We start from the raw sequence: 115343 nt of genomic DNA, 5'->3' as shown, positions 1-115343 counted from the left end.
GGGATGAAGAGGGTGGCCCTCAGCGGCGGCGTTGCCTATAACCATGCAATCCGCACGACAATCGAAAAGGAGATTGCAGCCGCAAACCTCGCCTGCATAATCAACCGGGATTACCCGCTTGGGGACGGCTGTGTCTCGTACGGGCAGGTCGTGTATGCCGGGTGCCGGATCTCCGGCCGTTGACCACAAAGTCCATAAATGAGTCCTTTTCCTGCAATCGGAGGCATTATAATGCCTCAAAAGAAAGATTCCCCCACGAGCAATGGATCCATCTGATAAGATAACTGGTACCGAACAGAAGATCAAGGGCCTGGAGCAGGACTTGAACGACCTCCGCCAGGGGCTCACGCTCGTTGCCGATTATTACCGTGACCTCCAGAAGATGTCAAAGCAGCAGGAGGCCGTGGAGGCGGTAGACGAGATCCTTGCACGGCCACTTGTGGACGAGGACATCGAGTTCGAGGGGATCTGGAAGTTCCACGAAGATGCCCTCATCGCGGACCCCGAGGCACGCGTCCCGTTCGATATCATGTACAAGGCCTTCGTGCACTACTGTGAGAAGAGCGGGAGGAGTGTCGTAGACAACGACGCCTTCGAATTTGTCTTTGCACATATCGAGAATCCCGCGCCGGTCCCGGACAAGGGAGACTGGGTCGGGTACCGGCTCCGGGATGGTACTTCCTGAGCAATCCCTGAACTGTTCCACGCCACACATATCAGGTGTACTGAACCGGATCTCGGCGGCCGGGAATGCTGGAACCATGCAGCGCTCCCGGGCACCATCCATCAGACGCCGCACGCGAGCTTTCCTGTCCCACTCATGTGTCCCGGATACGTTTCCGGTTCCCTGATGGACAGGCTTAACATCCACGGGGGTGCACCTTGATCCATGAAAGCCGGCTGGGGGTTTATCATATCCGGAGTTATCATTATCGCCATCGGCATTGTCTGGCTTTTTTTTGGCATGTCGGCAACGGACATCGGGCAGGGCATCACTACAACGGTCTCCCTGCCCCGGGTTATTCCCACGTCAGCCCCCCCGACAACCGTGCCGGTCACCGTGGTACCTACGGGAACTGCCGTTGTGGCAGAAACGATCACTCCTTCTGCCGATGCAGCGAAACTGCACTTCCTTGACCTTGCATTCGATGCCAGGAATCCCTACCTTGAACGGTGGAGCGAGACGCAGAACAACGGCCGGATCGTGATCTCGATGGTAGGGAACCGTGATGCCGATGCCATGGCTGTCCAGACCGCTCTTTTGGAGTTCAACAGTCTCTCCCGCACCAACCAGATCTCCACGCAGGTCAAGCAGGGGAGCGCAACAGGAGATATCGTCATCAAGTTCGTTACCGAGGATGGCATGAGCGCAATCCCCCTGAACTCATCGGAGAGCCTGACCAACAAGGAGTTCGTGCAGGACGGCAGGCCCGTTGCCAAGGTCACCCTCGGCACCATCTACATCAACAATGATCTCAAGGGAGACGAACGCAGCCATGTCATCCTCCGGAGCCTCTTCTACGAACTGGGCCTTGTTGGCACTACCGACCTGTACCCGGACAGTCTCTTCTACAGTGGCAGCAATACCAACACAGCGCTTTCCCTTATCGATAAAGAAGCAATCAGGCTCCTCTATGGCACCAGCCTGAAGCCGGGCATGACTGCAAACGAGGTGCGGAGCCTGCTGTTTGTGCGGTGACCCGGGCGGTTCGCTGGAGCCGGGGACATCCGATTTTTTCTTTCCGGAATGAGTTCTCAGATCGCAATTACGGTCTCTGCGGTATACGAAGGCGCCCCTCTGTGAGAGCGGACACTGATGTAATAATTGGAAAATGGTAGTGGCGGGCCGGTAGTTCTCCAAAGCCCTTGTTGTCCGTTCCGGATTTCGGAATATTCATCTATCATCACCGGGATATTTCTGAATAACGGGAGAATTCAGGAGTTATGACTTTTTTTTCCAGCGAGACAAACCGGCGATACCTAATTGGAGGGTGTCTTGTCCTCTTCATGGGAGTGGCATTCGTTCTCAGGATGATCCCTGCAGTATTCATCCCCCCTGATGGATTCCTGCTGAACAGCGGTGCCGATGTGTGGTATACCATGCGACAGATCGACGTTATGGTAGCACATTTCCTCCAGTACAACTGGTTCGATCCAATGACCGCTTTTCCAACAGGAAAAACCATTGACTGGGGGCCACTCTACCCGTTCCTTGGGGCTGCACTCTCAATCCTTTTCGGTGCATCTTCCCGCACGGATATTGTGAACATTGTCGGATGGATTTCACCGATCCTGGCTGCACTTCTTGTTCCCGTAACCTACCTGCTGGGAAAAATGATATGGAACCGCATGGCCGGTATCGTTGCTGCGGGACTGGTCTCGGTCATCTGTTATGCGTATTTTGTCCAGTCGTCGTATGGATGGGCAGACCACAACAGTGCTGAAGTGTTCTTTGTTGCGCTCTTTTTTCTTGCATATCTCTCTGCTCTCTCATCCGCCAGAAAGACAGCTGTTGACCTGAAGCCCTCAAGAACTCTTTTTGTGCCTGCATCTCTATCCTGCCTGGCCGGAATTCTTTATTTCCTGGGTTACCTTACCTCCCCAACAGTCATCCTCTGCCTGATTATTGTCGCAATTACCACCTTCACTCAGGGCATTCTTGATTTTTCAGGACACGTGCACGCGGATTACCTTCTCCTTGTTAACGGCATCGTGTTCTGTACTGGTGCAATTCTTGAAACGCTCTTTGGATTTCTGCCCTGGAGTGGCCTCTCCCTGACCACGTATTCCATCACCCACGTATACGTGATGGTCGGGCTTATCGCGGAGACACTTCTGCTCTTTGGGCTGGCGAAAATCTTCCAAAAGAACTCCCGTTACTATTACCTTTCTCTTGCCGGGATTATCATGGGGGGGCTTGCTGTCGTCGGTTTCATTCCGATGTTCCAGTCAATCAGAGACCAGGCATTCACCCTCCTTTTCGGCTCCCCGGCATACACCCTCGCGGTACGGGAAACACAGGCATGGTCGCTTGCCGCTGCTTATGATTCATTCGGCCTCTCGCTCATTCTCGTGGCAGGGGGACTTGGTATCCTTGCATTCTCCGTTCTGAAGAAGCAGAAATCCGAACAGGTCTTCCTTCTGGCATGGCTTGTCGTCATGCTTCTTCTGACCATCCCCCACCAGCGGTTCCAGTTGTACCTGACGGTTCCCGCTGCCCTCACGGCGGCAGTCTGTTCTTCAGCACTGGTTCAAATATCGTGGGATGGCGCGGGCACATGGATCATCACCCGTCTCTTCAAAAACGGGGAAACGACCGGGGTTGCCCGGCAAGTGAGCGCCAGGAAAGAGCGAAAGGTGCGGGAAGGCCCGCGCGAATCCGCCACCGCCGATAGGACCGTCATGATCAAGGGCTTGGTTCTTGTCATGATCGCGATTATTACTGCAACGGCTTGTGTTCAGTCAGCGGTACAGGATTACGCATATGGCGCGCGGACTCACGCAAACGGGATCCCCAAAGACTGGGCAGAGACCTTTGTCTGGCTGGGTTCCTCAACTCCCCCGACCGGTGTCGATTATTTTGAAGCCTATGATCAACAGACCTTCACGTATCCTGAAAGCACGTATGGTATTCTTGCACCGTGGGAGCAGGGACACCGGATAACGTACTTTTCCCAGCGCCTTCCTATAACAAATCCATTCCAGGACAACCTTGCCGGGAAACATGGCGTTGCTGCATTCTACCTGTCCGGAAGTGAGGAACAGGCAAATGCTATCCTCACGGATTTCAAGGGCCGCTATGTAATAACGGATCTCGGCACAGCTACCGACACATTCCCCTCTCTCATCCCCTGGATCACGGGTTCCGACACAGTTACTCCCTATATCTACTGGGCATTTGTTCCCGATTCATCCGGTGTCCTGACCAAGACTCACCTTCTGGGTGACGCATATTTCCAGACCATGATCGTCAGGCTCCAGGTATTCGATGGGTCTCTTGTCATTCCTGAAAGTGCCCAATACACAACGTATACGATACGGACGGTTCCGGACTCAGGAAGTACTGCCGGAGCCGGGGGGATCGCACGGGTGATCAGCGGTATGCAGAAGATGAGCGTTTCGGACAGCAGTTTGAAGATCTCTTCGGAAGGATCTGTCCTGAAAGTGGGAGATTCCTATGCGAATTTCTATTCCTCTGCACCGTACGAGCCGGTGAAACCGGTTCCGGCACTGACACACTACCGGCTGGTGCATGAATCCCCCACGAATATTTCTGTCCAGCTCGGAAGCAGACAAGGTAGTACTCTTCCCGATATCCGGCTGGTGAAAGTCTTCGAGTATGTGAAGGGGGCCCATATCTCCGGCGAGGGCGTGATCGAACTTAACCTCGTAACCAATACCGGGCGGGCGTTCGTGTACCGCCAGGAGAGTTCCAACGGGGAGTTCGTTGTCCCGTATGCAACCGAGGGGAGCACAACCGGGGTGAAAGCAACAGGGCCGTATCACATTGTTGGTACTTCCCGTCAGGTTTCCGTGACAGAGGCTGATGTGCAGAATGGCAGTGCTGTCTCATGATACCTGGAAAACGGTCATGCTGCCCGTTTTTTTGCGATTGACTGGTAATACCGTTCAGCCTTAGCGACGATATGGTCCCAATCGTAGGCCTCGGCTGAGGCCTTACAGGCGTCTTGCATCAGTTCATGGTTGCAGAGCGCGTTGCGGATACCCTGCGCAAGATCTTCCGGAGAAGGAGAACAGACAAATCCATTTTCTTCAGAGATCAGATCGCAGACTGCATTTGCCGGGTGCCTGATTGTTACAACAGGGAGACCGCAGCCAAGTGCCTCCAGGGCGGCAATCCCGAATCCTTCCCGCGATGAGGGGAGGACGAACACTTTGGCTGCTTTCATCTTTGCGATGACCTCGTCATGGTCCTGGATAAAGCCGTACATCCTCACGTGCTTCTCCAGGGATAAGTTCGTCACCTGTGTTGCAATCGCATTCCGTTCCGGGCCATCACCGATGATTGTTAACCTGATACCCGGGAACTCTTTGACAAGGAGATGAATCGCCTGTACAAGGAGATCTGCATTCTTCTCCCGGATAAGCCGCCCAACAAAGATAATGTCTGTTGACTCTTGTGCCGGAGTAATGGCGTTCAGGTGCCGGATATCGATCCCGTTGGGCAAGAGGGCGTCCGACTGCCGGCCGAATTCTTTCCTGAACCGGGATGAAGTTGTCGGAGAGACCGAGATAACCGGAGATTTGAGCGAGGCGACAAACCGTTCGACTGCCTTTCCCAGAACCCCTATAGATCCGAGGTATTCCCTCCAGTAATCCCCCCAGACTTCATGCCAGGTGATCACTGACGGTATCTTTCTTATAGTTGATACAAGCCTGACCGTGATCGCAGGAAAGAATGGGAATTGCTGGCAGTCGATGATATCCACTCTCGCGCTGGAAAGGGAAAGTGCGAGATGCACGGTGACGTCCAGTGCCTCCCGCTTTGTCCGTCTCCCATGAGAATAGAGTGGTTGTGCCGCGCAGATGCCATGGATAATGACCCCCTCTTTTTTCAGGATGTCGTCCCCATCCCAGTACTTCATCCCAAAGATGTGGACTTCGTGGCCACGGGCTGCAAGTCTTCGCGAAAGTTCCCACACTCGTTTCTCCACGCCACCTTTCACGTACGGGTAGATGACATCGTAGACGAAGGCGATCTTCATCCGGTCCGGTTCAGGCATGGCCGTTGTTCTCGTTTAAGAGCATCATACTCTGAAATACCGCGAAGAGGAAGACCTGGATGCCGGTGGTAATCAGGACAAGCGAGATAATTGCCGTTGAGATCTGGGAAAGAACACCGAAGTTGATGGTTATCCAGTGGATAAAAATATTAATTCCGAAAATGATACCCGCGAGCGAAAGAAGAATCCCGGCAAGGATGAACTTTTCCAGGTTATGGTAATTCATGATGACTTCGATGATACCGGCTTTCTTCTCATAACCATGGATGATTGAGTAAGTCTTCATGAGAAAGCCGGTCAGGATAACCTGAAGACCACCCATGAAGAAGATTGCCCCAAGGATAAAGGTATGGAGGTGGGATGATTCGACTTCCCCTTGAGAATAAAAGAATCCCATCAACAGGATCCCCATCAGGGAAAAAAGAAGTCCGGGTATTGCTACGAAAGGAAGGGGCTTCATGAGCAGCACGAACCGGATATGCCGCCACCCGTCTGCGAAACTATGGAGTTTCGACGGGGTACGCCGGGGATAGTAATCGATGGGCACTTCCACGATCGTTAGCTGCTCCTTTGCGGCCATCACGAGCATCTCAGAAGCAAATTCCATTCCGCCGGTCCGGAGGTTGAGCTGGTCCAGGGCATTACGTGTTATCGCTCGGAATCCGCTGTGTGTGTCGGAGAATCGGGTGCCGAAGATGACATTTACCATCCACGTCAAAACCGGGTTTCCGATGTAGCGGTGGAGCGGGGCCATGGCTCCCTTATGGATAACACCCTTGAACCGCGAGCCGATGACAAAATCCGCACCTGCCTCAAGCGGAGCGATAAGTTTGGAGATGTCGGAGAAATCATAGGTATTATCGGCATCACCGATGACAATGTAGCGGCCTTTCGCGTGGGCGAATCCGGCAAGGTATGCATTGCCATAACCGGGTTTTTCCGGGCGAATGACAATTGCACCGAGCGATTGTGCGATCTCTGCGGTGCGGTCAGTTGAGGAATCGGCGACGATGATCTCGCCATCGATAGTATTGTCATGGAATACGGTCTGGATCTTGCGGATACACTCGCCGATGGTGAGCTCTTCGTTGAGGGCGGGGAGGATGACGGATACTGCATACCGGTATCTTATTTCAGACCGTGAATCCATGTTTGTCCTAATGGGGTCTTTTTCCGGGAATATTAAAGGTAAGGGATGGTTTCTGACTAACTGTTGTTCCGGCTCTGGTATTCTTAAATGACGCCAGTATCATTCAGATGCGTCAATCCAAGCTGCCCTGATTCTAGCCACACCGAACACAATGTTAATCCCCCGATCAACAGAAATATTACGGAAACATGCCTGCAAATGCCCCTTACCTGAGTATCGTGGCAGTATCTCGCAATGATGACCATGGCGGGAAACTATTGCAGCGTATGCAGATATTCATCGATTGCATCAGCGAGCAGGTAAGCAGATACCAATTCCCGGTGGAACTCATCATCGTTGAATGGAATCCACCTGTAGATCGTCTGCCGCTCGAACAAGCATTATCATGGCCAAAACCATCGGATTATCTTTCGATTCGGATTATTACGGTCCCACCAGAAGTCCATAAAAAATTCCAGCATGCGGATGTTCTCCCCCTTTTCCAGATGATCGGGAAAAATGTGGGTATCCGCAGGGCAAAAGGCAGGTTCGTCCTTGCCACTAACATCGATATAATATTCTCTGATGAACTGATCCGGTTTCTCTCACAAAAAAAGCTGGAGCCGGGAATTTTTTACCGTGTTGACAGAATTGATGTTGACTCAGCAATTCCTCCCGGTGCAATGATCGAGGAAAAACTCACCTACTGCCGGACTCACGTAATCCGGATCAATTCAAGGTATTATTTGACCAGCATGGTCAACATCCGCGGCGTTATTTCCGATGTGATAAAAAATCCTGCCCTGTTGAGATATTACTGCCGGAATTTCCTATATAAACTGAAGACCCCCTGCCTGCACTATAATGCCTGCGGGGATTTCACCCTTATGGCAAAGGAGGACTGGGTGGCATTGCGGGGATACCCGGAACTGGAAATGTATTCCCTGCATATCGACAGTCTGTTCCTCATGGTAGCATATTTTTCAGGATTTCGAGAGACTGCCCTTATTCCGCCTTTGGTGGCGTATCACATTGAACACAGTATCGGCTCCGGAATCACACCAGGTGCCGGCCAAAGGGCTCTTTTCCAGCGATTGGATCAGGTGCATATTCCATTCCTTACATGGAGGGAGTGTGTTGAGATCGCATTGCAATACCGGGATCAAATTCGTAAAAACAAAGGGAAAAATGGATATAACCTAGAGAATTGGGGTATTTTTGATCAGGCACTCTTGGAATCAAAAATATAGGGTAATATTTTTGGTTTTTGTGTAATTCATTTCTAGGAATATTATCAGTGTTTTTAAATCTAAATCAAAACGTTGAGTAAGATATAAGACAATAACTGTATATTGGTGAAAAATGGATATTGACCATTTTAAAGATCTCTATTATCATCGCAATCTTATCTGGATGATTGCATGGGGAGATTTCAAGTGGAGGTACAAGAATTCCATTCTCGGTTACTTCTGGTCTCTGTTGGAACCACTCGTAATGTTTGTTATCCTGTATATCGTTTTCAGCAACCTGATGAAAGTTCAGGTAGAATATTACCAGCTCTTTCTCCTGTTGGGGATCATCATGTGGAATTTCTTTGTTAAGGCAACCAATCTGGGTCTCACGGCAATTGTGGGGAAACCAAGCCTTGTCCAGAAAGTCTATTTTCCCCGGGAGATCCTTGTTATTTCCGCGTGTATTACGGCGATGCTCCAGAGTCTCTTCGAATCGTTGATTTTTATTATTTTCATGATTGCCCTCCATATCCCGTTATCGTGGAACATTCTTTACCTGCCACCGATTCTTGCGATATTCTTCATTCTCACGCTTGGAACCGCACTTGCTATTTCTGCATTGAACGTTTTTTACAGAGACATCCAGTTCATCTGGGCTGTTGTCCTCCAGGCAGGTTTTTTTATTACACCCATCCTTTATCCGCTCAGTATTTTTCCCCAGTCAATACAGTATATCTTCCGGTTAAATCCCATTGGCCAGATCATTATTACCTCTCGTGACTGTATTCTCTATTCCTATGCCCCGTTCCCGTTATCGCTTGCCTATGCCGGTGTTGCTTCCGGTCTCATCCTTGTTATCGGCTATATAATATTCCTTAGACTTGAACCACGGTTCGCGGAGGAGATGTGATGGACGTTATTAAAGTCGAACGGCTCTCCAAAGAATTCCGTATCCCCCATGAGAAACGGGATACGCTGTTTGCTGCATTGACCGGTCTTATGCGTCCAACCAGCTACGAGACCTTCGCAGCCCTCAAAGAGGTCAGTTTTTCTGTCGAAGAAGGAGAGATGTTCGGAGTTATCGGCCAGAACGGGAGTGGAAAGAGCACACTCCTGAAGATCCTTTCTCGCATTATTCGTCCTTCATCAGGAAAGGTTGAGGTCCGGAAGACGATTACTCCATTCCTCGAACTCGGGGTCGGGTTCCAGTATGACTTCTCCGCAGTAGAGAACATCGAAATGTATGGTACAATTATGGGGCTTTCACGGAGAGAGATTGAGAACCGGATCGAGGACATCTTAGTTTTTGCCGGCCTTGAACGATTCAGGGATGCGAAACTGAAAAGATTTTCATCGGGCATGCAGGTCAGGCTGGCATTTGCAACAGCGGTGCAAACCCACCCCGAAATTCTGCTGCTTGATGAAGTACTTGCTGTCGGAGACTTGGAGTTCCAGAAAAAATGCTTGGATATTCTTGATACTTTCAAGAATGAAGGGGTGACTATCGTCTTTGTATCCCATGACCTTGAGGCTGTAAAGAAGCACTGCAGTAGAGCGCTCCTGCTGGACTATGGGGTGCCGGTAGTGACGGGGGAGACAAGAGAAGTAATCGACTATTATCGTGGTTCATTACAAAAACGGTAATATGATGAAACTCCAAGCTATTGAGGGAACATTAATGCACTTCTCAAACGACATCTGCATCATAGGTGGAGCGGGGCATGTCGGCTTACCCCTCGGGATCACGTTTGCCAATATCGGTAAACGGGTTGTCCTGTATGACGTAAATTCGAAAGTTATTGAGAGTATCCGTCAGGGAAACATGCCGTTCATTGAATATGATGCAGAACCTATATTAAAAAAGGTAATTAATAAAACTCTTTTCTTGACGTCCGATATCAATCAGATAAAAACCGCTCAATATATCATCGTTGCAATTGGCACTCCGGTCGATGAATACCTGAATCCAAAACTGAAAGCACTTATCGATCTGTTTATCCAGATGCGCCCATACATTTCCCCGGAACAGACCATTATCATCCGAAGTACTGTTTACCCAAGGACCTGCGGTCAGATACTCAATACATTATCAAAAGATGCGAGCGGGCCTTGGCATATCGCATATTGTCCGGAACGTATCATCCAAGGATATGCTATCCGTGAACTACGGGAGCTGCCTCAGCTCGTTGCCGGGCTTAGTGATAAAGCACTGAACGATGCAAGCCAGTTATTTGGACAAATCTCTCCAAAAATCATTCAGGTCTCAATAGAAGAGGCTGAATTGGCAAAATTGTTCACAAATGCCTGGAGATATATTCAGTTTGCCATGGCAAATCAATTCTATATGATCTCAGCAGGATTTGATGTTGATTTTAACAAAGTCCGCCGGGCAATCGTTGACGGATACGGCAGGGCATATGGCCTGCCATCTGCGGGATTTGCTGCAGGGCCTTGTCTTCTGAAGGATACCCTGCAGCTTGCTGCTTTTAATAATAATAATTTTCTCCTCGGCCATGCAGCTATGACCGTAAATGAAGGTCTGCCGGGATTCATTGTTGAGCAATTACGCGCAAAATACGATTTGAGCAAGAAGAAAGTAGGCATTCTTGGTATGACTTTCAAAGCGGATATAGACGATACACGAGATTCGCTTTCTTACAAGCTCGGGAAAATCTTGCGGTTTTATGGGGCGGAAGTGCTGTATTCCGACGAATTCGCAAAAGATCCCACATTCATAAACAAGGAAGAGTTAGTACGTTCTTCCGATATCATTATTGTCGGGGTACCTCATACTGCGTATAAAACTTTGAAAGTTCCAAAATCTGCTGAAGTCGTGGATTTATGGAGGATCCTTCCGGAGGGACACTGATATGACCGATCGCGCGAAAATTGATGAATATTGGGAGATGCCAAACACGGTCTCACTATTGGATAAAAATCTAAGAAAACTTGAGACAGATTTTGTTTTATCGCATCTGAGTTCTAACGACGAATTGGCAGATCTTGGTTGTGGGGGCGGTGAATCCACAATTCATTATGCAAAAAAAGTCAAATCGTGTTTGGCATTAGAGCATTCAAACCAATTGAGATCAATAGCAAAAAAGCGATTCAAATCAGAAAAACTTAAAAATATCTCACTTGTTGATGGAGATATTCTTGATTTATCTGCCTATTCAGGGAAATTTAATGTTGTCGTTACTCAGCGCGTTTTAATAAATTTTTTGTCGTGGGATGAGCAAAAACAAATAATAGATAATATCTGGAGTACTCTTCGTCCGGGTGGACGATATATTATGGTTGAAAATACATTTGAGGGATTTGAGGAATTAAATGCCGTAAGGCGTGGTGTTAATTTGCCAAACATCCCTCTGCATGACTGGCACAATTACTTTTTACATTATGACAAATTCATAGATTATATCGAAGATAAATTTGTGATAGAGACAACACACACATTCAATTTATATTATTTATTGACTAGAGTTTTTTTGAATATGTTCGCGAATTTTGAGGGTTATGGATCTCTCGCGAAAAAAGATAGGATATTTGATATCGCAGATGTTGCAGCTCGTGAGTTGCACGAAAAATATGGTAATAAAATTACAATACAAGTGAATAAGGGTGACTCCTTCGGTCCTATTCAAGGTTTTGTACTACGGCGAATGGGGTGATAATATGAAAAACGGGCGAGGGAAGGATCGAGATTATCCATGGTGGTCACCCCAAGTTACCCCGAAAGAGTACGAATTAGTGAGAGAAGTACTTGACAGTAATTATCTGAATGAGGGGGATTATACAACCCGTTTTGAAAATGAAATTGCGCAATTACTTGGAGTTAAACATGCAATTGCTGTTACAAGTGGTACATCAGCATTATTTCTTGCACTTGCAGCATTGGGAATTGGACCTTCCGATGAAGTCATAGTGCCAGATGTAACATTTATTGCAACTGCCAATGCAGTAAAATTGACCGGAGCCATACCAGTTCTCGTTGACATTGATCCGGATACACTTACCATATCACCTGGGGCTGTTGAATCTGCCATAACCCAAAGAACACGCGCAATTATTCCAGTTCATGTGAGCGGGAGGGCTGCAGATCTCAACGCAATTATGTCAATTGCGAAAAAATATGACCTTTTTATCGTTGAAGATGCCGCCGAAGCTTTCATGTCTTCAATTGACGGGAAGTATCTGGGAACTTTTGGAAACGCCGGATGTTTTTCATTTTCTCCCAATAAAACGATCTCAACAGGGCAGGGTGGGATGATCGTTACTAATGATGATGATCTCCACATTATCCTTCGTCAACTAAAAGACCAAGGTCGTCCGAAAAGGGGGACGGGCGGAGATGACATTCATTATTCCGTTGGTTATAATTTCAAGTTGACAAACCTGCAGGCTGCAATCGGGTTGGGACAACTGTCTGTTTTACATAATCGACTACAACGACAAAAAGAGATTTATACAATTTATTCAGATCATTTTGAAAATTCATCTAATGTATCAATTATCGGATTTAAGATAAATCGGGGAGAAATTCCCTTATGGACAGATGCAATCATAGAAAGACGTGACGTGGTGGAATCGTATCTCCAGAAAATGGGAATTCACTGCAGAAAATTCTGGTACCCGATTCACACACAAAAGCCGTATTTTCAGAATGATGCACTGTTTTCTCAAAGCACTCAGTTAATGTCCAAAGCTATGTGGCTTCCATCTGCATTTATCTTGGAAGACACTGATGTCGAATATGTATGTAACCAGATAAAGCGTTTTTTTGGATAACCATATGACTGTCTCACAAACCACTTCCCTTAATAGCCAGGATATTCATTATTTGGCCAGTGAGAATTCGGTGAAATTATCGATTTTATTACCGGTAAGAAATGAGGGGGCAAATATTCCGGTTACAGTAAAAATGCTGAATTTATTTGTGTCCTGTTCTCAGGAGATCATTATCATATATGATTTTCCCGAGGATAACAGTGTCCCCGTTGTTAATAACTTAATAAAGCAGTATCCCAATATCACATTGCTTCAAAATACCCAAGGAGCTGGAGTATTGAATGCCGTCAGGACGGGTATCCGTGAATCTCATGGAAAGTACATTCTGATATATCCAGCAGATGAAATATTACCAATATTTGCGATAAATGACATGATACTTCTGCTTGACGAAGGATGTGATTTTATCAATTGTACCCGGTATTCTTATGGCGGGAAACGATTAGGAGGAAATCTGATCAGTGGGATTATATCAAGGTTAGGAAATAAAACATTTACATTTCTTGCAGGATCTGACCTTTCAGATGCCACAACCGGAATTAAAATGTTCAGAAAATCAGTTTTTCCGCTTTTTTCATTTGAATTCGCGCCAATTGGATGGGCATTTGCATTTGAAATGTCTGTAAAAGCGCAATTGCTTGATTTAAAATTAGGAGAAGTCCCTTTAACTTCAATAGACCGCTTGATTGGAGGGGTGTCAACTCAAAATTTTAAAAAATGGTTCATCCAATATTTCAGACTATATATGTGGGGCATTTTGAAGTTACGATTCAGGAATCGGTCAAATGATGTGTACAAAATAATAAGGAGACCGTACCCTAAGAATAATATGGAGAAATGATATGCCAAAATTTTATCTTGTAACCGGAGGCACAGGATTTATTGGTAGTGCCTTAGTTCATCGGCTAATTAAAAAAGGCCTGAACGTTCGTGTATTTGATAACAATTCTCGGGGATCATTTAACAGGTTGAACGATATAACAGACAAAATAGATTTTTTCGAAGGAGATATCCGGGATAAAAGAACTGTGAATAGAGCGATGGAAGATATCGATTCTGTTATCCATCTGGCATTCGTCAATGGTACGGAATTCTTCTATACAAAACCAGAATTTGTCTTGGATGTCGGGGTCAAAGGCATAACCAACATTCTGGATGCCTGCCAGGAAAAAAATGTCAGGGAACTGGTTCTTGCATCTAGCTCCGAAGTATATCAGACACCCCCGATATACCCCACAAATGAGTCCGTCCCACTCTCCATTCCGGACCCCCTAAATCCGCGATATTCATATGCAGCTGGGAAAATAATCAGTGAGATTATGGCAATCAATTTCGGGAGAAAATTTTTTGACCGGGTAATAATCTTCCGCCCCCATAATGTGTACGGCCCTGACATGGGTTGGGAACATGTTATTCCCCAGTTTGCTGTCCGGATAAAGCAATTACTGAATAATTCATCTGAAAAAACTATTAGGTTCCCTGTTCAGGGAAACGGATCCGACACACGATCCTTCATTTTCATTGAGGACTTTATTTCCGGGCTGGAATTAATACTTGACAAAGGAAAACATCTGGAGATCTACCATATCGGTACTCAGGAGGAGATTTCCATCGCGAACCTTGCAAATATGGTTGCAGATTATTACAATCAGAATATTTGTATTGTACCTGGCCAAGCCGCCTTAGGGGGAACACAGAGACGTTGCCCGGATATCTCTAAAATGCGATCATTAGGATTCCATCCCAAATATTCACTCAAAGAAGGACTATCACAAACATTGAAATGGTACGATTCAGCTTCAGTAATTGCCGATTCAAAAACATAATTCAGTATATATGGTGTGAAAAAATGGTTCAAAAAAATGAATATACCAGTAAAGTTGTCGAAGAGTGTCAGATCTGTAAAAATCCACATCTGGAATCAGTCTTGTTTCTGGGATATCTGCCCCCGGTTAACGAACTTCACCCGATCGGACAACAGCCTCACGAACAACCTTCATATCCGGCAGAATTACTGTGTTGCTCGCAATGTCACCTGGTACAGTTGGGTCTGATTGTGAATCCAAAGATATTATTCCCCAAAGAATATCCATATACCAGCAGCACGACAAAAATTCTCCGTGATAATTTTGCCGAATTGTACGATGAATGCAAGACAATCGTTCCTTTAACCAAGGACGATCTCATAGTCGATATTGGATCAAACGATGGAAACCTTTTGAACAACTTTAAGGACAATCACAAGGTCCTAGGAATAACACCGGAAGAGATTGGAAAGATTGCAATCTCCCGTGGAATTCCCACAATCATTGATTATTTTTCTCCTGATGTTGTCAACAAAGTGATTTCAGAACACGGTAAGGCAAAAATCGTAACAGCTACAAACGTCTTTGCCCATATCGATGATGTCAATGAAATTACCGAACTTATCAAGAAAATGATAACACCAGATGGCATATTCATTTCGGAATCACATTACCTGATATCACTTATCGAGACATTACAGTACGACACAATTTACCACGAACATTTGCGGTATTATTCTCTCCACAGTCTCCAGTACCTCCTGAACAAACACGGATTTGAAATTATCCATGCAAAGAGGATACCTACGCACGGCGGTTCAATCCGCGTTTATGCTGCTCACATAGGAGAATATGATGTAAAACCCTCTGTCAAGACATTGCTCGATGCAGAACAAAAGATGGGATTTACTGTTGATCGATTGAGGCAGTTCAAGAATGATATCATTATTTCAAAATTGCAGCTGTACGAACTTTTGTTAACCATTAAAAAATCAGGTAAAAGAATCTATGGGATTAGCGCTCCATCAAGGGCAAGTACTCTCATCAATTATACTGGGCTTGATGATGGGATAATTGATGCCGTTGTCGAGATCAAAGGTTCCCATAAGATCGGAAAATATATCCCGGGAACATTAATACCAATCCTTGATGAGTCATTCATCTTTGAGAACCAACCGGAATTCGTAGTCATCTTCTCTTGGCATATTGCAGATGAGTTAATCCCGAAACTCAAGGAAAAGGGATATCTGGGGAAATTTATTATTCCGCTACCACAACCGAAAATTATTTGAGTTCGACAATGTTTGATTTATTCAAATTTTTTCAATAACAAAATCAATAGTGTTTTATTTTGGCTTCACTAACGTGAATTAATGCGGTTAGATAAAATAATAAAAGGAATTAAAGATTTTAGCCCAGACTTGTTAATTATTATATCTCCATTATTTATCTTTTGTCTTACTGCACCACAAAAGTGGTTATTTACTGAAGTTGGACCACTTGATCCTTGGATGTTTTTACGAAAATTCATTTTTTATACAAGCGGATTCATCAATGATTACAAAGATTGCCGTTTGCCATGGATTATTCCGGGGCATATCAGTTATTCCTTGTTTGGTCCTCTCACCGGGCACTATGTCATCCTTTTATTATTATTGTGCGGGACAACGATCTGCGTATATTTTTTAATGAGAAACTTATTCAATAGAAATGTTGCCATCATCAGTTCAGTCTTTATCAGTTGTTACCCATTTGCTCATGGATCAGGGGGGTGGCTTTACCATAATACTCCCTTGTTATTTTATTATTGTCTCGGTTTTCTTGCTATTACCTTGGCAACAACAAATCGAAATAGGACATGCTGGTTATTTGTTTCAGGTGCAGCGTTTGTAAGTGCTCTCCATCTCGATCCATTTTTCATATTTCCGGTAATTTTTGCGGTGGGACATTACATTATTCTACATAAAATACGTTTGAAAACATATCCCTCTGTGATATCATTCATTTGGATTGGTATTGGCTCTGTAGGCATTACAGCAATTTATTCGATTGTTAACTACGTTTATGGCGGGTTGTTTTTATTTTTTATACCTCAATTAAATTATATTATATACTTATCAAAAGGAAATGTATGGTATCCATCAGACAATAGCTGGATCTTAACGGCAAATCACCTTGCATTTCCGATTTTATTTTCAATTCTTGGATTAGTGATACTTATATATTATATTAAAAACATTAAAAAAATACAAAATCAAAAAACCATAATCGCTATCAGTATAATACTACAATTTCTTATCCTTTTTGGTATTTTAGCATATTTCACATTCGTATGGAAACAAACAGTTTTAACGCACGATTACCCAGCCTTCAGAATAATTGGCCCAATGCTGATAGCCATTGGTAGTATATTATATTTAACTATAAAAAATATCAAGACATATGGAGGATATTTTCTACCACTATGTACAATAATAATTTTTACAATTCCCATGGTTTTTTTAACGGGACCGTTCATTAGTTCAATTCAAGGTGCCTTTTCAGATATTTTTCCGAAAATCAGCTGGCTACTACCGGTTCTTATTGGATTTGCTAGTTTTGCTGGTTTTTATCTTATAAAAGGAAAAACATGGGCAATAATTATTCTGCTGATCGGACTGAGCCTCGCGAATTGTCTGCTAATTGCGCCATTTTCAAATAATTATTACTGGAACCAAAAATGCGCTGTTAATAAGGATTTCCATGTTGTTTTTTCTGAAACAACAGAATACATGATGAATATCGATCCTTCTCGGGAGGCATTATATTGGACGGACATCAACGACAATCTCCCGATCTGTGCTGATTGCTCGGCAATTCCAACACCGCCGATAGTAGACAGCCTCGTTTCAGCTGTAGATTCACATTGGTATGGACATTACCTTTCTGATACCGGAGCACAACCAACACAGAATATTGAAAATATTTCAGGAGATATTATAACAAAGCTGAAAACAGATCAAAAAATTGTGATTATCTCTTCAATTCAAAATAATTCAATTAATCAACAAAGAATAATCGCTAAGTATGCAAAACATGGAATTTCACTGAAAATCACCGCCGAAAAAAGGATTAATTACGGTAAAATTGCTTATAATTTAAGCGTTTTGAAAGCTGGGTAAGATATCCTTTTAACAACAAAATTTGAATAGTTGTATGATTGTTTGCTCATTGAGATTTATAAGGCGTGGGGGAAATAATTGAGATCATATATAAAGTTATTAATTCCCTATATAATTAGTATAATTGCCATCTGGCTGATACTAAGACAGATTCAAATTGTTGACATATTCCCCGTCCTTGCAACGGCAAATATATTTTTTCTGGTTTTATCAATATTTTTTTTAATTTGCTCGATGTGGGCGATATCCCGAAGATGGGTTTTACTAATCGATTCTGATAGTGTTCAAAAAAAGGATGCATTTTCAGCAGTCTGGATCGGGTACTTGGGAAATGCGATCTTACCGTTCCGTTTAGGGGAAATTATCCGCAGTTATTTCCTGTCAAAAAAATCGTGCATCTCTATAGTCCAGTTATTAACAACAATTATCATTGAAAAATTATTTGATATATGTTTCTTATTGGGATTATTTTTTGTAATTAGTTTATTTTTGCCTCTTCCGTCTTGGATTATTTTCTCCGGTAAATTGATTGCAGGACTCGTTTTAATACTCATTATCTGCCTGATTTTAATTTATAAATCAAAAAAATCCTTCCAGGATGTCTGTCTGAAAATTTTTTCCAAACTCCCCCTTGGGAAATTTAGACAGTATATTGAGCCATGTAGCAACTCATTTATCTTGGGATTCAAAGTGTTCAACAATCCTTTCCGGTTTATTCAAATCACACTCTGGACATTGATCATCTGGTCTTTTGCCTTTTTATTGAATTCCTGTATTCTCTGGAGCCTTGGGATAGACACCTGGCTTCCATTGTCATTTATGACACTAGTGGTAAATAATCTCGGAATGGTGATACCTTCGATGCCAAGTAATATTGGAGTATATCATTATCTCGCGATTGTCACATTATCAATATTTAACATAAATCCTGTAACGGCATTGAGCTATGCAATCCTGTCGCATATTATCAATTTTGGTTCGTTTATCATCGGAGGACTGATTGCACTAATTATTAATCGTGAAGATATCGGTAGTTTTTTCAGAGAAGCACTGGAGGCTGAAAAATAGTGGTTTTTCAATAAAATAGATTCCTAATATACTGTTAAATTACTTGTAAAATACCACGATAACCAAAAGTCCGGTTGTTACGTTATAGACAATGAATATGATTCCTTAGCAATTCGTCAATTAATCTAAGTCACCCACCATTTCATATCGTAAAGGTTTTCTACAGATGATAATTTTTATATATTGATCTCCGCGATTTAGATAATTGATTACGATTATTAGTTACAATTGTGTATAGCAGAGGGTGATAATTATGGATCTTTTAATAAAAACTGATACCAAAAAAATGATTTTAAAAGAAAAAAACCAAAAAACGATTTATTTTGATTACAACAACGCGGATTTTGATTTTGATCATTTTTTAAATAAATGGCTGGATTTACTTTATTATATTAAAAATGATAAATTATTAGAACATAATTATAAGATTTATTTGAAATACATTGCTGCCACTAAAAGTGGATCGGTATTATCTAAAATATATTATAAATTTTATCTTGATTTAAATAAGGGATTTAATTTATCTCGCATAAGAGAATATGACAAAGTTTCAAATAAAAATTTAAAGATTCATTTATGGCATATCGCCGCCCCAAAAAGTGGATCAACATGGCTGACTCAAATCCTCCAAAATCTTCTACAATGGAATGTTTGTCCATTGATGCTTATTCATGATAGAAGAGAACATGAGATCAGTATAGTTAATCTGATTCACGCTGTTATGCAGGATTACTGTTTCTCTCCTCATCAACATTGTCGATATTCAGAAGCAACACTGAAGATAATAAACAAATTGGAAATAAAACCGATTTTGCAATATAGGAATATTTACGATACGGTTGTCAGTTTTTACGATCATTGTGAAAAAATGTTGAATTTCCCAATGGCATATATGGATGAAAATAATTGGAAATCACTTAATGAAAATGAAAGGATGGATTTCGTTATCGATTTAATTGTTCCGTGGTATTTCAATTTTTATGCAGGATGGTTTTCTTCAGATTTAGTAAAAGAAGGAAAGATCTTATTGATATCATATGAAAGCCTCTTATCTAATCCCTATAACGAAGTAAAAAAAATAATTGACTGGATTGGAATACAGAAAAGCGATGAGGAGATTAACTCCGCAATTTTTTCAACAAAGGACCAATTTACTATGAAAAACGTTGGGATCGTAGGTAGAGGAACGGTGTTAACCATTGAACAAAAACAAAGAATTAAAAAAATGGCAAGTTACTATCCAAAGATTGACTTTTCCTCCCTTGGGATTTGAATGATGGATTTATAGATACTGTAGTATTCCTCAATAAGAATTAGGAATGATTGTGCAGAGAACAATCTAGAGTGATTTAATAGATTGACTTTGATTTCCGTGATCTGGAATCGATAATTTCGATCTTTCTGGACTTCATCGAACTTTTTTTAATTGAGAATATCGTTTAATGATGGTTCTCTGGTGTTTTCTGTCATCATCGAACGACAGAACGAACCGTCTCCGATTGTATCATAAGGTCCGTTTCAGTTTTTTGTTTCTGATTGGAATGAAGGAACAAGAGTTGTGGGTCTCATGAATTAATTCACAGAATCTCTTCGGAATCGTATTCTTTGTTCATGACATAGAGATTAAAACACCTAGTTTAGTGACATTGTTTGAGGAGTCTTTTCAACGTGAGGAATGTTATGCACTGGATGATGGATGATTTTCAGACCTATAATAATCTGGTGATCCGTATTGACGGAAATAAATGACTTCAGGAGCATTTATACTTGGTTCCCGATTCTCTATGAAAAGTAGTGGCTGGCTTATAAGCTGATGAATCCTGATGAATCGATAATGGTACAGGATATTTTCTCTCCCAAGTCATTATTTTCTCTCCCAAGTCATATTACAACATTTTCGTAGGCCGATTCTGTAAGTGGTAAATGTGGCGATGGTTGATTCAACAAACCTGGTACATCGGTTTGCTGACACGTTTCTACTTCCTTCGTCGTAGGTAGCATAACGATGTAAGGTTGTACTATAACAGATAATTGTATGGTCTGATTTTTACTTCTGTGAGTTGAGTAGTTCTAGAGGTCCCATGCAATTGTGTTTAAAGAAAGTTATATCTTCATGATTTCTCCAATATTAATAATGCATCTTTGAGAGAAAGGAATTGATTTGTAAAAGTGATTTCTTTCAGCATTATGATTTCAGATCTTTTTTAAACAATTACATTAATTGAATCGCATAAGGGATTGTATTTTTATTCCGATAGTGCGCTTAATAAACTGTTTTAAAGATAGTAGATGCATGAGCGTTTTTGTCAAAATTACAAATTTCTTCGCTCTGTAGAAAACCATTTTACTAATATACGAAACAGATCCCGATCGTAGTTACCTTCGAATTCATTTTTCCGGAAATACTTGGATTGCCGGGATCGCGGGAAAATTTTTGATATTTATTAGAACGAAAGAGATTGCACGCTCAAATTTCGTTAACATCTCATCCATATGTCCATTGAAAAAAAATCACATGAAATAAGTTAAGTAATGTACATCATTTTCGATTAAATCGTACTGGTATGATATGGTAGAAAATACAGTTTAATCGTCAGGAATATACTTTCCTGCTTAGCGATTTCTGATAATCCATTTGTCATATCTTAATTACGTACTTATATTATCGGTTCAAGTCTTCCTTGAGATTGCGGAATATCAGGAATAAGGGTAGGATGACAAAGCACACGCTTTGATGCTACAAAAACACAACGTGTGTTTATAAATTCTTCTCTGTTTGCAGGCCAGATTATGGGGTAATCCGAATGAGCAGGCTGAGTACGAGTACAATATACGTAAGGATAGTATTTTTTTAATTCCTGCATAATCCAATCCCGTGCTGGTCTACATTTGATTTCATTGAATGGCTTATCTTCCCCTTGATCATCTGCATATACACTATTAATATTCCCATTATCCAATGAATTCACACAAGTTTCCAATAAAAAGAGATCTTTGCAATTTTTCGATAGTTCTTTAAGACATTGTGATGGATTCTCAAGCTGATGTAATGTTCCATAACAATACACAATATTGAATTTCCCAAATTTTACATGACTGTTGGAACAATTCAGATCTACGATATCCACAAAGCCTTTCCTATCTGGGCGGCGACGTAAATATTCTGCCACGTTTTCTGGACGGGAATCTGTCGAGTGAATCGTACATCCAAGTTTTTCGAAAAAGCAGGTATCTTTCCCGATGCCACATCCAACTTCAAGAACGGATTTATATGAAAGATCTAAGCCGAGTGATGCCAAGTGATCCTGCCGTGCCTGAATAATCGCAAGAGATTCTTGCTTATTAAAAAAATCAAACCATTTTTTGGTTAATTCCAGAATCATCCTTTTTTTCTTTCGGATTAAACCGAAAGGACGCAAGCCGGTATAATCCATGGGCATAACGCGAGGATAATTCCAGATATACTGATCATCTATCTCCGCTTTATGCTCATTAGTAAATCGATGAAATGACTCCAATGTCTGGCCCGCCCAGGAAAAAATCTTTCCATAAGTTTTTTCATCATGCAGATCATCGCAAATTATAAGCCCGCCATCACGAAGCAACTGCCAGACCGTAACAAAATCATTATACAATCCGTCGTCCGTGTGTTTTCCATCAACAAAAATGACATCAAACTCATAGTGCGTTAAAAGACGGACAAGATCGGGTATATCATACCATTTGCGAATTTCTACACCAAAATTCTCATTATCCCCAACCACTCCTGGCTGGCTGTTGGCACGATAGAACCGTATCCGGTTAAGAGGGATCTTCCTGTGACAGCACCATTGGTGAATCCGTGTACGTGCAAAATCAATATTATTCTGGGAAAAACCTAATTGCTCTCCATAAATTCCGAGATCGAGGGAAACGAATAACTCGATATTAGGGGATGCCTTCAGCATAGTTGCAGCACTTAAACCAAACGCCGTACCTAATTCCAGAATTCGTCGCGGTTTTTCACGATTCGCGATTTTATACAAACAGTTGTAATAATTCGCGTGATTGGAATTGATATTGGATACCCATGGGTGACCATCGGTCAAATCAAATTCCTCAAATAATTCAATATTGGATAAAGATTTTTCTAATTCGATTGTTTTACATGTTTCAGCAATCATATAATTTCGTTCCTGTAAGCAAATCGTTATTGATACACATCAACCACTACCTTATCATCGGATTATCGTTTCGGGCAATGCCCGATCTCCAAGGCCCCAAGATGGTTTATTATTCCCAATAATGGTCTTGGTAGGATCTCGAGTATGTCTTAGGTCACGGGCATATTGGAGTAGATCTTCCCAAACAAGATAGGGTATGCTATCACTTTTAAGCCGCTCGAACAATTTCTGCTCGCCTCCTCCTGGAGTCCAACCAGAACCGGAACTATGCTCGATATGATAGATCTCCATCGGCGAACGAAGATCTATCTCACGAATCCCGGAATAGTGCCCAAGTATTAAGATTATACTATCTATATGAAAAGAATACATTTCGAGTTCGGCATATCCACCAAGGGAGATCCAATTTTTTTTTGCCATACACGCGAAATCGCCACAGGCATTAGAATGGATTAATGGATAACCATCTGATAAAAAAACCTTTATTCGAGAGACAAAATCCTGGGTGCGCTTAACAAAAACCGGAATTGCACCCTTTAACTCTCTATAATCATACGTACCATATTTTTTATTATACCTTATGATATTTTTACCACACAACGAAAGGAGGTTATCTTTTGCACGCCTCATTAAAACACAGGTGTCCACATCCACACGATCAACACGATAATGGCAGCCTTCCTTAAGTTTCTTTTTGGATATAAATTGAATTAATTCATCAGAGAAAAGAATATCAATATTTGTCGCAAGGATAAACCTTCCTTTTGCTCGGATTATTCCCACATTCTTCCCAATCATTTGGAAGATCGGCATTTTGTCTGCATGCTTGAAGGTAGCGTGGATTTCCGGAGAGACGGTGACAATGCGGGTAACCATATATTCACGTTCCACGGGCCAAGAAAGAGCTTCCTTCAGACTCGCCTTATCAGGAAGAGGATTCCATTCAACAATAATCAATTCCGTTTTTAATTTATATTGGTTGCACTGTTCATAGAGTGAATCAACAAACAACTGCATTCGCTGAAGGAGATTACCTCCATGATCATCATTCCTTGAAACGACGACGATACTTAGATAGGGATCTCTCTTCGTCATTAGAACTCTCAATAAAATTCATCATTATATCTGAATTATGCGTCATTAAATTTTCCCACGATTAATTTTATATCGTCTAATGGAACTGCGACACACATATTACTAGTCAATTCAAGAAATATACCCTGTCATTGAAAAAAATTATTCATTGAACACGGAGAACTATTGGAGGGTATTGATGTCTATTTTGGATAAAAACCAACTTTTTAAAAACAGATCGCCAAAATGGGAACGACCTTTTGAAACCTTAAGAGAAAAGTGGGGTGAGATCCCAACAACGAGAGATGGAAGGATGAAAACAACGGAACTTCTCAAGTTATCAGATAAAGATCTCCTTAAGGAATGGTCCCGCGGCAAGCTCAGTCGAACGACGGATACAGAATTTGACATCCGGGGGTGGTATCATGTTTTGTATTCAGATATATTAAAAGGAAAGAAGGTAATGGATGTTGGCAGCGGTTTTGCTTTTGATGGTATTACTTATGCACAGAATGGAGCAAAGGTAACGTTTGTTGATATAGTTGAGGACAACCTCCGTGTTGTCAGACGTCTCTGTGAATTCCTTGAGCTTGCTAATGTTGAATTTCTTTTCCTTAAGGATATCGATTCATTAAAAGATTTAGATTATGACTACGATGTTATCTATGCCGCAGGTTCATTGCATCATGCCCCCTCATCGGTTATCAAACCGGAAGCTATGGAGTTGTTGAAACATCTGAGGTGTGGGGGGAGGTGGATTCAGCTCGCATACCCATACACCCGGTGGTTAAAAGAAGGAGAATTGCCTTTCAACAAATGGGGTGAAAAAACAGATGGCTTCGGTACCCCATGGGCCGAGTGGTATGATATCCCCAAGCTCTTAAAATTGCTTGAACCAGCAAAATTTGATGTCGTTTTATGCAAAGAATTCAACAACAGTGATTGTATCTGGTTCGATCTTATTTATCGGGGTAGAGATTGAAAATACTCTATCGACTCAATCCATCTTTCAGCGTTTTCTTCCGAATTAAAAAAGGGTAAAACTATTCCTTTTCTTTAACGTCTATTCATGATAGAAAAACCAAAACATTTCATTTTTTTTGCAAAAAAAATCTACTGAGACTATAATAAAATCAGGAAAAGAGTGTAGAGATTTAATAATTGCATTGTTATGCATCCCTCCACATCATCTCCAGCACATTTTCCGCATCCCGGATCCTGCTCCCCTGCCCGACCGGTACATACCGAATCCCGGGCTTACCGGATAACTCACCCGCAAGCACCCTCCAGAAATCCACGACCAGCATATCCTCTTTCCCCTTGCGGAAATCACCGAGTTTTAACGCAGTGAACGCAGGATCCGGCGTGGTGATGAGAACGGCATCGGCACCTGCGATACAGTCCTGCACGGACTCCTTGATCTGGATATCATCCCCGAGCATATGCCTGGCATTGTCATTTGCCAGCGGATCATAACCGGTTACCGTATAATTCTGCTTGGAAAGGGCCTGCGCAAGGAGAATCCCCTGCGACTCTTCAACAACGCAGGAATATGGCTTATAGGACAGGCCAAGGACAGCAACGGTGGACCCCGAGGGGATATGACGGGAGATCTTTTCCACAAACCGGGCCGGGATCGTGCGGTTGAACCGGTCGGTGGCTTCTGCGATCTCATTGCGTACACCAAGTTCACGGGCAAGGAAACTTACGGCGACATTATCCCGCGGGAAGCAGGGGCCGCCAAAACCGAGCCCGCCAGTGAGATATTTCCGCCCGATCCTCCTGTCAAGGCCAATGGCATCGCTCACGGCATCGACATCCCCGCCGGGAATCTTCTCGCAAAGTTCGGTCAGGATGTTTGCAAAGGTGATCTTCATCGTAACATACGAGTTGAGGGAGACCTTTGCCAGCTCGGCATTTTCAATGCTCATCCGTTTGCACGGAGGATGGTTCTCCATGATTTTTTCATAATATGATTCGAGAGTCTCGCCGGATTTTCTATCGAATTCTCCGACAAGCAGGAAGTCCGGGTTGAGGAAATCACGGATGACACTGCCAAGGGCGATAAACTCCGGGCTGTAGCAGAGGCCAAAATCCTTCCCGCATTTTTTCCCGGACTCCTGTTCCAGGAGGGGAAGAAGCCCGTAGCGTGTGGCACCGGGAAGGACCGTACTCGTCAGCACAACCGTGTGGTATCCTTTCTTCTCTTTCAGGGCCTTGCCGATAGCCCTGAAAGCGGTTGCAGCATACTTGATCGAGAACGCACCGTTCTTATCGCTCGGGGTGGGAACAATGACAAACGTAATATCGGACTTCATGACCGCGTCCCGGTGCTCGAGGGTTGCCGACAGCCTCTGCCGGTTACGATCGATATACTCCTGCAGGGTTGTTTCCTGGACCGGTGCCTTGCCGGCGTTCAAATTCTCAACGGCAGCCCGGGAGACGTCCACACCGATAACGTCAAAACCCCGGTCCGCCATGGCCGCTGCCATGCTCGCTCCGAGTTTTCCCAGCCCTACAACCGATATCGTTTTCCCGACCATCGCAACCACTATGTTCCTATATTTTTTACTTCCAATAAACCTAAAGCTATGCCAATCGCGGCCCCAAGCGTTGCGACTTCCCCTCCTGCCAGCAGTGCCGGCAGGTCGCTGAGAGGTATCTCTTCCAGGACGATCGTCTCAAGATCATCGGGGTCGGCATCCTGCTGGCGGGTGAGCCCGGTAGCAAAGGCCACATGGGCATGGCCGCATCCCCGGTTGCCGTCCACAACATAACTGCCCAGAAGCCGGACTGACTCCGCCCGGTAACCGGTCTCTTCAAGAAGTTCCCGCCGTGCGGCATCTACTGGCGATTCCTCGTTCTCAACATAGCCGGCTGGCAGCCCGAGATTGATCTTTTTCGCGCCGTGTTTATAGTGGCGGATTGCCAGGATCGTATCCGGTCTCACCAGAGCAAAAACGACAACAAAGTCCGGCTGGTCGATTGTGTAATAGTCATCCACAATTGTGCCATTTTCCAGTCGGACGGCCTCACGGTGGAGTTTCAGGTAAGGACTGGCATCAACCAGTAAATTCCGGTCGATAACATCCCAGGATTTCATAAAAAAAGGATTACTTACAGGGAGCGGAAAAGATTTTACTCGTTTTCAATTCCTCGATTGCCTGCTTTTTATCCGGAGCAGAGGCCAGCCTCTCTTTCACGAGACCTTCTATCCAGGAATAGGTCCGGGCAAGCCCGTCCTCAAGCGAGATCTCCGGCTCCCACTGCAGTACGTTCCTGAGGAGCGTATTATCCGAGTTCCGGCCCCGCACACCCATAGGACCGAGAATGTGTACTTTCTCAACAGGATACCCCGCAATATCCGCTATGATGTCCGCGAGCTGGTTAATGCTGACCATGCGATCCTGGCCCAGGTTCAGGGGCTCGTGATAGTCGGACTGCATCAGCTTATAAATCCCTTTCACACAGTCATCAATGTAACAGAACGATCGTGTCTGTTCCCCGTCACCCCACAGGTCAATAACCGGATCATTTGTCAGTTTTGCCACAGCGATTTTCCGGCAGAGTGCCGCAGGAGCCTTCTCCCTGCCGCCGATCCACGTGCCATTCGGCCCGAAAATATTGTGGAACCTGACAATATGGGTATTCATACCATAGTCTTCCCGGTAATGCGTGCAGAGATGCTCGGCGATCAGCTTCTCCCAGCCATAGGCATCCTGAGGCATCGCCGGGTATGCATCCGATTCCTTTAAGGGAGTGACATTCGTGTCCGTCTGTTTATATTCGGGATAAATACAGGCAGAGGAAGTATAGAAATATCGTTCTACATTCTGAATCCGTGCTGCTTCAAGGGTGTGGATATTGATCAGGGAATTATTGTGCAGGATCTCGGAATGGTGGCACGAGATAAAACCCATACCTCCCATATCCGCAGCCAGTGCGTATACTTCATCAACACCCCGGGTGGCCTGGATACAGTTATCCCAGCGGCGAAGATCCAGCAGTTCAAATTCATCTGCAGCACTTTGCTGAAATTCCGGGTATTTCCAGTCAACACCCCGTACCCAGTATCCTTTCTTTTTTAGTTCAGTGACCAGGTGGTGCCCAATAAATCCGCCGGCACCGGTAACAAGCACCTTTTTCTGACTCATGAAATATTCATGGGGGCGGATTCTCAATAATGATTTCGTATTATAACAGAAAGAGGAGGAAATAATCACGAAATACCGGTATCGGCCGTGGTTGCTATCCCCGGTACCATTCCCGTGACGCTATTGGCATCCGCCACCCGGTACCGAATGCCCTGTCGGTAACCTTGAAGCCGGGCGCTGCCTGTTTCCGTTTGAACTCTGCGATTTTGACACGATGGGCAACGGAATTTACCGTATCTTTCGGATAACCTTGTGTACAAATTTCATCAGGGGACTCGTGGTGCTCGATATGGCGGCAGAGGATCTCGTCAAGGACATCATAGGGCGGCAGCGAGTCCTGGTCGGTCTGGTCAGGACGCAGTTCTGCCGAGGGGGCCTTTGTCAGGATTGGTTCCGGTATAATGTTCCTCCTGTACCGCTCATTCAGCCACCGGGCGATACGATAGACCATGCACTTGGGAACATCCGCAATAACTCCCACGGCACCACACATATCGCCATAAAGGGTACAGTACCCTACCGAGATCTCCGATTTATTTCCGGTTGTAAGGAGGAGGGATCCAAATTTATTCGAAAGCGCCATCAAAAGAGTTCCCCGGATCCGGGCCTGAAGGTTCTCCTCGGTGATATCCCGGGATCGGCCGGAGAATTCAGGAGCAAGAACGGATTCGTACTCCGTCATGATTGTTCCGATGGGCAGGGAGATCACCCGGATGCCAAGGTTGGCAGCGAGTACCTGTGAATCGTCGATGCTGCCCTGGCTTGAGTAGGGGGAGGGCATCATCACACCGAGTACATTCTCCTTCCCCAGTGCGTCTGTGGCGATCGCAGCAACCAGTGCCGAGTCAATCCCCCCGGACAACCCGAGAAGCACTGATTTGAAACCGGTCTTTCTGACATAATCCCGGGTTCCGAGAACCAGGGCGTGCCATATCTCAGATTCCGGTGTAAAATCGTCCGGGAAGATAATGGCGGAGCCAGGATTTGCAAGATCAACGGTCAGGAAATCTTCCTGAAATGCCTTCGCCCGGGCAATCAGTGCTCCAGAAGAGTCATACACACAGCTCCTCCCATCAAAGATCAGATCATCGTTACCACCAACCTGGTTGACATACACGATAGGAACCCGGTATTTTTTTGCTATACCTGCCAGCATCTTTTCCCTCACCGGTTGTTTTCCCGCTGTGAAGGGCGATGCGGATATGTTTACAATAAGATCTGCTCCCAATTTCACCAGAGTGTCGATAGGATCAATCTGGTACCTGCGTTTGTTCCAGAAATCCCGGTCATTCCAGATATCCTCGCATACGGAAATCCCCACAGAGTTGTTGCCAAGAGTGAGAATCTGGGATCCGTGTGCAGGTTCAAAATACCGGTCTTCATCGAAAACATCGTACGTCGGGAGCAATGTCTTGGGAAAACAACTCACTATACGTCCTTTGTCAAGCAGGGCTGCAACATTATACAGCGGTCTTCCGGTGTCTGCATCATTCCGTTGCGCAAGACCTAGGAGAACGGGAGGTGCCGATGCGCATTTTTCCGCAATTCCCTCTGCGGTCTCCCACATTCTCTCAATGAATTTTTTTTGCAGGAGCAGATCGCGCGGAGGATAGCCTGGCAATGCAAGTTCTGATGTAACGATTAGATCCGGGCGGTTGGTGGCAGTTTCCCGGATCCCACTCTGGAGCTTCTCAGCATTTCCCTCAAGATCTCCGACGGTCGGGTTAAGTTGAAGAAGCGAGATTTTCATGACGCACACTCTCTAAATAAACGCATTATCGTGGATAAGATTTGATAGTATTTCATGCTTAAACCATCGGAAATTGGTTTATCGCGGTAACGATACTGCTCAAAAATGACATATGCCGTTGAAGAGTATTCTGAACTGCAATAGTGTTGGTGTCTTCTGGGTAGCATAGGAAATACTGAATACTGTGGAAAAAGGTTAAGAAAACGTTGCAATTGGGAAAATTGAAAAATATGCTGATTTCTGAAATAGACGTTATCCAAACACCCCTTCAAGATACGCCTTTGTCCGGGGATCCTTCGGGGAGGTAAATACTTCATGTGCCGGCCCGCACTCGACAACTTCCCCGAGATATAAGAAAACCGCATAATCCGCAAGCCGTTTAGCCTGCCTCAGGATATGAGTGACAAATACAATCGTGTAATCGTTTCTTAGGCTGATCAGTTCATCTTCAATATGCTTTGCAGAGAGGGGATCCAGTGCAGAGGTTGTTTCATCGCAGAGAAGGATTTTTGGCCCTACAGCAAGAGCCCGGGCAAGACACAGCCGCTGTTGCTGACCCAGAGAGAGCGCAGATGCCGGATCCTTTAAGCGATCATGGACCTCATCCCAGAGCCCGACTCTCTTTAAACTCAATTCAACCTTTTCGTCGAGGATCGCCGGATCTCTCATCCCATGGATCTTCGGCCCATACACAACATTATCATAGATAGACATTGGCAGGGGATTGGGGGCCTGTGCAATCATTCCGACATTTTTCCTGAGATCGGAGAGGTTTGTTGCCGGATCCAGAACATTATTCCCATTTATGAGGATCTCACCTTCGGTCTTCACGTTCTCGACAAGGTCAGTCATCCGGTTTATACTGCGCAGGAGTGTTGACTTCCCACATCCCGAAGGTCCGATGATGACTGTGATCTGGTTTTTTGGGATCTCCGTGGAAATGTTTTTCAATATTTCGCGGTTGTCGATAGATACGTTCAGGTTTTTCACAGAAATTCCGGTTTCAGACATATCTTCAGATCCTATTTGATGCTATAATGTGCCATTCTTTTCGAAAGGTATCGTGAACCGAGGCTGATGATCAGGACGATGGCCAGCAGGATAATCCCAGATGCATAGGCCCGTTCCTGCACCTGGGGAAAAGGTGTAGACAGCTGGAAGAAGATAGCAAGCGGCAGCGTTGCGACAGGGTCGCCCAGGGATGTGGGAATTGAATCTGTATACCCCGCAGTAAACAACACCGATGCTGCATCCCCGATTGCACGACCAAATGAGACAAGAACTGCAGTGATGAGCCCGGGGAACGCCTGCCGTGTCACCACCCGGAATACCGTTTCCCACCGGGTTGCACCAAGCGAGTACGAGGCCTCCTTCAATTTTTCCGGTACCATCTGCATAACCTCATCAAAGGCACGGGTCAGGAGGGGAGCAATAAAAATTCCCACAGTAATGATCCCCCAGAGTAGCGAAGCACGCGCCTGGAACATGATCATGATCAAGAAAATAAATGCCCCGTAAAGGAGGGACGGAATCCCCGAAGCGATATCAAGCATCGTCCGTATAGCATGGGCAATTTTTGAGGCCCTGCCAAACTTCTGAAGATACCATGCTGCAGGGAGGCTGATAGAAATTGCAAGGAGGATCGCACCAACCGAGAGATAGACCGAACCAATGATTGCATTCAGGATGCCCCCTTGCTTTCCCAGGTAATATCCTCCCTGGGGCGTCTGGGTCACCATGGCGATATTAAGCGCGGATGCACCTTTGATGACAACGATCGCAAACACTGCCAGAAGACTGCAGAGGACTATGGCTACAGAGACATACATGAGCCCCCGGAAGATATGTTCTTCATACAGTCTCCGATCCATTATGTCACCACCGAGAGCCTGACAAGAACATACTTTGCCGCGAGGTTGAAGGCTACGATAATAATAAGGAGGAGAAACGCAGCGAACATGAGCGCGGAATCATACAGGGGGATCGACATCATCTCGCCATAATTATTCGCAATCAGGGCCGGAATCGGGTAAGCAGGATCGAACACCGATTCTGGCACGCGGGCAACATTTCCTACAACCATGAGGACTGCCATAGTCTCCCCGAATGCCCGGCTGAAGCCAAGGATGACAGCTGCAACAATCCCGGGAAATGCCTTTTTCATGACAACATGCTTTACCGTCTCCCACCGGGTGGCACCGAGCCCCAGTGACGCTTCCCTCATCTCTACCGGGACTGTCCTAATAACCTCATACGAGATCGAGATAAGAATGGGGAAGACCATAATTGCTAAAACCAGACCCCCTGCGAGGATGCAGTATCCCGAAGTTGTTATACTAAAGAGAGGTGCGATGGAATTTTTTATAAGAGGAACGATAAGAAGGATACCAAACAATCCGTACACAACCGAAGGGATCCCGGCCAGGAGGTCGATTACCGGCTGGATGATGCTCCTGATATAAAGATGGGCATATTCCGAGAGATAGATCGCAGTTAGCAGGGAGACCGGGACAGCAATGATCATCGCAAGCCCGGTAACCCAGATCGTCCCCATGATAAACGGTAAAAAGCCAAAGTTACCGGCGATAGGTTGCCATGAAGAGGAGAAGAGGAGGTCGGTGAGGGGCTGGGTTGAAAGAATCTGTGAGGACTTCTGGAAAATCAGCAGTACCATTGAGACGAGAACGACACCGGATATGAGAGCCGGTACCGAAAGAACACTGCTGATAATCCTGTCCCTGATGTCCTCTGTGATAGCGAATCACTCCGGTTTTTCCTTATATCCTGTTTCAAAAGGTGGGCAGAAAACGAATGGTGTTCTTACCTGTCCAGTTTCACCAGTTGCTCATTTACACGTTCTTTTGGCAGAGCTATGTATCCCGATCCTTCGACATACTGCTGCCCGTCGGTAAGGATCCACTGCACGAATTCTTTCGTGGGACCGGAGAAGCGTGTCTTGGCAACAATGTTCAGTTCGCGGGCTGGAGGTGAGGGATACTTGCCGGTATTTATTGCATTCACAATCTCGTGGCGTGTTGCATATACCTGCTCGTTGGGATCGATATTCCCGTTTTCATTGATATCAAGAGGAATAATGGCGAGTCCATCAAGTGGTTTTCCAGTATCTGCATCATAGGCAAAGCCGATATTGTTATAACCGACACCCAGTCGATCCGATTTTACTGCATCGGCGAGCCCCGGATCACCATAGATCCCAACACCCTGCAGATTCTCCTGTTTGTATCCCAGGTATTTTGCCCAGACATCCGCAGCACCGCAGGCATCGGAGCGGGTATACACATTAACCGGATCGGTAATGCCTGGCCGGCCGGCTACCTGTCCCCAGGTTGTCGTAGATTTATTGATGAAAATTTCTCGAAAAACCGATTGTTTTACTCCATTTGACTGGAGGTCGGCAAGTACAGGATTATCCGAACTGACCGTCGGAACTACAGCATCCTTAGTTACCGCAACCCAGACTGCCCCTTGGTTTGCTTCATCCGATGAGATGTCACGGGAGACCATACCAAGATCAACCATACCTGAGAGCGTATCGGTCATACCTTTACCTGCACCACCGGCAGATATCTCGATCTTTACATCAGGATGCAATTTTTGGTATTCCTCAGCCCATTTCACCATCATCGGATACAATGCAAACGCTCCCGAAACAGTTATTTTCCCACTACCCGCGACATTTGTATCCTGATGCGGGATAGTGCAGCCAGCTGCAACAAGAGCCACCATAACCAGGAAAAGCACAAGCAAACCCAGAACAACTTTCATAAATCCCACAGAAGTGTATGCTATATAAAATAAAAAATGTATTGGTATATTACCAATACCTATTGGTAATTTGGGTGGGCCAATATGACTCTTCTGAAAATAACGTAGGTCTACAGTTTGCGGATATGACGACAAAAACGTGAAATAATTCTACAACGTAGTATCACTTCAAGAGAGAATCAGCCTGAGGAGAATGATGGGAGATCAGATATCTGACGAAATTGTCTGCATTGAAGAAACAAGTATCACGGTCCGATCCTACCGTCACCGCACAACGGTCCCTTCCAAAGTGTTCAAATTCCTTGACCTGAAACAGGGCGATACGCTGCGGTGGATTGCCTTAAAAGACGGCACGGTATATATCCGGAAAGTGCCGGCACAGGATTTGGCAGATTGATTTGGTTATTTAGCCGATATATTCGCAATCCTTTCTCAGGGGAATCCTGATTCATATTTTGACAATATCCATCTTTCCCATTCCGATAATGTTCCGGACAGAGTCATCAGGAGCATGCACTGACCCGACAACTACGGAAACGCCGGACGCGTTCGCAGCCCTGCATACATGGGCAACACGCGACAGCCACGCATTCTTTTGTCCCGGCAGACACAGATCCGCGCATATCCCGCCTGCCAGCAGCGCGTCATCAAGAAACATGCAACTCTCACCCGATTCTTTTTTCCGGTAATATATCTCCTGAGCGCGTTCATAATTGCCAACAATCCAGTATGTACGATTAGTGGTCCGACGATTATCTGCCACACTATCATCCCTGCACTGCCGCCTTGTTATCATTCCTGCACCTGCGGTCAGATTGCTTACTGGATCGATAAGAATGAAACATCCCGTCTGCCGATTGTGCATATAAGTATCGGCATAGATCGGATTCATGAGACTGAACGTAACCCTGCCTATCTCATTAAGATTAAGAACTTCCGCAGATTTCCGGTGAAGATCTTCCGGATCGAATCGGTAAACTATCGTGCGGAGTGTCGCCTTGACGCTATGGGTCGTATGCTTGATGAGGTAAGTCTTCCCCATCTCCAGAGGTTTTAAATCCATCCAGACAACATTCGCCTCAATATTCCTTGTGAGGAGCGGGAGATTCTTCTTCCGGACGATCATATCCCCGCGGCTGATGTCGATGTCATCTTCAAGATACAGAGTAACCGCCTGAGGTGCATAAGCATATGCCTGATCGCCTTCGAACGTAAGGATCTTCTTCACCCGGCTTTCCCTGCCTGAAGGCAGAACCACAATGATTTCTCCGGGCCGGATAATCCCAGACGCAATCGTCCCACAGTACCCTCGCATCCCGCTTCCCTTGCCACCCCAGTTGACATACTGGACAGGAAACCGGAAATCGATCAGGTTCCGCCACGTTGAGATATTTACTGTCTCAAGATAATCCAGGAGAGCCGGGCCCTGATACCATGGCATCTTCCCATTTCGCGTGATTACATTATCCCCGTTAAGTGCACTGATGGGGATGAATTGGATAGACTCAACAGGAAGCTTATCAGAGAATGCCCGGAAATCGTCTGTTATCCGGGTATAGACCTCTTCTGAGTAACTGACAAGATCCATCTTGTTAATAGCAACGATAAAATGTTTAATGCCGAGGAGCGAGGAGATGAATGAATGTCGCCGCGTCTGGGTAACAATCCCTTTTGTTGCGTCAACCAGTATCAGGGCAAGCGATGATGTCGAACACCCGGTTGCCATGTTTCTTGTATACTGTTCGTGCCCGGGGGTATCGGCGATAATAAAACGTCGTTTGGGAGTGGAGAAATACCGGTAAGCTACATCGATAGTGATGCCCTGCTCGCGCTCCGATTTGAGGCCGTCCGTAAATAGAGAGAAGTCTATTTTTGATTCGCGGTTTTTAGAAGAATATTGCTTTATCGCATCAAGCTGGTCTTCATAGACTGACTTGGAATCGTGGAGGAGGCGGCCAATCAGGGTTGATTTCCCATCATCCACACTGCCTGCAGTCGCAAACCGAAGAAGATCATTCTTCTCGTTGCGTTCGAGTAAAACTTCGAGCGTTGTCAGAAGTATCCCTCCCGCTTCTTCTGCTCCATTGAACTGTCCTGGTCATGGTCGATAATCCGGGTGATCCGCTCGGAATGTCGCACGGCCATCATCTCTTCGATAATCTCCGGTAACGTTGATGCAGAAGACATCACAGCCCCGGTACAGAAATGGCAGCCGAGCGTCCTGAATCGGCAGATGCATTCGGTAATTTCCTCGCCATTCAGGATTTTTGTATCGGGGTATACCGGTATTATCTGCCCGCCGCGCCGGATAATCCGCCTCTTTTTCGCAAAATAGAGCGGAACAACTGAAATAGTTTCGTGGTGGATATATGTCCAGATATCAAGTTCCGTCCAGTTCGAGAGGGGAAAAACACGGATTGACTCTCCCTTGTTGATTTTTCCGTTATAAATATCCCAGAGTTCCGGCCGCTGGTTTTTCGGGTCCCATTGTCCGTACTGGTCACGGAAAGAGAATATTCTCTCTTTTGCACGGGACTTCTCCTCATCGCGTCGCGATCCCCCGAAAGCCGCGTCGTAGCCCCCTTTCGCCAAGGCATCCAGCAGTGCTTTTGTCTTCAGTTCTGCACAGCATCTGACCGTGCCGAACTCAAGTGGATTCATCCCGGAATTGAATGCCGCATCATTCCGGTATACTACAAGACGGAGATTGTTCTTCCTGACAAATTCATCCCGGAACTGGTACATTTCCGGAAACTTATACCCGGTATCAACATGCAGAAAAGGAAAAGGCACTTTCTCAGGATAAAATGCCTTGATGGCAAGATGAGCCATGACCGATGAATCTTTTCCCACGGAATAGAGCATGACCGGGTTCTCAAACTCGGCGGCAACCTCACGGATGATATGGATACTCTCAGCTTCTAATGCCTGAATTGTTGAAAGAGTATATCGTTCACCGTTGGTCATGGCGTGAAGCGCACCTTCTTATGAAAAACCGGACATCGGATCCGATTATCATCATGATCGTGTTAACAGACTTAGTTGCAGAGAGTTTTATTAATTGTTCTAAGATAAGGCAGAATACATGCGAAACCGCACTACCCCATCAATCCCTTATTTTTTAGATGCTGAATAATCAGATCCCGCGCCTCTGCAACAGATAATCTGCCTGAATCGATGGTGATCTCAGGATCCAGTGGTTCTTCATAAGGATCACTGACACCAGTAAAATTATGTATCTGCTGGTTTTTTGCCTTCTGGTAAAACCCTTTTACATCACGATTTTTCAGGATCTCTGGATCACATTTCATGAAAATTTCGATAAAATTATGACATCTGGACCTTGCGGTTGCACGTGCTTCACGATAGGGAGAGATAAAGGAGACCAGTGTTGCAACACCGTTTTTGCTAAGCAATTCGGCAACAAATGTTACCCGCCGGATGTTCTCGTCACGATCCTTTTTTGTAAAGCCAAGATCCCGGGAAAGATCCCGACGGACAATATCCCCGTCAAGCCGCTGGACGTATGGAATACCATATTTCTTCAAGGACTTCTCTACTTCGATGGCAAGTGTTGTCTTTCCTGAGCCCGACCATCCTGTAAACCAAAGCGTGAACCCATCGTTCATTGGTATATTCCTGTCTTATATATGGATAATGTAAATTCCAAATACTCAATCTTTCGTTATCAATATAAAATAACCAGAGATAACCAGAGAATTGGGCTAAAATGATCAGATTTTAATTACCGGAAGATGCATTCCCAGTAACCGGGAATTTGATTTCCAATAGGTCATAATCCTTGATAAAAACAAAGGAACAAAACAATTACTCTGAAATCACAGAATGATAATAATTCAGAGATTGTAAGAAAACAAAGAAAAATAAAGAGGAGTTTCAGCCGAACAGGGCACCGAGCCCTGCCATGCCGCTCTCTTCGTCTTCCTTCTTGTGCTCTTCCTTCTTCTCTTCCTTGGCGGGTGCTGCTGCGGCTGCTGCGGGTGCTGCTGCTGCAACGGCGACCGGTGCTGCTGCGGCTGCCTTGATGGCTTCCTCAATGTTGACGCCGTCGAGGGCGGCAATGAGTGCCTTGATGCGTGCTTCGTCTGCTGCTACACCTGCGGCGGTCAGGACTGCCTTGACGCCGTTCTCATCGACCTTCTTTCCTGCCTTGTGGAGGAGAAGTGCTGCATAGATATACTCCATCGTGAATCACCTGTTAGTTATCTCAAATATTATTTTACCAGGTTCTTGAGGACCTGGCTTTCTCTCTGCGCTTTGCCGATAATCGCATCGACAACATCCTTCTCGTAGACCGCTGCCTCGATCGCAACCGCACGTGCATCCCTGACTGCCTTTGTAAGGACCGCTGCTGCCGTGTCCTTCGTCGGGTACGCTGCCTCGATCGAGAGGGCAGTTGCCTGCCGGCTTGCGAGCGCGATCTGTCCGAGGATGACCGTCTCGTCAACTGCCAGCACCGACGGCTCGTACACGCTGCCCTCGTGGAAGGCTGCCTGGAGGATCAGGCCGACATCCATCGGCTTGACGTCGAGCTTGACGAGTGCTGCTGCAAGCTTGGGGTTGATGACGGCGCCCTTCTTGACGACCGTCTTGGTCTCGCGGATCTTGACCTTGCCGCCCTCGATGGCTGCCGGGATACCGGCCTGCTGGAGCTCACCGACAATCGGGCCGGGCTTGAAGCTCGTGGGCCCCGCGGGGACGACGATGTCTTCGGGTGCCTTCTCGCCCGCTTTTGCCGCCATCTTGGTCTTGGTCTTCTCAAGCTGCTTGTAGAGCTTGAAGGGGTTGTCGTTCGTGAAGATGATCGCCGAGTGACCGGAGAGGTACTTCGTGAGGTTCTTCAAGTCCCCGCCAATCTCGTCGAACGCGTGCTTAATGAGGGTGTTCCTCGTCATCTTGATGACAGCCTTTCCGCGGAGGTTCCGGCGGATCTGCTGCACCTGCTGGGCGGGGATACCGTACATGTCGACAAGCCCGATGAGCTTGTACTCCTTTGCGTTCTTCTTGATCTCAGCGACTTCGTCCTTCTTCCACGAGGGGAGGTGGTGCGTGTAGAGCGCCATTATTCCAGCCTCACGGAGGGACCCATCGTGGTCTTGACGAAGACGGAACGAACGTTGAGCGGGCCCTGTTCAAGGACAGACTCGACCCTCTTGACGACCGTTTCGATGTTCTCAGCGACCTGCTCCGGCTTCATTGCCGTTGACCCTACTTTCATGGAGAAGACTGTCTTGTCTTTTGTACGGATCTTCACCGAGTTGCGCAGACGCTCGACGATCGGGCGGATATCCTGCCCGCCCGGGATCGGCATCGGCATCCTGCCCCGCGGACCGAGCCGGGGACCTAAGTACCGACCGACCTGGGGCATGACCGCGGTCTCTGCCAGGAAGTAGCGGTACTTGCCTGCTACCTTCCGGGCCTCGCGGGGTGCGCCCCCGAGCCGTTCAACTTCTTCAGGGCCGATGATCAGGTCGACTTTGGCATCCTTTGCCTGCGTGACGATGTCTCCCTTCCCGATAACACAGATGCCGACGTTCTCGCCGGAACCGTGGGGAAGAAGAACCGTCTCGTCGATACGATTCTTCGGCTGCGCCATATCGATGTTCTTGAGATTGATGGTTATGTCAATGCTCTCAGAGAACTTGCGTTTTGGCGCCTTCTCAATCGCCGTTTTCACGGCGTCTAAAATCTTGGCCCTATCAACCATCTGATTCCTCCATAGTTCTGCGACCGGACTCTCTCCCGATCTCCTATGGTTTTCACGCGTTTATTTCGCGAGTTGGCTGTCGTACTTGCCCTCGGCGATGAGCTTCAAAACCTCTTTTGGTTTCTTGCCATCGACCGTAACTCCGACACTCACGCACGTGCCCACGACTTCCCTGACGGCAGTCTTGAGCTCGTAGGAGAGCATGCCTTCGAGTTTCATGTTGGCAATTCTTACAGCGGCCTCGAAGGGCAGGTTGCCTGCCACTTTGGCGTTGGGCTCTGCAGAACCTTTCTCGATACCGGCCTCTTTCTTGATGAGTGCCGTTGTCGGCGGAATGCCGACTGTCAGCGTGAAGTTCTTCTTTGCGTCGACTTCGATCTTGACAGGGACCTGCATGCCGTTGAAGGATGCGGTCTTCTTGTTGATCTCGTCGACTACGGCCTTCACGTTGATACCGAGGGGTCCGAGCGAAGGTCCAAGGGGTGGACCAGCTGTTGCCTTTCCGCCGGGTACTAAAACCTCGACCACTTCTGCCATAGTCTTTGCACCATGCCGTCCCTCTGTACAGAGGGGTCCAAGCTTGGGTCTGTAACTATTGATGGGAAGGGTGATAAAGGTGATCGTGGGATGATTCAAGCAAAATCCACATGAAGCCACATAAAGCCAGGTAAACGTTCCTATTTATATTGGAAATAAAAAGATAGTTGAGTGGGTCAATCCTGATCCGCCCTCCCAAGAAGTGAATAATGTTCCAGAGAGGGATGAACAACAAGCGAGTTCAAAAAATTCTCAAGGATGTTTCTGGTTCAGCGATTGTCATCATCTCCCTGATATTAATCGGTACAATGATTAGAATTTTGAAAACACTAATTCTTCCCTATGACGATTTCACATTTGATTGCGTTCTTTTCATTGACAATTGCTGTTTGATCGTTTTGATGATGCGTTTGTTTTTAATCAGTTTTATCGAAAGTGTTGGTGATATTTTCAGAGTTTTGCAAAAAGAATTTCCAAAAATTTTGTATAAATAAATTGATAGCAGTTTCATGATTGCCACAATTTGCTCATTGTCGTAGTTTCAACGATTCTTCCCCCTTGCGCCAGCCCTGCCCCCAAAGAGGGGGGCGATTTGTTGGGAGGTCAATAACCAATAATTGATGACCGTCCCCAATCCGGCCCCATTTCAGCCTCCGTTTTCCCTCTTTTCCCGCCGGAGTAACACTATTTCGCAGAAAAACAGCACTAATTCAGGGAATAAATCCCCGTTCTCCGACGGGAATAATACCCACCATATTTAGCAACATTCCAGCGCACGATCTCCCCCATCTCCACCCAACCCTGCAGGTACGGAAAACTGCCAAAAGTCACCCTGCAAAAAGACGCCCGTAGATGCGTTTGGCGGGCCGGTAATTTCGTGGTTTCAGGACAGCCCGATCCGGCTGGACTTTCGCTATCCAAAAGCGTACATTAGCGTTTGATTTTATGCCCGCATTTTCGTCCGATTTGCGTAAAAACGAATATACGCAGGAATCTGAAAATCCTGAGCAAAAGTGCACCCGTTTTTGCAGATAATTCCGGAAAACGACCCTCCGAAAAGCTAATCCGGGGCCGTAAAGGACCCGGATTAACATGAGAGAACGGTGCGTAAGAAACAGTTGTTGAATGGGCGCCCACGGATCATTTCCCGCAGACCTCCGCCCTCACCCGGAGCAAGAGAATACCCCCGACTTCTGGATACTGGATCCCAGGACCACGCAACCCCCGTCACGGGTCGGGACGATCCGGATGACCGCACGCCAGTCGGAAGGGACCGGTGTCTGCCACACAAACATCCCGTCTTCCCTCATCCTCACGATAAGGTGCGGGGTGCCGTAGCCGTACGACGACCCGGCATCTTTCTCGCGGAACCGGACAGCAAGGTAATCCTGCCCGGGAGTCTTTGTTATTGGCGGGGAAATGTCTGGCATCCACTGCTGCACGAGCGTACCGTTGTCATCGAACGTTGCGGAAAATGTCTCCAGGATATTTATTGGAGGCGGACCAGACTGCCGGGCCGATTCGTACAGGATCTCGGACGTTCCCGGCCGGATCTCGGCCATCAGGATTGGCCGGTTGTCCCACGATTTCCCGAGCATTGCATTCCACACGACCCTGCCGCTGCTATCGAACCGTAAGTAATTGAGTTCCTGCACATCATCCGCGTATCCCGCGACAAGGCAGCCGCCATCGGAGACCGGGAGGATCGAACGTTCGTGAAGAGCGATAAGAGGGAGGGCATCGCGACTCCAGCGTTCCCGGCCATCGGGACCAAGGCTCTTAAGCGAGGAGTCTCTCCGGCTGAAATTCTCTGCCAGCACAAAGTACCCGCCATCGGTATCGGGTGCAATGATCGAGGAGTACTCATAGCCTGCAAAGGGTATTTCACGGCTGACATTCCCGTCCGCATCCAGGACAAGGATTTTCCCGGGAGAGATCGCCCCGGTTACAACCCCTCCGGCCGGGCCCGGGAAGAGACCGTGGAACGCCCCTTGGTACTCCGGGTAGGACCGGTCCCATACCACACCTCCGCTGCTGTTGAGCCGGATGAGCCGGGCTGCCGGAAGGTGGATCCGGAAATCGTTTCGTCCTGAAAGGACATACCCGCCATCGGAAACAGGGACAATCTCGTACGCCGGGTCGTCTTCGCCACTGTCGATCCGGCTCTTCCATTGCACGGTACCATCCGGCCCAAGCTTCATGACCTGGATATCCATGGGCGGGAGCCCGCACTGCGCTGTAGAGAATGCTGTCGTGAAATTGACAATGAACAGGTACGCCGCAACCCCGCACGCAATGCCGATGAGGATCGCGGAGAGCCATCTCCTGGCCGGTGTCCGGTGAGGTTTTCTTTCCAATCCATTACCTTCCCGTAATCATCATACTCCTTCCCGGCCCGGACGATGCCCGGAAAGCGGCAACACAAACCATATTAAATATAAATTAAAAAATACTTTATGGTTTCGCATCTTCCGCCCTTCATTTTCACCGTTTTTTTCCTCATTGTTATCTGCGTAACAATTCCGGGCTGTACGACCGGCCCGGAAACAAACCCCAGACCGGTTGATCTCCAGACAACCTTTCTTACGAATGCGGAGAAGATCCAGGATTACCGTTCGGAATACCATATGATAAAACCGGACGGAAGAGTCAGGTATGAGTGGAAAGCTCCCGGCAGCATACGGATGGAGTTCATCGAATCCGGGAGCCCCCCGTCAGGAACACAGTATTTCGTTAACCGGACAATGGCCATCGATTACAACCCGGTCGAGAAGAAGTACCAAATCCATCCTGACCGGAAATTTCTCAACGGATATGATTACCAGGACATGGTGCAGCGGATGATAAAGTCCGGGAATTACTCTGTTATCGGGACTATGACGGAGAACGGCCGCACGCTTTATGGTATCGAGATCGTGACGGAACCATGGTCAGCAGAGTACTCAGGGGTTGTAACCTCCAGGATACAGGCCTGGGTCGATCCCGGGACCGGCCTTGCATGGAACATCTCAACGTATTACCCTTCAGACAAGGTGAGCCGGATTATCCGGTATGATACGATTGAAGTAAATACCGGAATTCCGGACAGCCATTTTGTCTTCAGCGTCCCGCAGGAGACCGAAGTCCAGTGCGGATCAGGCTCCGGCATCTCAAACACGGACCAGTACGATCCCCGCAAGCTCTCACCTGCACTGAAGCCCGGCTGCCTTGATTGCACAGAGGCCCTGCTGACAGAACCTGTCGGTGGATTCAGCGGGGACTACCTGCTGGTGGGCATGCTCGATTACCAGGGATCCAAGAGCGTTCCCAATCCCGACCCCTGGCAATCAATCAATTATACATACTATTCACGGAACATGAGCAAAGGTACGGTCAGGTATACAATCTCCCGGGTCAGCGGACTATACAGTACCGAACCATTGTCAACAGGGGGAAACGTCAGCATCAGTATCGAACCCGGGGAGTATAGTGCAGAACCGAATCGTGTATACGAAGCGGAGCTAACTGCACGGGTGAAGCCCGGCATAAAACTTCACGAGAACTTCTGGATCCATATCCATGCCGATGTTGAGGGGGCACCGGATGCGATTACAGACGACTGGGTCCGCTTAGCCCTCGATGACGGGAGCCCGATGAGTGGCGCAGGTCTGTGGCACTTCTACCAGACCGGGGGGGGCTACTGCCAGGATGTGCTCGTGATCCCACAGGGCGGGTCCGGCCATGCCCCGTTCGCCATCCGGACGGGGGAGCTCGATACCGGAACGGCAACGCTCTCCCTTATTCCGGCACCCTGCCACCCGGACCACCGCCCGCTCAGGCAGGATGAAGGCCCCCCATGGCCTGCAGGGATCCACGCAACCGTCACCCCGGCGAACTTCACGGTCAGGAGCTTTGCCAGTTTTCTGCCAGACATGGCGTTTACGGTTGATCCCACCGTACAACCCGGCGATTACTGTTTCAGCGCAGTCACACAGACACCGCATGGGGGGAGCGAATATGCACCGTTTACCCTCAGGGTAATATCACAGGCAGGAGAGTAGTACAAGAAATCCCCGTCCACTCATTATGGCAAAAGAGTGTAGGTAATTTCCGGATCAGGCTCTCCCGGCCGCGTACTCCCCCGCCAGCATCCCGTAATACCGGGTCGAGCGCCAGTGGTCGCGGAGCCAGACATGCTCGCGGAGGGTGCCTTCGTACACAAGGCCGCACTTCTCCATAAGCCGGGCCGAGGCACGGTTCAGCTCGTCGCACTTCCCATACACGCGGTGCATCCCGAGCGTCTCAAAACCAAACTTGAGAAACGCCCGGAGGATCTCCGAGCCGTACCCATTCCGGCAGAACGCCGGGAGGAGGACAATCCCGATCTCAGCAGTGCTCCGCTGTGCCGGATCGATCTCGATGAACGTGAGGCCGGCAAATTCCCGCGTTGTCCGGTCCCGTGCTGCGAGCACGTAGTCGAGCCGGCCTTCCGTTTTCTTCGCCCCTTCCATCGCGTGCTGCAGGAACGCTGCGATCTGTTCGTCCGTGTCAAGCCAGATGAGCACATATTTCCGGAAATCCGGGTCGCGGGCGATCGCCTGGATATTGGCGAGATCGGCAGCCGTGAGATCGTCAAGGATGAGCCGCGTTGTGGAAAGACAGAATCTCATGGCTTTTCCCTGCCGGTCATGTATACCATCCTGTTTGCCGGAACTGCTGAAACATCTTTTGAAAGGATTTTCCCGTTTTGGTTTCCCCCCCGGGATTTCCGGAAGAACATTAATAATCCGGATGCATAATGGTGCTATTACTAAAAAAGGAGGGATTGTTCATGAAACGCATTACCCTTTTCCTCATCATCTGCCTGTGCCTGTCTGCCATGGCGCTGCCTGCGGGCGCAGCAAATGAGGGCGCCGGAAAAAATGCCGGAGATGCCGGGCCGGGCCAGGGTGCAGCCATCGGAAGAATTGCCGGTGAGATCAACGATACGGTCATGCAGGTGCGCGAGACCCTGCAGGAGCAGATCCGGCTCCGGGACCAGACCGGCAACCAGTCCGGTGTGCCCGTGCTCAACCGGACCCAGGACCGGGAGCAGATTCACGTCATGGTAATAACCAATGGAACACCCGGCCGGAATACCGCACAGGTGCGGGAGAAGATCCGGAGTGACCGGAACGCCCTGAATGCAACGCTCCGCAACGCAACCCCGGTCCGTGCCGGGTGGTCCACGACAACCAACGAGGTCCGGCTTGCGGTCCACACGCTCCTTGCCATGGAGAACATCACGGGAGGGATCGGGTCGCAGGTATCCGCTGTTGCCCGCGAGTTCAACAACTCCGCCTCGCAGTCATGGCAGCTCGAGGAGCGGATCCGGAACCGGGACGCAGTGAGCCGGTTCTTCTTTGGCGGCGACCAGACTTCTGCAGCAGAACTTGCCAACCTGAGTGTTCAGAACCAGAACCGCATCCGCCAGATCGAGCAGCTCATGGCAAACGAGTCGCTCGATGAAGAGACCCGGGCCATGCTGCAGGAGCAGCTTGCCATCATGGAGCTGGAGAACACCCGTCTTGGCCAGGTCTCATCTGCTGAGCAGCAGAGCCGGGGGATCTTCGGCTGGCTGGGGAAATAATCCGTAACCATTCTTTTTTGGAGTTTTCTGCATGAAGTATCCCGACATCGACAAAATCTACCGTACCATGCCGCTGGAGAAGATCCCGTGGAACCTCGAGGCGCTGCCCGGGCCGATCACGCGCCTTCTCGAAGAGGATACGGTTGCCCCCTGCAGGACCATTGATCTCGGGTGCGGAGCGGGTAACTACACGATCTGCCTTTCAGCGATGGGCTTCGATATCATCGGGGTTGACAGTTCGAAAACGGCAATCGCCCTTGCCCGGAACCAGGCCATGCAGCGGGGTGCCATGTGCCGGTTCATCGTTGCCGATCTCCTCGGGGATGTCCACGAAGTGAAAGGAACCTTTGAGTTCGCCTTTGACTGGGAACTCCTGCACCATATTTACCCTGAAGACCGCGAGACCTACATCAAGAATGTCCACCGGTTGCTGAGGCCAGATGCGACATATTTCTCGGCCTGTTTTGCTGAAAGTGATCCACAGTTTGGCGGTACCGGGAAATACCGCGAAACGGGGATCGGGACAACACTCTACTTCTCGTCCGAGGACGAGATCCGCGATCTCGTTGCACCGTATTTTACCATCCGCGAACTGGCGACCCGCGAAGTTACCGGAAAATACGGCCCGCACAGCATGATCTGCCTGCTCGCAAAACGAAAATAATTTTTTGTATCCTAGGGTGCAGCCCGGGCACTTTCTGCCATGCATCTCCTAAAAAAGCTGAGCGCACAGGGTACCCCGGAACACCCGGAACCCTGTTCGTTCAGGGGGACGGATAAAGGCAAGGCTTCCCAAAAGAGTTTTAAAGATTGCAGGCTACCTCACAGCATTCATGGTGTGTGCAACAAGGCACTCCCGAGGGTAAACGTGTGCTGACCGGCCCCCGTGCAACAATACGGCCCCTGCCCTATTCCAGGACGGCCCGCGTGCTGAAACAGGCGCTTATCCTATCGGCAGTGATCCTGCTTTTCAGCCAGCTTATCATACCGTCAGCCTCTGCACGCGACGTCAGGATAGCCAATACAGATCTCAGGCCCACCCTGTTTACCGATGAGCAGGGAAAGCCATCGGGTTTTTTCGTTGATATCATCGAGGACATTGCCACACAGGAAGGCTGGAATGTCATCTGGGTTCCCGGAACGCTCTCAGAGAGCTGGGGGCGCCTGTCTTCGGGCGAGATTGATCTTCTGCCGGGAGTGACCAGCACGCCGGAGCGCCTGAAAACGTATGATTTCAACAATGAATCAGCACTTTCCATATGGTCGCAGGTATATGCCCGTCCCGGGTCCGGAATCAATACGATCCTTGACCTTGACGGCAAACAAATCACTTCGGTCAGGGGAGCGGCAAGCGGGATCGGCTTCCGGGATTATGCAGGAAAGTTCAATGTGAATGTGACCCTGCTGGAAAAAGATACACCGGCTGAGATATTTTCTGCAACAGTAAAAGGAGAGGTGGATGCCCTCGTTGTCTACAACACGGGAGCTCACGAAGATGCAAAAACATACGGCCTTGTCGCAACTCCCGTGATGTTCAATCCCACCCAGTTCGGTTTTGCCGTTCAAAAAGGAAAAAACCAGGATCTCCTTCCCGTCATCGACCGCTACCTTGCCAAAGGAAAAGCCGATCCCGCTTCCACGTACAACAATGCGATGCAGAAGTGGTTTGGCACGAAAGGGACCGGCGAGGTTATCCCGGCCCGGGTCTTGTGGGGCCTCGCAGCAGTCGCCGTCCTTGCCGGTCTCTTTGTGATCATGAGCGTTATCCTCAGGAGGGAGATCCGCAAAAAGACTGCCGAACTCTCGCAGCAGAACGAGAGCCTGCAGGCCGAGGTGAAAAACCGCACGCGGGCGGAGGAGGCGCTGGTGGCTAATAACCAGGAACTCAGTGCTGCCTACGAGCAGCTGACGGCAACCGAGGAAGAGCTTCAGGAGAACTACCAGGAGATCAATGCCGCATACGCCCAGCTTACCGCTGCCGAAGAGGAGCTCAGGGAGAAATACGAGGAACTGAACAGGAGCGAGCAGGCACTGATGCAGGCACGCCGGAAACTGACTTCCTTAAACGCCCTCACCTTCGAGGATCTCCGGAACGCAGTATTCTCCCTGGAGGGATATCTCTCGCTTGCCCGGCAGGATCCCGCGGGGGAGAAGGTGGGAACCTACCTTGGCAGGAGCGAGGGGATCCTCCACGCGGTCCGGCATGCCATGGAAGCTGCAAAGAAATACCAGGAACTGGGAATCAACCCGCCCCGGTGGCAGAACGTGAAGATCGTCTTGCTCAATGCCCTCTCCCATCTGGACTTTTCCGAAATCTCCCGGGTCACGGAGCTTGACGAACTGGAGATCTTTGCCGATCCGCTCCTCGAGGATGTCTTCTTCATCCTGATGGAGAACGTCCTCCACCATGGAAAAGGGGCAACGGAGGTCCGGATCGGGTACCGCGAGGAGGCCGCAAAACTCACCATCACCATCGAGGACAACGGTCCCGGCATCCCGGAGGCAGGCAAGGAGAAGATTTTCGGCCGGGACTACAAGGCGATGAAAGGCGGCAGCGGCCTCTTCCTTGCCCGCGAGATCCTCTCGATTACAGGGATCTCCATCCGGGAGACCGGTGTGCCGGGCAATGGGACCCGATTCGAGATTGTTGTTCCGGAGAGCCGGTACCGGAAGGGCGGCCAGTCATGACCGGGCTGGCGAGCGGCCGTCCCCTATACTCCCGCTGCCCGCAGGGAGACCGCTTGCAGGAAGTCTATAATTCCGGCGAACTGTTGCCATTCAATCACCAGCTTTTTGTGATCACCGTGACCAGAAACCAGGCAGAACTCTCAGCACTCCGTTGCTGATCCACCTATGGACCGTTCCCTTATCACAAGGATAAAAATGAGGCCGCGGCTCCTGGCACTCGGCATCCTTCTTCTGGCACTGGCCGTCCTTATCCTGAATGGCCTCGGATTCTCTGTCGGGAAACCCGGGATCCTCCCGCATCTCCTGTACATCCCCATCATCCTCATGGCGTACTTCTTCCCCCGCCGCGGCATCCTCTTCTCCTGTACCCTCTCGCTCACCTATTTCTCCCTGGTCCTCTGGTTCGAGCCGGGCGCACACTACGCGATCCTTCTTGCGGTCGGGCAGGTCATCCTCTTCGTCCTTGTCGCAGCTGTCGTCTCCCTGCTCACCCTGCGGCTCAACGAGAGCGAGGAGAAGTACCGCGGCGTTATCGAGCGCAGCTCCGATATCATCCTGCTGACGGATACAACCGGGAAGGCCACCTACGTCTCCCCATCCGTGAGCCGGTCCCTCGGGATCGGGGCGGCCGATGTCGTGGGAAAGGGACCTGCGGACTATGTCCATCCCGATGATATGGATGTGGTATGGCAGAAGATTGAGACCCTCAAAAAAGGAGCACCGTTCATGGATTTCACCGTCCGGATCCGGAAAAAGGACGGGGAGTACATCTTCATCAATTTCCATGGGACACGGTTCTTTGAGAATGGCGAATTTGCCGGCATGCAGATCACGGGCAGGGACATCACAGAACACCTCATTGTGGCCGACACGTACCGCCAGGCAAACCTTCGCCTGGCAACGATCATCGACCTCCTTCCGGATCCGACAATGGCAATCGATAAGACGGGATCGGTTGTTGCCTGGAACCGGGCCATGGAGGTGCTGAGCGGTCTTCCGGCATCTGCGGTTATGGGAAAGGGAGGGGATGTCTACACCAGCTGGGTCCGGGGGACCTCCGGTTTCGGCCTGATCCTGTTCGTCCTCCACCAGGATAAAGACGCGATAACAAGAACGTACCCGCATGCCTATTTCGAGGGCAACACGGTCCGGACCGAGACCGAAATCACCCGCACTGACGGCAAGTCATTCTCACTCTGGGTAAGCGCGACACCGATCTTCGGTGAGGAGGGGGAAGTGACCGGGGTAATCGAGTCGGTGCGGGATGTCACCCACCAGAAGAAGATTGCGCGGGCCCTCAAGGAGTCGCGCCGGTACCTTGATGCAATCATCAACACCATGCCCGACCCCCTCTTCATCAAGGACCACGATCACCGCTTTGTCACGGTCAATGACAGTTTCTGCGAGTTCACCGGCCATTCCCGGGAGAATCTGGTGGGGAAGACCGACCATGATGTTTTCCCTGAGGCGGAGGCTGCGGTCTTCGTGGAGAAAGACCGTGGCGTGTTCCGGACCCGGCAGGAGGACGAGAACGAGGAGCTCCTCACCGATTCGCAGGGTAAGTCCCATACGATCGTGACCAAGAAAGCCCTGTACGTCAATGCCTCCCAGGAAGAGTTTATTGTCGGGGTTATCCGGGATATCACGCAGAGGAAAAAGACCGAGCAGGCCCTCCAGCTGACCTTAAAAAAGCTCAACACCCTCTCGTCCATCACCCGCCACGACATCCTCAACCAGCTCATGGGCCTGCGGGCGTTCATCGAGCTGACAAAAGGGCAGGTAACGGACCCGGAGAAGGCCGAATTCCTGAAAAAAGCAGACGATGCGGCCGAAGCGATCCAGAGGCAGATCGAGTTCACCCGTAATTACGAGAACCTCGGGGTAAAAGAGCCAACGTGGCAGGATGTGGGGGAGGTGTTCCGGTCGGCCGTTGCCAATCTGCCGTTGTCAGGGATAGCGGTTGATGTCCAGGTCCGCGGGATCTCTGTCTATGCCGATCCCCTCATCATCAAGGTCTTCTATACCCTTGCGGAGAACTCGCTGCGCCATGGGGGACAGGTGACGGCAATAGGGCTCTCGGCATGCGAGGGGCCTTCCGGCCTGACCATCACCTACCGCGATAATGGCGTCGGCATTTCCGATGCCGACAAAAAGAACCTCTTCCAGAAGGGATTTGGAAAACATACCGGCCTTGGCCTCTTCCTCTCCCGCGAGATCCTCTCGATCACCGGGATCACTATCAGCGAGACCGGGACGCAGGGTTCCGGTGTCCGGTTCGAGATCCACGTACCGAAAGGCGCGTACCGCTTCTCTTCCCCGTAAGAGGCGGACTACACAATTCTGCCAATCCTTTAGTATTCCCGTTGCTATTATTGCCATAGGGATACCGGTGCCGGAAGAACAACAAAAAATCGTGAGGACCGTCTCCATCCTGACAAGACGGTTACGAGCGGGAAAGACCTACGAAGATTTCCGCAGGGCCTGGTTCCATACCACGGGTTTCGCGGTGAAAGGAAAGGATGCGGGCAGCGGGAGGGCACAGCTGCTGACATTTATCAACCTATTCGACCCGCGGGAGATCATCGTGCCGGGTTTTGCCACGACAACGCTGGAACAGCTGAAGGATGCACTGGACATTGACGTGAACGTCCGGGGTGAGAATCCGCTGGACGAGGTGATCGAGCCGGCAATCGGCAGGTCATTTACCCTCCGGGTGGCAGAAGACGATTTTTCCGCGGCCGGGGACATCCCGTACTCCCCTGCCAGCATCGATGGCAGAAAGACCGATATGGCTGAGGTTGCAGAAGATATCCGGACGCTGGCCACGATTTATACCGCAGCAGCAAAGAAGCGGGACGCGGCAAACGCAGCACGGAAGCAGGCGCGGTAATACCCGCAGACACAGGCCCAGGGTATGCGAGTGGTGAACAGGCCCGCAGTCATGCCCCCGGCCGCTGATCCGCCGGGTGCCCGTTCCCGCTGGTTGTTGTTGGTTCCGCGATCTTCTCCCGGTATTTTTTCTCGCTCTCGCGGAGTTCCCGGACCGCCTTTTTGTAATCGCTGATGTCCCGGCCTACCGACTGGTATTCCACCAGCCTGCCATTCTCGTCATAGATCGCTTGGTCAACCCAGCTCTGCCAGGTGACCGCTCCGCCCGGCAGGATGGTCTGGTGATCGATCCGCCCGACCGGATGCTCCGGTGTCAGCCCCTTGAAATGGCGTGCCAGGCGTTCGCGTTCCTCCGCGGGGATCTCCGGCAGGATCGCGCGGCCGATAATCTCCTCCCTTGACATCTTCAGGTACCGGCAATAGGCTTCGTTGACAAAGACAAATGTCCCGTCCGGGCGGAACCGGCAGATGAGCTCGGTCTGGCCCTCCACAACCGCCCGGTACCGCTCCTCGCTCTCCCGGATCCGCTGCCGGCTCTCATCCAGTTCCGTAAAACTTGCCCGGAGCTCCTCTTCGGCTGCAGCGAGCTGCTCGTACGCGGCATGCAGCATCTCGTTCTTTCTCTGGAGCTTGAGCTCCGCCATCTTGACATCGGTAATGTCCCGGCCCACCGACTGGTACTCCACGAGCATCCCCCTCGCGTCAAAAATCGCCCGGTCCACCCAGTGCTGCCAGCGGATGGTGCCGTCGGGAAGTACGGTCCGCTGGTCTACGGAGGCAACGGGATTATCCGGCATGAGAGCCCGGAACGTTTCCCGTACCTTATCGCGCTCATCGACAAAGACCTCCGGCCGGAAGATCCGGCCGGTGATCTCCTTTTGCGATGTGTGGAAGTACCGGCAGTACGCGTTGTTGGCAAAGACGATCGTCCCGTCGGGGCGGAACCGGCAGATGAGCTCGGTCTGGTCCTCGACAACCCCGCGGTACAGCTCATGGCTCCTCCGCAGGTCCCCCTCAAGGAGCCTGAGCTGCTCGTAGTTGTTCCGCAGCTCCTCCTCTGTTGCCGCAAGCTGTTCAAAGGAGGCGGCAAGCTCCTGGTGCTCGCGGGCCAGTTCCGCCTCCTTCAGCTTCTGGTCCGTCACATCCTCGAGGGTCTCGACCGCGCCGATGATCGCGCCGTTCCTGTCGCGTATAAGCCCGGCCGTGAAATGGAGCCACTTCCCCTCAAAGCCCATGTGGGAGAAGAAATCCGTGGCGGAATAGGCACCGTCGATCAGGCGGGACTTTTCCAGCCGGTCGAGATACCACTCCGGCATCTGGTCCTCTGCCTTGTCCACAAGAAGGTCGGCAATGCACGGGCGCTTTTCCTTATAGAACGCCCGCCAGTGCTGGTCTGTCCCGACAATCTCGTGCGCCGCTATCCCGCTGTACGCGGCGAGCGCCTGGTTCCAGTACAGGACGCGGTGGTTTTTGTCGATCACGAACTGCGGGATCGGGGATGCCTGGATGATGGCGTTGAGGATGATCTCACGCTCCTCAAGCTGGTGCTGGCTTTGTGCAAGGTCCAGGTAGCTGGTGCGGAGCTCCTCTTCCGTTGCTGTCAGCTGTTCAAACGCGCTCCGGAGTTCATCGTTTGTCTTTATCAGGTTCATCTCGGCGATCTTCTGCTCGGTGATGTCCCTGCCCACTGACTGGTACTCCACGAGGGCCCCAGTCTCCGAGAAGATGGCCCGGTCGATCCACTGGTGCCACCGCACGGACCCGTCCGGGAACAAGATGCGGTGCTCGATCGTCCCTTGGGGGTAATCCCGCATCAGCGAGGCAAGGTGCTTTCGGATAGCCCGGGCGTCCTCCGCGGGCATCAGGGGCGTGAACCGCCGGTTGATGACAGCATCCTCATCCACCCCGAAGGTCCGGCAGAAGGCGTTGTTCGCAAAGATGTATGTCCCATCCGGGCGGAACCGGCAGATGAACTCATTCTGGTCCTGCACAACATTCCGGTACCGCTCCTCGCTCTCGCGGAGTGCCCGGTCGGCATAGCGTTTCTCGACTGCAAGACGGATCTTGTGGCTCAGCTCGCGAAACTGGGACTGGACATCCCGCCCTTTCTGGACATAATAGTCGGCCCCGGCATCGAACGCCTGGATGACAACCTCCTCCCGGCCTTTCCCGGTAAAAAGAATGAACGGCAATTCGGCGTACTGCCTGCGGATCTGCTGCAGGAGCCCGATCCCGTCAAGCACGGGCATCTGGTAATCGGAGATGATACAGTCATATTCCTGGTTTTCCAGCAGGTCCATGACGGAGAGGGGATACTCCGTTGTCGCAACGGAGAACTGGCCGCTCAGCTCAAGGAAAGCCTTGCCAATCTCGAGCAGGGAAGGATCGTCGTCGATGTACAGAACGGAGATGGTATTACGTCGTAACGGCACGGTTACACCTGAGTATGAGAAAAACCTTCAGTTCATCGGGTGCCTGTCATGGTGCCATGACGACATGGATTCTTGTTTCGTCATCGTTCTGCAGGGTACTGAATTGCGAGCGGTAAAGCTGTAGCGGTCTCTTGTTTATGAAAAATTGTCGAAAAGGTATTTAAACTTTATGAGATTTGATTACCATAATAGGAGTATGCCATAGGCAATCCGTAGGTATTTCAAAGAAAAACTGCCACATGTATATCCTGCACACTTCCTTTTGCAGGTCCTTGACGGGTGATGCGGGGGGAGAGAACTGGACGAAGACTACTACCGGAGGATCATCGGCCTGTTGCGCGATACCCCTAATGGGCTTACCATCGAGGAGATCGCCCGGGCCGCACACCTGAGCCGGACTACCGCAACAAAGTACCTTAATTCCCTCTTTGTCTCGGGCCAGATCAATATGCGGAAGTCCGGCCCTGCCAAAGTGTACTCCCTCTCCGCACGACTGCCGGCCGACCAGGTCTTGAGCAAGTCTTCCGGTCCGGTCCTGATCCTCGATGACGCGTATACGGTCCGGGAGGCAAGCGAATCGTTCCTCCATACCTTCGGGATCAGGAGGGAGGACCTGACAGGACGGGATGTTGCCGGAACCGCCATCGGCCCCGGTTTCATCGGACGGATCCGCGATTCTGTAAAACAGGCGCTGGCAGGAAGCGAGTCGGTGGTGGATGCGTGGATCCCTATCGGGAAGGAGTGGCGGGCCTTCCGCATTCGGATCGTCCCCCTTGTCTTTGGCTGGGGGGCAAAAGGCGTTGCCGTGCGGCTGGAAGACCAGACCGGGGAGCTCATGGCACGCGAGGAAAATTCCTTCCTTGCCGATATGCTCAACGATTCCCCGGTGGCAATCACCGTTGCGGACTTTTCTGGCAACCTCCTTTACACGAACAAGATGACCCTCGAACTCCACGGCTATTCGTCCGCGGAATTCCTCAAAAAGACCCTCATGGATCTTGACACACCGGATTCCCGGGAGGGTATTGCCATGCGTATGAAATCCCTCATGGAAAGGGGAAAACTCTCATTCGAAGTGGAGCACGTCCACAAGGATGGTCACCTGATACCGCTGGAAGTCCACGCAAAGGTGGTGAAATGGGGTGACCGGGATGTTATTGTCAGCATCGCAACGGATATTACTGAACGGAAACGGGCTGAGACCGAAATCAGGGAGAGCGAGGATAAGTTCCGGACAATCTTCGAGCACAGCCCGTATCCTATTGCGATCAACAGCGCACCGGAACAGAAATTCCTGGCAGTCAACCCTGCTTTCCTGAAGGCCAGCGGGTACACGGAAGAAGAGCTGCTGGGGAAAAACCCGACCGAGGCGGGGTTCCTCTCCCTTGCGGATGCCACAAAGCTGGCAGCGCGTTCCCTGCTTTTGGGCAGGCTGGAAAATGTGCCCCTTGCCCTGAGGGCAAAGGAGGGGAGAATGATCCATGTCATCTTCTCTTCCATCCCGGTCACTATTGCCGGCCGGTCCGCCCATCTGACCGTTTCCGTGGAGGTGACCCGGTTAAAGTGGGTCGAGGAAGAACTACTCAAAAAGACGGAGGACTTAGACACCGCATACCGGGAACTGATGGCAATAGACCGGGAACTCCGGCGCAACAATGACCTGCTGCGCAGGAACGAGCAGGTGCTGCGCGAGAACGCGGAGACCTTCCGGGCCCTGGTCGAACAGTCCATGGAGGGGATCATCATTGTGGACTTCTCCGGCAATGTCCTGTTTGCCAACCGCCGGGCACTTGACATTGCAGAATGCCCGCCGGATCTCCGCATGACCAGGAGCTTCAACGTCTTCGATCTTGTAAGCAGGGACTTCCAGGAGAATGCGGTACGCGACTTCCAGCAGATCTCCCGCGGGATCGAAAGCTACGAAGTCTACTACAAGTTTCTCACCGTGGAACAGAACGAGAAATGGGCTGCCTGCATCGGGAAGAAGATCACGTTCCGGGGCACTCCGGCTGTCCTGATCTCGTTCCGGGATGTCACGGGGCGGAAACAGGCAGAAGAGGAATTGCGGGAATCGGAGCAGAAGTTCTCCACCCTGTTCGAGAACAATCCCGTCCCGCTCACGCTCGTCTCTGCGGAAGAAGGCCGGTTTGTGGACGTCAATGAAGCCTTCCTGAACGGTACCGGCTTCTCCAGGCAGGAGGTGATCGGCAGGACTGCGACGGAACTTAACCTGTTTTCCGATCCTGATGCCTATGCCGGCATGGTAGCCCGGCTAGGAGAGCAGAAGCAGGTCCAGGGACTGGAGATGCAGTGCCGGAAGAAGAACGGCGATCTTGCGACCTGTCGCTTCTCATCGCGGATCATCCTGACGGCCGGTCGACCCCATATCATCTCGACCATTGAGAACATCTCAGAACGCAGGGCTGCCGATATCGCGTTCCAGACCATGGTCTCGAGCATGCTCGGCACATCCGGCTTAGAAGCGCTGGACCGGATCACCGAAAACCTTGCCACCTGGCTCCGGGCAGACTGCGTCATGATTGGCAGGATTCTGCCGGACCGGGAACACGTCGAGGTTGTCTCCATGATCCGTGATGGGAAACGGATCGCGGGGTTCAGCTATGCCCTGGAAGGGACACCGTGCGAGGATGCAGGTGAGAAAGGATTCTGTCTCTACACTGACAATGTGGCACAGGCCTTCCCGCAAAGCAGGGACTTGCAGGAATTCGGGATCCGGGGGTATGCCGGGACACCGCTCCGGAATTCCGACGGGGAGGTTGTCGGCATCATCTGCATCATGACGCGGAAGCCCCTCGACCTTCCCCCTTCCGCCCGCCAGATCATTGACATTATCGCTGTCAAGGCTGCTGCCGGGATCGGGTCCGTCCCGCTCCCGCAGAATTTCAGGAAGGGTACCGGGGAGACGGCGGGTACGGTAAGGGAAGACACACCGCAGGAGGATGACTGCACCCGGGGGAAGGGGCAGCGGAATCCCGCTTGAAAAAAAAGGGCGGGTTAATGCTGGTCGGAGAACTTCTCGACCACGCGGACATTGTCGCCGCGGACCGTGATCGGGATCGGGACAACGCTCTCGTAGAGCTCGACCGTGATCTCTTCCTTGCCGGAGTCGACGCGCTTGACCACGGCTTTCTCTCCCTTGAAGGGCCCGGCGATCAGTTCAACGATGGTGCCTTCTTCGATACCCGATACAACCGGCTTCGGGATCAGGAAATGGCCTACCTCGGCAAGGTTGGTCTCGCCCTTGGTGACAACACGGGCGTGGGCGATCATCTCGACGAGCTGCTCGATCCGGTTCCGCTGCTCGGGCGTCTCCACGAGGACATAGCCCTGCAGTTCGTTCGGGACGATGATCGAAGTCACCTTGATGTCGGTCGCCTTCGTATCGATGGCCTTTAAGATATTGTCCGCAACCGTCCGTTCCTGCTTGGAGGTGGTCTTGATCGCAAAGATCCGGTTAACGAAGACCTCGGGGGCGGCCGGGGTAACCGGAGCATCGGTTGCGGTGGGGGTCTGGGGCTGGGTCATAGACATCGGGGATCAGAATCCCAGCATCAGCTTGTGTTCGAACACGATGAAGATGAGGAACCCGATCATACCGATCAAGAGGATGCCGGCTGCCGCAACGGTGGCGATCTTCGTGAACTCTTCCCGGGTGGGAGTGCGCGCGAGTTTGAGGACCCTGAGGTACTTGCGGAACAATTCCTCATGGATGACGTCCGTTTTGATTTCTGGCTTGGAAATTTCCATATTTAATCACTTGAGAAAATCGATCTCAAACTGTTTCTGTACTTTGGGGGTAAGCTTCTCACTACGACCATATATTTGTGGCGACCGTACGCCAGTCACGACCAGGAGGGTCCGCATCTTGTCCTCCATGGCCGGGTCGATCTGCGCACCCCAGATGATCCGGGCGTTCGGGTCAACGCGGTTGTAGACTTCCTGGACAACGCCTTCGGCCTCTTCCATGGTCATGTCCGGGCCGCCAACCACGTTGACGAGCGCAGCGGTTGCGCCACTGATGTCCACGTCGAGGAGCGGGGAACGGATCGCCTTCTTGACCGAGTCTGCCGCCTTGTCCTCGGAGTCGCTCTCGCCCATACCGATCATGGCAACACCGCCACGTTCCATGACTGTACGGACATCGGCAAAGTCAAGGTTGACAAGACCCGGCATCGTAATGAGTTCCGTGATGCCCTTGACCGCACGCATCAGGACTTCGTCGGCAACCTTGAACGCGGCATACAGGGGGAGTTTCGGGACCACTTCGAGCAGCTTGTCATTGGGCACGACAATAACGGTGTCGGCAACGTCCCGAAGGCGTTCGAGGCCGGCTTCTGCGTTCTCCATCCGGATCGAGCCCTCTGCGGCGAACGGCAGGGTGACGATCACGATGGTTAAGGCCCCTTCCTCCCGGGCAGCCTTGGCAACAACCGGCGCAACGCCGGTGCCGGTGCCGCCGCCAAGCCCGACCGTGATGAAGACCATGTCGCAGCCGGAGACGAGGGTACGGATCTCCTGCTCGTTCTCAAGGGCCGCCTCCTCGCCGATCTGCGGGATGGAACCGGCGCCAAGGCCGCGGGTCCGTTGCCGGCCGACAAGGATACGCTGGTCGGCACGGGTGCGGATCAGGTGCTGGGCATCCGTGTTGATGGCGATGAGCTTGGCGCCATGGATCCCCTCCTCCGTCATGCGGGAGATCGTGTTCGATCCGCCGCCTCCGCAGCCGATCACCGCAATCTCGGTCTTGAGCTCCGCAAGAATCTGGTCAAGGTCTTCGTTATTCTGCATAGGGGACACTGTCTCGTCCCTTGCCTTGGTGAGTGCCTCTTCAACAATGGACCTCATGAAATCTTCTCCAACCCCGGGATGTGGACTCGGATCTCACTGCGGGTGGACACCATGTCCGGTGTGATTGTCCTCCCATCAGCAACTACCGGCCGGCCCCCTGCCAGCTCTTTGTAGGAAGGCCCGGGCAGGACTCCCAGTTTGCGCGCCTTTTGGGGGTCGAACCGGACCTTCGTGATGATCAGGCAATCGTTCTCCGTTGCAGTGATCTCTTCTCTACGTATGATTTTTACGCACAATGTATTTAAAGCATGTATGATTTCCGAGGAATTCTCCGCAACGGTGATGAATTCGGGAAGCAGGCGGTTATCGTGCGTGGATAGGTGAACCACGGGCAGATCGTCAAGATTTTTTAACAGGTCCGGCTCGTTTGTTTTGGCGGTTTCGGCCAGCAAAACCGGATTTGCCCGTACGAGGACCGGTGTACCGGACCCGCTGAGGGCATGGATGAAGCAACGGGCACCGGGCGAGACAGCCCCGGCCATCTTCCGGATGGTACAGTATGTGTCCCAGGAGAGGTGCCCGAGTGAAGTGATCTCGCTCTCGGAGAGCCGCAGGACAGAGAGTGCGTCAAGCATCCCGGATACCCGGTTGAGATCCGCCTTGTCGAGTGCTTTCCGGTCGATATAGGCGGCAACAGCCCCGCTCTTGTCCATCATGGACCTTACCATCGCCTCGTCCAGCGTGGCAATCTCGCGGGTGTGGGCGATGTGACCGAACGCACCCCGCGAGGTCAGGGCGATCTCTGTCTGGCGGGCGGCATAGTGGGTCCCGCCAAACCCTACCAGAGGCACCGGGTCCTGCGGCACGGCGGAGAGCACGCTCTCTGCCACCGCCCGTCCCGCCTCCGGGTCGGTCCATTCCTTCTCCGTGCTCCCGATCTCGACAAAGAACGAAGGGTGGACAAGGTCCGTCGGCCCGTGGTGGGTCACTTCGTACGAGACCCGGTAGCCTTCCGGGCAGTGCCGGGCAAGTGCCCGGAGGGTTGCCTGCATCATGGCAGGCGCTGCCGGGGCAAGCGTCCGCGGGCTGCCTCCCAGTTCTGCATCCCGGTAGTTCCCGGTCACATGCACGGTCAGGACCGGGACCGGGTTCACGCTGGAGTGCCGGGAGAGGAAGATCACCAGATCACAATCGATCCGTGCATCGACTGCCGAGGTATGGATCAGGCGCTCTTCCACGTCGTAAAAATCGTATACGTGGCCGTTCTCCACTGCTGCTTTCTCATTTCCATCAAGTATGCGTTCGATGTGGTGCCGGATATTCAGCCCGGCCTTGTCCTGCCGGGAGTTGATGAGCGCTATCCGCATCGGCTGATCATTTGCCATGAAGGGGATTAAGGATAGCGGTCAAGGCGAATGTGGCTGGGGAAAAACAGGGGTCATTCACTGATGGGCTCATGGGCCGATATTCCGGCTCGCTGATTTCTTAATCATCTCCTTACTATGTGACGATACATCAAAGCAAGGAGACACTGTACCTAGATCTTTTAATCGTCGATACAATCCGTTTTAGATTAGGATTTCTATAGATAAGGAATATTTTTAATGATATAAATCAAGAATCCTCAAGGCAGCAGAATAAAATGTATTTATAAAACTGGCGAAAAGATCCGGCTCACTTGAGATTAGCAACGTGAAGAACCGGATCCTGCCCGGAGGCCAGCATTGGTTCGACCCGGTGCTGCAAATATCTTGCAGTCAGTTCTCCGTCACAAGAAAATCTGCTGGAGGATTCCAAAGTGGAAGAAGCCATAATCGGGAACCGGATCTGCCTGTGCCTGGTGTGCGTGATAATCATCGGCTTGCCGACAGCAAGTGCAGGAAACGAATCGGATATTGCAGTAATAGAAACAGGGCATGTGAACCAGACTGTCAGCATTTTACCGGATGCTGCTCACGACAGCAATGAGACCGGGTTTCTCAATATTACCTCCGGCAATGCTGGCGATAGTTCTGTGGCAGTGCAAACATCCCCGCAGGAGAATAATGCGACGGCCCCGACAATCATAACCTCTGGCGGTCCAGAAAATCGTTCGCTGATGGCACAGCGGCTTGCACTGAGAGCCGGTTATCCCCCTGCCAGAACGGATGAACCTGCCAGTGACATTCATCCAGGTAACAGCCTCATGAAGGCCGGCGTCAGCGCATCGGGAAGTCCTGACCCTGAATCCTATGTCTATGCAATGCAGTGGGGAACATCCGGCACGAGTACCGGGCAGTTTAATAATATCGAAGGGATGGCGGAGGATGGATCGGGCAATGTATATGTCGCGGATGGGAAAAACTCCCGTATCCAGAAGCTCAGGTCCGATGGCACATACCTCGCCCAATGGGGGACGAACGGTTCAGGCACCGGACAATTTTATATGATCAGTGGCATTGCTGTAGATCCATCGGGCAATATTTATGCCGTGGATATGGGAAACTCCCGTGTCCAGAAGTTCGGTCCCAATGGTACATTCCTCACCCATTGGGGAACGCAAGGTGCCGGAAACGGGCAGTTTTACTTCCCCCGGAGCATCGCAACAGATACGCCAGGTAATGTTTACGTAACGGAATCTTCTGCGAATGAACGAGTCCAGAAATTCAGTTCCGGTGGTTCGTACATATCCCAATGGGGAACGGAGGGTACAGGCAATGGACAGTTTAACTATCTGCATGGCGTTGCAACAGATACCTCTGGTAATGTTTATGTCGCGGACTCATCGAACCACCGTGTCCAGAAGTTTTCCTCTGACGGTAAATATATCGCCCAATGGGGGACGAGAGGTACAGGTAACGGCCAGTTCAACCGTCCCTACGGTATCGCAACGGATACATCAGGAAATGTATATGTCGTGGATACTTGGAATTCACGGGTCCAGAAGTTCAAATCCGACGGTACCTATGTGACCCAGTGGGGAACGTACGGCAATGGTATCGGGGAGTTTAATTTTCCCTATGCTATTGCTGTCGATACCCGGGGCTATGTATATGTCGGCGATGATAACGACCGGGTCCAGGTTTTCAAGCTGCCGGGTGTGCAACCGGAGCGGTTCACGTATTCGATGACGAATACTATCTCGAAATATGATCAACCACCTCATTTCATCCGTAGCGACGCTGAGATGCAAAATGTATCCTTGTGGATTAGCAAGGATGCAAGATGGAAACTCATTTTTTCAAAAAATGATACCGATGTAAACAGCGAAGATTTTGGAACACTTGGCGCTGGTCTGAATAATGCTACGTTACACTGGCATACTGGTCATGGAGGTTACGACCCGCAGCATCTTGATCAAAGTGGACTTGCGATAATTAACACCGTCAAACTTGAGGAATGCAAGGTTAATCAATCAAAGGATTGCACTATCGGAATTAACGGACATTCAATTTGTGAATACAAACGAACCACCTGTGCGATAAGTGATTATACCGATATTCTGACACCTCAGGAAATTGCAGGGAAGTGGAATAAAAACAATAAATGGGTTGTATTAAGTTCGTGTCAGGTTTTACAAGATGATCGTTGGAATGGCGCATTAGGTACTACTCACGGTATTTTTGGTTTCTCTACCGACTCTATTGCAGATCCTTCATTGTCTTACCAGTTTTTCAAATATGCAATGGAAGACCGTCTTCCACTAGCAAAAGCGTGGAGAAATGCAACCATTGATGTTTATAACGGGAAGGATGTACAAGGTCCTGTAATTATATCACCTGATGGTTCTAGTTTTACTGTCACCAGAATTCCTATAACCGCAACTGTACGTTTCGCTAATGAATCTCAGTATAATAATGATCACTTGCCTGGTTACGGAATTGTCGAACCGGATGTGAATCCAGACGATATTGTCGTAAAATCTTGGGATTGTGTAAAGAAAAATGGGGAGTGATGTTTATGAATTCGAATGTAAAAAAAGCTCTGTTGTTGATTTTGCTCATTGGAATAAGTGCCGTACTACTACTCATTGGTGTAAATTTTCGATTCGTCGAAAATGAACAAGTTAATTCTTCTCTGATCGATAAGGGAACTCCCCTTACAATTCCAGGAGGAAATGTTCAATCGGATGAACGTTCTTTTATCGGATCGATCATAATCAACACAACTGTTCCCACCAGCCCCTCAACTTTACCCATTTATCAACAGCATTACCGGGAGGGAGACAAATTTAGTAAACGATTTGGCGATAATTGGGATCCTCGACCGAATGTGACTTCTGAGAAGGATGCACCAGAAGTTGTAAAAAAAGTTATGGAACAATTTGGTGGATTGCCACCGGATGCCCAATATGCTGGTAGTTATACGGAATATGTTGAGCACCAAACCCGTTCCGGGGAATTAATCCGGAAAGAACCTGTTATGATAAATGTCTATTACCGGAAATTAATCGATGGGAGGCCGGTAAGTGGTGATAAAGATCAAATCAATCTGGAGCTTGGCGAAAACGGACAACTCCTGAATATCTACAAGAGCTGGAGTAACCTGACCTATGTTCAGAATATTCCGATAATCCCGGCAAAAGAGGCAGTTGAAAAACTCCAGCTTGGGGATATCGTTGGATCCTGGAATAGTTTTGACGATGTTGTTTATATAAACAATATCACTCCCGGTTATCACTTGTATGGCGAAGAGGGGAGTGTTACGGAACCCTGCTGGTTCTTCATTGGAAAAACCGGATCCGGGAAACTTGCAGTGTTCGAAGTCTATGCCCGGCAGTTCGCCAACTTCACCTCCTCACCGACATCCGGTAAAGTCCCGTTAACGGTCAACTTCACGGATACTTCGGATATACCCCCGAAACAGTGGCTCTGGGACTTTGGCGACGGCACCAACGCAACGGAACGGAACCCGGCGCATACATACTCTACCGCGGGCACCTACAATGTCTCGCTCGTTGCATGGAACGAGCTCGGCAGCGATACGATGGAAAAGGCCGCTTATATCACGGTTCGCAACCCGGCCCCGCCGGTCGCGAACTTCACCGGTTCTCCGGCCACTGGCCCCGCACCACTGATGGTATCGTTCAACGACACGTCGATGAATATCCCGACCATCTGGCTCTGGGACTTCGGAGACGGGACGAATACAACTGTCCAGAACCCGGTGCACACGTATTCCACACCGGGCAATTACACCGTCTCGCTTGATGTCGCGAACGAAGATGGGACGAATACCATAACAAAACCGGTGTATATTATCGTGACAACCCCTCCTCCGACAACAATCACAACGCTGCCGACAACGACCGCGACAATTCCTACGACGAAACCTACGCCAACAAAAACACATGCGCCGCTGCCGGTGTGGATATCCGTTGCTGGTATCGCAGGTGCGGCACTGGTTGTCAGAAGACTGGAAAAATGGACATAACATTCTATAAGATGCTGAAGGGCCGGGACAGGAAACAAGGAGGGATCACCATATGCGAACCAAGAACGTGAATTATCTTTCAGAAAAGGAATACAAACTTGTAACTATCCTCCGGAAACTGGGATTCCGGCGGACCACTGCCAGCGTGCTGGCATTCCTGACCGGTGTCGGGGAGACCACGTCCCCGGGATATCGAGCGCGGGTCGAACCTCCGGCAGCCGGAGGCCAGCCTGATTTTCAAGGAACTGGATGAACAGGGATGGATCTCGGAACGGGATCAGGAAAATTCCGGCCCGGGACGGAAGACGAAGGTACTTTACCTGGCCAGGCTGCTTGCAGAGATCGTTACTGATATCGGCGCCCGGCAGCAAAAGAAAGCGGATAATATCCCCGGGCTGGTCCGGAAGATGGCAGACACCATTCACCGGTAAACCATGTCCTGAAAAACGACACTATATTAATCCGGAACCATGGCAATTTCCCATCCGGAAAAAAGAGATCTGATAGGAAATCTCTCTCTTACTGTTACAGATCCGCTATATCCGGATGGAGTCCTTTTAGAAATCCTGATGGTCGAAATGTCGGGCGAATAGTATCAGCCACTGCCTTTCCCTTCCAGCGCCCGTTTCACTGCTTCCTCCGGGGTTTTGCACATGACCACACCCTCAATCTTCCAGGACGACAGGCCGAAGACCGGGCAGCCGGTCTTCAGTGCAATGGCGATCTCCGAGAGCGTCCCGTAGCTGCCGCCAATCGCAATCAGGGCATCCCCCGACTGGGCAACGAGCACATTACGCCCGTGGCCGAGGCCGGTCCGGATAACGATGGAGAGGAACGGGTTTCCGTCGCCAGTCCCCGATATGATCCCCACGGTTGTCCCGCCCTGCTCCTGTGCACCCCGGCACGCGGCCTCCATCACGCCGCCCAGCCCGCCGCAGAGCAGCACCGCCCCGTTCTCCGCGATGAGCCGGCCAACCGCCCGGGCGGTTTCGTACTCCTGCGGCGATGCCTGGGCTCCACCGGCAACAGCGATCTGCATGGAAGATCAGTTGTCCTGCCGGAAGATAAAGGTGGATTCGTCCCGCCACCAGTGTCAGGTTTTCCTGCTGCTGCCGGTCGCATCCGGGAAGGCACTGCGGAATTCCCGGAGGGCAGGAGCCAGCACCCGTGTTTTCCCAATCAGGGACGCGATAAGGATGGTATCGTAGATCTCGTCCCGGTTCGCTCCCTCCTTCATGGCCGCCCTGATGTGCACCCGCAGGCAGCTCTCTGCCCCGGCACCTGCTGCAGCAGCAATGGCAATGAGTTCAGCCGTTTTTGCCGGGATGTGCGGGGGCCGGCAGACCATCTCGTCGGCGAGCCCCGACAGGGCAAAATACTCCGGTCGCTCCTTCAGGACCGGGAAGATGAACGGCATGCTCCCGAGCATCTCCCGGGTATCTTCAAGGATGTCTTCGCTGATCTCGTCCGCACGGGAGAGAAAATCGTCCAGTGCTCTCTGGTTTTCAGGTTTCATTCGTGTTCACCAGTCAGTTCGATAATGTCTCTTCTGGTATTCTGGGATCGCCTGGCAGAAGAGGATGCTGATTTGTGCAGTTCAATAAAGAAACTCGTTCGTTATCATCTGGAGCACCCTTTAATTTTTTCCGGCAGATCGCAACAGAAAATTTTCATCGCCCCCTAATTTCGTGCCTGAACATTTTTCATCGCGATCCGGTTGAGTGACCGGACCACTCACGCCGGAACGCAAGAAAAATTATCGGTAAGGGAATAGTTTTGTCGGTTAATTAACCGATAATCGGTTGACTAACTTACACCTTGTGATCGCGTTTGAAAAAGACGAGCGTGAAAGTCCGCAGGACTTTCATGTGAGGCTGCTGAAAATGCGAAGCGTTTTCATGCATTTTAACGACATGTGATGGAAACAGTGTACTCGGGAAAACCCTGGACCCGTCTCATGATCGCCCCCCTTGCGCCAGCCCGCCCATGGGGGTGCTGAAGGTCGTCAGACCTGAAGCAGGAGAAGAACGCATCAGCGTTCTTCGACTCGGGGGCGCAGGCGAAGCCTCCCCATTATCTGTACGGGAGTCATCGGCATTTCAGGGAACAGGTACTACGGCACAATCGCAATGCGTCCAGTCCCCCTGGAGGGAAAACTACCGTTCTATCAGGAAGGGCAGTCTGGAGAAGAGCCATCAGGCTCTTTAACTCCGATAACGCAAGAGGGGTATTAAAAATTAGTGACACAAATGATGAATTACCTTTTTTTAAAAATCCATGAAGTTTGAACGTTGATTAGCATTGAAAAAAGTAGAGTGAATTTATCCTATCCCGCCATCGCGGTTGATGACCATCAGCCGGAGCTCGCTCATCTCCTCGATTGCGAACCGCGGCCCTTCCCTGCCAAGCCCCGATCCCTTGGCTCCCCCATAGGGCATCTGGTCCGTGCGGAACGTCGGGATGTCATTCACGATCACGCCCCCAACATCCATCTCTGCGTAAGCCCGCATGGCCCGGTTGAGGTTCTGCGTGAAGATACCGACCTGGAGCCCGTACTCACCGGTATTTGCGATCCGGAGCGCCTCGTCGAAATCATCGTAGGGCACAACCGAGATGACGGGGGCGAAGACTTCCTCGCAGTTCACCCGCATTGCCGGTGTCGTCCCTTCAAGGACCGTCGGGGCAAACATCGTTCCTTCGAGCGTCCCCCCGATGAGGGCCCGGGCACCCTGGCGGATTGCTTCCTGCACTTTCCGATAGGCTTCCTCCGCTTTCAGCCGGTCGATCATCGGGCCCAGATCGGTTGTCGGATCGCGGGGGTCGCCAACCTTCAGGGCCTTTGTCCCGGCAACGATCATCTCCACGAGTTCCTCGTATATTTTCCGGTGGACGAGAACCCGCTGGACGGATATGCAGACCTGCCCGGCATTCGTGAACCCGCCGGTCACGATCCGCTGGGCAGCATACGGGAGGTTTGCGTCTTCGTGCACGATCACCGCTGCGTTCCCGCCCAGTTCAAGCCCCACTTTCTTCCTCCCCGCGATCTCCCGCAGGTGCCAGCCGACTGCACAGGAGCCGGTAAAGGAGAGGAATGCAACCCGGGGGTCCCGGGCAAGCACCTCTGCACGTGCTCCCGTGCAGGGCACAACGCTGACCGCTTCAGGGGGTACTCCTGCATCAAGAGCCATCTCCCCGAGAAGGAGGCTTGAAAGCGGCGTGGCGGATGCCGGTTTGAGGATAACGGAGTTCCCTGCAGCAAGGGCGGGCGCAAGCTTGTGGCAGGCAAGGTTGAGCGGGAAATTGAACGGGACTATCCCGGCAACGGGACCAAGGGGGAAGCGCCGGAGGATCCCAGTCCTGCCCTCGGTATCCCTGCTCAGATCCAGGGGGATGATCTCGCCATAGACCCGTTTTGCCTCTTCTGCCGATGTCCTGACCGTCACTTCGGCCCGGGCAACCTCGGTGGTGGCGAACTTCCGGGTCTTGCCGCCTTCCATGACCATGACATCGATCAGCTCGGCTGCCCGCCGGTGGATTGTGTCCGCGAGGTTCTCCAGGATCCCGGCTCTTGCATGCGAGGGGAGACGGCGTGTCTTCTCAAACCCGGACACGGCTTTTGTCACTGCCGCCTTCAGGTCATTGTTCGTTGCCTGGCTGACCGTGCAGTACAGTTCACCCGTGTACGGGAACCGTACGGGAATAGTCTCCTTCGTCTTCTTCTTCTCTCCTCCCAAGAGGAGCGGGTATGTCTCGGCCATCGGGATGCTCCGTTTGTTCTTAATCCAGTATGGGCGGCAGGATCTACATAGCACCATCGGCAAAAGGCCGGCAGAAGGCAGGATCCCTCCCGTCGTGGTGCAGCCTGCACCAGCTGGGCGGGAGATGGCAAACGGAGAAAAACTACTTTGTGCAGTGGCGCTAACGTAACTATCGCATATTCCACCGGCTCAAAGCGGAGGCGTGGGGTACGAAGAGGGGTTGTAAGTGAAGGAAGTCACCGCGAACTTCAGTGCAAAGGAGATCGAGCGTGAGGTGCAGGAATACTGGCGCACCCACGGAACCTACCAGACAGTCAGACAGCAGCGGGCGGCATGCAGACCGTACTTTTTCGTGGACGGGCCGCCCTACACCACGGGGCATATCCACCTTGGGACCGCGTGGAACAAGATCATCAAGGACTCTCTCCTGCGCTACCAGCGCATGAACGGCCGGAACGTCATCGACCGGGCAGGGTACGACATGCACGGCCTCCCCATCGAGGTGAAGGTCGAGCAGGCGCTGGGGTTTGCCTCCAAAAAGGACATCGAGAAGTTCGGCATCCAGCCGTTCATCGAGAAGTGCCGGGAGTTCGCGGTGGAGAACAAGAAGCTGATGGACGACCAGTTTTTGGCCCTCGGTGTCTGGCTGGACTTCGCCGATGCATACCAGACCGTGAAACCGGAGTATATTGAGGCGGCATGGTGGACGCTTGCAAAGGCACAGGAGCGGGGCATGCTCGAACGCGGCCACCGCGTGGTGAACTGGTGCCCCCGGTGCGAGACGGCGATTGCGGACGCCGAAGTGGAGTACTGGGACGAGAGCGACCCCTCGATCTTCGTCAAGTTCCCCCTCACCGGAAAGACCGGTGAATACCTCGTCATCTGGACCACGACCCCCTGGACCCTGCCTGCGAACGTCGCGGTTGCGGTCTCAAAGGAGTTCGAGTACGCAAAAGTGCTGGCAAAGAAGGACAGCAAGGAGGAACTCCTCTGGATCGCAGAACCCCTTGTCAAGGCTGTGCTGAAGAAGGGCCGGTACCAGGACTTCTCGGTGCTGGAGAAGAAGAAAGGCACTGATCTGGTCGGCTGGACCTACGACTCCCCGTTAAAAGAGCAGGTCCCGCTCCAGAAGGAGATCCAGCACCGGGTCGTTGCAGCCGATTTCGTTGCGCTCGAGAACACCGGTATGGTGCATATCGCCCCCGGCCACGGCTGGGACGACTTCGTGCTCGGCACAAAAGAGGGCCTGCAGATCGTCTGTCCGGTTGACGGGGCAGGAAAGTTCATGGACAATGCCGGGCAGTTTGCCGGGCAGTTTGTGCGGGACGCAAACGAAAACGTGCTCGTTGCACTGGGCAACCATCTCCTGGCACAGGAGAAAGTCACCCACCGCTACGGCCACTGCTGGCGGTGCAAGACGCCCATCATCTTCCGGGCAACCTCGCAGTGGTTCCTGAAGGCATCCGAGATGCGGGACCTGATGCTCACCGAAGTGGAGAAGGTGACCTGGTACCCCGAGTGGGCAGGCTCCGCCCGGTTCTACGACTGGATCAAGGAGGCCCGCGACTGGTGCATCTCCCGCCAGCGCTACTGGGGCATCCCGATACCGGTCTGGGTCTGCGGCAAATGCGATAAGTACCACGTTGTCGGCACCATCGCGGAGCTCGAAAAACTGAGCGGGAAACCGTTGCCTGACCCCCACCGCCCGTACGTGGACGAAGTGACCTTCACCTGCTCCTGCGGCGGCACGATGAAGCGTGTCGCGGACATCTTCGATGTCTGGTTCGACTCGGCAGTAGCATCGTGGGCGACGCTCGGGTTCCCGAAGGAAACAAAGAACTTCGAAGCCCTCTGGCCGGCCGACTTCATCACCGAGGGGCAGGATCAGACCCGGGGCTGGTTCTACTCACAGCTGGGCGCCAGCACCATCGCGTTTGGCAAGGCGCCGTACAAAAGCGTCTGCATGCATGGTTTTGCCCTCGATGCGGAGGGCAAGAAGATGTCCAAGAGCCTCGGGAACGTGGTGAACCCCGGCGATGTTGTTGAAAAAGTCGGGGTGGACGTGCTCCGGCTCTATGTCCTCTCCTCCTCTGCGCCCTGGGACGACCTGAAGTTCAACTGGGAAGGGGTCGGCACCATCAACCGTGCGGTCAACATCCTCTGGAACGTGTACCGCTTCCCGCTCCCGTACATGATCCTCGACAAGTTCGAGCCTGCCACGAACAGCGGTGCCTGGGACGACTCCTTTATCCGGGCACACATCCGCCAGATGCCGGACGAGGACCGGTTCATCATCTCGCGGGTCAACACGGTGGCCTCGCTTGTCGACAGCGCTACAAAGGAGTGTCAGATCCACCGGGCAACCCGGGAACTCGTCAACTTCATCTTAGAAGACCTCTCCCGCTGGTACGTCCAGCTGGTCCGGCCCCGGATGTGGCTTGAGGGCGAGTCGGAACAGAAGATCTTTGCGTACGAGACAATGTACTATGTCATGCGCCGGCTTATCGGGCTCCTTGCCCCCTTCTGCCCGCACCTCACCGAGCAGATCTACGGGAACCTCCGGTGCAAAAACGACAGGGAGAGCGTCCACATGCTCGACTGGGATGCGGGGGAATCCACGCTTATTGACCGGGAGCTGGAACATGCGGTCGAGCTCGTCCGATCGTTCGACGAAGCACAGGCCAATGCCCGGCAGACCGGAAAACGGAAACTCCGCTGGCCGGTTGCCGAGGTTGTGGTCGTGACCAGTGCCCAGCCGGTGAAGGACGCAATCGAGCGTCTCAATGCGGTCTGTATGGACCGGGCCAATTCCCGGAAGGTCTCCGTGGTCATGGGCCGCTGGGAGCGGATCGGCTGGCATGCCGAGCCGGTCATGAAGGCGCTCGGAAAAGGATTCGGGAAGGACTCGTTCAAGGTCAAGGGGCTCATCGAGGCCGCAGACGGGAACGCCATCAAGGCAGCGGTCGATGCCGGCCAAAAATTCTCCCTCAAAGACGGCGCTGCCTCCTTCGAGATCGGGGCAGAGCATGTCACCTTCACCGAGAAGCTCCCCGCTGACATCTTCTCGGCGCCCATGACCGACGCCACCGTCTACGTGGACGTGGCACTGACACCGGACCTCGAGGCGGAGGGCTATGCCCGCGAGGTGATCCGGCGGATCCAAGAGATGAGAAAACAGCTCGACCTTGCGGTGGAGGACACCATCTCTGCCGAGGTTTCGGTCAGCGACAAGCGCGTCCTTGCCCTGCTCCATACCGACCAGATGATCGCCCTGATCGGGGACGAGGTGCGGGCAATGGCGTTCGGGTTCAGTAAGGACGGGACAACACCTGATACATCGCACTTTGCATCCGTGAAGGAGTGGGATGTGGAAGGCGTCTCCATGACGATTGGTATTGTGAAGACGGGATAACGTTCCCGGCTTTTTTTGCCTTCCTTCTCTTTTTTCCCGTATCAGGGTGTGATAATTCCCTTATTGTCCATGTATAAAAGGAGTAAGGTCATCCCCCGTGTCCGGCGATTGCCGGGTTACGCGGGCAGATTCTGTACGATTGCCTGGAGGACTGCAATCACAATCTTAAGGAACAAGGCCCAGTCGAACAGATTTTCACCTCCTCACGTTGTGGATAGGTGATAGTGTACCGTAGTCATACTTATAGTTTTTTAATTAAAAATACGAACATATTGAGGTCGGAGTTTAGTTTTGTGGCACAATTTGAGGGATTGCCGCAACAACTTATATGAATCTAATGCCGTGCAAAGATATGAGAAAACCACAGAAAAAACGATATCCTGAAATCCACAAAACCCTGTGGGCGGATACCGGGCGTGTTCCGGGAAAACAGATTGGGGATCGGGATGCAGGTTATTTCACGATCGCAGCGAGGAACGCCAGTCCGTCGGGACTCGTGAAAAGGGGGAGATCGGATTCCGCAACCACGGCGCTGCGCTCTGTTATTACCGTCTCTTTTGTTATCGGGTTGAATCCTTCCTTCTCCGTGAGTTTCTTGTACACGAGCGTCCCCCTGCGCTGCCATGCCGGGGTGGTGGCGAGATTGAAGCCCCGCTCGTGCATCATCTCGTGAAGGGCTTTTGCCGGGAGGCCCGTAAGCCGCTCCTGCGCCTTTTTCGGGTCCATCCCTTCCTCGATGAGGGCCTGCTGGCAGTAGGCATTGATGTGGTTTCTCCAGGCCTCGGCTTGCCGGTTTGCCAGGTACTCCTTCGCGTACCCCGGGGTTGCCGGGATCACCCGGGCATCGAATGCGACAAGCGTGGTGCCTCCCAGCGCAAGCGTGAACGAACTGGCGGCATAGGATGCTGAAACCGAGTCAAGCTTCTCCACCCGGCCGGAGAACGGGAGTTTTGTGAAATACAGGCTGATCTCGTCCGAGAAGGTGTACGCGAGATCGGGATTGAGGCCGCTGCCGGCAACCAGCGAAGTGCAGGCCGTCACCATCGCCTTGTGGAAGAACTCGTCGAACGGCCGCTCGAGACCCAGCACATCAGAAAGACGGTGGAATGCCCGCCCGTCAAGCCGCACAAAAACCGGAGGAAGGGCGGTGATCGTGGAGAAGATTTCCCGGTTTTCCATAGGAGTACCATGCGGGAGCAGAAAATATAGGGGATCTCCCGCTGTCCTCAAGGTTAGGATAAGATTATTCCATGTCGCCGCTGCCGCTTCCCCCGGCAAAGGCTCCCGGCAGGTGGCGGATCAGGACGATGTCGTCAATGGCGCTGATGATCCGGTACGGGATCTTGAGGCCTTTGTAATTCTTGAGCTCGAAGAGCTGGTCGTTGACCTTGCCGACGACGAGCGCCTCCATCTTCTTGGAGTCCACGTCGAGGACAACATCCTCGACTTCGCCAATGAACATGCCCTTGTCCGTGTAAATCTGAAGCCCGAACAACTCGGTAATCTGGGTTTCCATCGTTATCAGATGAAAGTATATACTTAAGAGTTAAAAAGATAACCCTTTATTATGGACGGATCTTTCCGGATCGGGCGAATTTTCGGGATTCCGATCCTGATCCACTACACGTTCCTGCTTGTTATCCCCCTCTTTGCCTGGATCATCGGGAGCCAGATCCCCCTGACCATCGACATGCTGAAGGAGATCTACCGGGTCCCCATTGACACTACGCTTGCAACTGCGGGATATATGCCCTACGTGCTCGGCGCGATCGTGGCCCTGGGCCTCTTCTTCGGGGTGCTCGTGCACGAACTCGCCCACTCCCTTGTCGCCCGGGCCAAGGGGATCGGGATCAACAGCATCACGCTGATGATCTTTGGGGGCATCGCGACCATGGAAGAGGGAGTACCCGACCCGAAGGCGGAGCTCCCGATGGCTCTTGTGGGGCCGATTGCAAGCCTCATCTTCGGCATCATCTGCTCGCTGTTGATCTATGCCGTCCCGTCCGTCACCACGGACCCGGGCATGGCCGGTGTCCTTGTCTTCACGCTCGGCTACCTCGGGGTACTCAACATCATCCTCTGTCTCTTCAACCTCATCCCGGCATTTCCCATGGACGGGGGCAGGGTTCTCCGGGCATGGCTGGCAGGGCGGATGCCCCTCCACCGGGCAACCCAGATTGCAGCGGATGTGGGCAAGGGTTTTGCCATCCTCTTTGGCATCATCGGCCTCTTTGCGTTCTCACCGTTTTTGATCCTGATAGCCCTCTTCATCTATATCGGGGCGAACATGGAGTCGAGCGCCGTGAAATACAGCCACCTCCTGCAGGACGTCACGGTCGGATCCATGATGTCAAGCCCGGTTGCAACCGTAGGGCCTACAGTGCCGGTGAGCCAGGTCATCACGATGATGTACACGAGCAAACACCTCGGTTTCCCGGTCATCGAACGCGATACACTGGTCGGCATGATCACGCTCGCGGACATCAACAGGACCTCCCCCATCGACCGCGAGGCCATGCAGGTCCGGGACATCATGACACGGGAGATCATCACGCTCCCCCCGGAAGCACCGGTCCTCGACGCCCTCCGAATTATGTCGACAAAGGACATCGGCCGGATCCCGGTTGTCGCGGACGGGAAGGTCGTCGGCATCGTGACCCGGACGGATATCCTGAAGGTCACCGAGCTCCGGCAGGTCTGAAGTACATCATTTGACCCCCACCATTATCGCTTCGGGAGACGCCTGCACGGTACTGCCAGAGTAAAAGAGGTCGGGATCAGAATTTCAGCTGGCCATCCACCGGAGAGTTTCCCGCCACCTTTTGGAATGCTGCAAGGTCTTTAAACGGCCGTTTCGCGATAACAGCTGCCACCTTCTTCTTCCCCACGCCCGGCAGCCACTTGATCGCAGATGCCGGCAGGGTATTGATCACGATCGGGACAGGGAAAGCAGTGACCGATCGCATCCCCCAGTCAACGACAACGGCGTCGGTAACCGTCCTTTCAGGGAGGTGGAGCGGGATGCCAACAAGGATCGGGTAAGAGCCCGGCTGCCTCCCGAACGAGAGGTCCCCCGATACTTCGACCCGCACATCCCGGAGAACCGTGCCAATCGGGAATACACGCTGGAGCATCGGCAGGTCGATCCGGTTCCGGACATATTCCTTGAACTGCCGGAACCTCCGTTCGTGCTTCCCAAGCGTGTTCTCCGTATAAGCCCGAGTGCCCTCGAAGGGCATCACCTGCCGGATATTCACCCGCCGCACCGAGAGGCCGGCATCCAGGACACGGGCGAGGAACTGCTCATTGAGATCATAGGTCTCTTCCGTCTCCCCGGCAAGCCCGCAGACGAAGTTGAGGCCCGGGAGCAGCTCGGGCACATTGTCCCGGCGCTTCCCCCCCTCTTCGTTCACGATCTCGATGGCCCGGAAGACTTCATCCGGCAGCGCTTTCAGGTTGTTTGCCCGGACAACCACAGGATCGGCTGTCTCCATCCCGAACGCGGCAACATCGCCCGGGGTGTGGTGACGGATGATTGCCCGGAGCGCTTCCCGGGCCGCATCCTCATGCCGGGCAATGGTCTGCGGGTTGGTGTTGTCGATATGCAGCGTCCGGAGTTCCGGGGCGGCAGCACAGATCGCGGAGAAGAGGGCCTCGATCTTCTCCGGTTCCGGTGCGGGATACTCCCCCGGCCCGGCTCCATACGCGAGGACATCCGGCTGCCGGCCTACCCGGAAGTGCCGGGCACCGTGGGCATGGAGTGCGGCAACCTCCCCGGCAACTGCGGCAATGGTCCGGTATCGCGGCATCCCGTAGAACGGCTCTGTGCAGAACGAACAGCCGCCCGTTGCCCCGTGGGGACAGCCCCGGGCAGTCTCCAGCTCGCACATCACGTATGGGAAGTCGGGATGCTGTGCGACAATACTGCTCCCTGTGATGCTCCAGGGATCGGTGCGGGAATAATCCAGTACTCCCTCAGGCTCGTTCCCGTCCAGGTAGTTGTCCAGCGCAACCGCCGGTTCGCCGGAAAGGAGGGCATCAAATCCGCTGATCACCTGCCGGACCGCTTTCTGCCCACCCTTCCCGGCATACCCAAAGCCGATGGGGCCCCCGATCAGTTTCTTTGGCCCCTTCACCATGTGGCCGACCTGCTGGATCTCAGTGAGCGTTGCCGGGGTGCCCCCGAGGTATTTCCCCGGTACCGTCACCCCCGCGATCATGACCAGCAGCTCCGCCTTGTTCAGATCACCAGCACGCAGCGGCTCTTTACGCAGCTGGTCGATGGTGAGATACCGGATGGAATAGCCGTGGGCAAGCAGCGCTCCAGCCACGGTGCGGACATACGGGGAGATGTAGGGGGGGACGCCGAGGCACGCGGGCTCGTCCACGTACCCGTCAAGGATGAACGCGGTGAGGGTCATGCCGTGATCCCAATCAGGGCAAGGAGCTTCCGTGCCCAGAAGAGCTTTCCGCGTTTCAGGGGGTCGACATCCTTGTCATCCAGGTCGAACCCGGCAAGCGTGATCCGCGCTGCCCCGAGTTCGTGTGCTGCAAACGCCGCCCGGTCGCCGTCCGTGAACCCGCCGAAGTTGTGCACGTGCGGCAGGGGAGCAGCCTGCGTTGTCCCCACGATCCTGCCCGGGAAACGCGGGACCCAGTGTTTCAGGAGCGGGATGTTGTCGCCGTGGGCGTGGACCACCACGATCGTTCCCTGCCGGTTCATCTCGATGAGCCGGTCTGTCGCCCCGTCAAGATCCGTGAATACCGCATCCGGCAGGATACCGGCATCGTCCAGCACTTCCGCCGCGGCATCGGCTGCAAAGACCACGCCATGGATTGCGTCAAGATCCTTTTTGAGGCACGGGGCGTTTCCGCAGACCGTCACCTCGTTGCCGTCCGCTATCGTGACAAGCGAGATGAGGTTGTCGCAGTCGAGGAGCGACGCGAGGATGCGGGCTGCCTCTTCGTCTCCTGCCCGGTCGAACCCGAAGTACTCAAGGATCTCGCGGTAGTGGGGTTCCCATTCAGCGTACTGCATCAGATTCGCTTGGTCCTGCCGGCTTTTTAAAAGCGAGTGCCCGCGCCCTACGGGGCGCCGTTCTTCTTCCCCTCGTTCTCAAGGCCCACAAGAGTCCTGAACTTCTGGAGCACCGGCTCGATCACGATCCCGAGGAGCTTCTCCTTGTCCTCCACCTTCCCGAAGTAGCTCAGCGGCAGGCTTGCAGCCCCCATATTCGGGTGGCCGCCGGCATCGCCCATGTCCCCGAACGCCTCCGCAAGGGCATTGCCGATGTGGAGCCGTATGTCCCGGTTGCGTGCCGAGATGACAATCGCGGTGTCGGTGATCCCGTACACGAGCGCCGTGTTCACACCCTCGAGCGTGATCAGGAGATCGGCTGCCTGCGGGAGGGAGTCGCGGTTCATTACGTACCCGACGTTCGCGAAGAGGTACCCGCTCTGGATCTTCCGTTCGTGGATTGCCTTTCCCATGACGTCGAGGGTCTCCTGCGACATGGAGGGCGACATGATCTTGTCGAGCAGTTCAGCGTCCGTCAGGGGCAACAGGAAGCCCGCGTAGCTCAGGTCCTGTGGGGTGACGTTGCGCTTGAACTCCTTGGTGTCGGTCCGGATACCGTAGAGCAGGGCGGTCGCGACTCGCTTGTCCACGGGGATATCCAGCTCCTGCAGGTACTGGGTCATGATACTTGCGGTCGCGCCGACCCCGGGCCGGATATCGATGAAACTGCCTTGGCCTGTAGTGTGCCTGCCCTCCTTGTGGTGGTCAATGATGATGTTGATCTTTGTCTCGTGCGGGATGTCGTTGTTGGCACCGGGACCCGAGCAGTCCACGAGGGCGAGGTAGGTGCACTTCGCGAGCGCGTCGGGTGTCAGGCGCTCCATCTTGATGTCCAGCAGGTTCACGAAGGTCCGGTTCTCCTGGTGCCCGATATTGCCCTCGTAATAAATGCGGACGGTAAGGGACTTGCTGTTCGCCTTTTTTGCAATCTCGGCAAGGGCCATAGCAGAAGAGATGGCGTCCGGATCAGGGTTCTTGTGGGTGATGATCCCAAGCGTCCCCTCCCAACCGGCAATCATCGTGAAAAGCCGCTGCGCGATCCGGCTCGAGTGCTGCTTTTTGATCTGGAGAACCGCGGACCGGGCCACGACCTCCTGCGGGTAGAGGACGACCTCAGCGCCGGCCGCCGTCAGCTTCTGTCCGATCACCGGGTCGGTTGCCCGGGCAACCACCTGAACGGACGTGAGCCGCTTTTTAATCGCGAGTACGGCAGCAAGGTTCGTATCGCCGTCTCCGGTCATGACGAACGCGATCTCGAACGGGGGAAGCCCTGCAAGCATCTCGGACGAGGTGATGTCGCGCTGGTACGCCTCGAACTTCTGGTCTTTGAGGCTCCTGACCCGGGACTCGTCCCGGTCAACAACCATCACCCGCTCATGGTCCTTTGCCAGTTCAAGGATGATATTGAACCCATTGGTCCCGCATCCGAAGATCCCGTATTTGACCGGCCCCTGTTGTTCAACCGGCGAATCCAGTGGCATGTTACAGAAGATGTATCCGTTTTGGATAATAAGCAATTGCAAACACGAGCGCCCTTCAGGGCGTAAGTGGGAGAAGAAGGCGAAGCCTTCTTCGACTCACGATAGGCCGTCAGGCCAGGAGCAGGAGACGATTTTCCATCAGGAAAATCTTCGACTCACGATAGGCCATAGGATCCCTCAGCAACGCGAAGAACCCTCTCGGGGTCTTCTCCTACTTCGGGTCCTTCGGACCCTCAGCAACTCGAAGAATTGCTGCGCAATTCTTCTCGATCCCGGGGTCTTGCGACCCCTCGCTAACCCAAACCTTTATTCGCAATCATAAACCACATTATTAGGCCTAAGTAAGCGGGTCTGTAGCTTAGTTCGGCATAGCGGCGGACTCTTAATCCGCAGGTCAAGGGTTCAAATCCCTTCAGGCCCGTTCCCTTTTCAGACAGGTTCTGTGCAGTACGCTGCGATCCGGCTCTTCTCTCTGTCTGGTTTGTATCTCCTGATTCCATGATGATGGGACTGCATCACGGACCTATCATTCCTGTGGGGTACCCTGTAACTTTATTACCAAAGAACAGGGAGACTGTCATTGATAATCAAGGTAAACACGGAGAATCGGGGCTATTCATGACCAGCGACCTTATTTTCGACCTGCTCATCGTGATGCTCTTTATCTCCGGTGTCAGTATGGCCGCCGTGGGCTGGTATACGCGGAGGTTTGTCGGGAGAGTTCCCGCGGCAGCACCCTTTGTTCTCCTGATGCTCTGTGCAGCGGCCTGGGCGTTTCTCTATATTCTCGATCTGCTCACCATGTCCCTCCCGCTGAGGATCTTTTACCACAACCTCCGCTTCCTGTACCTCCCGTTCATTTCCGTTCTCGAACTCTGGCTCGTACTTGCCTACGTCAACAGGACCGAATGGATCCGCAGGGACTTGGCGGCAATCGTATTGATCATCCCCGTCCTGTCAGCACTCCTTGCGGTAACAAGCCCGTTCCACACGTTCTTCCGCTATAATTTCTCCATCAATACTGCCGGCCCGGTCCCGGTCCTTGTGTATTCCGAGAGTTTCTTTTACCAGATCTATTTCCTGTATTCATTTGTCCTCCTCGCAATCGCCATCATCCTGCTCATCCATGAGACACGGAAGCGGGGCACGCTCTGGGAAACTTCCACGATCCTCCTGCTTATCGCCCTTACATTCCCGACGGTACTCGATTATTTCGCCGAGACCACCAGGTTTCCGTTCCCCGGTGTCAACCCGACCCCTGCGCTTCTCTGGATTGCAGCCATTCTCTATGCCATTGCCCTCTTCCGGTATCATTTCCTCGATATAATTCCCATTGCACGGGGGCGGCTCATCGAGGCCCTGAGCAAGCCGGTACTGGTACTGGACACAGCGGACCGGGTGATTGATATCAACCCGGCTGCATGCTCGCTCTTCTCCCTCACTCCGGCTGCCGCACTCGGGAAAACCATTGAAGAGATTGTGCCGGACTGGCCGGACTTCCTTTCCCTGTGCAGGGAAAAAACCACGATGAAGAAGGATCTTGTCAGGACTCGCAACAAGGAGGTTTTCCATTATATCGGTTCTGTTGAACCGCTTCTCGGTATCAATGGCGTTCCCGAAGGCCACCTTGTCTTCCTGCAGGATATTACGGACCTGAAGCGGGCCCAGGAGGCCCTGCGGGAGAAAACCGAAGAACTGGATCAGTACTTCTCAACAAGCCTCGACCTGTTCTGTATCGCGGATTCCCAAGGGTATTTCCGCCGGCTGAACCCGGAGTGGGAAAAGACGCTTGGATATTCGCTTGGCGACCTCGAAGGCCGTCGTTTCCTGGACTTTGTTCACCCGGATGACGTCCCGGCAACCCTCGATGCCATCAGCACCCTCAGCGCCCAGAAAGAAGTCCTCAACTTCACGAACCGATACCGGCACCGGGACGGCAGTTACCGGTGGATCGAATGGCGGTCGTTCCCGAAGGGTGACCGTATCTTTGCCGCAGCCCGGGATATCACCAAACGCCGGCTGGCCGAGCAGCAGCTTGCAGACCATACCCGCTTCCTCTCAACCCTGATCGACACGCTCCCCCTCCCCCTTTTCTACAAGGATGCGGGAGGAAAATACCTCGGGTGCAACCGGCCGTTCGAGGAGTATCTCGGTATCGGGAGATCTGCGTTGATCGGGAAGACCGTGTACGACATTGCCCCAAAAGAACTTGCAGATGTGTATTTCGCGGCTGACCTGGAGCTGCTAAAAAATAACGGTTTCCAGACCTATGAAGCGCAGGTCCGATATGCAGATGGTTCCCTGCATGACGTGATCTACTACAAGGCCTGTTATCTGGACCATCGCGGGGCCACAGGAGGGATCATCGGTGCATTCCTCGATATTACCGAGAGGAAACGGATGGAGAGCGCCCTGCGCGAGAGCGAGGAGAAGTACCGGACAATCATCGAAGAGATGCAGGACCTCTTCTACCGGACGGACATCAGCGGGAAGATCACGATGCTCAGCCCGTCTGCCTTTACCATCTCCGGGTACACAAGAGACGAGCTGATCGGGCAGGATGTCGCACGGGTCTATGCCGATCCTCATGACCGCGAGAAACTCCTGACAATCCTCAAGGAAAAAGGATCCGTCGATTCTTTTGCGCTGGATTTGAAGGTACGTGACGGATCGATCCGACATGTGACCACGAGTAGTCATTTCTATCGCGATGCTGACGGGAATGTCCTGGGCGTGGAAGGAGTTATCCATGACATCACGGAGCAGCGGCGGGCGGAGGAAGCCCTCCGCATTGCGAACAAGAAACTCCACCTCATGTCCAGCATTACCCGGCACGATATCCGCAACCAGCTGATGGCACTGATGGCGTTCATCGAACTGAGCAAGGATTCCATCGACAAACCGGAAGAACTTATCGGATTTTTGAAAAAGAACCAGAAGATTGCCGAGACCATCACCCGCCAGATCACCTTCACCAAGGACTACGAAGACCTTGGCCTGAACGCCCCGTTGTGGCAGGATGTGAATGCCAGCATTGATGCTGCGGTTGCGTTACTCCCGATGCGCAATATCCGGGTTGACAAGGAAGTTACCGGCCTTGAAGTGTTCGCTGACCCTCTGGCGGAGAAAGTGTTCTATAACCTCATCGACAACTCCCTGCGGTACGGGGGTGAGAAGATGACCACGATCCGCGTCACCAGCCGTGTCGAGGGTCCATTACTGGTTCTGGTCTATGAGGATGACGGCGGGGGGATTCCCGAATGGGACAAGAAGGTGATCTTCGACAAGGGGGTTGGCAAGAACACCGGCCTGGGTCTCTATCTCTCCCGCGAGATCCTTGCGATCACCGGGATCGGCATCATCGAGAACGGGGTGCCGGGAGAGGGCGCACGGTTTGAGATGGTGGTGCCAAAAGACGGGTACCGGTTCATCTCCTGATGGGGTACAGGAGTGCACTCCGGAAACCACGTAACATTCATCTTTCCTGCGGACAACTCATTTTATTTAAGTAATCTTTACTATCACCTGCCTGCACGGAACGACCTGCATGCTTTCACTTCTCTATGTCGACGATGAGCCGGGGCTGCTCGATATCGGAAAACTCTTCCTCGAGACCAGCGGGGACTTTGCCGTAACGACAGCATTATCCGGCAGTGAAGGTCTTGCGGCGCTGGCAGCCCACTCTTTCGATGCTATCGTCTCGGACTACCAGATGCCGGAGATGAACGGTATCGAATTGTTAAAGGCCGTGCGGAAGTCCCATGGCTCCATCCCCTTCATCCTCTTCACCGGCAGGGGGCGCGAGGAGGTCGTCATCGAGGCGATCAACAACGGGGCGGACTTCTACCTCCAGAAAGGGGGCGATCCCAAAGCACAGTTCGCCGAACTTGCCCACAAGATCCGGCAGGCCGTCAGCAAACGGCAGGCCGAGTACGCCCTCATGGACTCCGAGAGGCGCCTTTCTGACCTCATCAACTTCCTCCCGGATGCCACCTTTGCCATCGACACGGCCAGGAGGGTGATCGCGTGGAACCGGGCCATCGAGGAAATGACAGGTATTGCTGCTTCTGCTATGCTCGGGAAAGGGGAGTACGAGTATGCACTACCGTTCTATGGTGAACGCCGCCCGATCCTGATCGACTTGATCTTCGAGCCAGATGACGAGGTTTCAAGGCGCTATTCCAATATCCGGAGGGAGGGGAATATCCTTTCCGCAGAGACCGACCTGCCAACGCCGAAAGGAAAACAGATCTATGTCATTGCGAAAGCAAGCCCCCTGTATGACAAGGGGGGGAATGTTACCGGTGCGATCGAATCGATCCGGGACATCACCGACCGGAAAAAAGCTGAGGAAGCCCAACGAGAGAGCGAGAAGAGGTTCCGCGAACTTGCCGAACTGCTGCCCCTGGGGATTTATGAATCCGATGCAACCGGAAGACTGACCTATGTCAACCGCCGTGCACTGGATATGTTCGGGTATACAGCGGACACCTTCGCCCGGGGAGTGGATTTTCGCACTGCGATTGCACCTGCAGACCGGGACCGTGCCTCCGCGTTTTTTCAGACGATCCTGGAAACCGGGATCAGCGAGAATGCCGGACGGGAATATTCCGCTTTACGAAAAGACGGCACGAGTTTTCCCATCCTGATCTTTTCTTCTACCGTTCTCAGGAACGGCAGGGTTACCGGGACACGGGGTATCATTGTCGATATCACCGGCCGGAAAAAGGAGGAGGAGAACCTTCGGGCGGTCAACGAGGAACTCGCTGCATCTGGTGACGAGCTCAGGGAGCAGTACGAGGAACTTGCCGCAAGCGGGCGGAGGATCCGCGAGAGCGAACAGCGCCTCAAGTATATGCTCGGCTTCTACGAGCATGCCGAAAAGGGCGATGAAGACCTCCGTTCTTATGCAGTTGAAGGCGCCTGCATCATCACCGCAAGCCCGCTTGCGTACCTCGCCTTCATGAACGAGGACGAGAGCGAGCTCACCATGTACGCCTGGTCGAGATCCGTGATGGCCGAATGCACGATGGTGGAGAAGCCAATCATCTATAAGACTGAGAAAACCGGGCTATGGGGAGAGGCAGTAAGGCAGCGCCGGCCGGTCATCACGAACGATTATCTCGTCCCGAATCCCGCAAAGAAAAGATACCCGGACGGCCATCCCCACATCATCCGGCACATGAACGTGCCGGTGATTGAGGAGGGCCGGGTTGTTCTCGTGGCTGGTGTGGCCAACAAGGCAACCGATTACTCCGGGAACGATGCAAACGAGCTGCTCCTCCTGATGCAGGGGCTCTGGAGCCTTTTAAAGGCAAAGCGGATGGAAGCCGAACGCCGGGCAGACGAACGGAAGTACCGCACAGTTGTTGAGAACAGCAGCGATGCTATCTACATCTACCGTGGCGACCGGCTCCTCTTTGCCAACAGGAGAGTGTCGGAACTCACCGGGTTCAGCGAAGAAGAACTCCAAAAGAAAAACATCTGGGATCTCGTTTATCCCGATGACCGCGCACGATTGCAGGAAGCACGGGACCGGAGGACGGCGGGGGAAGATATCCCGCATTCGTTCTCCGCCCGTGTCGTTACCCGGAACGGGGAGGTCAGGATCTGCGAGTTTACCGTAACCCTCATCACGTACCAGGACCAGCCGGCGCTGCTCGGGATCATCCACGATGTAACGGAGAAACAGCGGATGGAGGCTGAACGGCAGGCCGCGTACGAGCAGCTTGCCAATGCCGAGGAGAAACTCAGAAAACAGTATGACGAGCTTGCCGATGCTGAGGAGCAGATCCGCACCCGTACGCAGCAGATGGAAGAGATCGCCACAACAGTGCCGGGAGTCGTCTTCCAGTTCTATGCCCGATTCGACGGCAGCATGGGATTCTACTACATAAACGAGAGATCGCGTGAGATCCTTGGCATCGACAACAATCCTTCGAAGTTCTTCCTGGCGTTCACGAGCGCGGTACACCCTTCAGACAGGGCCAGGTTCATGGATTCGGTCCATACCGCGACAGATTCCGAAGCCCTCTGGGATTTTACCGGAAAATTTGTCAAACCTTCGGGAGATGTGATCTGGTTCCGGGGGATGGCAAGCCCGGTCCGGCATGGCGATGAACTGGTCTTTTCCGGCGTCCTCCAAGATGTCACGGACCGAATCGGGATCAGCCAGGCCCTCCAGGAAAGCGAGGCGAAGTTCAGGGCAATTACCAACCAGACGTCCCAGTTCATCGGGCTGATCAACCCGGACGGAACGGTACTCATGGCCAACCGTACCGCCCTCGATTTTGCCGGCGTAGAGGAATCCGCAGTAGCAGGCTGTCCCTTCTGGGAGACCGCTTGGTGGTCCCACTCGGCCGAAATACAGGAGCAGCTGAAGGACGCGATACAAAAAGCTGCATCGGGTGAGACCGTGCGGTTCGAGACCACCCACAGGGCAAGTGACGGCCACACTGCCTTTATTGACTTCTCGATCAAGCCCGTGAAGGGTGCGGATGACAAAATCCCGTTCCTCCTTGCCGAAGGGCGGGACATCAGCAGGCGCAAACTCGCCGAGATCGCGTTAAAGGAGAGCGAGGAAAAATACCGGCTCATTGCTGAGAATTCCCCCGACATGATCTTCTTTTTAGATACCTGTGGGACGGTCCGGTACATCAATCCGCTGGGAGCACGGGCAATGCTCACCACCCCGGAGAATCTTATCGGCAAGAACCTCTTCTCCCTCTTCCGGCCGGAGATTGCCGAGAAGTACATGGTGGCGATCCGTGGGATTGCCGCAAGCCGGATCCCCTTAAGAAACGAGGTTTTCGAACACCTGCCCTCCGGTACCTTCTGGCTTGATATCCGCCTCATCCCCCTGCTCGATCCCTCCGGTTCCGTCTTTGGAATCCTGGGTCTCATCCATGACATCTCGCACCGGAAAGAGGCAGAAAACGCCCTCAGGGAATCGGAGGAGAAGTACCGCCTCCTTGTCGAGAACACGCACGATATCATCTACCTGATCAATCACGAAGGCGTATTCACGTTTGTCTCGCCCAGCTTCACGGATATTCTCGGGTACATGCCGGAGGACGTGACAGGACAGTCATTCAAACAATTCATCCATCCAGACGATATCGCGTTGTGTGAAGAGGCCCTGCAAAACGTCATCTCGACCGGCCAGCGGATGACGGGTGTCGAGTACCGGGTGATTCATGCCAATGGATCGGTCCGGGTCCATACTTCGAGCGTCTCGCCTATCCTCGACAAAACCGGGAAGGTGATGACCTATATGGGGAATGCCCGGGACATCACGGAGATGAAACAGGTCCAGAACGCGATAAAGGAGAGCAACCGGAAGCTCAACCTCCTCTCCAGCATCACCCGGCACGACGTGGCCAACCAGCTCACGGTTATGCAGGGCTATGCACAGCTTGCCGCGCTCAGGAAGCCAGACCCGGTGGTTATGGACTTTCTCGCGAAGATCTCCTCGTCAATCGAGACCATCCAGCACCAGTTCGAATTTGCCAAAACCTACCAGGACATGGGTGCGCACGCTCCCGTGTGGGTCGCTGTGAGGGATGTTATTGAGAGTGTGAGGCCCCCGCTCCTTGACCTTGACATGCGCTGCGACTCCTTCGAGATCTTCTCCGATCCGATGATAGTAAAAGTCTTTTTGAATCTCTTCGACAATGCGGCACGGTACGGAAAAACCTTCACGGTTGTCACGGTCCGGTGCGGGATCAGTGAAGACGGAGAACTCCTCATTACCTTCGCAGACAACGGGATCGGCATCCCGCTGGACGAGAAACAGAAGATCTTCGAGAAAGGGTACGGGAAGCATACCGGCTTCGGGCTCTTTTTAGCGCGGGAGATCCTGGCAATCACCGGGATTGAGATCCACGAGACCGGGACGCACGGGAAAGGTGCGTGCTTTGAGATCACGGTCCCGAAAGGTGCGTTCCGGTCTGCGCAGAAATAAGGGATACGGAGTGTCTGGGATTCAGGCCGGGCGGGCGATAATATACACACGGTTCCGCATCTCCGCTGGGAAGTAATGGGCATCGAACCACATGGCATCGAACTGTCCGTAGTTGGCGTACGTGATCCCGTCCACCCGGTCATCGTGACAGTCAACGGAATCGGCAAAGATGATGACATCATCCCAGACGGTTTCCGTTCCCCGCGTGTCATACCCGACCACGACTACCCAGTGGCCGCCCCAGTCAATCCACTCGACAATCGTAGGTACCCCGGCCTTCAGGTTGGAAAGGAGCATCTCCCGGCTTCCCCCAGTATGCCACGTGGCGTTCCAGCCGTGCCGGTTGAACCACGAGGTCATCTGTTCGGGATTGATGCCGGTCTTTTCCGAGACGTCGGGATTCATCTCATGGGCAAGCAGGATCTCTTCGTCATCCGTGTTGTTGACCGGTCTGCCGTAATAGGACATCACGGTCATGGCTGCAGCCGCTCCGCAGCTGTAGTTCGTCACCTGCTGCCGGTAGCTCTTCAGGGGAATGACGGTGAGGTGACTGTTGGACGAGAGGGAATCAAAGTCGATGCCGGTATAGTACCGCGGAGCGGGAAGCTGGCTGTCGAGCCCGTAGGTTATCCGGCCATTATCACGGGCATACATACCGGTTGCCGACAGAGTCGCGGCAAGCAGGATGATACCGGCAACAAAAAACATTCCGATGAACAGGATTGGGCCGGGTCGCATCATTTGGGATCCTCACCAGTCTGTTTATCGTTCGCTGTTATCAAGATCGCGTTTCCCAAGGACCCTAAAAAACAGCGGTGTTCCTGCCGGTCCCTGCCAACACCGGAGGATATTTCCGTCATGGTTGAATACATTGAGATGATCGTATCATGAAGTTCAAGGGTAGCAAGACCGAGAAGAACCTGCTCGCGGCATTTGCCGGCGAGTCGCAGGCACGGAACAGGTACAGTTTCTTTGCAAGCGTTGCACGGAAAGAGGGCTATGAGCAGATCGCCGCGATCTTCGAGGACACGGCGGCCAACGAACGCGAGCACGCAAAACTCTTCTTCAAGGAGCTCAAGGGCGGCGAGGTCACCATCACTGCCGGCTATCCCGCCGGTGTGATCGGGACAACAAAGGAGAACCTGAAAGCTGCGGCCGATGGCGAGAAGATGGAATGGGGCATGCTCTACCCGGACTTTGCAGCAACCGCAAAGAAAGAGGGCTTCCCGGAGATCTCCCGGCTCTTTTCGAATGTCGCAAAGGTCGAGGCCCATCACGAGGCGCGGTACCGGAAACTGTACGAGAACGTTATGAAGGGCAAAGTCTTCAAGGCGGGATCATCTGTCCAGTGGCACTGCCGGAACTGCGGCCACGTGATGAGCGGGAAGAACGCCCCCGCCAAGTGCCCAGTCTGCGACCACCCGCAGGCGCACTTCGAGCTGCTGGCGGAGAACTACTGAACTTTTTTTCTTTTTTCCTGACGGGAGCTCGCGCTTCAGCGGAACCTGAGGTATCCCAGAACAGAAACCCGCCTGTCCCGGCTGATCACGTGTTCTCTTTCGCCTCGTGCGAGCACATAATCTCAATAAGGAGTGCCCGGCCGCCAATCGTGACCGGTCTCACGGTCTTGATCACCGGAAAAGACTTCCCGTTTCGGGTGAGCACAAGCCGCTCCGAATGGTCGATGGTCATGCCTTTGTCGCTGATCGGGCACGACCCTTTCTCCGCAGGGCAGACAAACTGGTGGCAGGAGCGGCCGATCATCTCCTTCTCCATATACCCGGTCATCTGTTCGAATTCCGGGTTGACAGCTGCGATCTCGTGGGTGTCAGCATCAACAAGCATGACTCCGGCCGGGATATTCTCCCAGATCGTGCGGAATTTCTCTTCTGAACGTTCCAGCGAGGCGTGTTTTTCAGCGATCTTGTGGGAGAGGACCGCAACGACTCCTGCGATTACCACGAAAGCAACGCAGCGGGTGAACGCTGCAACAACATTGTTGGGATTGTACCCGATAAAGAGGGTAACAAGCGAGAGATAGATGAGACCCATGACTGCGGCATACAGCACCCCGTTCCTCTGGTACCAGTACGCTGCAAGGATGATGGGGACATAATACAGGTGCGGGAACACTATCTGGATGCCGGTAGTCAGGCAGTAGATCGTGGTGAGGACCACGAGGACCGATAACACGGCGAGAACGGCCGGCCTGAACGGTACTATCGATGGGGGTTCCCGCACCGCTGTTTCCATGCTATTGAGTAACGGTTTCATGGTTAAATATCTCGCGCTCTTTTTGTTGCCCGTCCGGTGCCGGGGCCCTAGCACATACAGGGTCGTCAGGATTCCGTTGCATCGTGCCAACCGTGGATTCGGGGGAGAGATAGACTGAAATTATCGCCATATGTATCACCTACCGGAAGGAGGCTGTCAGGACATGGTTCGCAGCGATCGGGGGGATCGTGTACGTAACCGGTGTATTCACGGCCGTGCCAGTATAGACTGTTGTCCCGTCAAGCTGGATCGATGCAACGTACTTCTTGTTGCGGGGCGTGAAGGTGAACGAAGGACTGCTCCCGACAGTAACGGTGACACTCTGGCCGCTTAGAAGTGGGGTTGATGGTAACAGCGTGACATCACCCAGTCCAGGTGGGGACCAGCTTACGTTCACGGTACGCTTTGTGGGATCGGGGGTCGGCGTTGCCGTGGCGGTGGCAGTGGCCGTTGGTGTGGGAGTCTGTGTGGCAGTCCCGGTTGGCGAGATCGTGGGACTTGCAGTGGGTGTCGCGGATGTTGTGCCGGTTGGCGAGATCGTTGACGTTGCCGTGGCGGTGGCAGTGGGTGTGCCCGTGGCCTGGGACTGAAGGCGGGAACACTCACCGATCATAATAGTTGCTGTCGTATCGATGAGGCGGACCTTCATATCCCCGGCAGGGAGCGGGACAGCTGAAATGCCGGTAAGGTCTTTCGTCATCCGGAACCCGGTGCCGGTGTTATAGAGAAAAATCGTATCACCGGCCCGGAAGAGCGCGGCGGAGGAGTCGGGAACTGCACGTGACGATCCGGCAGAGGTATCGACACGGATCTCGGCGGGAAACGATGCAATGTTGGTATCGGAGAAGTTCAGCGAATCTCCGGCGCGGTGGTGGACGGCGATTGCGGTATACCCGGGCATGACCGGGTAGGAGCACTCCGTGACAAGATACGCGTTCTTCGGGATATAGGGCATGACGCCAAAGAGCATTGCTGCAACAACGGCGCCAAGGATGAGCACAAGGACGATAATCAGGATCTCGGCGGCAACTTCGCTGACAGCATCGTCCCGGGAACGCATGGTATCCTCAAGAGCCCTGAACCGGGTAATTATAAAATTGTTTTGCCGATTGGAGGCCGTGCCCGTTCCCCATCACGGTATCCATCCCAGCTGTGCCCACCGCTCGTACTCTTCCGTGCGCATATCCTTGTTCTCCACAACAATATCGCGGAAAAATTCCCGGTTGTCCGCGATCTCCGCTTCCTGCTTTGGATCGGAAAAGCCATCGGCTATTGCAGCGCAGAGTCTTTTTCCGAGCGCACGGGCATCCGCTTCCCTTGCATCCACAGCATATGAATCGCCACCGGTTGCCACGCTGATGCCGCCAACCGAGACCACCGCAAGATAATTGAGCACGTGGTTCTGGTACGCGACAACAGCATCTCCCCCGGATGTATGTGTGCTCGCCACTGAACAGCCAAACTTCCCTGCAAGGAGCTGGTAATGGATTGCATCAGCCAGCCGGTCGAAGAAGATCTTCATCTGGCCGGAGACATTGTCGATGTACACAGGTGAGGCAAAGACGACCCCATCCGCTTCCTTCATCCGCTCTACGAGCGCCGGCATGTCGTCTTCGAACACGCAGATGCCATTGAACGAACACCCCTCACACGCGGTGCAGGGCGTGATCTTCAGGTCGCAGAGATCGATCATCTCTGTCTCTGCACCGGCTTCAGCGGCTCCTTCAAGGACAAACTGGGCAAGCTGGCGGGTAATGCTCCGGAGCGTCCGGGGGCTCCCGTGGATGGCAAGGATCTTCATGATAAACTCCGGATCAGGGATGGGATGTCACGGGTTATATCAGTACGGCCGGATCGCCTGTAAAAAAACGGAGAGGAAAAACGGAATACGGTTGTATTGTTATTTTCTCAGGACCCGCTCGATCCGGTCGCCGATGAATGTGCCCGCGATCATCAGGATGACAAAGACAAGGATCACAAGAATGGTCCCGAATGCCCCCGGGAAGTCAAAACTCAGGCTCGTGCTGCCCGGCGCAAGGAACATCGATATGAGGACGGCGAGGACGCCGATGACAATCCCGAGGATCGCACCATTCCGGAGAATCCCCCAGTAGTCTTCCTTTCCCTTGTGGAAAAATCCGAATGCGATTCCAATGAACAGTGTCAGCAGTTCAAGCCACATGTAAATTTGCACTCTCCTGCGACAGTATCGGATGCCTGCGTCAAAAAAGGTTCCGAAGCCATGCCGCAGGGCAGCCGGGCGCCGGCCCGGGAAAAGTTCAACAACACTGGTTAACACGACCCCCTCCAAAACGGTCATAGCAGTCACCGGACAGGGGGTTTTTCCGGGCATCCTGAACTATGTCCAAAAAAAGGGGGCGCCGGACGCCCGCTATTTTGCAGGTTGGAGTGGGGGTAAAATCGTCGCAATTTGGAAACGGGCCCCGAATTACGGTCTTCTCCATCGGCGTGGACCACATTTCCACTCCACGAAAAAGTGCCCTTCGTCCTTTTGCCAATCCGGGCGTTTTACGGGGTTTTTGGAGAGACTCTTTTTCCGGGGAGTGCCAATGGCAGTGTTCTCTCAGGGGATCTGGTTGTTCCGAAAAAGGGTCAGGATCCGGTAGACGGGTACGCAGTCCGCGCCCAGATAAAAAAAGCGATGCAGGCAGCCGCAAGCGGGAGTGCGACACAGACAGGTGCTGACTGCGAGGGAGCAGGCGACCGCTGATGAGTAGCTTCCCGGGTGAGGTTTTCCTGGCCTGTCACAGGAGCCGGCTGTGTCGTTACCAGGGATTCCTCCATCGTATCGATCACGAACAGGTGGACGTATCCTTCTTGCAGGGATTTCCCTTCTGAACGATAATACAGAAGCCGGTTCTCCTTGAGATCCAGTAATGTCAGGGGCCGTGTTCCCTGGAGGAACAATTCACGTTCACCGGTGTTGATCCGATAGATCGCGATGGTCCGGGACTTCTCCCGTGTCCTGTCATGGACATCATACTGTGTCCATGCAACATAATTACCGGCAATGTAAGGCATACTTGCCAGCGTCAGGGGATTATCGCCACTGATGCGCTGTTCTGTTTTGGATGTCAGGTTATAGAGATAGATTGCAGGATTCCCGTCACGGAGATCTTCCCAGACAACATACTCCCCTGAAATCCGGGGATAATGCTGGAGGTCGCGGGCCGTGCAGAGAGGGATCTCCTCATTCCTGTCAAGATCGAAAAGATAAATATCCCCGCCGCCAGGTTCGTTGCGCTCATCCGACCAGACAATATGGGATCCGTCCGCAGAAAGCGTGCCGATTTTTCCGGGGCCGGAGAAAACGAGCTGGCGATTCTGGCTTGTCAGGTTGAGGAGGGCGATTTCAGATCGTGTTGACGGATAGACCTGATCGCCGATCCAGATGATGCGGTCACTGATGATGATTGGGTTCCGGTTCTGCCGATAAAGACGGGGGTCGCCCCTGCTTTCATCCGTGGTGAGAGATTTTTCTTTTCCGGTTGTCCGGTCGTACAGGAAGATCATGGAGTTTTCGCTCCAGACAACATGGCCCTCTTCGGCACTGAAGGGTGTATCGAACATGTACTGGTGGTCAGAGGAGGGGGAGGTCGCAATAACCTGCGTTTCCCCATCGGACACGTTCATCATCCGGATGATGCTGGAAATATTCTTCGGAGGTGCTTGTTTCAATCTGTAGGTCATCCATACAATCCAGTTCTGATCAAAGACAAATCCCTTTGAATAGGTGAAATAGGGATCCCCGGATTCATCTTCGATGATATACGGCGAATGGATAGGGATGTCAGTACCGGACAGGTTTGCTGTCACGGGGACGGCCAACAGGAAAAAGGAGAGCAGAATTACCCACGTATGCAACAATATTTTCATGGAATTCTTTTCCGAGACTGATGGATTATACGATGACAGCCACCTTAAAATTTCTGTGACAGAATTTTACCAAATATAATAAATATGTTGTTTTGAAAATGGTGGTTGATGGTACGCCTCATAGTACTACTCCGGATCCTCCGGCAGGCAGCATGGTACGGGTTCATCTTTCTCATTGCCCTCATCTGTATCTACGCCTCCCTGAATACCATCACGCTCCTCCTTTGGGGAGATCCTTCCGTGCATGGGGTGCCGCGGATGTTCCACCCCCCGGAGATCATGGTGCTCCATTATGCGGGAATGGTCTCCCCGGCACTGGCAAAGGTCATCGTCACGATCCTTTTCGGGGGCCTGGGTTTCTTTCTCTTGTTCAGGTTCCGCGGGATAACCAGGAAGACACTGCTCGACCACCCCCTGCGGGAACGGATCGCGGAGTTCATCCGGTCCCGTCCCGGGTGCCATTTCAGTTCCCTTGCACGGGAACTCGACATTAACCGCGGCACGCTTTCCTATCACCTCGCCCTGCTCACCTCCTTTCATGTCGTGCAGGAAACAAAAGACGGCGGCCTGACCCGTTATTATATCCACAAGACCGGAATCCCGGAACTCGAACAGAAGATCCTGACACACCGGAATAACGCCCTTCGCAGTCACATCCTTTCCCTGCTGGAAAAAGAAGAGGCCATGCCAAGGACGGAGCTGAAAAAAAGTTTGAATATCTCGGGCCCGGCCCTCTGGTACCACATGCAGATGCTGGTGGAAGACGGGATCGTGCTTGCCGACCAGGACCGGGAGAAGACCGGCAGGCCCGTGCAGTATTCGCTCACCGGGGATGCCGGGAAAATTATCAGGAATGGCGGGGAAGCCCGTGCCGCTGCGGAATTCCCCGCACCAGTGCAGGATCCGGTGAACGGCTTACAGCCGGGCAAAGAGCCCGGAATTCATGAGTGAAAACAGGGTGGGTGCAGAAATCTGCTGGCCTGTTGCTGCCCCCGCATCCGGGACAACGAACAGCGCTGTGTTGCTCCCGCACCACGTCTCCTTATCCCAGCCAACCGTGATAATATATTCCCCGGACGGGAGCCGCACCGGGTCGAGGCTGTAGTGCCACGTGTTCCACGAACTGTGCTTCCCCGGCCCCATCCCGTCCGCGGGAGTAATGGCCGGGATGGTATCGGTGAAGATCTCCTTTCCGGACGCAGCATCCCGGATTCGTGCGGTCAGGACATTCTCCGGTGCCATGTTGGTGGTCCCGGAAAATACCATCCTGCGGGGATCGCTGCCGTTCAGGATCAGCCGGCCGGTCACCGGATCTCTTTCCTGATCGAAATGAAGGGAAGGGAGTTCGACAAAGAAGTACTCCACCCGGAAGACATCGTCAACCCCCGCCCTCCCCGATGCCGCCATGAGGATTTCAATCTCGGGATCGATCCACGGTTTCAGGTCGGTTGCGGTACCAAAGTCGACAACCGCAGTGCCGCGATCTGTGACCGTGATGTTCCCGGAGGTGGAGATACGGGTACCGATCTCGTACTGCCCGTTTTCGCCCGGGTCCTGGATCACGAAAGCATACTGGCCGGCGGAGAAGTTCCGGGTCTCTTCCGGTCCAACGGTAACAGAGAAGTCCCCTCGATTATCAGGGTTTGCCGTAAAAGTATGGAAATAGTGCCGGCCAAACACAAGAAGGGTAACGGACCCGTTTGTCGCGCCGGTCCCGTGGATCGTGAACGCGTCCCCTTCTGCAATCGTCTGCGGACAGCTGGACTCAAACGATATCTCTGCCATGACGGGTACTGCGATAAGAACTGCCAGTACAAGGGCTGCACCAACGCGTACAGCCATGACACCTGCTGTTGAAGATTTCATTTCAAATTTCATTTCAAGATTCTCCTGATGTCAGGTACGTCCGCGGTCTGCATTTAAACTATTTCTGTGCCAATATTTTATCATTCCAATAATCGCCCGGGTCAAAGGGTGCAGGATCAGTGCTCGTGCCGGTAATACAGGTCCAGCAATGTCCCGGTCTTCGCGTCCACCCAGCCGTTGCCCGGGACCGGCCACTGTTGTGCCCGGATCGTCTCGTCATCGAACTGCACCTTCCAGGCAAGCGGAACGCTGCCAGGCCCGGGCGTTACCTTGTCCGGGTTGTGGAAGTCCCTCCACCGGAGATCGGCGGAGACAATCCGTAGGCTTGCAGCAGAATCCGGGTATATCTTCACAGCAGCGTCTTTCACAGTTTTTATTGCAGCATCCTTTGTTATTGCCGGTTCTGCCGGTAATGCCACAGCATCCTCCATAAGGCTCCACGACTTATGGTAGTCGACAACGTTCCCTGCAACGGAATCGACCGTGACAAGGATCCCGTCGCTGGCGCAGGGGACCCCGTGGATGACGCGTTTGTACACAAACACGTATTTCCCGGCAATGTCCTCACCGGGCATCCCCAGCGGGTCCAGACGGGCATCGACAAGGGTAAGCGGGAGTTCGCCGTTGCGTTCCCGTACCTCCCGTTCCGCCGTCCGTTGTGCCGCATCCATCGGGACAGATGGCGTGGCGGGCCGGCCCAGGCGCTTGATCCCAATGAAGTACGATTTCAGTTCGCCCGTGTCCGCATCAAGGCCGCCCTGGACAAGCCTGTCTCCAGCATTCATCAGGTCAAAGGACCATCCCCGCATGTACTGCGACCCGTCGTTAAACCGGATCCTGACCCGGTCTGCGGGAATGTTGGGGAATGCCCCGCGGGCCTTTTCCTTTGCCTGTTCGATCGTGATCCCTGCCTTATCCTGCAGAGGGGCATAGGGATCGCCGGTCTCCGCATCGATGAAAAGTGTCGCGTTCGTCTTGCGGGAGTGCGTGCTATCCGGCACCAAAGAGAATTCGTACAGGAGTTTCCCGGGATACCGGTCTGTGAGGGTGATACCGGCAATGGAATACCCGTGGGTTTCCCCTTCATCCAGAAGGGCCGTTGCCTCCTCCTTCGAAATGACAGCTTCCGGCATGGCCGTTGCCGTGATCGCGACTGCCGGGGTTGCTGCGACTGCTGTCGCCCGGGTACCCACAACAGGTTCATGGGGTGGAGGGGTGGATGCACCTGTCCCCGCAAACTGCTCCGCAAGAACAATCGAGACGCCAATCATCACAATAACGACCGCAAAAATCAGAACTGCATTTTTTCTCTGTTTCATACTATCTCCAACTGCCGGGACCTTATCGATCCGTTCAGGTACCGGGGCTGATTAGGAAGTACTGGGTACAGGCTTAAACGAATTCTGTGACAAAAGTTTACCAATCGCGGACGGGTCAGTGGCACTGCCGGGAGCCGCTAACGGAGGTATCCGGCAAGCATGAGCCCGGCAAGTCCGAGTACGATCAGAACGATTACAGCGATCATGATCTTCAGGTATGGGATCCCGGTCTCCGCCTTCTTCGCAACGCCGCGACGGGCGTCCGTGGCAATCCCGCCGGTCGCGCTGACGCTCCCACCCCTGCTGTAACTCATGCCAACAGCTGGCCGGGGTTTCCTGTTCCAGCTGCCGATCCCCGTGCAGTTATGGTTGGGCGGGAGCCGGCAGTCAGAACAGAACTTCCCGCCGCAGTGCTGGCAGGTGAACGGGAGGGTTGTCTCGTTGCCGCAGTGATCGCAGCGCGTCATCGATCTTCCTTTGCACCGCTCTGGATAAAGAGTTCCCGTTCCTGCCATGCGAGGACCCCATCGCTTATCCGTTTCCGCGCCGGATACTAATGCATGGGGCAGTATGCTGTTGGCGATGTCCTCCTCGCGGCGGTCGCACTGGATGATCGTACCCCTCCAAAGACCCGGCCGGTCATTGTCATCGGTACCGGAACATCCGGCCTTATCCGTATCTGCCCGGTCAGCAGCAAGCCGCCCTCCGATGCACCCTGCCTGCCGCTCTCTATCGATGATTTTGCCACCGGGGGGCTCGACCTCTTTTCCGAGAGTTATATCATGACATCGAGGGTACTCACGCTACGGACCGGGGCAGTCATCGGTAAGAAGGGCAGGCTGAACGGGGAGGCACTCGCGGAGATCCTGGCGCGGGTGCCTGGGCCGGCAGTGCCAGGAAGATCCGCAAACGGACCGTTGCGGAAGTTCCGGTAACGAGTGGCTGTTTTTCCGGACCGGGCACCGCATCAGCATCCTTATCTTCCGGTGCGATAACGATGGTTGGATGGACATCAGGGATGCAATCCGGAAGATGGAATCCGAGGTCGGGAGGATCTCGCCTGTCCAGAAGTTCCTGCTCGGGACGGACGGATCGGTTACCCAGATCCTGGAATCGATCACCGGAAAGAATGTTGTCATACGGACGCTTGTGCAGGAGATTGTTCCTGCCGACACCGCCGCCGCAGACCACCTTGACATTGCAGTAGGTGACCCGGTCAATTTCCGGGTCGTAGAGATAAAGACTGAGGAGAACGGCGAAGTACTGATCTATGCAGTGTCACACACGCCGGTCAGCCGTCTCTCGCCGGAATTCAAAGACGATCTCCTGAAAGCCGACATCCCCATCGGGAAGATCATTGCGCAGCATAAGATCGAGGCGCGGCGCGAGATCCTCACTGCCCGGGTCCTCCCCGCATCTGAGGAGGCAGGCAGGATCTTTGCCATCTGTAAAAGCGAGCCGCTCCTCTCGCGGCAGTACCAGATCATCCACGGCGGAAAGCCACTCATCTTCATCGAGGAGCAGTTTCCCTATAACCGCTTCCTCGATACCCGTCGCGTGGTCATCGATACGCCTTCGCGAGTTCACGTTTCGCTCATCGACATGCATGGAGGTTCGGGCCGGGTGGACGGAGGCATCGGCATAACGCTGGATGAGCCGGGGATCCTCATCGAAGCGGAACTCTCGCCGGTCCTTTCGGTGACCGGCTGCGACCCGGCAATGGAACAACGGATCCGTCAGGTGGCAGCAGAAGTCCTGCAGAATTTCAGGCTCGGGGGGAGCGTAACCATCACGGTCAGAAAGCAGTTTGCTGCCCACATCGGCTTAGGGTGCGGGTCACAGATCTCGCTTGCCGTGGCAAAAGCGATTGCAGAACTTCACGACCGCCACCTCCCGGCCTGCGAACTCGCCCGGCTCACGGGGCGGGGCGGAACCTCCGGCATCGGCACTGCAGCATTCGATCACGGCGGGTTCATTATCGATGGCGGGCACCGGTTCGGGGCCGGTGGCGAGAAGACCGACTTCCGCCCGTCCTCTGCATCGCGGGGCGTTCATCCCCCGCCCGTCATTGTCCGGCACGATTTCCCCCGGGACTGGAAGATCCTGCTGGCCATTCCCGCGGTCCCGGCCGGGGCGAGCGGCGGGCAGGAAGCGGATATCTTCCGGACCCGCTGCCCGGTCCCGCTCGACGATGTCCGAGCCCTCTCCCACGAAGTGCTGATGCGGATGCTGCCGGGGCTTGCCGGGCAGGATCTCGATCTCTTTGGTTCCGCAATCAACAATGTCCAGGAACTCGGGTTCAAGAAGGTCGAGCTCAGTCTCCAGCCGCATGCCGTGACCGGCCTTCTCCCGGTACTCCGCGGGGCGGGCGCTGCCGGTGCCGGGATGAGCTCGTTCGGTCCGGCAGTCTATGCAATCGGGGACACGGACATGAAGTCCGTAGAACGGGCAGCCCGGTCCTTCATGGGCGGAAACGGGGGTGGCTCAACACTGATCACGACAGCCCGGAACAACGGGGCAGTTGTGCGGGTAGTGTGAGCCCTGCGTAAAGTGGGAGTATATACTGCGGTATTATTCCACTGGCCGCTGCATCCAGACGACATCGAACGGTTTCCCGAATTTCTCGCCGACACCGGCAAGAGTGCCGGCAACCCTGAACCCCTTGTTTGCATGGAAGCGGATGCTCCCCTCATTCTTTGAAGAGATATTTGCAAGGAGCATTTTCATACCGTTGTTCTTTGCGTCTTCAAGAAGCCGCCCGAAGAGCCGGGTCCCGAGACCTTTCCTGGTATATTCCGGGGCAATGAAGTACGTCACCATCCCGGTCTTCCGGAATGCCGGGAACGGGAAGAAGGGTTTCAGGAGCCCGAACCCCACAACGCCGCCTGCATCTTCGATAACAACTGCCGAGATCGCTCCCTCTTTCAAGTGCGGGAAAAACTGCAGCGGTAGCGGGCCCTCAGGATAGGCAGCAAAGCTGGTCCGTGCATAGTGATTGAATATCCGCATGACCGCATCGCGGTCGCTCTCCTGCATCACCCGAATATGCAACTCGGCTGCCATGATAAACCTCCCTGAAGATGGGCTGACAGTACCGGGCACCGTCGCCAGTCTTATACAGGTATGAGACGGGATAAAAGAAAAGAATAGGGGGGATCAGGCTGTGCCGGCCTGCGCAAACCAGCGCTGGATGACAAGAGCCGCCGGCTTTCCCCGGACCGATGATGACTTTTCGAATGAATATTTCGGGTTGAAACCGGGCTCGATCCAGTACCCCCACGTGAACGCCCCATCCATCCACGGTTCATCCAGTGTTGATGCAAAAAACGCCTCATACAGGTCAGCCTGGGCAATCAGATCCTGCTCAACCCCGGGGGAAGTTGCCATCGGTTCGAACCACTGCTGCTGTGCGGCATGGTCCCGGCTCTGGAACGGGAGGAGGAAGATGAGCGGTTTTTTGTATTTCTGGTACAGCGGATCGAACTGCTTCCGGTTGAACCCATCCATGGCAGACTCCAGTTCCGCAAGCGAGGGCCGTTCCGCACCGGAGAACCGGTTGTAATAATAGATGGTTATGACATCGAGATCGTCTGCCCAGAGGATCTGCGATACATAATCCGATCCCTCATTTGTGTAAAGGACCTGCGTCAGTTTCCCGTGGTAGACTGTCCGCACATCGGCGATCAGCTTCCGCCACCGCTGCTCGTTGGCCGGGATCATCGCCCCGTCGATCTGCTTACCGAGCGCGAGCATCTCGACATTGTGCTTTTCAGCGATCCGTGCAGATTTCTGCATGAATGCCCCGAACTGGGCAAACCACCGGTCCCAGTAGGCATTTGCCTCAGCGTCCTGCGGGTTCCTGGTGAGTTTGTCGGCCATTTCCTGCACAGTCTTCTGCCCCTGGGTCCACTTGTTCTCCTGGTATTTCATGTACGCATCGTTGTCTTTTGTGGGATACTCCCCAGGCATTACGGTCCATTCGAGCTCTGTGATCAGGAAGAACTTCATCCCACGGCGGTGGGACTCGTCCGCCATGAGTCCAATCGAATCTTCATCAGCAGCATTCCACAGGCCGGCTGTCGCCTCATCAACGATCTCCGGGGCCGAGGTGTTCTTATATGCCCAATAATAATCATACCCGATATACTCCCCGCCATCCTCTTTCATGGCATCGTACGTAGTCCAGAGGGTTCCGGCCTTTGCCGCCACCGGAATATTCCCGCCGGCATCCATGAGTGTATGCCCTTTCAGGAACCCGGTCTTCCGGACAACTGGTGTTGTCATCCAGACAAGCCCGTCGCCAACCTCCTGGCTCCGGGCAACTGTCCCATCCTGGACAGATGTCGCAGATGTCCCTGATATATACGAGTACCGGATTCGGTCTCCCGAAACCAGTGGTATTGCTGATGATGTGAACAAGTAGCTGGTCTCAGCGGTCATCGGGTATTCCTTGTCATTGAGCCGGAGCACAACCGGGCCGGTTGTTTCGGGAAGTGCGGCCCGGAACGTGAGTGTGAGCGGGGTTCCGGACGCAGCCGTCGTGGGCATCGCTGCATACCCACCAGGGGTCCCGTATAAGCCTCCGGTCAGGGCTCCCATATCCTGTGAGAATTGCGCCTTGTCCGTACACCACGGCGGCTGCGGCCATGGCCCGGCCGGGGGGCAGAATCCTGTCACCGCCATACCGGCAACGGCAGCGATGATCAGCACAAAAAGTACGATACCAATCTTGATCCCGGAATGCATGGAGGGAGATGAACCCGGGAAAATTTATGGATTACGCTCTGCTTATTTCCCGATCTTCAGGAGCATTTCCTCAAGCGAAGGGTAACGCGACTCGATCTTTTCGACACGCCCACCGGCCTCAGTAATCGTGGCAGTGCACTCGTTGAGATCCTTCATGTCCTCTGCTTCGCAGACAAAGAAACCCTCCTCCTGACGGTATGTCCTGGAGTGCCCGACCAGTTTTGCCGGGTCGTCGATGGAGAAGAAGATTGTGTACGTAAGCGATCCAAACTGGTCACGGAGTTCCTTCATGGTGCCAAATGCCACAACCTTCCCGCGCCGGAGGATCATCACCTTGTCGCAGATCGCCTCGACCTGGTACAGGTTGTGTGCCGAGAGTACGATTGTCTTTTTGTCCTGCCGGAGCCGGCGGAGGTAGTCAGCGATGAAGCGTGAAGTCATCGGGTCGAGCCCGCTCGTTGCCTCGTCGTAGACCAGGAAGCCCGGGTTGTGGATGAGCGAGCGGGCGATTGCTGCCTTCCGTTTCATACCCTTACTGAACTCCCCGATCTTCTTGCCATCCGGCTCAAGCGAGAGGGCGGCAAAGAGCTGGCTGGACCGGACTTTGATCTCCTGTTGGGAGAGCCCGTAAATCTCCCCGAAGAACGCAAGGTAGTTCTCAGCGGTCATCGTCTCGTAGAGCCGGGACTCCTCCGGCAAATACCCAAGGTTCTGCTTCAGGGAAAGGGGATCTTTGACCACGTCGATATCGTTGACGAAGAGCTCGCCTGACGTAGGGGTGATGAGGCCGGAGATGATCTTGAGGAGCGTTGTCTTGCCCGCCCCATTGTGGCCGATGATCCCGAAGATCTCGCCATCCTCAAACGAAAAACTGATGTTGTCGAGCGCCAGGAACCCGTCGAAGTCTTTCGTGAGGTTATGGGCCGTGATCATGGGGGTCGCCTTTCGATCAGACTTGTGTTGTCTTGGTGATATAGGTTGGGATACCGGCACCTGCAAGGCAGGAAGGATCTTTTATTATGCTATCCTGTCAACGGAATGCATCATGTCACGAACTGCCTGCCTGGGATCTGCAGTGATCCTGATCACCCTCGTGGTTGCAGCGATCGCCGGTTGTTCATCGCCGGAACAAACCCCCGCAGTGCCGCAGGCAACCGCAACGGTCGTGGCAACTCCCCTTCCGTCAACAGTGCAGCCTACGACAATGACAGGAACAACAACCGTCTCCGCACCAGTCGCAACTTCAGCCCCGCCGGCTACTACAATAGAGACAATAACAACGCCAACACCATCCCCAGCTCCGACCCTGATCTCCGAGGCAGCGCTCAATGCCCGGATCGTTGATGCACGGAACAAACTGGAGATGTTCATGGACAGCGATGTCGCGGACACAGTTATTATCCACCAGGGCAGCCCCCGGAACTGCGATGTGAAGAAGTCTAAGGAGCTCGGGTACCTGATCGATATGAACACGGGCGACTCCACGTTCGTCAAGGGCGATTATTGGAGCATCGATGCAGATCTCTTCTCCGGCCCGATGAAAAAAGACCGCCAGTATATCATCATCCATACTCACCCGAGGATGTGGGTGACCTGTTCCGGTTCCGGTATTTACAGCCTGTATACCTTTTCACTCGGAGACTTGGAAGCAACTCGTAACCTCACGGAACAGGGATACCACGTGAAGAAACTGATTGCCATCGCCGACATGGATTACCGCATCTGGCCGTATAAGGATGATGACTGGAAATCGGAAGCAGAGATCGAGCATGCGGTGGCCCGGATCGAGGCACAGGCCGGGCAGCCGTTCTCGTATTACGATCCCGTGTTCGAAACGACCTTTTACGATGTGGACAACCTGATGCCGTACCTGACAGAAGAGCTGAATTACCACTACACGGTCAACAACAACATCGTCAACTGAACCTGCCGGGATGGAGAGTTACATATAGGAACCCGGTATTACACTCACTAACGTTGTCTGCTCCCTGCCCTCTTCATATGGGAGATGATGCAGGAGAAGCTGCTGAGGGGACACGATGGGTGCGCTTGCCGATATCACGACCATCGCGCGATGGGAAGTAAAGAAGTCCTTTTCCATGATGAGCCGGGACGTTCTCCCGCTCGCCATCGTCCTCTTTGTCCTGCTCGTGGCCGTCACCGGCTTCTCAACCCAGACCGGCCTTCACCTCCAGGACGGGATGTACCGGATCGGCGTCGATGACCCGACAATGGCGCAGATCCTTGCGGAAGATGCACGGTTCACGGTCTTCCAGCTTCCCGAGAGAGACCTGATCGCCCAGCGGGGAGAGTTTGACATCCTTATCATTAACGGCTACGCGTACACGGGTACGGCGAGCCGGTCCGTTGCGGCACGCAAGACTCTCGAACGCGACTACGCGAAATACGTAGGCAGCGTGTACAACCGCGAAGAGGATCTCTTTGCCGCGTACCCGCTCTGGATCGATACCCAGAGCGTGAAGAGCGAACTCAGTTTCCTCGCAACCCAGAGCGGCCAGTACGTCAGCGCCGCGCCGGTGCGGGCTGCGCTGGTGCCGGAAGGGCCGGTAGAACAGATTGCAACGCCGTCGCCAACCCTCTCTGTCACGAAAGAGGATCTCCGTGGGCAGCTGGTCCAGTCCAATGCCGAGAACACCCAGATCTCGCGCTACACCGAGACCCTGTCCTCGTCAACCGGCACGATGGACACGTTCAAGACGCCGTCCCAGCTCTCGCCTCCCCTCCCGTTCGATTCCATCATCCTGGTTTTCGTTTTCATCTTCCCGCTCTACTTCACGAGCCAGTTCTTCATGATGAGCATCATGAACGAGCGGATCGAGCGGAAGGGTGAGATCCTTCTCTCGGCACCGGTAAAGACAGCATCCATCGTCATCGGAAAGATGCTCCCCTACCTCATGGGCATGCTTGCGATCTGTACCGCTCTCACGCTCTGGATCCGGGCCTCGCCCCTCATCATCCTCCCGCTTGTCCCGGTGATCTTCTTCTTCCTTGCAAACGCGCTGCTCATCGGCATGCTCTCGCGGTCGTTCAAGGAACTATCGTTTATTTCCATCTTCTTCTCAACGGTTGCCACCTCGTACCTCTTCTTTCCGAGCATCTTTGCCAACGTCCATGTCATCAGCCTCATTTCTCCGTTAACCCTCATCGTCCTCACCCTGCAGGGCACGGCCTGGACTGTCACCGATTACCTGTATTCGACCTCACTCTTCTGGCTGACGAGTGCCGTCCTCTTCTATATTGCGGCACGGAACTTCAAGGAGGAGCGGCTCTTCTCGGAGAAGGGACTCGTGACGCGGATGCGGGAGTTCCTCTCGGAGATTCTCTCGCGGAAGCACCCGTTCCTCTCGCTCTTTCTCCTCACGGGGTTCTCTATCCCGTTCGTCTTCATGGTCCAGATGATGTGCCTCGTCCTCTTCTTCAACCTCCCGATGCCGGCATCGCTTGTCTTCCTGCTTCTCTTTGCCGCGCTGATCGAGGAGACCGCAAAAGGAATCGGGATCTACACGGTGTATATCCGCGATCCCGGGTTTTTAACGTGGAAGAACCTCATCCTTGCCAGCGGGGCAACTGCCATCGGGTTCCTTGTCGGAGAGAAGCTCCTCCTCTTCGTCACCCTTGCCCAGATCTCGGACTCGGTATTCGGGAGCATCCTCTTTCTCTCCCTCGGCTCGCTCTGGCTCCCGCTCCTCCTCCACTTTGCTGGAGTGTTGATCGTTGCCTGCTGTATAAAAAAATGGGGTGCAAAAGGATTTGTCCCGGGCCTTGCCCTCGCCATGGTTGTCCACTGTCTCTATAACCTCTATTTCATCCTGGGGTGGTTCTTATGATGGCAAAGCACCTGTCCATCATTGCAGAGAAGGAGTTCCGCGGCCTCCTCTCGGAGCGGACGATCCTGCTTGCCATCCTGCTCCAGCTCTTCGTCGCCCTCTTCTCCTCGTTCCTGATGGTGGGGCTCACCTCGATGTACGACCCCTCGTCGCTCTCAAAGTACTCCCGGTTCAAGTATAACGTAGGCTACGCGGGGAATGAATCGGACCTGTCCCGTTATCTCTATGCCAGCCCGGACTTCCGGGTCTTCCAGATGGACCTCTCGACCGGGGTGACTGCCCTTAAGGAGCGGAAACTTGCTGCCGTGATCTGGGTCCCGGACACGGCCCCGGATGCCGATGCCCCGATCAAGGTCACGCTCTATACCCTGCAAAACGATCTCCAGAGTGCCATCGTGGATGTCAAACTCAAGGATATCTTCCTGCGGTACGAAAAGGACCTGCGTGAGATACGGATAGATCGGTTGAACGAAAAGCCGCTGCCACTCCGGTTCCCCCCGGCATCGGGCGGAGGCGACTTCTACGAGTTCGTGTACGGACTTTTGATCCCGCTTCTGATCTTCATGCCGGCGATCATCGCCTCAGCACTCGTCATCGACCTGATTACTGAAGAATACCAGCACGACACGCTCGAAACGCTGGTCTCGACACCGGTCACGTTCCCCGAGATGGTCTGGGGTAAAGTCCTTGCCTGCGAGATCCTCGTCCCCGTCCAGGCCGCGGTCTGGCTGGTGCTCCTGATGATCAACGGTATTGCGATCGAGAATGCCGGCCTGATTCTGCTTCACGTGACGATCAGTTCTTTCGTCCTTGTCCTGCTCGGCGCATTGACTGCCCTCCATTACCGCGAACGGACCGCTGCCCAGTTCATCTTCTCGACAGCGCTTGTTGTCGTGATCCTCTTTGCCCTCTCCCTGCCGGCAAACCCGATGAACCTCCTGACAAGGCTTGCGGTGGGCACGGCAGGAGCGGAGCAATGGGCGGTACTGGCAGCAGTCCTTGCGGTTGCCGGCCTGCTCGGGTATGCAACACAGAAATACACGGAACGAATCAGCAGGATCAGCCACACCGGGTAAAAACCCGGAAAAAGATGCCCGGGGATTATCTGGGCACGTCAGAGGCGGTTCACCAGCAGTTCCTTGTCAAGGATCTTATAGGTCTGGCCAACGCTGGTGATATAGACCTCGACACGGTCGCTGCCTCGGGTACCCTTGATGATGATCTCGTCACCTCTCCTTGGCTGACGCTGGTTGTCATTCAGGTATTTCTCAATAACCTGCCCGTCCGACAGCGTCGCTTTCAGGAAGATGTTCTGGACGCTTACTTCTCCCTTGCCGCCATTGTACAGGAGGTGGATTGTGTAATCCGGGCGCTCCTTTGTGAGCTGAACGTCAACGTATTGTTCAGCAGGCAGTGTCTGCACGGGCATGAAAGCCCCCTGCGAGAGCAACGTTGTCTCCGGTGATACCGTCACCTGCGGGGAGGGGGTTGGGGTACCGCTCTTCATCAGGATACTGGTCGGGCTCGTGCAGCCGGCAGCGAGAGCACAGAGTACGACCCCGAAAAGAACAATCAGGATCCGGGTTGTCTTCATGCAGATCCCTTGCATGTATTGGTATTACTGATTTGTGTCAGAAACCCGGACGCAGGTGGAGAATACGGGGAGAGGAAGGAATTCCGGAAAAGAACGATACATTAAAAAGGACACCGGATGAAGTTTACTTATCAGGAGTCTATCGAATGTTCTGTCCTAAATGCGGAAAAGAGACGGATGCCTCCGGAAAATTCTGCCAGTGGTGCGGGGCTGATATCGAGTTGGTCCCGTCGCGACCGGTTGCCGCCCCTGTGCCGGAAGAGGACGAAGGGCCCGATGTCGGCGTGTATGCCGGCCTTGGGAGGCGTCTTGTGGCTTTCATCGTAGATCTCATCCTCATCCTGCTCATCGATCTGGTTGTTGCCGGCGCACTCGGCCTCTTCCGGGGTTTCCAGAACCTCTACTTCTATGCGGTCCAGCATGTGCCGGTTGCAGAACTGACCAACGAGGGTACGATGGCAGCCCTCTTCGGATCAATCATTGCGGCATACGGGATTACCCTTGTCGTGGTACCTTGGGTTTACTATGCAGGCTTTGAGTCCTCCCGCAGCCAGGCAACGCCGGGCAAGGTGCTGATGAAACTGGTGGTAACCGACCTTGAGGGAAACAAGCCGAGCTTTGCCCGGACAACACTCCGGTTCTTCTGGAAATACATCTCCGCCCTGCTCATCTTCATCGGGTTCATCATGATTGCCTTCACCCGGAAGCACCAGGGGCTCCACGATATCCTCTCGGGATGCCTTGTACTCCTGCAGCAGGAATCCCAATAAACCGACATCATCCTTTTTTCCCTTCTCTCACGGTAAGTCCGTTCAGCCGGTTAAGTGTATGCATCCAGAACGGGAGATCCCGATTGGTCCTGAGAGTCAGGTCCTAAAAAAAGCCGGATTCACTTGTACCATAATTTCAGGCCAAGCAGTACAAGAATCAGAGCAAACGTGATAACATTGGCGGCAATGATGGGAAGGGACCCGACCCAGATTCCGTACAGGGTCCAGAGAATAACACCGATAGCGAAGAGAACGAGCATGGCAAGCGAGAGATCGCGGGTCTCCCTCATCTTCCAGGCCTTGACCACCTGCGGCACGAACGAGATGGTGGTGAGGGCGCCGGCAACGTAGCCGACAATGACGATTGTTTCCATGGTATCTCTCCTCTAGTATTCTCTGCACAAAAATTTATACTGGTCGTGTCCCGTTTGTTTTTTCAATCATGATACCGTAGGTTCCGGTGAGAACTGGTCAGCAGCAACCAGCCACGTCTTCCCTTCTTTCACCAAAAAGAACATATCCCGGCCCCGCATGGTCTGCCGCACGCCGCCTAGTGTAAAATCAATCGTGAAAAAATATGTTACCACACTGCACCGTCCACCGGCAAATATCTCCACCTTATGATCGGACTCCTGCCAGGAATGGATCGTTGCTGTCAGGGCGAACCCTCTCCAGCCGGCAACATAGGCATTCAGTCCCTCAAGACGTCCGGGTACTGAGGGCACGATAGCAACGGCATCCTTGTGGATATACTGGCGGAATTCTTCATCATGCCACCCGGTAGTCCAGGCCCGGTTCATGTCCCTGATTGTCGCGAGGATATCTGTCGTGATCGTTTCGGTGTCCATTGTCAGTCTCCATCAGGATTGTCTGTCAGTGACAAGATAAACCGGAAGCATGCACGGGGCGAAAATGAGAATCGGTACCTGCTATGCAGAGGATTCCTGAGGGAAGGTCTCTGATACCAGGCGGCTCACTTCTTCCAGCCATGCCTTCCGCTGGGCATCCGTGCTGGTCACTACGACCCCAAACATCCGGCGCTGGACGACCGGTACGCCACAGAATACAAGGACGCAATCCTTCCAGAGCCGTTCGAGCGGATCGCCGAAGATCTCGATCTCCCGCTGCCAGGGGGTGTTGGACGTATTGAAGACAATAGCGGCTTTTGCTTTCAGGAGCCCTGCAGGAATTCCATCGCCGGAATCTGTCTCCGCGAACCTGTAAGCAACTCCCGGGCGGAGGACACGGTCAATCCAGCCTTTCAGGATCGCGGGCGGCATCCCCCACCAATCGGGATGGACAATAACGATCCCGTCGGCTGAGGCAATCTCGGCGCAATGCTGCGCGATATCATCGGGAAGTAGTGTATCACGGGGGACCTCTTCAGACAGGAGAAGAGGATCGAACGCTTCCGCATAGAGATCATGGACAGAGACAATATGACCGGCATCATGGAGCACACGGGCTGCTGTCCCGGCGATTGCATGATTGAAACTTCCCGGACGGGGATGTGCAAGGATAAGGGAGATTTTCATGGCGTTCATCCTGTCATTTCCGTGCGGTTGCCTTGAAGAACGTATAACAGAAGACACCGTCCTCTTCGGCCGTGCGGTACAATGCTGCGATCCCGCGATCCCATTCTTCCCGGGTCATCAGCCCCTTCTCAAGAACCGTGGCCCCGATACCTTCGACCATGGCCGTGAAGGTCAGTTTCGTGAACCCTTCCACAAGGGCAGGGCGTGAAGAGTCAACATAAACCATTCGGGGGGAGATATGGACATCGCGGAACCCGGCATAGCTGATAAGCGGGTAGAGTTCCCTCCCGATCAGGGAGTTCCCGCCCATCTGCCGCTGCAGAGTGACAAGACATTGCACCGCTTTCCTCGCAAAGGCGTTATCAGGATGGAAGAGGGTCGAGCCGTGATCGCCTTCGATCACCGTGATCGTCCCCCCTTCTTTGAGGAGCGGACGGAGCCGTCCAAGGGCCTGCTCGGGATCGGCAAGGTGTTCGAGCACGAAACAGAGGAAGATGTGATCGAAGCTGGCAGGAGGAAAAGGGAGGTGGAAGATGTCCGCCTGCCGGAAGGTCACGTTCGTGATCCCTGCCTGCCGGACGGACTGTTCTGCCTTCCTGAGAGATTCTTCCGAGATGTCGATAGAGGTAATTATGGCACCCGGGCTGTTTCCTGCAAGAATTACCGTCTGGGCACCAATTCCGCAGCCGGCTTCCAGCACCCGGGAACCGGCAGGGTACCGGGTGTCGTGGTGAAGGAGATCGGTGAGTGTCTCTGCCTGGTCAGAAAGACGTTCAGATTCCCGGGTAGAGTACCCGTGGACATAGGTATGTTCGGCCATAATGGGATGTGCTCCGGAGAGATTCTCTGGGATGGATCGGATTTTTATGTACATATTTGTGTTATGTTGTACAAAAAAGTGCTGTAGTGTGAGAGGTGCCGTAGTTGGAGGCATGAGCGCGGCTTCTCTCTCATTCCATCGAAGACACCAATCGCAAAACGGGAATCGCCGTGATGCGCTTTACGTGTTCGTAAATATCTTGTACGGATACCGTGCCTCAAATTCCTGGCAGGGCATCGTGCCGGTTCCTTCAAGGATATGGAACGTACCTGCGCTGACATTGACAACCACCGGTTGGTACGAGTACAACTCCCGGTATGCATCATAGCCGGTAACAATTGCCCCCTGCGTGGTGTCCTCTGACTGCATGATATCCCCCACCACATAGGGAACCGGGGTTTCAAGAGGGGCAAGATTCGGGGGCGGCTGGAAGGGAGGAACCGGAGAACCTGACAGGTACGCAATACCGAGTGCGGCACCGAAGACGATGAACGCAACGCCGATTACTGCTGCCGGGACGACCAGGGAATTCTCCATGCCTGCTCTTTTATTTCTGCTAATTCTATAGATTGAGACAATAAGTCTTTTTATTCGTAGTTCCAGGCCTCGAAAACCTGCAAGGAGGATATGACGGAGAACCGGGCAGATCCCGATCGTCATCGAACGACAGATCCAAAAGGATGCGTATTGAAATCGCCTGCAATCGTTACCGTGAAAAGAAGGCCAGGGCCGAGACTCGAACCCGGGTCGGGGGATCCACAGTCCCCTAGGATAACCAACTACCCCACCCTGGCAAATTGCCCTTTAATTTTTGCACTGTTCTTTGATTAATGTATCCTTGCCAATGCGTCGGCACGCCTGATGTGCGGCATTCCTTATACGGGAGGTCATCCCTGTCCGCGGGGTGACAATTAATATTGTCAGGAGTCCATTACATATCAGGTGGCCCGAAACACTCTTCCCTGACGGCGATGTATGCCGGACACATCATCCGGGCAGGAGGGCGCGGTGTTTTTTCCCGTGCCGTGGGCTTGAACAATACGGAGGACCGGACTATGGCGGAGAACCCGAAGATCAGGACACCGATTGTCTGCGTGATGGGACACGTGGACCATGGCAAGACCTCGCTGCTCGACCGGATCCGGGGCTCGTCGGTCGTCAGCTCAGAGGCCGGCGCCATTACCCAGCATATCGGCGCAACCATCGTCCCGATTGAGGCAATCCGTACCATGAGCGGGAGCATGGGCAAGGTCCCGATCAACATCCCGGGCCTGCTTTTTATTGACACACCGGGACACCACGCATTTACAACGCTCCGTGCACGCGGCGGGGCGCTTGCCGATATGGCGATCCTGGTCGTTGACATCAACCAGGGGTTCCAGCCCCAGACCATCGAAGCGCTCCAGATCCTCAGGAACTGCAAGACCCCGTTTGTCATTGCAGCAACCAAGATCGATCGCATTCACGGGTGGAGGGTGAACGAGAACGAGTCGTTCATCTCATCGTTCAACAAACAGAACGAGCGGGTCAAAGGCGATGTCGAGAACAAGACCTACGAGATCGTGGGAAAACTCTCGGAACTTGACTTCTCCGCCGACCGGTTCGACCGGGTGGCGGATTTCCAGAGAAACCTGGCGATTGTTCCTCTCAGCGCCCATACGGGAGAAGGGATTCCGGACCTCCTCCTTATCATGATCGGGCTTGCCCAGCGGTACATGAGCGACGAGCTGAAACTCCTGGTCGAGGGCCCGGGAGCCGGCACAGTTCTTGAGGTAAAGGAAGAACGCGGCCTTGGGACAACCCTTGACGTGATCCTCTACGATGGGACGCTTGCCGTTGGTGACGAGATTGCGGTCGCAACGCAGGTAGACGTTGTCGTCACCAAGGTGCGCTCGCTCCTGAAACCCCGGCCCATGCAGGAGATCCTCACCGAGGACCGGTTCGAGCGGGTGAAGTCCGTTGCCGCTGCCGCGGGGATCAAGGTCACTGCCCCGAACCTCGAGGGCGTGATTGCCGGGTCTCCCTTCTTTGTCATCCGGGGGAACCGCGACGAGGTCACAGAAAAAATCAAGAGGGAGATGACCGAGATCCATGTCAACCTTGCCGAGGAAGGGATCGTCATCAAGGCCGACACGATCGGTGCCCTTGAGGCCCTCTGCAAGGAGCTCGAGTCCAAGGAGATCGGGGTGATGCGGGCGGAGGTCGGGCCGGTCAGCCGGCTCGATCTTGTCGAGACCGAGACCATCAAGAATCCCGCGTTCCGGGTCCTGCTCTCTTTCAACACACCCCTCCTACCGGACGCCGCGGAGATCATCAAGGATCCGCTGTACACGCAGGTGAAGGTCTTTGAGGGGAAGGTCATCTACCAGCTCATCGACCAGTACGTGGAGTGGCGGGACGAACAGAAACGCCTCATGGAGAAGCAGCGCTTCGAGCATGTGGTGATGCCGGCAAAGATTCGTCTCCTGCCGGACTGTGTCTTCCGGCAGAGCAACCCGGCCGTCGTCGGTGTGCGGGTGCTGGGTGGGAAGCTCCGGAGCGATGTCAACCTGATCAAGCTTGACGGGAAGAAAGTGGGGCACCTCAAGACCATGCAGCTCCGGCAGGAATCCATCCGCGAGGCCGATGAGGGCCTCGAGGTGGCGATATCCATCGAGGGGGCAACGGTCGGACGACAGGTGAGCGTGGGAGACGACCTCTTCGTGGACATTCCGGAGCGCCATGTCAAGGTGCTGGAAAAAGAGATGCTCAAGACGCTCAACACCAGCACCCAGGAAGTACTGGCAGAGTTTACCGCCATGCGCCGCAAGACCGACCCCTTCTGGGGCAAGTAATAACCGCATGCTCGCGCACGCGAGGGTTTAATAGCGTACCAGTATAATAAAATGGGTACTTCTCATGTGTGGGCGAATCCGCCGGCAGCCGGAGACGTGAAAAGACCCCAGAAGAGGGTTACTAAATATAATAGGAAGAATCAGGTATGGTTGAGTTCAAAGTCGTTGTTTCAGACCCCAAGACCGGCCGCGCCTACAATGTTGACGCCACTGGCGGCGCAGCAGGTGCGATCGTAGGGAAACGTATCGGTGATGAAATCGAAGCAGGCTCGCTCGGGCTTGCCGGATACAAGATCCAGATCACCGGTGGAACCGACCGGACCGGGATCGCTGCAAAGAAGAGTGTCCCGGGAGCCGGGCGCAAGAAACTCCTCCTTGCAGGGGGCATCGGGTTTCACCCGGTCATGGACGGGGAACGCCGCAGGAAGATGATCCGTGCGAGCGAGATAACCGCTGAGTTCGTGCAGATCAACGCCCGTGTCACGGCATATGGCGAGAAGTCCCTTGATGAGCTCTTCCCCAAGGTAGAGGGCGAAAAGAAAGAAGAGAAAAAGTCCGCACCCAAGGCCCGGGTCGGCAAGAAGTAAAACTATCTTTTTTATTGCGTTTTTTCGTGCACGGGCGCGGGAAAAGAAAGATTACAGGTATTGGACGGAGACAATACCATAGGCGGAGCTGTTCTTTGCGAACTTCACCGCTTTGCCGTCCCGGTATATGGTCACCGTGAGGTCGTGCTTCGTTGAGCCATCCTTTTTCTGGAACTCTGCCTTGACCGCACCTGTTGCATTCACGACTTCATACAGCCGGATCCCTGAGTTCTCGGCCTTCTGGATATCGGAAGGCATCCCGTAGCTTCCCTTGAAACTTCCAATGTACTCAACCATCACCCAGGTTCCGGTTGGCGGGACTGCAGGTGCTGTGGTCTCGCGGACCGTGATGGCTGCTACACCTTGGGTTACCTTCATGGGGGTCTGCGGGAAGGGAGTGTTGCTCACGGCAGGTGACGGGGAGCTGTCCCCCCCGGGCCCTCCGCCAAGGAAAAACAACGCTGCAATGATCACAACAGCAACCACACCGATGACGGCGGCAATGGGGAGCCACGGCAGATTGCCGAGGTCCATTCCTCTTCTCCTTCCATGTCTCATAGTCTGACTCCTGTATGATTCTATGTAGAATATTGAATATTTTAAGGAAATACTTTGTGTAGTACCGTGTCTGGTGAAACCGGACACGCATTCGGATATTTTTCCCGGCTATGCCTTTCGCAGGGCCTGCCGGAGGGGATCGCGCAGGTCATCGCAGGAGACATGGTACTTTTTTGCCAGTACAACCAGGGCTGCCGGAGGGAGGAGATGGGTGTCGAATCCTTCCCGGATAACCTTGTTCATCTCTGCTACAATCTCTGTCTCCTCGACCTTTCGTGCCCGCGCTATGCGGCCGATAAGCTCCTGCATGGGATCGTTGCGCTCGAAAATAGCTGAAGTGGGCTTGAAGCCGACCGGTATGGTCACTGCAGCGGTATCGAATGCCGGCGAGAAAATTCCGCTCTCCTGTTTCAGGAGCCCATCCTCCTCGGCCCGGCGGAGGAGCTGGTTGGCCTGATCCGTGCTCATCCATTTCCGGTCAAGGGCATAATAGTAGACCAGCTCGTTCTTCTTCATCCCGCTCTTCCGGGTGTGCCGGAACGGGGCGGCGATCGTTGTCCTGAGGGTCACTTTCCTGCACCAAGGAGGATATTCTTCATGTCAAGGGCATCCAGCCCTTCCCCGCGGCCTTCCTTTGCTATGTCAATATCCGTTCGGGAGACCTGATCGGTAAGCCTGAGATAGAAGATATCGTTTGCTATAGGAACCTTGCCTCCCCCGCGCAGGGCCAGTGCGAGAACGGAGACGCGGAGGTCGACAGCTTCCGTGATGGCCCCGGGTCGGAGCAGGTCCGGCGTTATCTCACCAAACGTGGCCCGGTCAACTGCAATCTCAACCCTTGTCTTTACCTTGACCAGCTCTTTTCCGGTAGTTTTGGTCGATTCCGTATTGTCCAGCTCTGCAATGTACCTGAGCGTCTCGATGAAGGGCATTCCCATGGCAAACGAGAGATCCACCCGCTGCGGGAAACGATAATAGATCCTTCGCATGAGAAAAGAATTGTGCACGATAGAGATAAAAGATTGCGAAAAACACGGTTACAAAACCGCGGTAACGAAAAAAAGGATGGGATATTGGTTATTCGAGTAACACTGCGTTGATGATGCCGTCCTGTCCGGGGCGGCTGGTGATCCGGGCAGACCCGAGTTCGGTCCTGATGACCGCACCTTTGGTGACAAGGTTCCGTCGGACATAGTTCGGGTTGGCCGTGTTCTGCTCGACCTTCTCAATCTTCACTTTCTTTGTCTCCCCGTTCTTCGGGTTGGTCACGTTGGCAAAATTTGCACGGAGGGCCATGGTGATATGGTTGCCACCATATGTCCGCACAACACGGCTGCGGGGCTCACCGAGGTGGGTGTCTGCTGCCGCACGGCCGATCTCTGCTCTCCTCTTCATGGCTGCCGGGCGGCGCCTGCCACCGGTAACCTTCCGGACTGATTCTCCCTGCCACTGCATGGTGTCACTCTCTTATTTCCCCGGGACCGCATCCCGAAGGTGGTGCTCTATATATTCACTTCCGGGTTATTTATAGTACTTCTTTTTCAGGCATTTCATGCCAGGATTTCATCAAGGAGTGCTGCTACACCGTCCCCGGTCTTCAGGTTGGTCCGGAATACCGGCATACCCGGGTTGTACCGGGCAATGTCTGCCTGCATGCGGTCAAGGTTCGAGCCAACGAGTGGTGCAAGATCAACCTTGTTGATAACACTGATCGTGCAGTCGCGGAACATCATCGGGTGCTTGTTCACGACATCATCCCCCTCTGTTGAGCTTACCACGACGATCCGTTTTTCTGCACCAAGACGGAAGTCCGTCGGGCAGACCATGTTGCCGACATTCTCGATAAAAAGGACATCAATTTCGTCAAGCGGGAGGTGGTCGATTGCGTGCTCCACTAGATGTGCGTCAAGATGGCATTCCTTTCCTGTGTTTGCATTGTACGCGGGGATGCCGGTTGCAACGATTCGCTTGAAATCGTCATCGCCGTACACATCACCGGCGATTGCCCCGGCCTTGAGACCCTTCTTCTCCAGCAGGGGCACGAGCCGTTCGACCAGCGAGGTCTTTCCGGACCCGATTGCCCCCAGCAGATCGAACGCACGCACCCCGTGGGCTTTCAGGTGCGCTGCGTTATGGTCGGCCAGAGTGTTGTTTGCGTCGTACACGTCCTTCTCCAGCTTGACGTCGATATGATGCATGATAGAAGGTGGGAGCGTGCAGTGTTTATACCTTGACCCACAAACGATCTGGCAATGGCAGCTGGAGAGTGCATCATCTATCCCTGCTACTTCAATGCGGCATATTCGCGTGCTGAAGGGAGGCGGGTTCCGCGCAGTATCGGAGTCAAGGCACCGGTCCTGACAGATCTTGAGCGGGCGCTGAAAAAGTCGGGAATACCCTTCCGCGCAGAGGACAAGCACCACCCGGCCCACTGGACACGGCGCGAGGGCCGGCTCGTTGTTGAATGGAAGGAGAAGAAGGAGCTGCTGATCCGGAAGGTTGCCCAGAGACTGGAGGCGCGGAAATGAGTGGCATGTATGACCTCCATACCCATTCGATCCTGTCGGACGGGGAGATGCTGCCAATCGAGCTGGTCCGCCGCATGGCAGTGACAGGATACACGACTGTTGCGGTCACCGACCATGCGGATCCGTCCAATGCGGAGTCCCTGCTCGCAACAATTGCGCTGGTCAGGGAATCCGCTGACCTGTTCGGGGTCCGCCTGCTCTGCGGCATCGAGATCACCCATGTTCCCCCGCAACAGATCGCTTCCCTGGCAAAGGCAGCGAAAACACGGGGGGCAGATATCGTGGTTGTCCACGGCGAGACGCCGGTCGAGCCGGTTGCCGAGGGCACCAATCATGCAGCCTGCGGATGTAAATATGTGGATGTTCTTGCCCACCCGGGTCTCATCACGTTGAAGGACGCAAAAACTGCCGCAAAGAACGGTATCGCGCTTGAACTGACCGCACGCGGGGGGCATAACCGGACCAACGGTCATGTGGTACAGGTTGCCCGGCAGGCTGGCTGCCAGCTGGTCGTGGATT

At 52.8% G+C, this 115343-nt stretch carries 103 protein-coding genes and 2 tRNA genes (2 of these 105 cut by a window edge); 47 read left to right on the top strand and 58 right to left on the bottom strand.

Going from position 1 to position 115343, the window contains the following annotated elements:
* The 4 genes from hypF to METFOR_RS02250 all read left to right on the top strand — a co-directional run.
* Nucleotides 1-183: the final stretch of a carbamoyltransferase HypF gene (gene hypF, locus METFOR_RS02265; protein ID WP_048111079.1), read on the top strand. It extends 2052 nt beyond the left edge of the window; 183 of the gene's 2235 nt are visible here — the last part of the coding sequence; the start codon falls outside the window, past its left edge; the stop codon is at nucleotides 181-183.
* A gap of 79 nt (nucleotides 184-262) precedes the next feature.
* Nucleotides 263-685: a hypothetical protein gene (locus tag METFOR_RS02260; RefSeq protein WP_015284487.1), complete on the top strand. Its 423-nt coding sequence runs from the start codon at nucleotides 263-265 to the stop codon at nucleotides 683-685.
* 204 nt (nucleotides 686-889) lie between these two features.
* On the top strand, nucleotides 890-1699 hold the full coding sequence (locus tag METFOR_RS02255; RefSeq protein ID WP_015284486.1) for a DUF2927 domain-containing protein: 810 nt from the start codon (nucleotides 890-892) through the stop codon (nucleotides 1697-1699).
* 245 nt (nucleotides 1700-1944) lie between these two features.
* On the top strand, nucleotides 1945-4575 hold the full coding sequence (locus METFOR_RS02250) for an oligosaccharyl transferase, archaeosortase A system-associated (protein ID WP_015284485.1): 2631 nt from the start codon (nucleotides 1945-1947) through the stop codon (nucleotides 4573-4575).
* Between the two features lie 14 nt (nucleotides 4576-4589).
* On the opposite strand, the gene METFOR_RS02245 is transcribed toward METFOR_RS02250, so the two are convergent.
* Together METFOR_RS02245 and METFOR_RS02240 are read right to left on the bottom strand one after the other, a co-directional pair.
* Entirely contained in the window at nucleotides 4590-5744 is a 1155-nt protein-coding gene (locus METFOR_RS02245; RefSeq protein ID WP_015284484.1) for a glycosyltransferase family 4 protein, read from the bottom strand.
* Nucleotides 5737-6894, bottom strand: a complete 1158-nt coding sequence (locus METFOR_RS02240) for a glycosyltransferase family 2 protein (protein WP_015284483.1) — start codon at nucleotides 6892-6894, stop codon at nucleotides 5737-5739. Before METFOR_RS02240 ends, METFOR_RS02245 begins: the two co-directional genes overlap by 8 nt.
* Before the next feature lie 188 nt (nucleotides 6895-7082).
* On the opposite strand from METFOR_RS02240, the gene METFOR_RS02235 reads away from it, so the two are divergent.
* The 12 genes from METFOR_RS02235 (at nucleotide 7083) to METFOR_RS02180 (ending at nucleotide 20200) form a co-directional block, all read left to right on the top strand.
* Nucleotides 7083-8123, top strand: coding sequence for a hypothetical protein (locus tag METFOR_RS02235; protein ID WP_015284482.1), 1041 nt, complete (start codon nucleotides 7083-7085; stop codon nucleotides 8121-8123).
* A gap of 112 nt (nucleotides 8124-8235) precedes the next feature.
* A complete protein-coding gene (locus tag METFOR_RS02230) occupies nucleotides 8236-9015 on the top strand; it encodes an ABC transporter permease (protein ID WP_015284481.1) in 780 nt (259 codons plus the stop codon).
* On the top strand, nucleotides 9015-9749 hold the full coding sequence (locus METFOR_RS02225) for an ABC transporter ATP-binding protein (protein WP_015284480.1): 735 nt from the start codon (nucleotides 9015-9017) through the stop codon (nucleotides 9747-9749). The genes METFOR_RS02230 and METFOR_RS02225 overlap by 1 nt, the downstream gene beginning before the upstream one ends.
* Nucleotide 9750: 1 nt before the next feature.
* Nucleotides 9751-10974 (top strand): nucleotide sugar dehydrogenase, encoded by a 1224-nt coding sequence (locus tag METFOR_RS02220; RefSeq protein ID WP_052310738.1) that lies wholly within the window; start codon nucleotides 9751-9753, stop codon nucleotides 10972-10974.
* Nucleotide 10975: 1 nt separating this feature from the next.
* The gene (locus tag METFOR_RS02215; protein WP_015284478.1) at nucleotides 10976-11776 is read left to right on the top strand and encodes a class I SAM-dependent methyltransferase; all 801 of its coding nucleotides are present in this window, start codon (nucleotides 10976-10978) and stop codon (nucleotides 11774-11776) included.
* Nucleotides 11777-11780: 4 nt separating this feature from the next.
* Nucleotides 11781-12893 carry a DegT/DnrJ/EryC1/StrS family aminotransferase gene (locus METFOR_RS02210; protein WP_015284477.1) on the top strand — a complete coding sequence of 371 codons (1113 nt, stop codon included), beginning with the start codon at nucleotides 11781-11783 and terminating at the stop codon, nucleotides 12891-12893.
* A 4-nt stretch (nucleotides 12894-12897) separates the two neighbouring features.
* Nucleotides 12898-13734 (top strand): glycosyltransferase, encoded by an 837-nt coding sequence (locus tag METFOR_RS02205; protein WP_015284476.1) that lies wholly within the window; start codon nucleotides 12898-12900, stop codon nucleotides 13732-13734.
* A gap of 1 nt (nucleotide 13735) precedes the next feature.
* On the top strand, nucleotides 13736-14719 hold the full coding sequence (locus tag METFOR_RS02200) for an NAD-dependent epimerase/dehydratase family protein (RefSeq protein ID WP_015284475.1): 984 nt from the start codon (nucleotides 13736-13738) through the stop codon (nucleotides 14717-14719).
* A gap of 23 nt (nucleotides 14720-14742) precedes the next feature.
* Nucleotides 14743-15990, top strand: coding sequence for a class I SAM-dependent methyltransferase (locus tag METFOR_RS02195; RefSeq protein ID WP_015284474.1), 1248 nt, complete (start codon nucleotides 14743-14745; stop codon nucleotides 15988-15990).
* A gap of 81 nt (nucleotides 15991-16071) precedes the next feature.
* On the top strand, nucleotides 16072-17859 hold the full coding sequence (locus tag METFOR_RS02190) for a glycosyltransferase family 39 protein (protein WP_015284473.1): 1788 nt from the start codon (nucleotides 16072-16074) through the stop codon (nucleotides 17857-17859).
* 78 nt (nucleotides 17860-17937) lie between these two features.
* Nucleotides 17938-18927, top strand: coding sequence for a lysylphosphatidylglycerol synthase transmembrane domain-containing protein (locus METFOR_RS02185; RefSeq protein ID WP_048110758.1), 990 nt, complete (start codon nucleotides 17938-17940; stop codon nucleotides 18925-18927).
* A gap of 253 nt (nucleotides 18928-19180) precedes the next feature.
* On the top strand, nucleotides 19181-20200 hold the full coding sequence (locus tag METFOR_RS02180) for a sulfotransferase domain-containing protein (protein ID WP_015284471.1): 1020 nt from the start codon (nucleotides 19181-19183) through the stop codon (nucleotides 20198-20200).
* Nucleotides 20201-21584: 1384 nt separating this feature from the next.
* On the opposite strand, the gene METFOR_RS02175 is transcribed toward METFOR_RS02180, so the two are convergent.
* Together METFOR_RS02175 and METFOR_RS02170 are read right to left on the bottom strand one after the other, a co-directional pair.
* Complete coding sequence (locus tag METFOR_RS02175; RefSeq protein ID WP_015284470.1) at nucleotides 21585-23090, bottom strand: class I SAM-dependent methyltransferase; 1506 nt, start codon at nucleotides 23088-23090, stop codon at nucleotides 21585-21587.
* A 54-nt stretch (nucleotides 23091-23144) separates the two neighbouring features.
* The gene (locus METFOR_RS02170; protein WP_048110757.1) at nucleotides 23145-24107 is read right to left on the bottom strand and encodes a hypothetical protein; all 963 of its coding nucleotides are present in this window, start codon (nucleotides 24105-24107) and stop codon (nucleotides 23145-23147) included.
* A gap of 226 nt (nucleotides 24108-24333) precedes the next feature.
* On the opposite strand from METFOR_RS02170, the gene METFOR_RS02165 reads away from it, so the two are divergent.
* The gene (locus METFOR_RS02165; RefSeq protein ID WP_148277570.1) at nucleotides 24334-25146 is read left to right on the top strand and encodes a class I SAM-dependent methyltransferase; all 813 of its coding nucleotides are present in this window, start codon (nucleotides 24334-24336) and stop codon (nucleotides 25144-25146) included.
* 187 nt (nucleotides 25147-25333) lie between these two features.
* Here METFOR_RS02165 and METFOR_RS02160 read toward each other — a convergent pair whose 3' ends face one another.
* The 8 genes from METFOR_RS02160 to METFOR_RS02125 form a co-directional block, all read right to left on the bottom strand.
* Nucleotides 25334-26707, bottom strand: coding sequence for a UDP-glucose dehydrogenase family protein (locus tag METFOR_RS02160; RefSeq protein WP_015284467.1), 1374 nt, complete (start codon nucleotides 26705-26707; stop codon nucleotides 25334-25336).
* Between the two features lie 8 nt (nucleotides 26708-26715).
* Nucleotides 26716-27267: an NUDIX hydrolase gene (locus tag METFOR_RS02155; protein WP_015284466.1), complete on the bottom strand. Its 552-nt coding sequence runs from the start codon at nucleotides 27265-27267 to the stop codon at nucleotides 26716-26718.
* 10 nt (nucleotides 27268-27277) lie between these two features.
* The gene (locus METFOR_RS02150) at nucleotides 27278-28318 is read right to left on the bottom strand and encodes an NAD-dependent epimerase/dehydratase family protein (RefSeq protein ID WP_015284465.1); all 1041 of its coding nucleotides are present in this window, start codon (nucleotides 28316-28318) and stop codon (nucleotides 27278-27280) included.
* 94 nt (nucleotides 28319-28412) lie between these two features.
* Entirely contained in the window at nucleotides 28413-30068 is a 1656-nt protein-coding gene (locus METFOR_RS02145; protein WP_015284464.1) for an NAD+ synthase, read from the bottom strand.
* Nucleotides 30069-30320: 252 nt separating this feature from the next.
* Nucleotides 30321-31058, bottom strand: a complete 738-nt coding sequence (locus tag METFOR_RS02140) for a phosphate ABC transporter ATP-binding protein (RefSeq protein ID WP_233504436.1) — start codon at nucleotides 31056-31058, stop codon at nucleotides 30321-30323.
* Nucleotides 31059-31090: 32 nt separating this feature from the next.
* Nucleotides 31091-31939, bottom strand: a complete 849-nt coding sequence (pstA, locus tag METFOR_RS02135) for a phosphate ABC transporter permease PstA (RefSeq protein ID WP_015284462.1) — start codon at nucleotides 31937-31939, stop codon at nucleotides 31091-31093.
* The gene (pstC, locus tag METFOR_RS02130; RefSeq protein WP_267878676.1) at nucleotides 31939-32796 is read right to left on the bottom strand and encodes a phosphate ABC transporter permease subunit PstC; all 858 of its coding nucleotides are present in this window, start codon (nucleotides 32794-32796) and stop codon (nucleotides 31939-31941) included. Before pstC ends, pstA begins: the two co-directional genes overlap by 1 nt.
* Before the next feature lie 92 nt (nucleotides 32797-32888).
* Nucleotides 32889-33854 carry a PstS family phosphate ABC transporter substrate-binding protein gene (locus METFOR_RS02125; RefSeq protein ID WP_015284460.1) on the bottom strand — a complete coding sequence of 322 codons (966 nt, stop codon included), beginning with the start codon at nucleotides 33852-33854 and terminating at the stop codon, nucleotides 32889-32891.
* Nucleotides 33855-34047: 193 nt separating this feature from the next.
* On the opposite strand from METFOR_RS02125, the gene METFOR_RS02120 reads away from it, so the two are divergent.
* Nucleotides 34048-34251 (top strand): AbrB/MazE/SpoVT family DNA-binding domain-containing protein, encoded by a 204-nt coding sequence (locus METFOR_RS02120; protein ID WP_048110755.1) that lies wholly within the window; start codon nucleotides 34048-34050, stop codon nucleotides 34249-34251.
* A 51-nt stretch (nucleotides 34252-34302) separates the two neighbouring features.
* Here METFOR_RS02120 and cysN read toward each other — a convergent pair whose 3' ends face one another.
* From cysN to METFOR_RS02075, 8 genes are all read right to left on the bottom strand, one after another.
* The gene (gene cysN / locus METFOR_RS02115; RefSeq protein WP_233504516.1) at nucleotides 34303-35910 is read right to left on the bottom strand and encodes a sulfate adenylyltransferase subunit CysN; all 1608 of its coding nucleotides are present in this window, start codon (nucleotides 35908-35910) and stop codon (nucleotides 34303-34305) included.
* The gene (cysD, locus tag METFOR_RS02110; protein WP_015284457.1) at nucleotides 35907-36821 is read right to left on the bottom strand and encodes a sulfate adenylyltransferase subunit CysD; all 915 of its coding nucleotides are present in this window, start codon (nucleotides 36819-36821) and stop codon (nucleotides 35907-35909) included. The genes cysN and cysD overlap by 4 nt, the downstream gene beginning before the upstream one ends.
* A gap of 131 nt (nucleotides 36822-36952) precedes the next feature.
* A complete protein-coding gene (gene cysC / locus METFOR_RS02105) occupies nucleotides 36953-37483 on the bottom strand; it encodes an adenylyl-sulfate kinase (RefSeq protein ID WP_015284456.1) in 531 nt (176 codons plus the stop codon).
* A 268-nt stretch (nucleotides 37484-37751) separates the two neighbouring features.
* Nucleotides 37752-38060, bottom strand: a complete 309-nt coding sequence (gene rpl12p, locus METFOR_RS02100; RefSeq protein ID WP_015284455.1) for a 50S ribosomal protein P1 — start codon at nucleotides 38058-38060, stop codon at nucleotides 37752-37754.
* Between the two features lie 29 nt (nucleotides 38061-38089).
* On the bottom strand, nucleotides 38090-38938 hold the full coding sequence (locus METFOR_RS02095; RefSeq protein WP_015284454.1) for a 50S ribosomal protein L10: 849 nt from the start codon (nucleotides 38936-38938) through the stop codon (nucleotides 38090-38092).
* Nucleotides 38938-39582 carry a 50S ribosomal protein L1 gene (locus tag METFOR_RS02090; protein ID WP_015284453.1) on the bottom strand — a complete coding sequence of 215 codons (645 nt, stop codon included), beginning with the start codon at nucleotides 39580-39582 and terminating at the stop codon, nucleotides 38938-38940. Before METFOR_RS02090 ends, METFOR_RS02095 begins: the two co-directional genes overlap by 1 nt.
* A gap of 60 nt (nucleotides 39583-39642) precedes the next feature.
* On the bottom strand, nucleotides 39643-40119 hold the full coding sequence (locus METFOR_RS02085) for a 50S ribosomal protein L11 (protein WP_048110754.1): 477 nt from the start codon (nucleotides 40117-40119) through the stop codon (nucleotides 39643-39645).
* Nucleotides 40120-41282: 1163 nt separating this feature from the next.
* Nucleotides 41283-42476, bottom strand: coding sequence for a hypothetical protein (locus METFOR_RS02075; RefSeq protein WP_015284451.1), 1194 nt, complete (start codon nucleotides 42474-42476; stop codon nucleotides 41283-41285).
* A gap of 270 nt (nucleotides 42477-42746) precedes the next feature.
* Here METFOR_RS02075 and METFOR_RS02070 point away from each other — a divergent pair, with 270 nt between their 5' ends.
* A complete protein-coding gene (locus METFOR_RS02070; RefSeq protein WP_148277569.1) occupies nucleotides 42747-44159 on the top strand; it encodes a LolA family protein in 1413 nt (470 codons plus the stop codon).
* A 54-nt stretch (nucleotides 44160-44213) separates the two neighbouring features.
* Here METFOR_RS02070 and METFOR_RS02065 read toward each other — a convergent pair whose 3' ends face one another.
* Nucleotides 44214-44768: a GNAT family N-acetyltransferase gene (locus tag METFOR_RS02065; RefSeq protein WP_015284449.1), complete on the bottom strand. Its 555-nt coding sequence runs from the start codon at nucleotides 44766-44768 to the stop codon at nucleotides 44214-44216.
* A gap of 161 nt (nucleotides 44769-44929) precedes the next feature.
* Here METFOR_RS02065 and METFOR_RS14390 point away from each other — a divergent pair, with 161 nt between their 5' ends.
* The 6 genes from METFOR_RS14390 (at nucleotide 44930) to METFOR_RS02040 (ending at nucleotide 51305) form a co-directional block, all read left to right on the top strand.
* Complete coding sequence (locus METFOR_RS14390; RefSeq protein ID WP_015284448.1) at nucleotides 44930-45727, top strand: hypothetical protein; 798 nt, start codon at nucleotides 44930-44932, stop codon at nucleotides 45725-45727.
* Nucleotides 45728-45758: 31 nt separating this feature from the next.
* Nucleotides 45759-46391: a class I SAM-dependent methyltransferase gene (locus METFOR_RS02055; protein ID WP_015284447.1), complete on the top strand. Its 633-nt coding sequence runs from the start codon at nucleotides 45759-45761 to the stop codon at nucleotides 46389-46391.
* Between the two features lie 206 nt (nucleotides 46392-46597).
* On the top strand, nucleotides 46598-48415 hold the full coding sequence (locus METFOR_RS14385) for a transporter substrate-binding domain-containing protein (RefSeq protein ID WP_015284446.1): 1818 nt from the start codon (nucleotides 46598-46600) through the stop codon (nucleotides 48413-48415).
* The gene (locus METFOR_RS15475; protein ID WP_015284445.1) at nucleotides 48412-48573 is read left to right on the top strand and encodes a hypothetical protein; all 162 of its coding nucleotides are present in this window, start codon (nucleotides 48412-48414) and stop codon (nucleotides 48571-48573) included. Before METFOR_RS14385 ends, METFOR_RS15475 begins: the two co-directional genes overlap by 4 nt.
* Nucleotides 48574-48610: 37 nt before the next feature.
* Nucleotides 48611-50737, top strand: a complete 2127-nt coding sequence (locus METFOR_RS14380) for a PAS domain-containing sensor histidine kinase (RefSeq protein WP_015284444.1) — start codon at nucleotides 48611-48613, stop codon at nucleotides 50735-50737.
* A 67-nt stretch (nucleotides 50738-50804) separates the two neighbouring features.
* Complete coding sequence (locus tag METFOR_RS02040; RefSeq protein ID WP_015284443.1) at nucleotides 50805-51305, top strand: hypothetical protein; 501 nt, start codon at nucleotides 50805-50807, stop codon at nucleotides 51303-51305.
* Between the two features lie 49 nt (nucleotides 51306-51354).
* On the opposite strand, the gene METFOR_RS14375 is transcribed toward METFOR_RS02040, so the two are convergent.
* Nucleotides 51355-53736 (bottom strand): response regulator, encoded by a 2382-nt coding sequence (locus METFOR_RS14375; protein ID WP_015284442.1) that lies wholly within the window; start codon nucleotides 53734-53736, stop codon nucleotides 51355-51357.
* A gap of 298 nt (nucleotides 53737-54034) precedes the next feature.
* Here METFOR_RS14375 and METFOR_RS02030 point away from each other — a divergent pair, with 298 nt between their 5' ends.
* On the top strand, nucleotides 54035-56737 hold the full coding sequence (locus METFOR_RS02030) for a PAS domain S-box protein (protein WP_324602942.1): 2703 nt from the start codon (nucleotides 54035-54037) through the stop codon (nucleotides 56735-56737).
* A 14-nt stretch (nucleotides 56738-56751) separates the two neighbouring features.
* On the opposite strand, the gene METFOR_RS02025 is transcribed toward METFOR_RS02030, so the two are convergent.
* The 4 genes from METFOR_RS02025 to METFOR_RS02010 are packed head-to-tail and all read right to left on the bottom strand — an operon-like array spanning nucleotide 56752 to nucleotide 59930.
* Complete coding sequence (locus METFOR_RS02025; RefSeq protein WP_015284440.1) at nucleotides 56752-57282, bottom strand: transcription elongation factor Spt5; 531 nt, start codon at nucleotides 57280-57282, stop codon at nucleotides 56752-56754.
* 12 nt (nucleotides 57283-57294) lie between these two features.
* Complete coding sequence (locus METFOR_RS02020) at nucleotides 57295-57504, bottom strand: protein translocase SEC61 complex subunit gamma (RefSeq protein WP_015284439.1); 210 nt, start codon at nucleotides 57502-57504, stop codon at nucleotides 57295-57297.
* Nucleotides 57505-57510: 6 nt separating this feature from the next.
* Nucleotides 57511-58602, bottom strand: a complete 1092-nt coding sequence (gene ftsZ, locus METFOR_RS02015) for a cell division protein FtsZ (RefSeq protein WP_015284438.1) — start codon at nucleotides 58600-58602, stop codon at nucleotides 57511-57513.
* Nucleotides 58599-59930: a D-aminoacyl-tRNA deacylase gene (locus METFOR_RS02010; protein ID WP_015284437.1), complete on the bottom strand. Its 1332-nt coding sequence runs from the start codon at nucleotides 59928-59930 to the stop codon at nucleotides 58599-58601. Before METFOR_RS02010 ends, ftsZ begins: the two co-directional genes overlap by 4 nt.
* 413 nt (nucleotides 59931-60343) lie before the next feature.
* Here METFOR_RS02010 and METFOR_RS14370 point away from each other — a divergent pair, with 413 nt between their 5' ends.
* The 3 genes from METFOR_RS14370 (at nucleotide 60344) to METFOR_RS01995 (ending at nucleotide 64388) form a co-directional block, all read left to right on the top strand.
* Nucleotides 60344-62479: a DUF6345 domain-containing protein gene (locus METFOR_RS14370; RefSeq protein ID WP_015284436.1), complete on the top strand. Its 2136-nt coding sequence runs from the start codon at nucleotides 60344-60346 to the stop codon at nucleotides 62477-62479.
* A 467-nt stretch (nucleotides 62480-62946) separates the two neighbouring features.
* Nucleotides 62947-63957, top strand: a complete 1011-nt coding sequence (locus METFOR_RS14365; RefSeq protein ID WP_052310735.1) for a PKD domain-containing protein — start codon at nucleotides 62947-62949, stop codon at nucleotides 63955-63957.
* 164 nt (nucleotides 63958-64121) lie between these two features.
* Complete coding sequence (locus METFOR_RS01995; RefSeq protein ID WP_052310734.1) at nucleotides 64122-64388, top strand: hypothetical protein; 267 nt, start codon at nucleotides 64122-64124, stop codon at nucleotides 64386-64388.
* A 164-nt stretch (nucleotides 64389-64552) separates the two neighbouring features.
* On the opposite strand, the gene METFOR_RS01990 is transcribed toward METFOR_RS01995, so the two are convergent.
* The 3 genes from METFOR_RS01990 to METFOR_RS01980 form a co-directional block, all read right to left on the bottom strand.
* A complete protein-coding gene (locus METFOR_RS01990) occupies nucleotides 64553-64996 on the bottom strand; it encodes a TIGR00725 family protein (protein ID WP_015284433.1) in 444 nt (147 codons plus the stop codon).
* Between the two features lie 54 nt (nucleotides 64997-65050).
* Nucleotides 65051-65473: a carboxymuconolactone decarboxylase family protein gene (locus tag METFOR_RS01985; RefSeq protein WP_015284432.1), complete on the bottom strand. Its 423-nt coding sequence runs from the start codon at nucleotides 65471-65473 to the stop codon at nucleotides 65051-65053.
* 805 nt (nucleotides 65474-66278) lie between these two features.
* Nucleotides 66279-67715 carry an aldehyde dehydrogenase family protein gene (locus METFOR_RS01980; RefSeq protein WP_015284431.1) on the bottom strand — a complete coding sequence of 479 codons (1437 nt, stop codon included), beginning with the start codon at nucleotides 67713-67715 and terminating at the stop codon, nucleotides 66279-66281.
* Nucleotides 67716-67744: 29 nt separating this feature from the next.
* Between METFOR_RS01980 and METFOR_RS16035 the strand changes: the two genes are divergently transcribed.
* Nucleotides 67745-67879 (top strand): hypothetical protein, encoded by a 135-nt coding sequence (locus METFOR_RS16035; RefSeq protein ID WP_267878661.1) that lies wholly within the window; start codon nucleotides 67745-67747, stop codon nucleotides 67877-67879.
* A gap of 62 nt (nucleotides 67880-67941) precedes the next feature.
* Nucleotides 67942-71127 (top strand): isoleucine--tRNA ligase, encoded by a 3186-nt coding sequence (gene ileS, locus METFOR_RS01975; protein ID WP_015284430.1) that lies wholly within the window; start codon nucleotides 67942-67944, stop codon nucleotides 71125-71127.
* Between the two features lie 453 nt (nucleotides 71128-71580).
* On the opposite strand, the gene METFOR_RS01970 is transcribed toward ileS, so the two are convergent.
* Both METFOR_RS01970 and METFOR_RS01965 read right to left on the bottom strand, forming a co-directional pair.
* The gene (locus tag METFOR_RS01970; protein WP_015284429.1) at nucleotides 71581-72306 is read right to left on the bottom strand and encodes a tRNA(His) guanylyltransferase Thg1 family protein; all 726 of its coding nucleotides are present in this window, start codon (nucleotides 72304-72306) and stop codon (nucleotides 71581-71583) included.
* Between the two features lie 64 nt (nucleotides 72307-72370).
* Nucleotides 72371-72643: a PRC-barrel domain-containing protein gene (locus tag METFOR_RS01965; protein ID WP_015284428.1), complete on the bottom strand. Its 273-nt coding sequence runs from the start codon at nucleotides 72641-72643 to the stop codon at nucleotides 72371-72373.
* Between the two features lie 51 nt (nucleotides 72644-72694).
* Here METFOR_RS01965 and METFOR_RS01960 point away from each other — a divergent pair, with 51 nt between their 5' ends.
* A complete protein-coding gene (locus tag METFOR_RS01960; protein WP_015284427.1) occupies nucleotides 72695-73828 on the top strand; it encodes a CBS domain-containing protein in 1134 nt (377 codons plus the stop codon).
* Between the two features lie 76 nt (nucleotides 73829-73904).
* On the opposite strand, the gene METFOR_RS01955 is transcribed toward METFOR_RS01960, so the two are convergent.
* Genes METFOR_RS01955 through METFOR_RS01945 form a run of 3 tightly spaced genes read right to left on the bottom strand, consistent with a single transcriptional unit; the run spans nucleotide 73905 to nucleotide 77685 of the window.
* Nucleotides 73905-75548: a radical SAM protein gene (locus tag METFOR_RS01955; protein WP_015284426.1), complete on the bottom strand. Its 1644-nt coding sequence runs from the start codon at nucleotides 75546-75548 to the stop codon at nucleotides 73905-73907.
* Nucleotides 75545-76165: a 6-hydroxymethylpterin diphosphokinase MptE-like protein gene (locus tag METFOR_RS01950; protein WP_015284425.1), complete on the bottom strand. Its 621-nt coding sequence runs from the start codon at nucleotides 76163-76165 to the stop codon at nucleotides 75545-75547. Before METFOR_RS01950 ends, METFOR_RS01955 begins: the two co-directional genes overlap by 4 nt.
* Nucleotides 76166-76212: 47 nt before the next feature.
* A complete protein-coding gene (locus tag METFOR_RS01945) occupies nucleotides 76213-77685 on the bottom strand; it encodes a DHH family phosphoesterase (protein WP_015284424.1) in 1473 nt (490 codons plus the stop codon).
* 347 nt (nucleotides 77686-78032) lie between these two features.
* On the opposite strand from METFOR_RS01945, the gene METFOR_RS01935 reads away from it, so the two are divergent.
* The 3 genes from METFOR_RS01935 to METFOR_RS14355 all read left to right on the top strand — a co-directional run bounded on the left by METFOR_RS01935 (nucleotide 78033) and on the right by METFOR_RS14355 (nucleotide 85648).
* A tRNA-Lys gene (locus METFOR_RS01935) sits at nucleotides 78033-78106 on the top strand.
* Between the two features lie 197 nt (nucleotides 78107-78303).
* On the top strand, nucleotides 78304-81123 hold the full coding sequence (locus METFOR_RS14360; RefSeq protein WP_015284423.1) for a PAS domain S-box protein: 2820 nt from the start codon (nucleotides 78304-78306) through the stop codon (nucleotides 81121-81123).
* Nucleotides 81124-81232: 109 nt separating this feature from the next.
* A complete protein-coding gene (locus tag METFOR_RS14355; RefSeq protein WP_015284422.1) occupies nucleotides 81233-85648 on the top strand; it encodes a PAS domain S-box protein in 4416 nt (1471 codons plus the stop codon).
* Nucleotides 85649-85669: 21 nt separating this feature from the next.
* Here the strand turns inward: METFOR_RS14355 and METFOR_RS01920 are convergent, their stop codons facing one another.
* On the bottom strand, nucleotides 85670-86389 hold the full coding sequence (locus METFOR_RS01920; protein ID WP_015284421.1) for a C39 family peptidase: 720 nt from the start codon (nucleotides 86387-86389) through the stop codon (nucleotides 85670-85672).
* 146 nt (nucleotides 86390-86535) lie between these two features.
* Between METFOR_RS01920 and rbr the strand changes: the two genes are divergently transcribed.
* Complete coding sequence (gene rbr / locus METFOR_RS01915; protein WP_015284420.1) at nucleotides 86536-87108, top strand: rubrerythrin; 573 nt, start codon at nucleotides 86536-86538, stop codon at nucleotides 87106-87108.
* Nucleotides 87109-87193: 85 nt separating this feature from the next.
* Here rbr and METFOR_RS01910 read toward each other — a convergent pair whose 3' ends face one another.
* The 5 genes from METFOR_RS01910 to METFOR_RS01890 all read right to left on the bottom strand — a co-directional run bounded on the left by METFOR_RS01910 (nucleotide 87194) and on the right by METFOR_RS01890 (nucleotide 91759).
* Complete coding sequence (locus tag METFOR_RS01910; RefSeq protein WP_048110750.1) at nucleotides 87194-87901, bottom strand: PAS domain S-box protein; 708 nt, start codon at nucleotides 87899-87901, stop codon at nucleotides 87194-87196.
* 160 nt (nucleotides 87902-88061) lie between these two features.
* Nucleotides 88062-88982: a type IV pilin gene (locus METFOR_RS01905; protein WP_015284418.1), complete on the bottom strand. Its 921-nt coding sequence runs from the start codon at nucleotides 88980-88982 to the stop codon at nucleotides 88062-88064.
* Between the two features lie 72 nt (nucleotides 88983-89054).
* Nucleotides 89055-89723, bottom strand: a complete 669-nt coding sequence (locus tag METFOR_RS01900; protein ID WP_015284417.1) for a flavodoxin family protein — start codon at nucleotides 89721-89723, stop codon at nucleotides 89055-89057.
* Nucleotides 89724-89822: 99 nt separating this feature from the next.
* Nucleotides 89823-90104, bottom strand: coding sequence for a hypothetical protein (locus METFOR_RS01895; RefSeq protein WP_015284416.1), 282 nt, complete (start codon nucleotides 90102-90104; stop codon nucleotides 89823-89825).
* Between the two features lie 431 nt (nucleotides 90105-90535).
* The gene (locus tag METFOR_RS01890) at nucleotides 90536-91759 is read right to left on the bottom strand and encodes a TolB-like translocation protein (RefSeq protein ID WP_048110749.1); all 1224 of its coding nucleotides are present in this window, start codon (nucleotides 91757-91759) and stop codon (nucleotides 90536-90538) included.
* A 168-nt stretch (nucleotides 91760-91927) separates the two neighbouring features.
* Between METFOR_RS01890 and METFOR_RS01885 the strand changes: the two genes are divergently transcribed.
* Entirely contained in the window at nucleotides 91928-92770 is an 843-nt protein-coding gene (locus METFOR_RS01885; RefSeq protein ID WP_015284414.1) for a winged helix-turn-helix transcriptional regulator, read from the top strand.
* Here METFOR_RS01885 and METFOR_RS01880 read toward each other — a convergent pair.
* The 3 genes from METFOR_RS01880 to METFOR_RS01870 form a co-directional block, all read right to left on the bottom strand.
* Complete coding sequence (locus tag METFOR_RS01880) at nucleotides 92735-93697, bottom strand: hypothetical protein (protein ID WP_015284413.1); 963 nt, start codon at nucleotides 93695-93697, stop codon at nucleotides 92735-92737. The two genes, METFOR_RS01885 and METFOR_RS01880, sit on opposite strands and share 36 nt — an antisense overlap.
* A gap of 104 nt (nucleotides 93698-93801) precedes the next feature.
* Nucleotides 93802-95004, bottom strand: a complete 1203-nt coding sequence (locus METFOR_RS01875) for a hypothetical protein (protein ID WP_015284412.1) — start codon at nucleotides 95002-95004, stop codon at nucleotides 93802-93804.
* Nucleotides 95005-95141: 137 nt separating this feature from the next.
* The gene (locus METFOR_RS01870) at nucleotides 95142-95471 is read right to left on the bottom strand and encodes an AN1-type zinc finger domain-containing protein (protein ID WP_015284411.1); all 330 of its coding nucleotides are present in this window, start codon (nucleotides 95469-95471) and stop codon (nucleotides 95142-95144) included.
* 93 nt (nucleotides 95472-95564) lie between these two features.
* On the opposite strand from METFOR_RS01870, the gene METFOR_RS01865 reads away from it, so the two are divergent.
* A complete protein-coding gene (locus METFOR_RS01865; protein ID WP_015284410.1) occupies nucleotides 95565-95939 on the top strand; it encodes a type II toxin-antitoxin system PemK/MazF family toxin in 375 nt (124 codons plus the stop codon).
* 70 nt (nucleotides 95940-96009) lie between these two features.
* A complete protein-coding gene (locus METFOR_RS01860; protein WP_015284409.1) occupies nucleotides 96010-97542 on the top strand; it encodes a beta-ribofuranosylaminobenzene 5'-phosphate synthase in 1533 nt (510 codons plus the stop codon).
* 33 nt (nucleotides 97543-97575) lie between these two features.
* Here METFOR_RS01860 and METFOR_RS01855 read toward each other — a convergent pair whose 3' ends face one another.
* The 3 genes from METFOR_RS01855 to METFOR_RS01845 form a co-directional block, all read right to left on the bottom strand.
* Entirely contained in the window at nucleotides 97576-98067 is a 492-nt protein-coding gene (locus METFOR_RS01855) for a GNAT family N-acetyltransferase (RefSeq protein WP_015284408.1), read from the bottom strand.
* Between the two features lie 93 nt (nucleotides 98068-98160).
* Entirely contained in the window at nucleotides 98161-99750 is a 1590-nt protein-coding gene (locus tag METFOR_RS01850) for a glycoside hydrolase family 113 (protein WP_015284407.1), read from the bottom strand.
* A 42-nt stretch (nucleotides 99751-99792) separates the two neighbouring features.
* Nucleotides 99793-100683, bottom strand: a complete 891-nt coding sequence (locus METFOR_RS01845) for an ABC transporter ATP-binding protein (RefSeq protein WP_015284406.1) — start codon at nucleotides 100681-100683, stop codon at nucleotides 99793-99795.
* A 112-nt stretch (nucleotides 100684-100795) separates the two neighbouring features.
* Here METFOR_RS01845 and METFOR_RS15215 point away from each other — a divergent pair, with 112 nt between their 5' ends.
* From METFOR_RS15215 to METFOR_RS01825, 3 genes are all read left to right on the top strand, one after another.
* Nucleotides 100796-101674, top strand: a complete 879-nt coding sequence (locus tag METFOR_RS15215) for a hypothetical protein (protein WP_015284405.1) — start codon at nucleotides 100796-100798, stop codon at nucleotides 101672-101674.
* Between the two features lie 115 nt (nucleotides 101675-101789).
* Nucleotides 101790-103598: an ABC transporter permease gene (locus METFOR_RS01830; RefSeq protein WP_015284404.1), complete on the top strand. Its 1809-nt coding sequence runs from the start codon at nucleotides 101790-101792 to the stop codon at nucleotides 103596-103598.
* On the top strand, nucleotides 103595-104674 hold the full coding sequence (locus METFOR_RS01825) for an ABC transporter permease (protein WP_015284403.1): 1080 nt from the start codon (nucleotides 103595-103597) through the stop codon (nucleotides 104672-104674). The genes METFOR_RS01830 and METFOR_RS01825 overlap by 4 nt, the downstream gene beginning before the upstream one ends.
* Before the next feature lie 38 nt (nucleotides 104675-104712).
* Here METFOR_RS01825 and METFOR_RS01820 read toward each other — a convergent pair whose 3' ends face one another.
* Nucleotides 104713-105192 (bottom strand): hypothetical protein, encoded by a 480-nt coding sequence (locus tag METFOR_RS01820; RefSeq protein WP_015284402.1) that lies wholly within the window; start codon nucleotides 105190-105192, stop codon nucleotides 104713-104715.
* Between the two features lie 146 nt (nucleotides 105193-105338).
* Here METFOR_RS01820 and METFOR_RS01815 point away from each other — a divergent pair, with 146 nt between their 5' ends.
* Nucleotides 105339-105962 (top strand): RDD family protein, encoded by a 624-nt coding sequence (locus tag METFOR_RS01815; protein ID WP_015284401.1) that lies wholly within the window; start codon nucleotides 105339-105341, stop codon nucleotides 105960-105962.
* A 119-nt stretch (nucleotides 105963-106081) separates the two neighbouring features.
* On the opposite strand, the gene METFOR_RS01810 is transcribed toward METFOR_RS01815, so the two are convergent.
* The 6 genes from METFOR_RS01810 to METFOR_RS01785 form a co-directional block, all read right to left on the bottom strand.
* Nucleotides 106082-106336 (bottom strand): SemiSWEET family sugar transporter, encoded by a 255-nt coding sequence (locus METFOR_RS01810; RefSeq protein WP_015284400.1) that lies wholly within the window; start codon nucleotides 106334-106336, stop codon nucleotides 106082-106084.
* Between the two features lie 66 nt (nucleotides 106337-106402).
* The gene (locus tag METFOR_RS01805; RefSeq protein WP_015284399.1) at nucleotides 106403-106810 is read right to left on the bottom strand and encodes a YybH family protein; all 408 of its coding nucleotides are present in this window, start codon (nucleotides 106808-106810) and stop codon (nucleotides 106403-106405) included.
* A gap of 81 nt (nucleotides 106811-106891) precedes the next feature.
* The gene (locus tag METFOR_RS01800) at nucleotides 106892-107497 is read right to left on the bottom strand and encodes an NAD(P)H-dependent oxidoreductase (protein ID WP_015284398.1); all 606 of its coding nucleotides are present in this window, start codon (nucleotides 107495-107497) and stop codon (nucleotides 106892-106894) included.
* Nucleotides 107498-107510: 13 nt separating this feature from the next.
* Entirely contained in the window at nucleotides 107511-108317 is an 807-nt protein-coding gene (locus METFOR_RS01795) for a class I SAM-dependent methyltransferase (protein WP_015284397.1), read from the bottom strand.
* Nucleotides 108318-108497: 180 nt separating this feature from the next.
* Nucleotides 108498-108854 (bottom strand): hypothetical protein, encoded by a 357-nt coding sequence (locus METFOR_RS01790; RefSeq protein ID WP_015284396.1) that lies wholly within the window; start codon nucleotides 108852-108854, stop codon nucleotides 108498-108500.
* A 184-nt stretch (nucleotides 108855-109038) separates the two neighbouring features.
* Nucleotides 109039-109111, bottom strand: a tRNA-His gene (locus METFOR_RS01785).
* Nucleotides 109112-109372: 261 nt separating this feature from the next.
* Here METFOR_RS01785 and infB point away from each other — a divergent pair.
* Together infB and METFOR_RS01775 are read left to right on the top strand one after the other, a co-directional pair.
* Nucleotides 109373-111151, top strand: coding sequence for a translation initiation factor IF-2 (gene infB, locus METFOR_RS01780; protein WP_015284395.1), 1779 nt, complete (start codon nucleotides 109373-109375; stop codon nucleotides 111149-111151).
* A 146-nt stretch (nucleotides 111152-111297) separates the two neighbouring features.
* On the top strand, nucleotides 111298-111738 hold the full coding sequence (locus METFOR_RS01775) for a 30S ribosomal protein S6e (RefSeq protein ID WP_015284394.1): 441 nt from the start codon (nucleotides 111298-111300) through the stop codon (nucleotides 111736-111738).
* 51 nt (nucleotides 111739-111789) lie between these two features.
* Here the strand turns inward: METFOR_RS01775 and METFOR_RS01770 are convergent, their stop codons facing one another.
* The 5 genes from METFOR_RS01770 to hypB all read right to left on the bottom strand — a co-directional run bounded on the left by METFOR_RS01770 (nucleotide 111790) and on the right by hypB (nucleotide 114494).
* On the bottom strand, nucleotides 111790-112272 hold the full coding sequence (locus METFOR_RS01770; protein WP_015284393.1) for a hypothetical protein: 483 nt from the start codon (nucleotides 112270-112272) through the stop codon (nucleotides 111790-111792).
* A 132-nt stretch (nucleotides 112273-112404) separates the two neighbouring features.
* The gene (locus METFOR_RS01765) at nucleotides 112405-112866 is read right to left on the bottom strand and encodes a DUF2240 family protein (RefSeq protein ID WP_015284392.1); all 462 of its coding nucleotides are present in this window, start codon (nucleotides 112864-112866) and stop codon (nucleotides 112405-112407) included.
* A complete protein-coding gene (locus tag METFOR_RS01760) occupies nucleotides 112863-113285 on the bottom strand; it encodes a hypothetical protein (protein ID WP_015284391.1) in 423 nt (140 codons plus the stop codon). Before METFOR_RS01760 ends, METFOR_RS01765 begins: the two co-directional genes overlap by 4 nt.
* 88 nt (nucleotides 113286-113373) lie before the next feature.
* The gene (locus METFOR_RS01755) at nucleotides 113374-113751 is read right to left on the bottom strand and encodes a 30S ribosomal protein S8e (protein WP_015284390.1); all 378 of its coding nucleotides are present in this window, start codon (nucleotides 113749-113751) and stop codon (nucleotides 113374-113376) included.
* Between the two features lie 95 nt (nucleotides 113752-113846).
* Nucleotides 113847-114494 (bottom strand): hydrogenase nickel incorporation protein HypB, encoded by a 648-nt coding sequence (gene hypB / locus METFOR_RS01750; protein ID WP_015284389.1) that lies wholly within the window; start codon nucleotides 114492-114494, stop codon nucleotides 113847-113849.
* Between the two features lie 54 nt (nucleotides 114495-114548).
* On the opposite strand from hypB, the gene METFOR_RS01745 reads away from it, so the two are divergent.
* Both METFOR_RS01745 and METFOR_RS01740 read left to right on the top strand, forming a co-directional pair.
* A complete protein-coding gene (locus tag METFOR_RS01745; RefSeq protein WP_015284388.1) occupies nucleotides 114549-114824 on the top strand; it encodes a signal recognition particle subunit SRP19/SEC65 family protein in 276 nt (91 codons plus the stop codon).
* Nucleotides 114821-115343, top strand: partial view of a histidinol phosphate phosphatase domain-containing protein gene (locus METFOR_RS01740; RefSeq protein WP_015284387.1) — the 5' portion only. It continues 131 nt past the right edge of the window; the window shows 523 of its 654 coding nt (coding positions 1-523); it begins with the start codon at nucleotides 114821-114823; the stop codon falls past the right edge of the window. Before METFOR_RS01745 ends, METFOR_RS01740 begins: the two co-directional genes overlap by 4 nt.

The organism is Methanoregula formicica SMSP, assembly GCF_000327485.1.
GTDB lineage: Archaea > Halobacteriota > Methanomicrobia > Methanomicrobiales > Methanospirillaceae > Methanoregula > Methanoregula formicica.
This window is presented reverse-complemented; position numbering and strand designations above follow the sequence as displayed.

Excerpts from the sequence above, each read along its gene's own strand:
- METFOR_RS01950 (WP_015284425.1), bottom strand. The coding sequence starts at position 76,165 with ATGCAGTACGCTGAATGGGAACCCCACTACCGCGAGATCCTTGAGTAC.
- METFOR_RS01800 (WP_015284398.1), bottom strand. The coding sequence starts at position 107,497 with ATGAAAATCTCCCTTATCCTTGCACATCCCCGTCCGGGAAGTTTCAAT.
- METFOR_RS01805 (WP_015284399.1), bottom strand. The coding sequence starts at position 106,810 with ATGGACACCGAAACGATCACGACAGATATCCTCGCGACAATCAGGGAC.
- METFOR_RS01945 (WP_015284424.1), bottom strand. The coding sequence starts at position 77,685 with ATGCCACTGGATTCGCCGGTTGAACAACAGGGGCCGGTCAAATACGGG.
- METFOR_RS16035 (WP_267878661.1), top strand. The coding sequence starts at position 67,745 with ATGGGCGGCAGGATCTACATAGCACCATCGGCAAAAGGCCGGCAGAAG.
- METFOR_RS02170 (WP_048110757.1), bottom strand. The coding sequence starts at position 24,107 with ATGCAGTTGTTTGTTGATTCACTCTATGAACAGTGCAACCAATATAAA.
- rpl12p (WP_015284455.1), bottom strand. The coding sequence starts at position 38,060 with ATGGAGTATATCTATGCAGCACTTCTCCTCCACAAGGCAGGAAAGAAG.
- METFOR_RS01770 (WP_015284393.1), bottom strand. The coding sequence starts at position 112,272 with ATGGACCTCGGCAATCTGCCGTGGCTCCCCATTGCCGCCGTCATCGGT.
- METFOR_RS01990 (WP_015284433.1), bottom strand. The coding sequence starts at position 64,996 with ATGCAGATCGCTGTTGCCGGTGGAGCCCAGGCATCGCCGCAGGAGTAC.
- METFOR_RS01850 (WP_015284407.1), bottom strand. The coding sequence starts at position 99,750 with ATGCATTCCGGGATCAAGATTGGTATCGTACTTTTTGTGCTGATCATC.
- METFOR_RS01880 (WP_015284413.1), bottom strand. The coding sequence starts at position 93,697 with ATGAAATTTGAAATGAAATCTTCAACAGCAGGTGTCATGGCTGTACGC.
- METFOR_RS15475 (WP_015284445.1), top strand. The coding sequence starts at position 48,412 with ATGACCGGGCTGGCGAGCGGCCGTCCCCTATACTCCCGCTGCCCGCAG.
- METFOR_RS01970 (WP_015284429.1), bottom strand. The coding sequence starts at position 72,306 with ATGGAAAACCGGGAAATCTTCTCCACGATCACCGCCCTTCCTCCGGTT.
- cysD (WP_015284457.1), bottom strand. The coding sequence starts at position 36,821 with ATGACCAACGGTGAACGATATACTCTTTCAACAATTCAGGCATTAGAA.
- METFOR_RS01885 (WP_015284414.1), top strand. The coding sequence starts at position 91,928 with ATGGTACGCCTCATAGTACTACTCCGGATCCTCCGGCAGGCAGCATGG.
- METFOR_RS02250 (WP_015284485.1), top strand. The coding sequence starts at position 1,945 with ATGACTTTTTTTTCCAGCGAGACAAACCGGCGATACCTAATTGGAGGG.
- METFOR_RS02155 (WP_015284466.1), bottom strand. The coding sequence starts at position 27,267 with ATGAAATCCTGGGATGTTATCGACCGGAATTTACTGGTTGATGCCAGT.
- METFOR_RS02260 (WP_015284487.1), top strand. The coding sequence starts at position 263 with ATGGATCCATCTGATAAGATAACTGGTACCGAACAGAAGATCAAGGGC.
- METFOR_RS02160 (WP_015284467.1), bottom strand. The coding sequence starts at position 26,707 with ATGGTCGGGAAAACGATATCGGTTGTAGGGCTGGGAAAACTCGGAGCG.
- METFOR_RS02070 (WP_148277569.1), top strand. The coding sequence starts at position 42,747 with ATGATAAAACCGGACGGAAGAGTCAGGTATGAGTGGAAAGCTCCCGGC.
- METFOR_RS02225 (WP_015284480.1), top strand. The coding sequence starts at position 9,015 with ATGGACGTTATTAAAGTCGAACGGCTCTCCAAAGAATTCCGTATCCCC.
- METFOR_RS14380 (WP_015284444.1), top strand. The coding sequence starts at position 48,611 with ATGAGGCCGCGGCTCCTGGCACTCGGCATCCTTCTTCTGGCACTGGCC.
- METFOR_RS01905 (WP_015284418.1), bottom strand. The coding sequence starts at position 88,982 with ATGCGTTCCCGGGACGATGCTGTCAGCGAAGTTGCCGCCGAGATCCTG.
- METFOR_RS01955 (WP_015284426.1), bottom strand. The coding sequence starts at position 75,548 with ATGACCCTCACCGCGTTCATCCTTGACGGGTACGTGGACGAGCCCGCG.
- METFOR_RS01745 (WP_015284388.1), top strand. The coding sequence starts at position 114,549 with ATGGCAGCTGGAGAGTGCATCATCTATCCCTGCTACTTCAATGCGGCA.
- METFOR_RS02025 (WP_015284440.1), bottom strand. The coding sequence starts at position 57,282 with ATGACCCAGCCCCAGACCCCCACCGCAACCGATGCTCCGGTTACCCCG.
- METFOR_RS01985 (WP_015284432.1), bottom strand. The coding sequence starts at position 65,473 with ATGAAACCTGAAAACCAGAGAGCACTGGACGATTTTCTCTCCCGTGCG.
- METFOR_RS02200 (WP_015284475.1), top strand. The coding sequence starts at position 13,736 with ATGCCAAAATTTTATCTTGTAACCGGAGGCACAGGATTTATTGGTAGT.
- METFOR_RS01960 (WP_015284427.1), top strand. The coding sequence starts at position 72,695 with ATGGACGGATCTTTCCGGATCGGGCGAATTTTCGGGATTCCGATCCTG.
- METFOR_RS14365 (WP_052310735.1), top strand. The coding sequence starts at position 62,947 with ATGATAAATGTCTATTACCGGAAATTAATCGATGGGAGGCCGGTAAGT.
- METFOR_RS01860 (WP_015284409.1), top strand. The coding sequence starts at position 96,010 with ATGGACATCAGGGATGCAATCCGGAAGATGGAATCCGAGGTCGGGAGG.
- METFOR_RS02215 (WP_015284478.1), top strand. The coding sequence starts at position 10,976 with ATGACCGATCGCGCGAAAATTGATGAATATTGGGAGATGCCAAACACG.
- METFOR_RS02210 (WP_015284477.1), top strand. The coding sequence starts at position 11,781 with ATGAAAAACGGGCGAGGGAAGGATCGAGATTATCCATGGTGGTCACCC.
- METFOR_RS01825 (WP_015284403.1), top strand. The coding sequence starts at position 103,595 with ATGATGGCAAAGCACCTGTCCATCATTGCAGAGAAGGAGTTCCGCGGC.
- METFOR_RS01845 (WP_015284406.1), bottom strand. The coding sequence starts at position 100,683 with ATGATCACGGCCCATAACCTCACGAAAGACTTCGACGGGTTCCTGGCG.
- METFOR_RS02125 (WP_015284460.1), bottom strand. The coding sequence starts at position 33,854 with ATGAAAGTTGTTCTGGGTTTGCTTGTGCTTTTCCTGGTTATGGTGGCT.
- METFOR_RS01900 (WP_015284417.1), bottom strand. The coding sequence starts at position 89,723 with ATGAAGATCCTTGCCATCCACGGGAGCCCCCGGACGCTCCGGAGCATT.
- METFOR_RS01910 (WP_048110750.1), bottom strand. The coding sequence starts at position 87,901 with ATGGAAACAGCGGTGCGGGAACCCCCATCGATAGTACCGTTCAGGCCG.
- METFOR_RS02145 (WP_015284464.1), bottom strand. The coding sequence starts at position 30,068 with ATGAAAATCTCGCTTCTTCAACTTAACCCGACCGTCGGAGATCTTGAG.
- METFOR_RS02020 (WP_015284439.1), bottom strand. The coding sequence starts at position 57,504 with ATGGAAATTTCCAAGCCAGAAATCAAAACGGACGTCATCCATGAGGAA.
- METFOR_RS01810 (WP_015284400.1), bottom strand. The coding sequence starts at position 106,336 with ATGGAAACAATCGTCATTGTCGGCTACGTTGCCGGCGCCCTCACCACC.
- METFOR_RS02175 (WP_015284470.1), bottom strand. The coding sequence starts at position 23,090 with ATGATTGCTGAAACATGTAAAACAATCGAATTAGAAAAATCTTTATCC.
- METFOR_RS02095 (WP_015284454.1), bottom strand. The coding sequence starts at position 38,938 with ATGGCGCTCTACACGCACCACCTCCCCTCGTGGAAGAAGGACGAAGTC.
- METFOR_RS02230 (WP_015284481.1), top strand. The coding sequence starts at position 8,236 with ATGGATATTGACCATTTTAAAGATCTCTATTATCATCGCAATCTTATC.
- METFOR_RS01795 (WP_015284397.1), bottom strand. The coding sequence starts at position 108,317 with ATGGCCGAACATACCTATGTCCACGGGTACTCTACCCGGGAATCTGAA.
- METFOR_RS02255 (WP_015284486.1), top strand. The coding sequence starts at position 890 with ATGAAAGCCGGCTGGGGGTTTATCATATCCGGAGTTATCATTATCGCC.
- METFOR_RS02190 (WP_015284473.1), top strand. The coding sequence starts at position 16,072 with ATGCGGTTAGATAAAATAATAAAAGGAATTAAAGATTTTAGCCCAGAC.
- METFOR_RS02120 (WP_048110755.1), top strand. The coding sequence starts at position 34,048 with ATGATGGGAGATCAGATATCTGACGAAATTGTCTGCATTGAAGAAACA.
- METFOR_RS01830 (WP_015284404.1), top strand. The coding sequence starts at position 101,790 with ATGGGTGCGCTTGCCGATATCACGACCATCGCGCGATGGGAAGTAAAG.
- METFOR_RS02180 (WP_015284471.1), top strand. The coding sequence starts at position 19,181 with ATGGATCTTTTAATAAAAACTGATACCAAAAAAATGATTTTAAAAGAA.
- METFOR_RS02235 (WP_015284482.1), top strand. The coding sequence starts at position 7,083 with ATGCCTGCAAATGCCCCTTACCTGAGTATCGTGGCAGTATCTCGCAAT.
- METFOR_RS01815 (WP_015284401.1), top strand. The coding sequence starts at position 105,339 with ATGTTCTGTCCTAAATGCGGAAAAGAGACGGATGCCTCCGGAAAATTC.
- METFOR_RS01855 (WP_015284408.1), bottom strand. The coding sequence starts at position 98,067 with ATGGCAGCCGAGTTGCATATTCGGGTGATGCAGGAGAGCGACCGCGAT.
- METFOR_RS02085 (WP_048110754.1), bottom strand. The coding sequence starts at position 40,119 with ATGGCAGAAGTGGTCGAGGTTTTAGTACCCGGCGGAAAGGCAACAGCT.
- METFOR_RS01790 (WP_015284396.1), bottom strand. The coding sequence starts at position 108,854 with ATGGAGAATTCCCTGGTCGTCCCGGCAGCAGTAATCGGCGTTGCGTTC.
- METFOR_RS01875 (WP_015284412.1), bottom strand. The coding sequence starts at position 95,004 with ATGAAACAGAGAAAAAATGCAGTTCTGATTTTTGCGGTCGTTATTGTG.
- ftsZ (WP_015284438.1), bottom strand. The coding sequence starts at position 58,602 with ATGAGGTCCATTGTTGAAGAGGCACTCACCAAGGCAAGGGACGAGACA.
- METFOR_RS02245 (WP_015284484.1), bottom strand. The coding sequence starts at position 5,744 with ATGCCTGAACCGGACCGGATGAAGATCGCCTTCGTCTACGATGTCATC.
- METFOR_RS02195 (WP_015284474.1), top strand. The coding sequence starts at position 14,743 with ATGGTTCAAAAAAATGAATATACCAGTAAAGTTGTCGAAGAGTGTCAG.
- METFOR_RS01755 (WP_015284390.1), bottom strand. The coding sequence starts at position 113,751 with ATGCAGTGGCAGGGAGAATCAGTCCGGAAGGTTACCGGTGGCAGGCGC.
- METFOR_RS14355 (WP_015284422.1), top strand. The coding sequence starts at position 81,233 with ATGCTTTCACTTCTCTATGTCGACGATGAGCCGGGGCTGCTCGATATC.
- METFOR_RS02240 (WP_015284483.1), bottom strand. The coding sequence starts at position 6,894 with ATGGATTCACGGTCTGAAATAAGATACCGGTATGCAGTATCCGTCATC.
- cysC (WP_015284456.1), bottom strand. The coding sequence starts at position 37,483 with ATGAACGATGGGTTCACGCTTTGGTTTACAGGATGGTCGGGCTCAGGA.
- METFOR_RS02010 (WP_015284437.1), bottom strand. The coding sequence starts at position 59,930 with ATGGCAAATGATCAGCCGATGCGGATAGCGCTCATCAACTCCCGGCAG.
- METFOR_RS01865 (WP_015284410.1), top strand. The coding sequence starts at position 95,565 with ATGGGGCAGTATGCTGTTGGCGATGTCCTCCTCGCGGCGGTCGCACTG.
- hypB (WP_015284389.1), bottom strand. The coding sequence starts at position 114,494 with ATGCATCATATCGACGTCAAGCTGGAGAAGGACGTGTACGACGCAAAC.
- METFOR_RS14390 (WP_015284448.1), top strand. The coding sequence starts at position 44,930 with ATGAAACGCATTACCCTTTTCCTCATCATCTGCCTGTGCCTGTCTGCC.
- METFOR_RS02150 (WP_015284465.1), bottom strand. The coding sequence starts at position 28,318 with ATGAGTCAGAAAAAGGTGCTTGTTACCGGTGCCGGCGGATTTATTGGG.
- METFOR_RS01965 (WP_015284428.1), bottom strand. The coding sequence starts at position 72,643 with ATGGAAACCCAGATTACCGAGTTGTTCGGGCTTCAGATTTACACGGAC.
- METFOR_RS02055 (WP_015284447.1), top strand. The coding sequence starts at position 45,759 with ATGAAGTATCCCGACATCGACAAAATCTACCGTACCATGCCGCTGGAG.
- METFOR_RS15215 (WP_015284405.1), top strand. The coding sequence starts at position 100,796 with ATGTCACGAACTGCCTGCCTGGGATCTGCAGTGATCCTGATCACCCTC.
- METFOR_RS01775 (WP_015284394.1), top strand. The coding sequence starts at position 111,298 with ATGGTTGAGTTCAAAGTCGTTGTTTCAGACCCCAAGACCGGCCGCGCC.
- METFOR_RS01920 (WP_015284421.1), bottom strand. The coding sequence starts at position 86,389 with ATGATGCGACCCGGCCCAATCCTGTTCATCGGAATGTTTTTTGTTGCC.
- rbr (WP_015284420.1), top strand. The coding sequence starts at position 86,536 with ATGAAGTTCAAGGGTAGCAAGACCGAGAAGAACCTGCTCGCGGCATTT.
- METFOR_RS01895 (WP_015284416.1), bottom strand. The coding sequence starts at position 90,104 with ATGTGGCTTGAACTGCTGACACTGTTCATTGGAATCGCATTCGGATTT.
- METFOR_RS02205 (WP_015284476.1), top strand. The coding sequence starts at position 12,898 with ATGACTGTCTCACAAACCACTTCCCTTAATAGCCAGGATATTCATTAT.
- METFOR_RS14360 (WP_015284423.1), top strand. The coding sequence starts at position 78,304 with ATGACCAGCGACCTTATTTTCGACCTGCTCATCGTGATGCTCTTTATC.
- infB (WP_015284395.1), top strand. The coding sequence starts at position 109,373 with ATGGCGGAGAACCCGAAGATCAGGACACCGATTGTCTGCGTGATGGGA.
- pstA (WP_015284462.1), bottom strand. The coding sequence starts at position 31,939 with ATGGATCGGAGACTGTATGAAGAACATATCTTCCGGGGGCTCATGTAT.
- METFOR_RS01870 (WP_015284411.1), bottom strand. The coding sequence starts at position 95,471 with ATGACGCGCTGCGATCACTGCGGCAACGAGACAACCCTCCCGTTCACC.
- METFOR_RS02065 (WP_015284449.1), bottom strand. The coding sequence starts at position 44,768 with ATGAGATTCTGTCTTTCCACAACGCGGCTCATCCTTGACGATCTCACG.
- METFOR_RS01820 (WP_015284402.1), bottom strand. The coding sequence starts at position 105,192 with ATGAAGACAACCCGGATCCTGATTGTTCTTTTCGGGGTCGTACTCTGT.
- METFOR_RS01760 (WP_015284391.1), bottom strand. The coding sequence starts at position 113,285 with ATGCGAAGGATCTATTATCGTTTCCCGCAGCGGGTGGATCTCTCGTTT.
- METFOR_RS02220 (WP_052310738.1), top strand. The coding sequence starts at position 9,751 with ATGATGAAACTCCAAGCTATTGAGGGAACATTAATGCACTTCTCAAAC.
- METFOR_RS01980 (WP_015284431.1), bottom strand. The coding sequence starts at position 67,715 with ATGGCCGAGACATACCCGCTCCTCTTGGGAGGAGAGAAGAAGAAGACG.
- METFOR_RS02090 (WP_015284453.1), bottom strand. The coding sequence starts at position 39,582 with ATGGTTGATAGGGCCAAGATTTTAGACGCCGTGAAAACGGCGATTGAG.